79 protein-coding genes and 1 pseudogene (1 of these 80 running past the window's edge) are annotated in these 89,839 nt (G+C 67.2%); 43 read left to right on the top strand and 37 right to left on the bottom strand.

The window, feature by feature from the left end; genetic code table 11:
• From N8I71_RS10680 to N8I71_RS10635, 10 genes and pseudogenes are all read right to left on the bottom strand, one after another.
• Positions 1–1,431: BatD family protein (locus N8I71_RS10680; protein WP_262877966.1), on the bottom strand; the 1,431-nt coding region annotated here is incomplete at its 3' end.
• Between the two features lie 8 nt (positions 1,432–1,439).
• Positions 1,440–3,632: a VWA domain-containing protein gene (locus tag N8I71_RS10675; protein WP_262877965.1), complete on the bottom strand. Its 2,193-nt coding sequence runs from the start codon at positions 3,630–3,632 to the stop codon at positions 1,440–1,442.
• Complete coding sequence (locus N8I71_RS10670; protein ID WP_262877964.1) at positions 3,629–4,645, bottom strand: vWA domain-containing protein; 1,017 nt, start codon at positions 4,643–4,645, stop codon at positions 3,629–3,631. The genes N8I71_RS10675 and N8I71_RS10670 overlap by 4 nt, the downstream gene beginning before the upstream one ends.
• Entirely contained in the window at positions 4,642–5,121 is a 480-nt protein-coding gene (locus N8I71_RS10665; protein WP_262877963.1) for a DUF4381 domain-containing protein, read from the bottom strand. The genes N8I71_RS10670 and N8I71_RS10665 overlap by 4 nt, the downstream gene beginning before the upstream one ends.
• Complete coding sequence (locus N8I71_RS10660) at positions 5,118–6,035, bottom strand: DUF58 domain-containing protein (RefSeq protein ID WP_262877962.1); 918 nt, start codon at positions 6,033–6,035, stop codon at positions 5,118–5,120. Before N8I71_RS10660 ends, N8I71_RS10665 begins: the two co-directional genes overlap by 4 nt.
• 10 nt (positions 6,036–6,045) lie before the next feature.
• Positions 6,046–7,041 (bottom strand): AAA family ATPase, encoded by a 996-nt coding sequence (locus N8I71_RS10655; protein ID WP_262877961.1) that lies wholly within the window; start codon positions 7,039–7,041, stop codon positions 6,046–6,048.
• 79 nt (positions 7,042–7,120) lie between these two features.
• Positions 7,121–7,771, bottom strand: a complete 651-nt coding sequence (locus N8I71_RS10650) for a YfdX family protein (RefSeq protein ID WP_262877960.1) — start codon at positions 7,769–7,771, stop codon at positions 7,121–7,123.
• Positions 7,772–7,937: 166 nt separating this feature from the next.
• On the bottom strand, positions 7,938–9,038 hold the full coding sequence (locus tag N8I71_RS10645; protein ID WP_262877959.1) for an NAD-dependent epimerase/dehydratase family protein: 1,101 nt from the start codon (positions 9,036–9,038) through the stop codon (positions 7,938–7,940).
• Positions 9,039–9,573: 535 nt separating this feature from the next.
• Positions 9,574–9,924, bottom strand: a pseudogene (locus N8I71_RS10640) (integrase); the annotation flags it as partial.
• 517 nt (positions 9,925–10,441) lie between these two features.
• Positions 10,442–11,206 carry a TetR/AcrR family transcriptional regulator gene (locus N8I71_RS10635; protein ID WP_262877958.1) on the bottom strand — a complete coding sequence of 255 codons (765 nt, stop codon included), beginning with the start codon at positions 11,204–11,206 and terminating at the stop codon, positions 10,442–10,444.
• Between N8I71_RS10635 and N8I71_RS10630 the strand changes: the two genes are divergently transcribed.
• The 4 genes from N8I71_RS10630 to N8I71_RS10615 are packed head-to-tail and all read left to right on the top strand — an operon-like array spanning position 11,196 to position 16,616.
• Positions 11,196–12,341: an efflux RND transporter periplasmic adaptor subunit gene (locus N8I71_RS10630; protein ID WP_262877957.1), complete on the top strand. Its 1,146-nt coding sequence runs from the start codon at positions 11,196–11,198 to the stop codon at positions 12,339–12,341. The two genes, N8I71_RS10635 and N8I71_RS10630, sit on opposite strands and share 11 nt — an antisense overlap.
• On the top strand, positions 12,338–15,403 hold the full coding sequence (locus N8I71_RS10625) for an efflux RND transporter permease subunit (RefSeq protein ID WP_262877956.1): 3,066 nt from the start codon (positions 12,338–12,340) through the stop codon (positions 15,401–15,403). Before N8I71_RS10630 ends, N8I71_RS10625 begins: the two co-directional genes overlap by 4 nt.
• A gap of 20 nt (positions 15,404–15,423) precedes the next feature.
• The gene (locus N8I71_RS10620) at positions 15,424–15,900 is read left to right on the top strand and encodes a hypothetical protein (RefSeq protein ID WP_262877955.1); all 477 of its coding nucleotides are present in this window, start codon (positions 15,424–15,426) and stop codon (positions 15,898–15,900) included.
• A 38-nt stretch (positions 15,901–15,938) separates the two neighbouring features.
• Positions 15,939–16,616 carry a deiodinase-like protein gene (locus N8I71_RS10615; RefSeq protein WP_262877954.1) on the top strand — a complete coding sequence of 226 codons (678 nt, stop codon included), beginning with the start codon at positions 15,939–15,941 and terminating at the stop codon, positions 16,614–16,616.
• Positions 16,617–16,636: 20 nt separating this feature from the next.
• On the opposite strand, the gene N8I71_RS10610 is transcribed toward N8I71_RS10615, so the two are convergent.
• Positions 16,637–17,236, bottom strand: a complete 600-nt coding sequence (locus tag N8I71_RS10610; RefSeq protein WP_262877953.1) for a TetR/AcrR family transcriptional regulator — start codon at positions 17,234–17,236, stop codon at positions 16,637–16,639.
• 53 nt (positions 17,237–17,289) lie between these two features.
• Here N8I71_RS10610 and N8I71_RS10605 point away from each other — a divergent pair, with 53 nt between their 5' ends.
• Positions 17,290–18,300, top strand: coding sequence for an MBL fold metallo-hydrolase (locus tag N8I71_RS10605; protein WP_262877952.1), 1,011 nt, complete (start codon positions 17,290–17,292; stop codon positions 18,298–18,300).
• Between the two features lie 367 nt (positions 18,301–18,667).
• Here N8I71_RS10605 and N8I71_RS10600 read toward each other — a convergent pair whose 3' ends face one another.
• Positions 18,668–21,319, bottom strand: a complete 2,652-nt coding sequence (locus N8I71_RS10600) for an erythromycin esterase family protein (protein WP_262877951.1) — start codon at positions 21,317–21,319, stop codon at positions 18,668–18,670.
• A 369-nt stretch (positions 21,320–21,688) separates the two neighbouring features.
• On the opposite strand from N8I71_RS10600, the gene N8I71_RS10595 reads away from it, so the two are divergent.
• The 3 genes from N8I71_RS10595 (at position 21,689) to N8I71_RS10585 (ending at position 24,265) form a co-directional block, all read left to right on the top strand.
• Entirely contained in the window at positions 21,689–22,576 is an 888-nt protein-coding gene (locus N8I71_RS10595; RefSeq protein WP_262877950.1) for a citryl-CoA lyase, read from the top strand.
• 5 nt (positions 22,577–22,581) lie between these two features.
• Positions 22,582–23,886: a phenylacetate--CoA ligase family protein gene (locus tag N8I71_RS10590; RefSeq protein WP_262877949.1), complete on the top strand. Its 1,305-nt coding sequence runs from the start codon at positions 22,582–22,584 to the stop codon at positions 23,884–23,886.
• Positions 23,887–24,079: 193 nt separating this feature from the next.
• Positions 24,080–24,265, top strand: a complete 186-nt coding sequence (locus N8I71_RS10585; protein ID WP_262877948.1) for a hypothetical protein — start codon at positions 24,080–24,082, stop codon at positions 24,263–24,265.
• Here the strand turns inward: N8I71_RS10585 and N8I71_RS10580 are convergent.
• Both N8I71_RS10580 and N8I71_RS10575 read right to left on the bottom strand, forming a co-directional pair.
• Positions 24,251–25,078 (bottom strand): alpha/beta fold hydrolase, encoded by an 828-nt coding sequence (locus N8I71_RS10580; RefSeq protein ID WP_262877947.1) that lies wholly within the window; start codon positions 25,076–25,078, stop codon positions 24,251–24,253. The two genes, N8I71_RS10585 and N8I71_RS10580, sit on opposite strands and share 15 nt — an antisense overlap.
• A 127-nt stretch (positions 25,079–25,205) precedes the next feature.
• Positions 25,206–26,360, bottom strand: coding sequence for an NADH:flavin oxidoreductase/NADH oxidase (locus tag N8I71_RS10575; RefSeq protein ID WP_262877946.1), 1,155 nt, complete (start codon positions 26,358–26,360; stop codon positions 25,206–25,208).
• Between the two features lie 480 nt (positions 26,361–26,840).
• Between N8I71_RS10575 and N8I71_RS10570 the strand changes: the two genes are divergently transcribed.
• Positions 26,841–27,131, top strand: a complete 291-nt coding sequence (locus N8I71_RS10570) for a DUF1330 domain-containing protein (RefSeq protein ID WP_262877945.1) — start codon at positions 26,841–26,843, stop codon at positions 27,129–27,131.
• Positions 27,132–27,631: 500 nt separating this feature from the next.
• Here the strand turns inward: N8I71_RS10570 and N8I71_RS10565 are convergent, their stop codons facing one another.
• The gene (locus tag N8I71_RS10565) at positions 27,632–28,096 is read right to left on the bottom strand and encodes an Lrp/AsnC family transcriptional regulator (RefSeq protein ID WP_262877944.1); all 465 of its coding nucleotides are present in this window, start codon (positions 28,094–28,096) and stop codon (positions 27,632–27,634) included.
• 155 nt (positions 28,097–28,251) lie between these two features.
• Between N8I71_RS10565 and N8I71_RS10560 the strand changes: the two genes are divergently transcribed.
• The 5 genes from N8I71_RS10560 (at position 28,252) to N8I71_RS10540 (ending at position 33,546) form a co-directional block, all read left to right on the top strand.
• The gene (locus N8I71_RS10560) at positions 28,252–29,115 is read left to right on the top strand and encodes an NAD(P)-dependent oxidoreductase (protein ID WP_262877943.1); all 864 of its coding nucleotides are present in this window, start codon (positions 28,252–28,254) and stop codon (positions 29,113–29,115) included.
• 658 nt (positions 29,116–29,773) lie between these two features.
• On the top strand, positions 29,774–30,784 hold the full coding sequence (locus N8I71_RS10555) for a helix-turn-helix domain-containing protein (protein ID WP_262877942.1): 1,011 nt from the start codon (positions 29,774–29,776) through the stop codon (positions 30,782–30,784).
• A 275-nt stretch (positions 30,785–31,059) separates the two neighbouring features.
• Positions 31,060–32,067 carry an SDR family oxidoreductase gene (locus N8I71_RS10550; RefSeq protein ID WP_262877941.1) on the top strand — a complete coding sequence of 336 codons (1,008 nt, stop codon included), beginning with the start codon at positions 31,060–31,062 and terminating at the stop codon, positions 32,065–32,067.
• Positions 32,064–32,672, top strand: a complete 609-nt coding sequence (locus N8I71_RS10545) for a glutathione S-transferase family protein (protein WP_262877940.1) — start codon at positions 32,064–32,066, stop codon at positions 32,670–32,672. Before N8I71_RS10550 ends, N8I71_RS10545 begins: the two co-directional genes overlap by 4 nt.
• A 544-nt stretch (positions 32,673–33,216) precedes the next feature.
• Positions 33,217–33,546, top strand: a complete 330-nt coding sequence (locus N8I71_RS10540; RefSeq protein WP_262877939.1) for a hypothetical protein — start codon at positions 33,217–33,219, stop codon at positions 33,544–33,546.
• Positions 33,547–33,892: 346 nt separating this feature from the next.
• On the opposite strand, the gene N8I71_RS10535 is transcribed toward N8I71_RS10540, so the two are convergent.
• Positions 33,893–34,399 carry a helix-turn-helix domain-containing protein gene (locus N8I71_RS10535; RefSeq protein WP_262877938.1) on the bottom strand — a complete coding sequence of 169 codons (507 nt, stop codon included), beginning with the start codon at positions 34,397–34,399 and terminating at the stop codon, positions 33,893–33,895.
• A 225-nt stretch (positions 34,400–34,624) separates the two neighbouring features.
• On the opposite strand from N8I71_RS10535, the gene N8I71_RS10530 reads away from it, so the two are divergent.
• From N8I71_RS10530 to N8I71_RS10500, 7 genes are all read left to right on the top strand, one after another.
• Positions 34,625–35,329, top strand: a complete 705-nt coding sequence (locus N8I71_RS10530) for a hypothetical protein (RefSeq protein ID WP_262877937.1) — start codon at positions 34,625–34,627, stop codon at positions 35,327–35,329.
• Positions 35,323–35,706 carry an alginate export family protein gene (locus N8I71_RS10525; RefSeq protein ID WP_262877936.1) on the top strand — a complete coding sequence of 128 codons (384 nt, stop codon included), beginning with the start codon at positions 35,323–35,325 and terminating at the stop codon, positions 35,704–35,706. The genes N8I71_RS10530 and N8I71_RS10525 overlap by 7 nt, the downstream gene beginning before the upstream one ends.
• A 39-nt stretch (positions 35,707–35,745) precedes the next feature.
• On the top strand, positions 35,746–36,060 hold the full coding sequence (locus N8I71_RS10520) for a hypothetical protein (RefSeq protein WP_262877935.1): 315 nt from the start codon (positions 35,746–35,748) through the stop codon (positions 36,058–36,060).
• The gene (locus N8I71_RS10515; protein ID WP_262877934.1) at positions 36,041–37,381 is read left to right on the top strand and encodes a serine hydrolase domain-containing protein; all 1,341 of its coding nucleotides are present in this window, start codon (positions 36,041–36,043) and stop codon (positions 37,379–37,381) included. The genes N8I71_RS10520 and N8I71_RS10515 overlap by 20 nt, the downstream gene beginning before the upstream one ends.
• Before the next feature lie 66 nt (positions 37,382–37,447).
• On the top strand, positions 37,448–37,987 hold the full coding sequence (locus N8I71_RS10510; RefSeq protein WP_262877933.1) for a hypothetical protein: 540 nt from the start codon (positions 37,448–37,450) through the stop codon (positions 37,985–37,987).
• A complete protein-coding gene (locus N8I71_RS10505; protein WP_262877932.1) occupies positions 37,987–38,208 on the top strand; it encodes a hypothetical protein in 222 nt (73 codons plus the stop codon). The genes N8I71_RS10510 and N8I71_RS10505 overlap by 1 nt, the downstream gene beginning before the upstream one ends.
• A 3-nt stretch (positions 38,209–38,211) precedes the next feature.
• Positions 38,212–38,718, top strand: coding sequence for a hypothetical protein (locus N8I71_RS10500; protein ID WP_262877931.1), 507 nt, complete (start codon positions 38,212–38,214; stop codon positions 38,716–38,718).
• Between the two features lie 462 nt (positions 38,719–39,180).
• Here N8I71_RS10500 and N8I71_RS10495 read toward each other — a convergent pair whose 3' ends face one another.
• Together N8I71_RS10495 and N8I71_RS10490 are read right to left on the bottom strand one after the other, a co-directional pair.
• Positions 39,181–41,232 (bottom strand): DEAD/DEAH box helicase, encoded by a 2,052-nt coding sequence (locus N8I71_RS10495; RefSeq protein ID WP_262877930.1) that lies wholly within the window; start codon positions 41,230–41,232, stop codon positions 39,181–39,183.
• Between the two features lie 157 nt (positions 41,233–41,389).
• On the bottom strand, positions 41,390–42,310 hold the full coding sequence (locus tag N8I71_RS10490; protein WP_262877929.1) for a LysR family transcriptional regulator: 921 nt from the start codon (positions 42,308–42,310) through the stop codon (positions 41,390–41,392).
• Positions 42,311–42,414: 104 nt separating this feature from the next.
• Here N8I71_RS10490 and N8I71_RS10485 point away from each other — a divergent pair, with 104 nt between their 5' ends.
• Positions 42,415–43,089 (top strand): glutathione S-transferase family protein, encoded by a 675-nt coding sequence (locus N8I71_RS10485; RefSeq protein ID WP_262877928.1) that lies wholly within the window; start codon positions 42,415–42,417, stop codon positions 43,087–43,089.
• 45 nt (positions 43,090–43,134) lie between these two features.
• Positions 43,135–43,686 carry a DUF2269 family protein gene (locus tag N8I71_RS10480; protein ID WP_262877927.1) on the top strand — a complete coding sequence of 184 codons (552 nt, stop codon included), beginning with the start codon at positions 43,135–43,137 and terminating at the stop codon, positions 43,684–43,686.
• Between the two features lie 265 nt (positions 43,687–43,951).
• Here the strand turns inward: N8I71_RS10480 and N8I71_RS10475 are convergent, their stop codons facing one another.
• Both N8I71_RS10475 and N8I71_RS10470 read right to left on the bottom strand, forming a co-directional pair.
• Complete coding sequence (locus N8I71_RS10475) at positions 43,952–45,262, bottom strand: MFS transporter (protein ID WP_262877926.1); 1,311 nt, start codon at positions 45,260–45,262, stop codon at positions 43,952–43,954.
• A 520-nt stretch (positions 45,263–45,782) separates the two neighbouring features.
• On the bottom strand, positions 45,783–45,974 hold the full coding sequence (locus N8I71_RS10470; RefSeq protein WP_262877925.1) for a hypothetical protein: 192 nt from the start codon (positions 45,972–45,974) through the stop codon (positions 45,783–45,785).
• Between the two features lie 84 nt (positions 45,975–46,058).
• On the opposite strand from N8I71_RS10470, the gene N8I71_RS10465 reads away from it, so the two are divergent.
• Positions 46,059–47,312 (top strand): alpha/beta hydrolase, encoded by a 1,254-nt coding sequence (locus N8I71_RS10465; RefSeq protein WP_262877924.1) that lies wholly within the window; start codon positions 46,059–46,061, stop codon positions 47,310–47,312.
• Between the two features lie 162 nt (positions 47,313–47,474).
• On the opposite strand, the gene N8I71_RS10460 is transcribed toward N8I71_RS10465, so the two are convergent.
• The 6 genes from N8I71_RS10460 to N8I71_RS10435 form a co-directional block, all read right to left on the bottom strand.
• Entirely contained in the window at positions 47,475–48,977 is a 1,503-nt protein-coding gene (locus tag N8I71_RS10460) for a tripartite tricarboxylate transporter permease (RefSeq protein ID WP_262877923.1), read from the bottom strand.
• 4 nt (positions 48,978–48,981) lie between these two features.
• Positions 48,982–49,488 (bottom strand): tripartite tricarboxylate transporter TctB family protein, encoded by a 507-nt coding sequence (locus N8I71_RS10455; RefSeq protein WP_262877922.1) that lies wholly within the window; start codon positions 49,486–49,488, stop codon positions 48,982–48,984.
• A gap of 73 nt (positions 49,489–49,561) precedes the next feature.
• Positions 49,562–50,545 (bottom strand): Bug family tripartite tricarboxylate transporter substrate binding protein, encoded by a 984-nt coding sequence (locus N8I71_RS10450; protein ID WP_262877921.1) that lies wholly within the window; start codon positions 50,543–50,545, stop codon positions 49,562–49,564.
• 51 nt (positions 50,546–50,596) lie between these two features.
• Positions 50,597–52,285 carry a thiamine pyrophosphate-binding protein gene (locus tag N8I71_RS10445; protein ID WP_262877920.1) on the bottom strand — a complete coding sequence of 563 codons (1,689 nt, stop codon included), beginning with the start codon at positions 52,283–52,285 and terminating at the stop codon, positions 50,597–50,599.
• Positions 52,286–52,676: 391 nt separating this feature from the next.
• Positions 52,677–53,210 (bottom strand): hypothetical protein, encoded by a 534-nt coding sequence (locus N8I71_RS10440; protein ID WP_262877919.1) that lies wholly within the window; start codon positions 53,208–53,210, stop codon positions 52,677–52,679.
• 76 nt (positions 53,211–53,286) lie between these two features.
• Positions 53,287–53,760, bottom strand: a complete 474-nt coding sequence (locus N8I71_RS10435) for an ester cyclase (RefSeq protein WP_262877918.1) — start codon at positions 53,758–53,760, stop codon at positions 53,287–53,289.
• Between the two features lie 470 nt (positions 53,761–54,230).
• Between N8I71_RS10435 and N8I71_RS10430 the strand changes: the two genes are divergently transcribed.
• Complete coding sequence (locus tag N8I71_RS10430) at positions 54,231–54,836, top strand: TetR/AcrR family transcriptional regulator (RefSeq protein ID WP_262877917.1); 606 nt, start codon at positions 54,231–54,233, stop codon at positions 54,834–54,836.
• 241 nt (positions 54,837–55,077) lie between these two features.
• Here N8I71_RS10430 and N8I71_RS10425 read toward each other — a convergent pair whose 3' ends face one another.
• On the bottom strand, positions 55,078–55,761 hold the full coding sequence (locus N8I71_RS10425) for an endonuclease/exonuclease/phosphatase family protein (protein WP_262877916.1): 684 nt from the start codon (positions 55,759–55,761) through the stop codon (positions 55,078–55,080).
• 125 nt (positions 55,762–55,886) lie between these two features.
• Between N8I71_RS10425 and cls the strand changes: the two genes are divergently transcribed.
• A complete protein-coding gene (gene cls / locus N8I71_RS10420; protein WP_262877915.1) occupies positions 55,887–57,335 on the top strand; it encodes a cardiolipin synthase in 1,449 nt (482 codons plus the stop codon).
• A 38-nt stretch (positions 57,336–57,373) separates the two neighbouring features.
• Here the strand turns inward: cls and N8I71_RS10415 are convergent, their stop codons facing one another.
• Positions 57,374–58,252 (bottom strand): LysR family transcriptional regulator, encoded by an 879-nt coding sequence (locus N8I71_RS10415; protein WP_262877914.1) that lies wholly within the window; start codon positions 58,250–58,252, stop codon positions 57,374–57,376.
• 131 nt (positions 58,253–58,383) lie between these two features.
• Here N8I71_RS10415 and urtA point away from each other — a divergent pair, with 131 nt between their 5' ends.
• The 5 genes from urtA to urtE are packed head-to-tail and all read left to right on the top strand — an operon-like array spanning position 58,384 to position 64,296.
• Positions 58,384–59,649: an urea ABC transporter substrate-binding protein gene (gene urtA, locus N8I71_RS10410; RefSeq protein ID WP_262877913.1), complete on the top strand. Its 1,266-nt coding sequence runs from the start codon at positions 58,384–58,386 to the stop codon at positions 59,647–59,649.
• 60 nt (positions 59,650–59,709) lie between these two features.
• Positions 59,710–61,683 (top strand): urea ABC transporter permease subunit UrtB, encoded by a 1,974-nt coding sequence (gene urtB / locus N8I71_RS10405; RefSeq protein ID WP_262877912.1) that lies wholly within the window; start codon positions 59,710–59,712, stop codon positions 61,681–61,683.
• Positions 61,684–61,686: 3 nt separating this feature from the next.
• Positions 61,687–62,856: an urea ABC transporter permease subunit UrtC gene (urtC, locus tag N8I71_RS10400; protein ID WP_262877911.1), complete on the top strand. Its 1,170-nt coding sequence runs from the start codon at positions 61,687–61,689 to the stop codon at positions 62,854–62,856.
• A complete protein-coding gene (urtD, locus tag N8I71_RS10395; protein WP_262877910.1) occupies positions 62,853–63,593 on the top strand; it encodes an urea ABC transporter ATP-binding protein UrtD in 741 nt (246 codons plus the stop codon). The genes urtC and urtD overlap by 4 nt, the downstream gene beginning before the upstream one ends.
• Position 63,594: 1 nt before the next feature.
• Positions 63,595–64,296, top strand: a complete 702-nt coding sequence (urtE, locus tag N8I71_RS10390) for an urea ABC transporter ATP-binding subunit UrtE (RefSeq protein ID WP_262877909.1) — start codon at positions 63,595–63,597, stop codon at positions 64,294–64,296.
• A 60-nt stretch (positions 64,297–64,356) separates the two neighbouring features.
• On the opposite strand, the gene N8I71_RS10385 is transcribed toward urtE, so the two are convergent.
• Together N8I71_RS10385 and N8I71_RS10380 are read right to left on the bottom strand one after the other, a co-directional pair.
• Positions 64,357–67,488 (bottom strand): efflux RND transporter permease subunit, encoded by a 3,132-nt coding sequence (locus N8I71_RS10385; protein ID WP_316249246.1) that lies wholly within the window; start codon positions 67,486–67,488, stop codon positions 64,357–64,359.
• On the bottom strand, positions 67,485–68,642 hold the full coding sequence (locus N8I71_RS10380) for an efflux RND transporter periplasmic adaptor subunit (RefSeq protein WP_262877908.1): 1,158 nt from the start codon (positions 68,640–68,642) through the stop codon (positions 67,485–67,487). The genes N8I71_RS10385 and N8I71_RS10380 overlap by 4 nt, the downstream gene beginning before the upstream one ends.
• A gap of 107 nt (positions 68,643–68,749) precedes the next feature.
• Here N8I71_RS10380 and N8I71_RS10375 point away from each other — a divergent pair, with 107 nt between their 5' ends.
• The 6 genes from N8I71_RS10375 (at position 68,750) to modC (ending at position 74,389) form a co-directional block, all read left to right on the top strand.
• Positions 68,750–69,343, top strand: a complete 594-nt coding sequence (locus tag N8I71_RS10375; protein WP_262877907.1) for a TetR/AcrR family transcriptional regulator — start codon at positions 68,750–68,752, stop codon at positions 69,341–69,343.
• A gap of 229 nt (positions 69,344–69,572) precedes the next feature.
• Complete coding sequence (locus N8I71_RS10370) at positions 69,573–71,324, top strand: FkbM family methyltransferase (RefSeq protein ID WP_262877906.1); 1,752 nt, start codon at positions 69,573–69,575, stop codon at positions 71,322–71,324.
• 39 nt (positions 71,325–71,363) lie between these two features.
• Positions 71,364–71,735: a winged helix-turn-helix domain-containing protein gene (locus N8I71_RS10365; protein WP_262877905.1), complete on the top strand. Its 372-nt coding sequence runs from the start codon at positions 71,364–71,366 to the stop codon at positions 71,733–71,735.
• A 69-nt stretch (positions 71,736–71,804) separates the two neighbouring features.
• Positions 71,805–72,578: a molybdate ABC transporter substrate-binding protein gene (gene modA / locus N8I71_RS10360; RefSeq protein ID WP_406676093.1), complete on the top strand. Its 774-nt coding sequence runs from the start codon at positions 71,805–71,807 to the stop codon at positions 72,576–72,578.
• Positions 72,579–72,587: 9 nt separating this feature from the next.
• Positions 72,588–73,283 (top strand): molybdate ABC transporter permease subunit, encoded by a 696-nt coding sequence (gene modB / locus N8I71_RS10355; protein ID WP_262877904.1) that lies wholly within the window; start codon positions 72,588–72,590, stop codon positions 73,281–73,283.
• Positions 73,283–74,389 (top strand): molybdenum ABC transporter ATP-binding protein, encoded by a 1,107-nt coding sequence (gene modC / locus N8I71_RS10350; RefSeq protein WP_262877903.1) that lies wholly within the window; start codon positions 73,283–73,285, stop codon positions 74,387–74,389. Before modB ends, modC begins: the two co-directional genes overlap by 1 nt.
• Here modC and N8I71_RS10345 read toward each other — a convergent pair.
• The 5 genes from N8I71_RS10345 to N8I71_RS10325 form a co-directional block, all read right to left on the bottom strand.
• Positions 74,360–75,286 (bottom strand): hypothetical protein, encoded by a 927-nt coding sequence (locus tag N8I71_RS10345; protein ID WP_262877902.1) that lies wholly within the window; start codon positions 75,284–75,286, stop codon positions 74,360–74,362. The genes modC and N8I71_RS10345 overlap by 30 nt on opposite strands.
• Positions 75,286–75,831 carry a winged helix DNA-binding protein gene (locus N8I71_RS10340; protein ID WP_262877901.1) on the bottom strand — a complete coding sequence of 182 codons (546 nt, stop codon included), beginning with the start codon at positions 75,829–75,831 and terminating at the stop codon, positions 75,286–75,288. Before N8I71_RS10340 ends, N8I71_RS10345 begins: the two co-directional genes overlap by 1 nt.
• Positions 75,828–77,132 (bottom strand): TRAP transporter large permease, encoded by a 1,305-nt coding sequence (locus N8I71_RS10335; RefSeq protein WP_262877900.1) that lies wholly within the window; start codon positions 77,130–77,132, stop codon positions 75,828–75,830. The genes N8I71_RS10340 and N8I71_RS10335 overlap by 4 nt, the downstream gene beginning before the upstream one ends.
• Position 77,133: 1 nt before the next feature.
• Entirely contained in the window at positions 77,134–77,694 is a 561-nt protein-coding gene (locus N8I71_RS10330; RefSeq protein ID WP_262877899.1) for a TRAP transporter small permease, read from the bottom strand.
• A 72-nt stretch (positions 77,695–77,766) separates the two neighbouring features.
• Positions 77,767–78,747, bottom strand: a complete 981-nt coding sequence (locus N8I71_RS10325) for a TRAP transporter substrate-binding protein (protein ID WP_262877898.1) — start codon at positions 78,745–78,747, stop codon at positions 77,767–77,769.
• Between the two features lie 206 nt (positions 78,748–78,953).
• Between N8I71_RS10325 and N8I71_RS10320 the strand changes: the two genes are divergently transcribed.
• Positions 78,954–82,577: a hydantoinase B/oxoprolinase family protein gene (locus N8I71_RS10320; protein WP_262877897.1), complete on the top strand. Its 3,624-nt coding sequence runs from the start codon at positions 78,954–78,956 to the stop codon at positions 82,575–82,577.
• On the opposite strand, the gene N8I71_RS10315 is transcribed toward N8I71_RS10320, so the two are convergent.
• On the bottom strand, positions 82,562–83,509 hold the full coding sequence (locus N8I71_RS10315; RefSeq protein ID WP_262877896.1) for a GlxA family transcriptional regulator: 948 nt from the start codon (positions 83,507–83,509) through the stop codon (positions 82,562–82,564). The two genes, N8I71_RS10320 and N8I71_RS10315, sit on opposite strands and share 16 nt — an antisense overlap.
• A gap of 95 nt (positions 83,510–83,604) precedes the next feature.
• Between N8I71_RS10315 and N8I71_RS10310 the strand changes: the two genes are divergently transcribed.
• Together N8I71_RS10310 and N8I71_RS10305 are read left to right on the top strand one after the other, a co-directional pair.
• Positions 83,605–84,393, top strand: coding sequence for a class II aldolase/adducin family protein (locus tag N8I71_RS10310; protein ID WP_262877895.1), 789 nt, complete (start codon positions 83,605–83,607; stop codon positions 84,391–84,393).
• 259 nt (positions 84,394–84,652) lie between these two features.
• The gene (locus N8I71_RS10305) at positions 84,653–85,234 is read left to right on the top strand and encodes a VOC family protein (RefSeq protein WP_262877969.1); all 582 of its coding nucleotides are present in this window, start codon (positions 84,653–84,655) and stop codon (positions 85,232–85,234) included.
• On the opposite strand, the gene N8I71_RS10300 is transcribed toward N8I71_RS10305, so the two are convergent.
• The gene (locus N8I71_RS10300; RefSeq protein ID WP_262877894.1) at positions 85,231–86,874 is read right to left on the bottom strand and encodes a tetratricopeptide repeat protein; all 1,644 of its coding nucleotides are present in this window, start codon (positions 86,872–86,874) and stop codon (positions 85,231–85,233) included. The genes N8I71_RS10305 and N8I71_RS10300 overlap by 4 nt on opposite strands.
• A gap of 144 nt (positions 86,875–87,018) precedes the next feature.
• On the opposite strand from N8I71_RS10300, the gene N8I71_RS10295 reads away from it, so the two are divergent.
• The 3 genes from N8I71_RS10295 to N8I71_RS10285 all read left to right on the top strand — a co-directional run.
• Positions 87,019–87,903 (top strand): NAD(P)-dependent oxidoreductase, encoded by an 885-nt coding sequence (locus tag N8I71_RS10295; RefSeq protein WP_262877893.1) that lies wholly within the window; start codon positions 87,019–87,021, stop codon positions 87,901–87,903.
• 19 nt (positions 87,904–87,922) lie between these two features.
• On the top strand, positions 87,923–88,969 hold the full coding sequence (mnmH, locus tag N8I71_RS10290; RefSeq protein ID WP_262877892.1) for a tRNA 2-selenouridine(34) synthase MnmH: 1,047 nt from the start codon (positions 87,923–87,925) through the stop codon (positions 88,967–88,969).
• Between the two features lie 152 nt (positions 88,970–89,121).
• Positions 89,122–89,839 carry the beginning of a valine--tRNA ligase gene (locus N8I71_RS10285; protein ID WP_262877891.1) on the top strand. The gene runs 2,417 nt beyond the window's last position, so the window shows 718 of its 3,135 coding nt (coding positions 1–718); it begins with the start codon at positions 89,122–89,124; the stop codon falls past the right edge of the window.

Here is an 89,839-nt window from a genome sequence, read left to right as displayed (position 1 = left end):
CCGCGCCCGCAGGAGCGCGTCGCGCGTGGGCGGCGGTGCCGCCACGGGACGGGCCCTGCGGCCCCTGGCCGTCCGCGCGAGGACGAAACCCAGTGCGCCCGCAGCCCCGAGACCGACCAGCGCAAGGAGCGTCGGCAAGGCCGCCGAAGCACCCCCGTTCGGCGGCTCGGCGGCGGCCGCGACGCCCGGCACTTCCGGCGCCATGGCGGGCGGGGTCGGCGCCGCCGCGACCGGGCCCTCGACCTCGAAGCTTCGAGCCGCGAGCGTCGCTGTCGCGGGCACCTCCTGCACGGTGTCGAACCACTCGAGCGACACCTCGGGCAGTGTCAGCGTGCCACCCGAGGTCGGCACGATCGACCAGGTGAATTCGCGCAAGGCCGCCGTGCCCTGCGCCGTCGGGACCGAGCGCGTCTCGGACCCTTCGAAATAGATCCGTGCGCCGGGCAGGTCGGGCATCGCGAGGTCGGGGATCTGCTCGCCATGGGCGCCGAGGGCCAGCACCTGCACCTTCCGCGTCACCGCCTCGCCCACGCGGAAGACCGGCGGATCGGGTTGCCAGACCTCGGCCAGTTCCACCCGGCTCGCCGGCAGGACCCAGCCCGTCGACCCGCCAGGTGTTTCGGCCACGGAGAGAACCAGCGACTCGCCCGTGACCGTCACGCTTCGGGTTGGCGCGAACATGCCGCCGAAGCGGCTGCCGCCGAACAGGTTGCCGAAGGGCGCACGCCCGAAACCTGCCATGGGTTCGGGCGCATCGGGGTCCGCGATGCGCGCCTGCAGGGCGAAACCCGGGATGGTGAGTGTCCCCGCCGCCTGCGGACGCAGGAGATAGGTGCGCTCGACCAGAACCGAGCCGTCAGCCTGCCGCGTGATGCGGTCGTCGCCGGATTGCTCGAGCAGGAATCCGCTCCCCGAAGGCGGCACGATCTCGGCGCCCTGCGTCCCGGGGGGCAGACGCAACTGCACCGTCAGCGGCACTTCTTGTTGGGCGTAGATCGTCCCCTCGGGCGGCGCGACCAACAGCGACGGGCGTCCGGCCTGCACTTCGGGGGGCAGCTCGGCGGCATCGAGAACGGTCAGCGTGAGCGGCGCGCTCGACACGGAGCCTGCGGTGATCGGCGGAACGGTCAGCGCGCCGCTGCGCCGGGGTGCGAGCGTGATCTGCCATGTCCGCGTGTCGCTCCGTGCACCATTGACGATGGTCGTCTGGCTGCCCGAGGCCGTGCTGAGGACAGTGAAATCGGCATCGAGCACCGAAAGGTCCGGCTGGCCGGCCCCGGCCGCCGCGTCGGCCGAAAGCGTCAGGGTAACCTGGTCGCCCTCCGCGACGCGGGTGGCGGTCAGCCGCGCGTCGAGGCCCTCGGCCAGGAGCGGCAGGGCGGTGGCGAGGAGCAGCGCGGTGGAGAGACAAGTGGCGGAGCGAAGGCGCATGAGGAACCTCACTGACCGTTGGCGCGCAGTTGCGCGTAGTGTTGCCGGATGCGGGCGCGCAGGAGGCCCGCTGGATCGTCGGGGACGGCGCGGAGCTGTTGCTCGGCGGCCTGGCTGAGGGGCGTGCCGCTGGCGGTCGGGGCTTCGGCAGCATCGGCGCCGGGGTTCTGCCCGCCGCCATTTCCCTGCAGCACCCGGTCGATGAGCTCGGACAGGAGGCCGTCCTCCGAAGGGGCCGTGGCAATGCCGGGGTTCGTGCCGCCGGTGTCACCGGCCAAGCCTCCGGGCTCCGCCGTCGCGTCCGCCTCCGCGGCGCCGTCCGGCTCGGCCCCGGCCGGAGAGGGGGAAGCGACCGCGTCGTCCGGCCCGGGCGCAGTGCCAGACATGGCATCGGAGGCCGCGCCTTCCGGGTTTCCGCCAGAGGGTTGCGCGCCGCCGGCGGACCCGGACTGCGAAGGCTCCGGCTGCGCGCCGTCCTCCGGGTCGGGCCGTTCGCCCGACTGTCCGGCCGCTCCGTCGGCGGCGGTCTGCGTCCCGCCGGATGCGCCGGGCTCCGAGCCCGTCCCGGCACCGGGCCGTTCGCCGCCGGGCTGACCCGCGCCGGACTGGTCCTGCGTCCCGGCACCGTCAGCGGCCTGCTGCGGCTGTCCTTCGCCCTGCGCCGCGGCGTCGCCGGATTGCCCGGCCTCCACGTCGGTTCCCTGCTGGGGCTGCCCGGACTGGTCGCTGCCGGCGTTTCCGGAATCCGCGTCCTGATCGTTTGCGCCGCCCTGTTGCTGGTCCTGGCCTCCGCTCTGCTGCGGCTGCGCCTCTTCGCCGGATTGCTCCTGCTGCTCCTGCTCCTCCAGCAATCGCGCCACGAGGTCGCGGTTGAACTGCGCGTCGGCGTCGTCCGGGGCCGCCGCCAGGTGCCTGTCATAGGCCGCCAGCGCCTCCTCGAACCGGCCGGCCCGGGCCAGCGCGTTTCCCGTGTTGTAGCCGTCCGCGCCGAACCCCTCCGCCGCGGCGTCGTAATCTCCGGCGCGGTAGAGCGCCCCCGCCCGCCATTCGGGCGATGCGAAGGCCTCGGCGGCGGCGGCGTAGTCGCCCGCGGCGAAGGCCCGCGCGCCCTGCTGGTCGGGGGTTGCCCACAGGTCATCGAGCCCCGCCGCGCGTGAGGGTTCGGTCACGCCGCCAAGACCCGCGAGTCCGAGCGCAAGGACGAAGAAGACGCCGCGCCGGAACGCGAGCGGCATCAGCAGGACCGGCAGTATGAGCAGCAGATACCCGCGGTCGCGCCAGCGGTCGGCACGGATGTCGGTCTCCCGGCCGGGCATCGCCGTTGATGCCGCCGCAGGCAGAAGCCGGTCGAGGTCCGCCATCGTCGCCGTCACCTCGGCGTAGCGCCCGCCACCGGCCTCGGCGAGGCCTGCCATCGCGGCGCTGTCGAGGCGCTGCACCGGGGCCTCTCCTCCGTTCACCGCGATGGCGCGGCCATCCGCCGTCTGCAACGTTGCGCCCTCGGTGGTGCCCACGCCCATCACGCTGACGGCATATCCATCGTCGCGCGCGTCCCGCGCGGCGCGCAGGCTCGCCTCGGGATCGGCGCCGAGATCGTCGGCCATCACCAGGATGAGTCCCCGCGTGGCTCCGGCCGAGGACAGCAAGTCGTGGCCCGCGCCGATGGCGAGGTCGAGCCGGTTGCCGAGAACCGGCATGAGGCTGGTGGACAGCTCGGGCAGCATCTCGCGGATCACGTCCGCGTCTGGCGTGAGCGGCGCGGCGACGAAGGGGCGGTCGGCGTAGATCACGAGGCCCACATCCTCGCCCGCCGCCCGGTCGAGGATGTCGCGCAGCTTGTGCCCCGCCCGCGCCAGCCGAGAGGGCACGAGGTCGGTGCCGTTCATCGATTGCGCGAGGCTGAGGACGACGACCACCGGCTCGGCCCCGCGTGTGGTCGGCGTCGGCAGTTCCTCCCAGGCCGGGCCCGCGACGGCGAGGATTGCCGCAAGCAGACCTGCCGCAAGGGCTGCCACCAGCCCACGGGAAGGCCGCGCCTCGGCGCCGCCCACCGTCAGATGCCGCAACAGGTGCGCGTCGACCGTCCCGGCCCAGTCAGGGCCCGCGCCCCGAGCCACGCCGCGCCAGGCGAGCGCCACCACGATCGCCGCCGGGATCAGCGCCCAGAGCCACTCGGGCCGCAGGAAGTGAAACGCGCTCATGGGCGTGCCTCCGTTTTGCGCAGGCGTTCTCCGGGCAGGGCGAGGGGCAGCCGCGCCAGCCCCGCGGCCAGCGCGAGGATCAGCGCGAGGCCAAGCGGCCAGTGCAGCATCGAGACCTCGGGGCGCACGACCTGGGGATCGCTTGCGACGGGCTCGATCCGGTCGATTGCGCGGTAGACGTCGGCCAGGCCCTCGGCGTCGGTCGCCCGGAAGAACCGACCGCCGGTCATGTCTGCGATCCGCGTCAGCGTCGCCTCGTCGAGATCGGCCGAAGGGTTGACGACCTGCCGCCCGAGCGCCGTCTGCGCCACCATCCGCGTCGCGCCGACCCCGATGGTGTAGACGCGCACGTTCAGCTCGGCTGCAAGCTCGGCCGCGCGGACAGGATCAAGGACGCCCGCGTTGCTGGCCCCATCGGTCAGAAGGACCAGCACCCGGTCGCCCTGGGGCCGGTCGCGCAGGCGCTGCAGCGACACGGCGATGGCGTCGCCGATGGCGGTTTCGGTGCCGGTCAGGCCGACCTGCGCCTCGTCGAGGAAACCCGAGACCGCGGCGCGGTCGAAGGTCAGCGGCGCCTGGACATAGGCGCGGTCAGAGAACAGGACGAGGCCGATCCGGTCCCCTGCACGGCGGCCGATGAAGTCGCGCGCGGCGGCCTTCACCACGTCAAGCCGCGTGGCGGGGCGGCCGCCCGCAAGGAAATCCTCGCGCGCCATGCTGCCCGAAAGGTCCACGGCCATCATGATGTCGCGCCCCTCGACGGGAAGCGGCGCGGGCTCGCCCACGAGGACAGGCCGCATGAGCGCCGCGATCAGGAGAAGCCAGATCACCCAGGCGAGGATCGCGGGCAGGCGGCGCCCCCGCGCCGCCGCCGTGCCGCCGCCCGCAAGCGCGCCGAAGAACGGCACCCGGATCGCACCTGCGGCACCTTCCGGGCGCGGCGGGAGGAACCGTCGCGCGAGGATCGGCAGGGGCAGCAGGAGTGCGGCGAAGGGCCAGAGAAACGAGATCATGCGACCCTCCGGATCCAGCGTTCGGTCGGGGTGAGAAGGCTTCGCGGACGCTCCGCCTCCAGCGTTTCGGGGCGGCGATAGGGGGCCTCGGCGATCAGGGCCGCGACCTCGGGCGGCAGGCGCCCCGGACCCTCGGCCAGCGCCTCGATCCAGGCCCGGTCGCTCAGCCGCGCCAGGTGCCGCCCCTGCGCCGAAAGCGCCACCCGGCGGACGAGCGCGGCCAGTTCGGCCGCCAGGCCCGGATCGCCCTCGGTCTCCAGCCGGTCGCGCAGCACCGAAAGCTCACGCAGCGCCGCGTAGCGGCGGGTCCGGCGGCGCAGCACTCTCCAGGTCAAACCGCCCGCGACAAGCAGCAGCAAAAGCGCGATCAGCCCCCACCAGCCGGGGGCGAGCGGCCACCAGCCCACGGGCTCGGGCAGGCGGATGTCGCGCAACTGCTCCAGGGCTGCCTGCTGTTCGGGGGACAGCGGCGTCATGCCGTGGCCCTCCGCGCCCGCGGCATCAGGACCGAGGCGGCCGCGTCCTCTGTCGACAGCCAGTGACAGGCCATCCCGAGCCGTGCGCAAAGTGCCGCAAGCCGCTCGCGCCGCTTCGCGAAATCCTGCGCGTGCCGGTCTCGGGCGGCGGCGGACAATCCGCCCACCGAGACCGCCGCGCGCCCGTCGCTGAGCTTGCCGCCCCGGCGCGGCAGCCCTGCCTCCATCCGGTCGAAAACGGCGATGCAGGTGACATGCGCCCGGCGCGACAGGCGGCGCAATTCGCGCTCCTCGGATGCGTCGAGATCGGCGAAATCGCTGATGACGAAGGCGAGCGTCCCCGGGCGGCAGACCCGCGTCAGGCGCTTCAGCGCCGCGTCCATAGCCGCCTCGCCGCCGGTCTCGGCAGCCAGAAGCGTGCCGTCGCTGATCCGCTTGAGAAGGCCGAGGAGGGCCGCGCGCGACCGCGAGGGCGCGACCTCGACCAGCCCCGAGCGGGTCAGGATCGTCGCCCCCACCCGGTCGCCGCCGTCATGCCCGGTCCAGGCCAGCGTCGCCGCGATCTCGGCGGCCAGATGTGCCTTGAACCGGGTCCGCGTGCCGAACTGCATCGATCGGCGCAGGTCGATCAGCAGGTAGACCGGGCGCTCGCGTTCCTCGTGGTAGAGTTTGGTCCAGGTCTCTCCGCTCCGCGCGGTCAGGCGCCAGTCTATGGCGCGCGGCTCGTCGCCCGGCTGGTAGGCGCGGCTTTCGGCGTATTCCATGCCCCGGCCGCGGAACACGCTGCGGTTGGCACCCCAGAGATGGGTCGAGACCCGTCCTCCGGGGGCGAACCCGGTGATACTGCGGTCAGGTCGGGCGCGGATCAGGTCCGCAGGTGCGGCCTCGATCCCCTGGGCATAATCGCGCGACATCGCCGCCCCCTCAGGTCACCGGCACGAGGTCGAGAAGCCGGTCGATGAGCCTGTCGGGCGTCATCCCGTCGGCCTCGGCCTCGAAGGTCGGGATCACCCGGTGGCGCAGCACGTCATGGGCGACGGCCTGCACGTCCGAGGGCGTGGCGTAGTCCGAGCCGCGCATCATCGCGTGCACGCGCGCACAGCGGTCGAGCGCGATCGTCCCGCGCGGGCTGGCGCCCCAGGCCACGGCCCCGGCCAGCGCCGTGTCCCAGTCGCCGGGACTGCGGGTCGCCTGGATCAGGGCGAGGATGTAGCTCTCGAGCGCAGGCGAGACATGCACCTCGAGCGCGGCGCGCCGGGCGGCAAAGACCGCCTCCTGCGGGATGCGCCCATCCGTGTCGTCCATTTCGCCCATGGCCTCGCCGCGGGCGATGCGCAGGATGTCGCGTTCGCTGGCCGCGTCGGGATAGCCGATGCGGACATGCATCAGGAACCGGTCGAGCTGTGCCTCGGGCAGGGGGTAGGTTCCCTCCTGTTCGATCGGGTTCTGCGTCGCCATGACCATGAAGAGGCGCGGCAGGGGATAGGTCTGCCCGCCCACAGTGATCTGCCGCTCGGCCATCGCCTCGAGGAGCGCCGACTGCACCTTGGCGGGCGCGCGGTTGATCTCGTCGGCGAGGATCAGGTTGTGGAAGAGCGGACCCTTCTGGAACTTGAACGCACCCTCTTCGGGACGCCAGACCTCGGTGCCGGTCAGGTCGCCGGGCAGGAGGTCGGGGGTGAACTGCACACGCTTCTCGTCGCAGTCGATGGCCCGCGACAGCGCGACGATGGCCCGTGTCTTCGCCAGGCCCGGCGCGCCCTCGACCAGCACGTGGCCATCGGCCAGGAGCGCGATCAACAGTTTATCGATGAAGGCGGACTGCCCGACGACGCGGGCCGAAAGGTGCTCGCGCAGGCGGCCGACAAGCTCGGGCGCCTTGGAGATGGAGGAGGTCTGGTGCGAGGTCTGGACGTTCATGGCGGCCTCAGGATGGTATGGGGGTCAAGGTGCGGCCCCGGCACGGGGGAAGATGCCGGGGCCGCAGGCAGGGCGGCGCCTAATGGGCGGACCCCTGCAGGGGGATCGCGTCGATCGAGAAAGAGCGGACGAGGATGGAGTCCTCGACGTCCTTGAGCGCGAGGTTGGCCTCGAAGAACTGGCCGTTGTCGATCATCGCCTGGGCACGCGCGAGGCTTTCGGATGTCTCGAGGACAGGCAGCATCGCGGCCGAGACGTTCACGTCGATCTGAGCCAGCCGAAGCACCTGCACCGCCTCGTCCTGCGCGCCGCTCTGCATCAGGCCCGCGGCCTCCTGCAGCGCCTGCCGGTTCTCCTCGGTGTCGGTGAATGTCTCGGTCAGCGCCATCGACATGTCGAAAGGCAGGTAGCGGGCTGCGTTCGCCGGGTCCTCGGTGTCCCGGAGGACGAGGTCGTTGAACGTGCTCTCGGCCTCGGTGAACTCGGCCATCGCCTCCGCGATGCGGGCCTTGGCGCCCTCGATGTCGTTCTCGAACAGCGCGAGCCGGGCGGCGCGCGCACGTATCACGGCATGCAGCGCCACGTCGGCAGTCCTGAGCATCTCGGCCTGGGTCTCGTATGCCGGGGTCGCCGTGGCCGGGGTCGCGGCGGGCGTGGCCAGCGCGGGAAAGGCTGTCGTCGTCATGAGCGCGGCGAGAACCGCCGCGGCGAGTCTGGTTCCGGTGGTCATGTCGGTCTCCACGACTGGTGTGAGACTGCATGCTGCGCGACACGGCTCGCGGCCGGGTTTCGCGAATTTTACAAGTTTGTCAGGTGCAGTGCGCCCGGAATACCCGCGTCCGGCAGGCTCCGGCCCAAGGTCGCAGGCTGAGCGACGAGCCGCTCAACGGCCAGATCTAGAACAGCCACTTTGCAGCAACCAACGCGCCCCGTTTCCAGGGCACGCGATGACTGACCCCGGGCTTGATCGAGATGTTCTCAAGGTTGTCCAGGTACCACTCGAAGTTGCGGATCAACGCGTCTTCGTTGGAATACCGCGGGGCGTATCCCAGAACGGACTTCGCCCGCTCCACGCTGACAAAGCTTTCGGTCCCGGCGGTTTCGTAGATCCACTTGTAAAGTGGGGAGAGCCGCATCGCTTCAAGGGTGCGCAACGTCCAAATTGCCGGTGCCTCCGGAAGGGCGACGATGCGTTTTCCGAACCCGGCCCGGTCCAGCACGGCCTGAAAGCTCTGGCGCAGGGTCCCGAACCGCTCGGCACCGATGTTGAAAACCGCGTTGGCCCGGTCCGGTGCCACGGAGGCGGCGGCGTACACCGCCTGGCTCAAATCCTCGACGTCGAGCAGCTGATACAGGTTGTTCCCGCTGCCAAGCACCGGGAAATTGTGTCCCGTCGCGGCAAAGTCGTAAAGGAGTTCGAAGGCGCCGAGACGCTCCGGGCCGACGAAGCTCTTCGGCCGGAGAACGGGCACGATCATGCCCTTGTCGCGAAAGGCGGCACAGATGGACTCTGCCTCGACCTTGGACGCGCCGTAGGGGCCGACGCCTGTCAGACGATCGTCCTCTGCGAGGGGGTGGTGGTCCGGAATACCGTAGACTGCGGTGGACGAGACATGGATGAACCTCCGGGTCCCGTAGCGCTGTGCCGCGTCGAGCATCATCCGCGTTCCGTCGACATTCGTCGACCAGATTTCCGCTGGTTCGGCCAGAGGAAGTGCAGCGGCACAATGAACGACCACGTCGATCCCGTCGAGTGCACGGTCGTGCAGCTGGGGGTTCCGGATGTCCCCTTGAAGAACATCGATCCGGGACACTTCGGCATAGGGAAACGGCGCAATGTCGTAGCTTCGGACGAAATGACCCTTCGCAAGCAGATGACGGATCAAGTTGATTCCCATGAAGCCCGCGCCACCGGTCACAAGGAACCGCATCCTGGTTTCTTGAAGCGTCACGAGAAGATCCGTATCCCCATTTGTGCGGAAGGCGAACCGCAGCAATCCTCATTTGAACCTTCGCAAGCCAGGGCTCTGCGGTCCTTGATCGGTATCAAGCGGCTATGGCGGTTTCGTCCGCGATCCGGACCTTCACCGTCTTTTCGAGGACGTCCGTTTACGCCAAAAAGCGGATCTTCACTGAAACGGGGCGAAAGACCGGATCGCGGACAAAGCTGCCCGATGCTGGTGCAGCGACGTTCACGTCGGCGGCACGATCGAGTCACGACGTGCCTTGCGGCAGTGCAGCACGCCTTCCCCGAAGCGGTTGTTCGTGCACGGCTGAATGGAACAGATCCGAACCGGTCATTCGCCGCGTGGCGGCTTGACGTCTCACATGCGGACGGAGCGGACCGATGCACCCGCGGCATGGATGATCGTTGAGATCATCAATCGACAGTTAGCGCATCGCTGCAGCGCAGCCCGATTTCCTGTAAGCGGTCGTTCTAGCCGCGCCAGATGAGCCTAGTCGTAGCCGGCCGTTCGCCGCACGGGTCTCAGATGGCTCACATGCGGACTAAGCGTGAATTGGCTGCGTCTGACCGAGCATGGGTACCGACGTGACCCACGCGAGTACCGATCGCCGCGTGTTTTCCGACACTTCGAATTGGACTGGCCGCCCTGTCTTGCTCTGTATGACCGACACTCGGTCGCGGACACTTCCGCCGGCAACGAGGTCCACGACCTTAAGCCGAACCAAGTCACATCCGCGGAGCTTGCTGTCGATCGCGAGGTTGAACAATGCCAGGTCGCGCAGGTTGTCCGCGAGCTCTAGCCGAGCACGTATGGCCCAAACCCGCCTTGGCAGCAGCGGGCGTTTCTGACCGATCAGCCGTCCCTTGTTCCAAGGCGGACGAGACGGACGGGTCGCAGGAAGCTGGATACTGGACATGATGAGGTCTCCATCCAGCCCTCCCACACCAGGCATCGGCACCGTGCCAACGCGCGGATTCTACCCTACTTGGAGGAATGTCCGCTTCGCGACCCTCTGATCCTTCAGGCGTTTCTGCGGTGCAAGAGTCCGCACTGAGCCCAAAGTGGACCTTGGTGCCTGCCGCAGCATCCGCAGCGATGGGCGGGCTCAGGGCCTTCGCTGCGTGTGGCACCAGTGTCCGGTTATTAATCTCTTGCTCTGTACTGCGGGAGCTTTTCGCCGCTCGCCGCTCGCCGGGCGACGGCGACAGCTCTGATCCGCGCCCACCGCGTCGCCGGCCGGCCCTGCGGCAGCGATCCAGCGCACGACTTCGGGGCAGTAGGAAGGTGCAGCGGCCCGCTACCAAGGAGCATTGCTAAGCGGGTCCGAGCGCCTGCGCGAAGTCGTCGGAGTCGATGAGCGTGTCGAAGGGGTCGGAATCGTGCCCCCTTCTGCCCCACCTCCGCTCGGCCTCGTGCAGCTTCCGGGATGAAGTTCAGGTCCTGCTTTCCGCTGTGCGGAGCGCGACCCCGTTCAGAAAGAGGGCCACGACCTTCTCGACGTGGTCGGCCAGATCGGAAGCTTCGAATGCGGTCTCGTTCATCATGAGCGCGCGCAACTGGTAATCGCCCTTGAGCATTTCCACGAAGACCCGGGCAGTCTTTTCGGCATCATCGATCTTCAGGCGACCGCCGCTGTCGCATGCGGCAAAGTAGTCCGCCAGCCTGCGATAGAGCACGCACGGACCGGAGAGGTAGGCCTGTCTGCCGATCTCGGGCCGCGCGGCACCGATGGATACGAACTGCCGGAAGATGGCCACGGCCGACGGGTTCAGCATGCTGCCGAGGAGGCGCAAGCCGAAGGACTTCAGCTCCTGTGCGATGCTCTCACCCGGCCCGGAAGGAAGGGTCATCTCGGCGGGCGACACGATGTCGGCGATCAGGGACTGAAGGACCGCGTCGAACAGACCCTCCTTGTCCGTGAACATCCCGTAGATGTCGCGCCGGGACCCGCCCGCGATGTCGGTGATGTCCTTGATCGACGTCTGCTCAAACCCCTTCGAGAGAAACAGCTGGCGGGCGGTGGAGATAACCAGGGCGCGTCGCGCATCGCTGCTCCGGCGCTCGATGACCCGGGTCGATGCGGCCATTTTTTCCCCCTCTCCGAACATGGCTGTTGACTCGGTACTTAATGGTACCATATGCCTCACGCAAGATGGTACTTGTTGGTACCAATTCGAGGATCCCTTCATGAACTTCATGGCACCCCGGTATCTGGCGATCGGCCTTGTCCTTGCCGTGGCTGGCTGCGTCGAAGACGAGGCCGAAGTCGGGAATGCGCCGGAGCCCCTGGTCCGGTCCGTCCGGACGATCGTCGCGGAACCCCTGCCCGTGTCCGTGACCCGCGCGTTTCCGACGGTGCTGGAGCCGCCGCAACTGACGAGCCTCGCGCTCGAGCTCGGGGGTCGCCTGGGCGAGGTAGACCTGCAGGTCGGCCAGCGCGTGTCGCAGGGCGAGGAGCTTCTCGCCCTCGATGCCGCGACCATTGACCTGCAACTTCGGCAGGCCGAGGCGGCGCTTGGAGAGGCGGAAAGCGCGCTTGCCGGCGCGCAGGACGGGGCAGAACGGCAGGCGTCGCTGTTCGCGCGCGGGGTCGTCGCACAGGCCGCACTCGACGGGGCGAACCGGACGCTCGAACAGGCTGCGGCCCGCGTAGACCAGGCCCAGCGCCAGGTGGATCTCATCGCCGTCAGCCGCGACGAGACACGGCTGACGGCCCCCTTCGATGCGGTGGTGAACTCGGTCGAGGTGCGGAGTTTCGACACGCTGCAACCGGGCCGCGTCGCCGTCACGGTGTACCGGGAGACCAACCTGCAGGCGCGCATGCTCGTCAGCTACGACGTCGTGTCTCAGCTTCGTCTGGGGCAGGAGGTGACGGTCCGTCCGGCCGACCAGCGCGAGCGGCAACTCGTCGCCGCGGTGACGGAGATCGCGGATCGCGCGCCCGCAGTTTCGGCCTTCCCGGTCATCATCACCCTGCGGGACATCCTGCCGGACCTGCGCTCGGGCATGGCCGCCGAAGTCTTGATCGAGCTGCCCTTGAGGGACAGCGCTGGCGGCCTGCCCATCCCCGTCTCGGCCCTCGCCACGCACATGACCGAGGAGCTTCGGCCCGCGGGTCCCGACGGGCTCCACCGCGCGGGGCGCGTGTTCGTCTTCCAACCGGCCGACGGGACGCTCGACCTGCGCGACGTCGTCCTGGCGGGCCTCGACGAAAGCCGCATGATCGTGGTGGAGGGGCTCGACCCGGGCGAACGTGTCGTGACGGCGGGCGTCCCCTTCCTGCAGGCGGGCCAGACGGTCAGGCTAATGGATGACGCTGCGGTGACGCCGTGACCTCGCTGACCGGCTTCGGGCTCGCGCGCCAGCGGCTGACCATCCTCGTGATGCTGGTCATCCTCGCCCTCGGCGCGGGAACCTACCTCGGCTTCCCCAAGCGCGAGGACCCGGCGATCACGGTACGCACCGCCGTCGTCACGGCCATCAACCAGGGCCTGCCGCTGGTGCAGATCGAGGAGCTGATCGCGCGGCCTGTCGAGGAACGCGCACGCGCCATCGCGGGCGTCGACGAGGTGCGGACGCAGGTGCTGCAAGGCGGCGCGATCCTGCAGATCGATCTCGACACCGCGGTTCCCGAGGGCGGCATCGCCGCGGTCTTCCGCGAGATCGAGAACGAGATCGAGGCCTTGGCCCCCCAGATGCCGCAAGGCACCGTCGGGCCGCTTGTGAACACCAACTTCGGCGATGTGGCGATCGCTACCGTCGCCGTGGCCGCGCAGGGCTTTCCCCCGACCGACCTCGAAGGTTTCGCCGAGGACCTGCGCGACAGGCTCTATGCGCTCGACACAGTCTCGGCCGTCACGCTGCACGGGGTGCAGGAGGAACGCATCTGGATCGAGATCGACCGCGACCGGCTGTCGTCCCTCGGCACCACGCTTGACCCCGTGATCGCGGCGCTCAGGGCGCAGAACGTGCGACTGCCCTCGGGCTCCATCGTGTCGGAGGGCCTGCGCTTTGCGCTCGAGACGACGGGCGATTTCGGCGGCGTGGACGACATCGCCGAGATGATCGTCGACATCCCTGGCGTCGGCCTGCTGCGCTTGGGCGACCTGGCTCACGTCCGGCGCGGTACGGTGGAGCCTCGGCAGACGCCGGTCTTCCATGACGGGGAGCCGGCCATCGTCCTCGGCGTCGAAATGTTCGCGGGCGAAGATATCGTGGCCGTGGGCAGCGACCTGCGGCTCGTGGTCGATGCCTTCGTGCGCGATCAGCCCTGGGGGGTCGAGGCCGCGTTCTCGACCTTCCAGCCCGAGGTCGTCGCCGTGTCCGTCAACAACGCGCTGGTCAACATGCTCCAGACCTTCCTCGTCGTGCTGGGGGTGATGACCCTGTTCCTGGGGTTGCGGCAGGCGCTGGTGATCGCTTCCATCGTGCCCTTCGCGGTGGGCTTTGCCTTCGTCTTCATGCCGTTCCTCGGGATCGAACTGCAGCAGGTTTCGATCGCGGCCATCATCATCTCGCTGGGTCTCCTGGTCGACAACGGTCTCGTCATCGTCGAGGACATGGACAGCCGCATCCGTGCCGGCACCACGCGGGCCGAGGCGGCCCTGGCCGCGGGGCGGCAGTACACGCTGCCTCTCCTGATCGCTTCGATCACCACGGTCGCGGCATTCCTTCCGCTGTTCCTCCTCGACGGGACCGAAGGACAATACGGCTTCTCGCTGGGGGCGGTCGTGGCGCTGATGCTGACGGGGTCGTTCCTTTCGGCGGTGTACCTTCTCCCCGCGCTCGCGGTCTGGTTCCTGCCGGACCCGAAGCCTCTCACGCGTCCCGGGCTGATGGACCGGGCCGCGCGCGGCTATGGCTGGGTGGTGGCGCGGGTGGTGCGCGCGCCTTATCTGACCCTTGCGGCCTCGGCGCTGATCGTGGTCGGCGCGGTCGGCCAGATGCCGAACGTCCGCCAGCAACTGTTCCCCTTGAGCGAGCGGCCGCAGTTCCTGATCTACCTCGACCTGCCACGCGGGTCCGACATCGCCGCGACCGAGGCTACGGCGCTGCGGCTGTCCGACTGGCTGACCGCCGACGACCGCGTCACCGGCGTGACGAGCTTCGTAGGCTTCGGCGGGCCGCGCTTCGTCCTCACGCTGGACCCCGCAGATTTCGACCCGGCCTCGGCCTTCATGGTGGTGAACACCACCGATTTCCCCGCCTCTGCGCAGGTCATCGCCGCGGCAGAGGCGCATGTCGCCGCGACGTTCCCCGAAGCGAGGGTGCGGCTCAAGCGGCTCGCCATGGGCGGGCGCGAGCCGGGAATCGAGGTGGTGCTGGAAGGCCCCGACGCCAATGCTCTGCTGGCAGCCGGGCAGGAGGTCGAGGCAGCCTTCGCCACCGCGCCGGGCATGGTCGAGAATCAGGGCGACTGGGGCAATCGGGTCCTGCAGGCGCGGGTCGTCGTGGCGCAGGACCGGGCCCGGCACTACGGCCTGACCTCGCAGAGCGTTTCCGAGGCGCTCGAGGGGTTCCTCGATGGAACGCAGGTGTCGGTCCTACGCGACGCTGACGGTCAGATCCCCATCGTTCTGCGCGGGGCGCCCGGCAACGGCGACAGCTTCGGCGACCTCGCCAACATCGCGATCGCGACGCCGGGGGGTCTCGTGTCGCTCGACCAGATCGCCCGGTTCGAGCCGCATCTGGACTTCTCGACCATCCGCCGTGTCGACCAGGTCCGCCGGCTGACGGTGACCGCGATCTCTTCCGAGTTGCCCGCGCTCGAGCTTGTCGGCCACATCCAGCCAACGCTCGACCGCCTGTCGTCCGAGCTCGGCCCCGCCTACGACATCCGCATCGGCGGAGAGGTCGAACAGGCGGGTGAGGTACGCGAGAAGCTGGGCGCGGGGCTCCCGGTGGCGCTGGTCGTGATGCTCACGGCACTGATGGCGCAGTTCAATTCCTTCCGCCGGGTCGGGCTGACGCTTCTGTGCGTGCCGCTCGTGGTCGTGGGTGTGCCGTTCGCGCTGATCGGGCTCGACCAGCCGCTAAGCTTCTTCGGAACGCTCGGGCTGATCGCCCTGTCGGGCATCATCATCAACAACGCCATCGTGCTCATCGACCAGATCGACATCGAGCGCGAGACGCTGCCGCTGTCCGAGGCCATCGCCGAGGCCGCGCGGAAGCGGTTCCGCCCGATCCTCCTCACCTCGCTCACCACCGTCTTGGGCCTCCTGCCCATGGCGCTGAGCGGCGGCGCGCTGTGGGAGCCGATGGCCACGTTGATGATCGGCGGCCTCGGCGTCTCGTCGGTCATGACGCTGTTCTACGTCCCCGCGCTCTACCGCGTCCTGTTCGGCGACAGGCCAAAGCCGGTCACCACTCACCCGTCCGCGCACCAAGCGGCTTGACGAACTTTTGGAGCTCACCCATGCCCGACCTTGTCACCCTGCTCGCCACCGCCTGCTTCACCTTTGCCGCAGGCATCTTCACCGTCCTATCGCTGGTCGAGAAGCCGGTCTGGAGCCTGATGCGCGACCCGATGAGCCGGCGCGCGGATGACAGGATGGTACGCGACATCCACGCGCAGCTGCGCCGCGTCATTCACCTTCTGCCGCCCACGATGATGGTGACGATGGGCAGCGGTGCGGTGCTGCTGGTGCTGCAGGCCTGGCTCGCCGGGTTCGGCTGGTTCTCGCTGGTCATCCTGCTGCACTTCGGCCTTTGCATGTCCTATCTGCTGTCGATCCTCGGAACCCGCATCCGCGCGGTCGACCTGACCCCATCTGACAGCGCGATCGGCTCGGTACGGACCGGCCTTGGTCAATTGGCCGCGTTGCACCACGTCGGGCTGTTCACGGCGGCGAGCGTCGCCGTCCTTCAGGTCGTCTTCGCTCTGACCCGCTGAACCCCATCCTCCAAGCCCAAATCCAAAAGGATTTCATGATGACCGCCCCCACCTACAACTACCGCCGCTTCACCCCGGAAGAATATGAGTTCTCCGCGTTCACGGGACTTGCCGCCGGCGACCGCTTCGTCGACGCAGAACTCCGGACGCTCGACGGCGGCACCGCCCGGATATCGGACTTCCTCGACAAGCCGTTGGTGCTGGAAACCGGAAGCCTCACCTGCCCGATGTACGCCCAGTCCGCCCCGCCGATGCAGGGGATGGTCACGAGGTTCCCGGACCTCAACTTCGTCGTCCTCTATGTCCGCGAGGCGCACCCCGGCGAGCGCACGCCGCAGCACGCGACCCAGGACGCCAAGGTCGATGCCGCGATCCGGTCGACGTCGCGCCACCACGAGGGGCGCATCACGCTTGTCGACGACCTCGACGGTGTCGCGCACAAGGCCTACGGGGCGATGCCGAATTCGATCTACGTGATCGATACCGACGGTACGATCCTCTACCGCAGCATCTGGAACAACACCGACAGCATCGGCGACATCCTCACGCGCATCTCCGCCCGCGTCCCGGTCGCGCCGCAGGAGCTGAAGGCGAAGCCGCCGCTCAACTTCGCTGCCATCGGCGTCCTGTTGAGCGGCGGACTGATCGCCGCCTTCGACTTTGTCTGGGGCCTGCGCAAGCTCATCGCCAAGCACGTCAACGTCGGCAACATGTAGGATAGCGCGGCGAAGGGCGGTCAGGCGAAGTCCGCGTCCCGGGCAAGCGCCTCGAAGTCCCCGATCGTCTCAAGGCCGTACTCTTCGCTGCCCAGCGCAGACACGATCCGGCCATGCCGCAGCAGCATGGCAAGGCCGTGGGCGAGCGACCAGATCCGGATCGCCTGCACGCGGGCCGAGCGACCTTCGGACGGAGCCGAGGACAAGAGGCGTAGACAGTCAAGCGCCCGCCGCCGGGCCCGAGCCAGATCGTCGTCTACGGGGTCCAGCATGTCGTCCCGCCACATCAGGTCGAACAGGTTCGGCGCGGAAAGGGAAAAGGACACATATGCCCCCACGAGCAAGGACGCCGGGGTCCGCGCCCGCCCCGCCAGCGCATCCTCATCGAGACGCACGACGAGCCGGTCGAAGCCGCGGGCGGCCAGCGCGCTCAGAAGGCCCCTGAGGCTGCCGAAGTGATGGATCGGCGCCGCAGGCGAGACGCCGGCTTCGCGCGCGCAGGCGCGGATCGTGACCGCCTGAACGCCGCCTGTCTCAAGCCGCCGCTCCGCCGCATCCAGGATCGCGCGCCGCAGGTCTCCGTGATGGTATGGCCGGGCGTCTTCTTTCTCCTGATCCAATGCCATCTCCGTCACGTATTCTAAACACTGTTAAGATAGCACATGGACCCATGATGACAAAGACGCTTCCGCTGTTCCGGCGCCTGTCCCACCTAGGTCGCATGATGGCAGCCTTCGCGGGATCGCCGGTCGCCCGCTGGTCGCCTCGGCCGCCCTTGCCCGCGCCGCGCATGCCTGCCGCCTGGCCGCTCGGCCGGGGCATCACCCTGTGGCAGCTTCCCGTGGGCGTCGTCCGGATCCGGGAACGTCACCGCGCCCTGCCCGCCGATCTGCAGGACGTCGACGACAAGCTGCGGTTTCCAGTGATGATGTCGGACAGGCGGATGACCGGCTGGCTCGACTGCACCGCCTGGCTGATCGACCACCCCGAAGGCGCGATCCTGGTCGATACCGGCGAAAGCGCCGATTTCGGCACGCCCGCCTACTTCGGCGAAGCGGCAAAGAGCATGGGGCGCATCTATCCCAAGATCATCGACGCGACCGCGGCAGCGGGCAGCGACCTTGCGAGCCAGCTCACCCGGACGGGCATCGCGCCCGAGCGCATCGGGCTTTGTGTCCTGACGCACACCCATTCGGACCATATAGGCAACCTTGGCGCGCTGTCCGGCCGGACGCGCCTCCTCGTCTCGCCCGGTGAGTTCGCGCCCACAAGAGGTTCCGGCCGCTTGCTGGCGAAGTTGCCGCGCGACGGGCGCGTGCAGGAGACGGTATCCGCAGAGTCACATGCGGTCGCGGGACAGGTGATGCCGCTGACGGCGCGGGGCGATATCTTCGCGATGGCCACACCGGGCCACACCGTCGGCCACCAGAGCGTCGTGATCGACCTGGGCGACCGGCAGGTCGTACTGGCCGGCGATGCCGCCTTCGACGATGGACAGGTTGATGAAGGGATCATTCCGGGCATCATCGAGAACCGGTCACTGGCGTTGGCGACCTACGACACACTACGTCGCATGAAGCAGCTGAAGCCGACGCTCATGGTGTTCACCCATGATGGGCAGAACGGCGAGAAGCTGTCTGGCTTCGTAACCTCTCAGGCGTTCAACCCGGGTCCTTGCAGCTGAAGCCCAGGCATCCGAAGTATTCGGAAGACTCCATGGACAGGAACGAAGGGTTCAAGAGTTCTCTAGATGTCTGCTCTGCCGTGTTGATCGTCCGTGTCAGCGTGAAGGCCTTGCCCGGCTCTGGGTCGACTCCGGACCGTCGCCGCGAGTCGCATGAACGTCCGCTCCAGGCCGGTCGCGACGGCCGAGGCAAACAGGGCGAAGGTCCGCTTCGTCCGCCAGGCGGTCATCGGGCTGATTTCTCCGGGCGTTCACCTTCGGCCTCGGCCGGCAGGCGCGAAACGATGGCGCGCATCCGCTTCGCGGACCGTCCGGACATTCACGCCGAGCGCGCGAACGAGCCTCCGGGCGACATCGGGGCGGCGGGTCAAAGTCCGAAGGGATAGGTGTCCCTGGCTCCCGGCACGGGCTCGGCGGGCAGGGGAACCACGGCCTGCGTACGATCGAACCAGACATAGCCATCGTACTGATGCGACAAGACCGCATTGCTGTAGTGGCTCCAACGTTCCGTTTCCGGTCGGTAGATGACCCCGATGTATCGCTCGAGCCGCGGCCCGGACAGCGTGGCGCGGAGCGCATCATCGACCCCGGGCCGAAGGTCGAGCAGGAAACGTTCAACCCCCGCCGCGTGGAAGATGGCCTCGTGGCTGTCTGCGCGCGACGGGCGCACGGCCTTGATCTCCATCGGCCCATCCCAGTCCGAGGCGCAGGCGACGGTGCCGGAATGGGTGCCGAAGCCGATCAGGGCGGCGTCGTCCCCCCATTCCTCACGGCAGAGCTGACCAATGTTGAGTTCGCCACGGTTCACGCCCATGTCGGTGACGCGGGCGTCGCCGATGTGAGAATTGTGCGCCCACACCACGGCCCTTGCGGAGGGACCGACATGGTCCATGGCCTGCTTGAGCGTCTCGAACATGTGCGTGTCGCGCAGGTTCCAGCTTTCGGCGGACCCGAAGTACATCACCCGGTAGTAGCGTTCTGCGCCGGCGACCACTCGGGCGTTCTGGATGGCATCGAAAAAGCGATCGCCGTCGCGCCGGGCCTGAGACAGGTCCCGCGTCAGGAGATCGACCAGCACGCGCGTGACGGCCTCCTCGCAAAGCGCGTGCCCGCGGGTCAGCGCCGCACGGCCATAGGCGGCGGGCTCGTTCGCCCAGGGTGCCAGGCATCCGTAGTGGCGGCGGGCCGCCATCGCCGCGGTTGGATCGTGGGCATCGAGATAGGCCAGGACCTCGGCGATCGAGTTGAACATGCTGTAGATGTCCAGGCCCTGGAACCGGACACGCTGCTCCATCGGAAGGACTGAATTGTGGTCGCGCAACCAGGCGATGAAGTCATCGACATCCCGGTTGCGCCACATCCAGGTCGGGAACCTCGAGAACGCTGAAACGTTGCGACGACCTTCCGCCAACCCACGCGCCCGACGATCCAGGACAGCCGCATCGGGCCAGTCCGCCTCGACGGCGACGATGTTGAACCCATGCCTCTCGATCAGCCTGCGGGTGATGGCTGCGCGGGCTCTGTAGAACTCGGACGTGCCGTGCGACGCCTCGCCGAGAAGAACCACGCGGGCCGTTGCGTACCGGTCGAAGGCCGCGCCGAAGTCCGGGTCGTCGGGATCCGGCAGGGGTTCGGCCGCCGCGCGGACGATCTCCTCGGGTGTGGCGGGCGCCTTCTCCCCGGTTGGGGGTGCACCCAGCGCGGTCTCATCTTTCGTCGCGTAATGCTGGAACCAGGCGCAGGCCATTTTGGTGACGGTCTCGAGCTCCCCCGGTCCTTCGAACAGGTGACCGGCGCCCGGGACGATCCGCAGCAGCTTTTCGCAACGCAACTCGGCGAGGGCGCGGCGGTTGAGGGCGAGGACCTGCGGATCCTCCCCGCCCACGATCAGGAGCGTGGGCGCTGTCACCTCGGACAGCCGCGGTCCCGCCAGGTCGGGCCGGCCTCCGCGCGAGACCACGGCCGAGATCCGCGAGCCAAGCTCCGCGGCCGCCAGGAGGGCGGCACCCGCTCCCGTGCTCGCGCCGAAAAGCCCCAGCGGCAGATCCGCCAGTTCCGGTTCGGAGGCGATCCACAGATCGGCTTCGAGCAGCCGCTCCGCCAGCAGCGGAATGTCGAAGACGTTGCGGCGATCCGCAGCTTCCTGTTCCGACAGGAGATCCATCAGCAACGTGGCGAAGCCCAAGTCGTTCAACTGCCCGGCAACCTTGCGGTTGCGGGGACTCAGGCGGCTCGACCCGCTGCCATGGGCGAACAGGATCACGCCCCGCGGATCGGGCGGCGCGACGAGATCGCCCTGCAACCCAAGGGGCGGGATCGACACGGTGCGGCGCAGCGTCGGGGCCGCCCCGACCGTCTCCGCCACCGTCCATGCCCGGCGCAGATATCCGATGGTTTCCTCGTCGGTGAGCTGGTGAAAGTCGGCATAGGCACCGCCGACGCCGCGGAACTGCGGGTCGGCGACCAGGCAAATGACCTCATCCGCGAGCTCTTGAAGTGCCGGTATCTCGGAGGCCGGCGCCACTGGAACCGCGACGATGACCCTCGCCGCGCCCCAGCGCCGGAGCGCGATGAGCGCCGCCTTCATCGTGGCGCCGGTCGCAAGGCCGTCATCGACCACGATGGCCGTCTTGTCCTTGGCGTCGAGCCTGCGCCGGTTGCCGAGATAACGTTCGCGTCGGCGCTGCATTTCAGCGGCTTGCCGCTCGGTTTCCTGGTCCAGATAGGCCTGGTCGGCGCCCGATCGGCGCATCACCTCCTCGTTGACGACCCTCTCGGGCGGGTCGCCCTCGACAATGGCTGCAAGCGCCACCTCCGGATGGCGGGGTGCTCCGATTTTGCGCACCAGGATCAGGTCCAGTGGCGCCCCAAGGGCTTCGGCGATTTCCGCGCCCAGGGGGACGCCGCCCCGCGGCAGCGCGAATACCACCGGCGCATCGAAGCTGCGCTTGATCAGTTCCGAAGCAAGCCTGCGTCCGGCATCGTCACGGTTCTCGAATGGAAAGCGTCCCTCGGCCATGTTTGCACCTCCTCCATGCACAGGTTCTCGGCTGGACGGGGATATGGGTAGGGCAGGGCCGTCAGGACGTCGTTGATCAGGAACAAGCGCGCGTCAGCAACCTTGGAGCGTTCGAGGCCGATCGTCGCTGCGCCGTGTTCGAGCCACCGCTCCGCGGTCCGAGCCGTCGATCGCCGTGTCCTTCATGACCGCCTGTGGGCCTCGCTTGGCATCCGCATGAGCCCGTTCACTCAGTACGAGTGCGCGCAACAAAATGGTCGGCGGAGAAATCGACACCTTCAGGCGCATCTCCGGCCTCGGAAGAAGGCCCCCTTCAGCGTCGCACGGCCCATCGCATCCACACGGAGACGGGAAGCTCAGGATGGCCGCATGAGACGCCGCGGCCAAAGGAATGTCACCCATGCCGGGGCAGCCGGAAGTCGAAGTGATGTCCATGTCCGGATTTCGGACTACACTGCGTTCAGAGGGAGAAACAGAATGCAGATTGGCAAAGCCGGCAAGGCAACCACATCCATTTCGACAGCGACGCCAGACGCGATCACTGTCCGCAACCACGACCTCGTGGCCGATCTGATGGGGCATTTGAGCTTCACGGAGTACTTTTTCCTGCTGACGACAGGGCGCAGGCCGACGGAAGAGCAGACGTTCTTCCTCGATCTTCTGCTTGTTTCTATCGCCGAGCACGGTCTGGTTCCGACCAACCAGGTGGCCCGCATGACCTACGCGGCGGACCCGGATTTTCTGCAAGGCGCCGTGGCCGCGGGGCTGCTCGGCTGCGGCAAGGTCATTCTCGGGACGACCGAGATCGCCGGCGCGTTCCTGCAGGATACGCAGCGTCGGATCGACGAGGGCGACGCGCTCGACGACATCATCTGCCGGATCAGGGATGAGGGGCGACGCCTGCCTGGCTTCGGGCATCCTCTGCACAAGCCCGTCGATCCGCGCGCGCAGAGGATTCTCTCTCTCGCCGAGGAACGCGACGTCGGGCGGAAATACGTCCCGCTCGCCCGCGACATCGAGGACGCGGTCCAACGACTGTGGCCAAGACCGCTGCCGATGAACGTATCCTTCGCGATCCCGGCCGTTCTTCTCGATCTCGATTTCCCGAGTTCCGTTCTGAAGGGAATTCCTATCCTTGCCCGGACGGCAAGCCTGCTGGCGCATCTTGCGGAGGAAAGCCGGACGCCGATCGGCTTCACCCTGGCACACCACGCGGAGATGGGCATCGCGTTCGAGCCCCAGGCATCGGAGGATTGAGCGTCATGGCCGCGACCGAGCTACCTTGGGAGCAGCAGCGCGCCCGGGATGAACCCGTATACCGGGCGCAAATCGAATACCTGCTTGGACACTCGGCGTTCTATCGCGAAAAGCTGGCTTCGGTCGGAATCCGGACGGCCGATGACGCCGGTGGGCTCGATCAGCTGCACGGTCTTCCCTTCACGGAAAAGGACGAGCTTCGCGCGTCCAGGGACGAACGGCATCCGATCGGTACGCACCTGGCGGCCTCGATGGATGACGTGGTGCGGATCTATTCGACGAGCGGCACGACCGGAACGCCCAGCTACATTCCGTTGACGGCCGGAGACCTCGAAAACTGGGTGGAGATTTCCTGCCGGTCCTATGGGGCGAGCGGGTTGTCGGCCGGCGAGCGTATGGTGACGACCTACAACGCCGGTCCGTTCGTGGCCGGTGTCACGCTGGATGCCTTCGCACGACTGGGGGTGTGCCACATCCCGGTCGGTGCCGGGAACACCGAGCGATTGATGTCGGCGGTGCAACTCCTCAAGCCCACCGTGCTGGGCTGCACGCCATCCTACGCGTTGCATCTGGCCGAATGGGCTGCGGATCGCGGTATCGATACCGCTGGCAGCTCGGTCGACAAGATCCTCGTGGCGGGCGAACCCGGCGGCGGGGAACCCGCGATGCGGGCCCGGCTGGAACAGGCATGGGGCGCGCAGGTGACCGAGGCGATGGGCATCGGAGACATCTCCGTCTCGCTTTGGGGCGAATGCAGTGAGCGGCATGGGATGCACTTCTCCGGTGCGGGCTTCGTGCACTTCGAGCTTGTCGACCCCGATACCGGCGCTCCGGTTCCCATCGAGGACGGCGCCGAGGGAGAACTGGTCTACACCCATCTCAGGCACAGGGCCGCGCCGCTCCTGAGGTTCCGGTCCCGTGACCAGGTGCGCATGTCCGTCGGAGAATGCTCCTGCGGCCGGACCACGCCACGCGTTCGCTGCATCGGGAGAACCGATGACCTGTTGATTGTCCGGGGCGTGAACGTTTTCCCGTCCGCCGTGCGGGATGTCGTCGGCAAGATGGGCGAGCGTTTGAGCGGGGTCATCGCCATCCGCCCAAAGGCCAAGGGTGTGAAGCAGGCGCCACCTCTGCCGGTCGCTGTCGAATTGTCACCCGGTGCGGAGCCCGACCCGGAGCTTGCAGCCCGCATTCGCCAACGCCTGCGCGACGAGTTGATCGTGACCACGGAGATCGAGCTTGTGCCGTTTGGAACGCTGCCGCGGACCGACTACAAATCGAAGCTGGTCGATTGGTCCGGTGCCGTTTGAGCAGGGAACTCGGTGGGACCTCCATGCCGCGATCCGGCGAAACTGGAAAATCCCGACGCAGGCTGTGCACCGGATCACGATCAACGGGGCGGACCGCCGGACTTGGATCTGGTTCCGCGATCCGCCTGGTCTTCGGATCGAAGGCGCAAGCTGCCGTTTCGATGCGCCGGAAGGATGACGCGAGGCCGACGTCATGATCGAGGCCCACAAGATCCGCGTGGCGCATGGCGGTGACCACATCGACCGGGAGCCTGCGGCGGATGCGAACGAGGTGCTGGTGGACGGCAGACGTCGCCCCTTTCTGACGGAAGGTCGCCTCGAAAGTCCCACTGAGGGGGTCATGGCGGTCAGGCCGATGCCGGTCTCACGATTGCAATGAGGTGACGAAGCTCCCGAGGTCCTCGGCAAATCGATCGGGGGCCTCGAGGAACGGTATGTGCCCGACGCCGTCGTAGGGGAGGTGGCGCCCAGATGGCATGATCCGGGCGGCCGCTTCGCCGGTTGCAGGTGTCACGACCCGGTCCTGCGCCCCGTGAATGACGAGCGCGGGAGCTGACAGCTCGGCAAAGACGGGCCGGAAGTCTACGGACGCCGCGAACAGCGCGCGGCGAACATGGGCAGGGCAGAGCATGTTCACGCCAACCATCTCGGCATAGGTGAGACGGTCGAGCGGTTGAGCGGTGCAGGCCTCGACGAAACGGGCCGTGGCGCCAAGACGGCGGACGATGTCATCCGTGTAGAGATCACGATCGAGGCCGGGGCTTGCGTCACCCACCATCCAGGGCTCCCGCGCCTCGCCGATGGCCAGGATGCCACCGGCGAGCGCAATGCCCGAAATATCCGCCTGCCCATGGGTGGCCAGATACGCGGCAATGACGCGAGAGCCGTAGGACCAGCCGGCGAGGACCGGACGCTCCATCGCCGCAGCCGCCATCACCGCCCGCACATCGTCGCCCCAGAGTTTCGTGTCCGTGTAGGCTTCGCTGCTGGCAGGCTTTCCCGACGCTCCGTGGCCACGCAGGTCCATCGCCGCGAGGAAAAACCGGTCACTCAGCCGGTCCATCAGGGGCCTCCAGCAGATGAACTGCTGCGCCCAGCCGTGGATCAAGAGGATCGATGGCCTGGACGGATCGCCCGCGGTGGTAAACGCGATTGCGGTGCCGTCGGATGAAGTTGCGTATTCAGTGGTCACGTCATGCTTTCGAAGGTCGTTTCCAGGTTGCGTTCGCGGCTCGCGGAAAATGTCGACCCGGCTGTCATCGTGCGAGCATGGACCCAACCGGTCCGATGCGGTGGGCCTCGACAGAGCCCGGGCGTCGTCAGCTCTGGCTCCCGGGATCGAAGAACTCCGAGGTTTTTTCCCGCATCGCAAGCCACCAGCCTGACTGCCTGGGCCAGTCGGCGAAAGACGTGTCGTGGCCAAGATCACGCGCCGCGTGAAGCGCCCACATCGGATCCACCAGCGCCTCGCGCGCTATCGCGATGAGGTCGGCTTGCTCGCGTTCGAGAATAGCCTCGGCCTGAAGGGGATGAGTGATGAGACCGACTGCCATCGTCCTGATGCCAGTCTCCTTGCGGACCTTCTCGGCGTAGGGAACCTGGAATCCCGGCTGACGCCTGGCGTTCCCGCTCGCGGTCGCAGCGCCTGCAATGCCGCTCGACGAGCAATCCATGACGTCGACCCCGATCTCCTTGAGCCTTTTTGCAAGGACGACCGTGTCATCGAGCGTCCAACCCTCCGGAGGCCCATCGACCGCCGAGGTCCTGAAGAATAGCGGGATGTTGGTGGGCAAGGCGGCGCGTACGGCCTCGGCGATCTCGGTGGCAAGCCGCATCCGCCCTTCCAGATCACCGCCATAGGCATCGGTTCGCTTGTTCGACAGCGGAGAGAGGAAACTGTGGACGATATAGCCATGCGCGCCGTGGATCTCGACGATCTTGTAGCCCGCCTCGAGCGCGCGCCTTGCGGCCGCGACGAAGTCATCAACCAGTTGCCGGATCTCGGAAAGGGTCAACGCGTGCGGCACCGGCCATCCATCGGCGACCGGGATTGCGGACGGCCCGACCGGCGTCCACGGCATGTCGCCCCGGTCGAAATCGGACTGGTCGAGAGGTCCGTTGCCGAACCACGGACGCTGCATGCTCGATTTCCGGCCCGCATGGCCCAGCTGGATTGCCGGAATGGCGCCGTTGCGCAAAGCGAACCGAGCGACCCGGGCATGCCCGAGGATCTGGCTGTCGGTCCACAACCCGGGACAGCCATGCGTGATCCGGCCGCCTTTCTGGACCGCCGTGGCCTCGGTGAAGACGATCCCCGCCCCCCCGATCGCGAAACGGCCAAGATGCACCAGATGCCAGTCGTCGAGATGCCCGTCATGGGCGGAGTATTGGCACATCGGCGAAATCACGACCCGGTTTCGAGTTTCGATACCGCGGATCTGAAGGGGGCGGAAAAGGATGGGGGTCTCTGTCATCGCGGGCCTCAACTGCGTTGGCCGCATGCTGTACTTCCGGGCACCGCCAACTGCAAACGATCCCCGCGGGAGGGGTCATCAAGACGTCACGCGCGCATCCGGCGATGTGGCCCGTGCCCTCCAGGCTGCCGGTCGAAGTCTTCGGGGCCTGCGGCCGTTCGTTGTGCAGCGGACCTTGAACTTGGACGTGGCGGTCGACGGCTTCGAGCCCGTTCCGGAAGTGACCCCGCCGAAGCCCTCGCAAATGCAGCATGGACGCCTCTGCACCTGACGCCTCAGCGCAGCAAGAATACCGGTCGTTCGTGAGCGGTGCAGCGAGATCTCAGACCCCGATGTCCGGGTCGCGGACTAAGCGGTCTTCGCCGTCCGCTACGGGAATTCACTCCAGGAACGAACGCGCTGCCTCGCGTTGCGTTGAAAGGACGCTGGCCGCTTCGTCCTTTGGCCCCTAGCATTGCGCATCCGCAACAGGAGGACGTCATGGCTAGAGGATATTGGATTGTTCATATCAAGGTCACCGACCCCGAAACCTATCGCCGCTACGCCGATGTGGCGCCGGCCATCGTCAAACAACTGGGCGGACTTTATACCGTGGATGCAGGACGCGCTGAAACTGCCGAAGGCGATGCGTCCCTTGACCGGCACGTTGTGGTAGAATTCCCAAGCTATGAAGCCGCGCTGACGGCCTTCAGATCGGACGCATACCAATCCGTCGTCCACCTCCGCCATTCAAGCTCAGAATGCCTCTTCACACTTGCTGAGGGTGCCTGACACCGCACGAGGGCAAGTCCCGCTCCAGGTTCTCATCAGCCGATCGCTGCATCCTGGTCGAAAGTCGGCTCCGGTCGGCGGCGGTCGATGGCCACAGCGTTTGTCAGTGGCAGCAAGGCGACGGGCGTGACGATGGTTCTATCGGGCCGACTGCTTGGTCGAACAGGCAATCCTGTTTGTAGCCTCTTGGGAAAAATCCTGTGATCACCGCGTCTACTTGCGTGTGTGATTTGCCAGCCACCAACCTTTGCGTGACTGATCAGGGCTCGAAGCGGCCTGGCGGCGGTGCAGCAGCGCCAACTTGAGGCGGGCTCCGGAAGCTGCCGTTCGCAGGACGCAGGTTCTTCCCTGTGATCAACCGGCTGGTCGGCTCTGCGGACCTTCGGCAATCGGAAACGGTCTTTGGGTGAACCGGGGCCCGACGACGGCCTCGAGCCCAATTCAGTCGTCTGCCATGCCATATCCGACGCGTGGCCGAGAAGACGCTCGGACGGATGCAGCTAGATGGGCAACTCGTTGGAATATTTGATCCGTTGCATCGGAATTTCGGTCTTGACGCTTTGAACACCCGGAAGGGAGTTCAGATACTCGATCTGAAAGCGGCGATACGCCGTGATGTCGGCGGCCAGAATGCGCAGAAGGAAGTCGCAATCCCCCGCCATGAGGTGGCATTCAACGACATTTCGCAGGCGCTGCACTTCCTTGGTGAACCGCTCAACGGTCGTCTCGTCCTGTCCGGTCAGCCACACGCGGGTGAAGAATGTCATGCCAAGGCCGAGGGTGTCGGGGTTCAGCATCGCCGTGTATCGTTCGATGATGCCGGCAGCCTCCATGTTCCGGATACGCCGGAGGCAAGGGGTTTGCGAAAGCCCGACCTGCTCGGCGATCTCGTTGCTGGTCTGCTTGCAGTCTTTCTGGAGGAGGCGAAGAATCTTCCGGTCGATGTCGTCGAGGGCGTGCTGCATGGTCGTGCTCACTTCCGTTGGCGCATAACACCATCAATGTACTGCATCATGGCGCTTGGCACTAAAAATACACGATTTCATATCTCAATTTGGCAAAAAACACCTCGGATCAGGTGCCATTCTGTTTTTGCACAAACAAAAGGATTGGATGGATCATGGAAAAGGTCGGTTTCATCGGGTTGGGCACCATGGGATTGCCCATGGCGCGGAACCTCGCGCAGCATGGCATAACGCTGATCGTCTGGAACAGGACGCAAAAGGCTCCAGACGCCTTCCCCGGCGGATGTGATGTCGCGTTTGCCCGATCACCACGGGCCGTTTTGCGCGGGTCGCGGACATCCATTCTCATGCTTCTGAACCAGGACGCTGTTGATGCAGTGCTGGAACGCGACACGGCCGCCTTCGCCGAGAATGTTCAGGGCAAAACCATCATCGGCATGGGCTCGGTCGATCCGCTCTATTCGGTTGGTCTTGCAAGCGATATTGCACAGGCGGGTGGGACCTATCTCGAAGCGCCGGTCTCAGGCTCGCGGGTGCCCGCGGAGAACGGCCAGCTTGTCTGTTTGTTGGGCGGTGATCGCGCTGTGGCGGACGCGGTGGCCCCCCTCTTGCGCCCCATGTGCAAGGATCAGATCTACTGCGGGGCCGCTGGCGACGCCTTGCGCATGAAACTGGCGATCAACCTTTACCTTTGCTCCAGCCTCGTCGCCTTGGCCGAGGCGACCAATTTTGCACGCAAGGGCGGCCTTCCGTTGGACAAATTCAAGCAAGCCGTGGCGGCAGGCCCTCTCAGCAGCGATTTCGTGACCATCAAACTTCCCAAGATGATCGAAGGCGATTTTGGACTGCAGGCCGGGGTGGCAGACGCGCATACGAGCACCTGCCTGATCCGAACAGAAGCGGCGCGCCTGTGCTCGGCAACGCCGCAACTCGACGTCAGCTCCGACCTTTACGCACGGGCGGCAGAAGCGCTTGGCCCCAAGGTCGACATGTCGAGCGTGATATCGGTACTCGGCTAAAAAGAGCGGGCCTTGAGAGATTTGCCAAATCCTCCTTCGCAACGTGGTGACCGCCCGACGGCGGCTTTGTCCGCAACCCAGACCTTGGGGCCCGAGATCCCGCTGCACTGGTCACTAATGACCGCTATTCCTTCCGCGCCGCAGCGGTCAGGACCAGAGGCCTTCATGCTGCATCTGCGAGGGCTCTAGCTGGGTCACTTCCGGAAAGGGCTCTTTGCCGTCACTCACCCCTGATTATCCCAACGACCGCTTCCAACGACGGAAGGTCCGATTGCCGGGCCAGCTTGCTGAAGTCAGGGAAGAAACTGCAATCCTGCGATTGGCTGCTTCCGGAGCACGCGTCGGGCTCCTCTGTTGCACTACCGCAAGGCCGCCTTTAGCCCGGAGCGGACGTCGCAGCATGATGAGGCAGCCTCAGACCGGGCAGGTGTCGGCTTGCCCGCCATGGCGGTGTCAAGCGATACCGCCCCAGAAAGCCGGCATTCCTCGGGTATCGGGGTCGGCTGCAATCTGGACGGCCGGACGCTGAGAACGAGCGCGGCACGACGACCGTACGGCGCAGGGAGCGAGCGTTTGGCGCATTGGGCAAGTGGCTTGGCGTGAAAGGCGATTGGCATGGCGCGGGCCTCACCTTATCCCTGCGGCATTGGAGGGACCCATGCGGCAATTGCCCGACCAACCGACGGTACATGTAGGAAAAGTCTGGCGACTGTTGCTGGCCGATCTTGGCCTCGACACGATCACGGTCCTCCGTCGTGCAGGTTTGCCAACCGGCCTTTTGGACGGCGCCGGGTCGCGCATCACGCTCGATGAGTTCTATTCCCTGTGGGAAAGTCTGGCCGCAGAAGCGCAGTCTCCGACGCTCCCACTGAAACTGGGGCGGATCGAGGCGAGCGAGTACTTCGACCCGGCGTTCTTCGCAGCCATGTGTGCGCCCAACATGACGGTGGCGGGGCAGCGATTGGGGGAATTCAAGCGCATGGTCGGCGCCTTCAGCCTCGATGTCGACGTGCACCCCGATGCCACCCGCTTTACCTACCGCTGCAAGTATCGCCCGGACCTTCCGGTCGCGATGGCAGCCACGGAGGTCGTCTTTCTGGTGAACCTCCTGCGGCGTGCGACGCGCCATCGCGTCGTCCCGCGGGCGGTTTGCCTGCCGGGACCGTTGCAGGACAAGGCGGCTTTCGAAGACTGGTTCGGATGTCCGGTGGATCACGGTCACAGCGCATCCTTTTCCCTTGATCCCATAGACGCCATGCGGCCGTTCCTGACCCATGACAACCAGATGTGGACTGCGTTCGAGCCCGGTTTGCGACGCCGGATGGACGACGCCCGCGAAGATCTGAGCACACGCGCCCGGGTCGAGAACGCCCTTCTGGAGTTGCTGCCCAGCGGGCGGACCCAGATCGACGACGTGGCCGGTGAACTTGCGGTCAGCCGTCGGTCCCTGCAACGGAGGTTGTCCGAGGAAGGCACATCCTGGTTGGACGTGCTCAATTCGGCGCGAATGCGACTGGCGAAGCACTACCTGAAGAATACGAACCTCGGCGCGGCTGAGGTGAGTTTCCTGCTCGGCTTCGAGGATCCGAACTCATTCTTCCGGGCCTTTCGCCGTTGGACCGATGCCACGCCGGAGGCATGGCGCGCAGCGCAACGTGTGCGCGCCTGAGGCTGGCACGTCTCGCAAGTCTTCTGGCGCAACGCGCGAGTGACGGAGGAGGCGGAAGCACCCAGGTTGGGATCATTGCCCCTGTTCTCAGCGAGGAAGCATGACCAATGCCGCCCCCCTTGCGCCGTTCGCCATCCGCGACGGTCAGATCATCACCGGCCAGCAACCGCACAGCACGCGGGTGTTCTCCGATCTGCTGATCGAAGCTCTCTCCGAATAGCGCGCCAGGGGCTGGCTGGTCCCGCGTATCACAGCGAATTCAAAGGAATGCTCAAATGACCAAGGTCTTTGTGACAGGAGCCTCCGGCTTCATCGCCAAACATATCCTGCGCGAACTGATGGAAAAAGGATACGCGGTGCGCGCCTCGGTCCGCTCCGACAGGCGCAAGGAGGAACTCGAGAGCCTGTTCCGTGATGCTTCGCTCGAGTTCGCCACGCTCGACCTCACCAGGGATGACGGATGGCAGGACGCGCTCAAGGGCTGCGATGTGCTGATCCACACCGCCTCGCCCTTTCCGTTGACCGAACCCAAGGACCCGCAGGACCTGATCCGCCCCGCGGTGGATGGCACGCTGCGGGCGATGCGCGCCGCCAAGGAGGCCGGAATCAAGCGGGTGATCCTGACCTCGTCCTGCGCGGCGATCTACAAACAGGCGGACAAGCCGAAGATGCAACCCTCGGACGAAACATACTGGACAAGTCCGGACGACCCGGCCGTCGGGGCCTATGAAGCGTCCAAGACGCTCGCGGAAAAGGCGGCGTGGGATTTCGTAGCCGATCATTCGGAGATCGCCCTGACCACCATCAATCCGGGAGCCGTTTTCGGCCCGCCGATGGATGCACGCTACGGATCCTCGCTGGAACTTGTCGAACAGCTCATGACCGGCAAGGTCCCGATGGCTCCGCCCATGGACATGGTCGCCGTGGATGTGCGGGACGTGGCGCGGATGCATGTCGCGGCCATCGACCTGGAGGCCACGAAGGGAGAGCGTTTCGCCGCCGCGAGCGGAACGCATCGCTTCCTCGAACTGGGCGAATTCCTCAAGGCGTGGGATGCCAGCCTCAAGACGCCGGGGCGTGAGGCCCCTGTCTGGCTGCTGCGGATCATGGGCCTATTCTCAGGCGAAGTGAAAGGTGTTCTGGCGAATGTCGGGCGCACCCTCGCCGTCTCCGGCGCCAAGGCCGAAAGGACATTCGGCTTCGAATTCATCCCGGTCAAGGATGCGCTGATTGCATCCGCCGAGGCCGTCCGGATGCACAAACTGAACGAGAGGACCCAATGATCACTGCATATCTGTGGGGCACGCCCAATGGCTACAAGGTAGCCATCGCCCTGGAGGAAATGGGCCTCGACTACGAGATAACATGGGTAAATATCGGCGCCGGCGAACAGCATGAGCCCGCGTTTCTCGAGATCTCGCCGAATGGGAAAATTCCTGCGATCGTCGATGACGAGACCGGGATCAGGCTGATGGAGTCTGGCGCGATCCTGCAGTACCTCGCCGACAAGACGGGGAAGTTCGGCGGCGCGACGCTCAAGGACCGGTGGGCGGTGATCGAATGGCTGCACTGGCAGATGGGCGGTCTTGGCCCGACGATGGGTCAGGTCAACCACTTTCGGGGCCTCAAGGATAAGGTTCCCTATGGCGAGACCCGGTACATGAACGAGACCGTGCGATTGTTCGGGGTGCTCGACAGGCAGCTGGAAGGCCGCGACTACATCACCGGTGACTATTCCATTGCAGATATCGCCGCGGTTGCCTGGGCAGGGATGGCCCCAATGCTTGGTGATCCGCGGCTCGCCGATTGCGCCAAAGTCATGGCCTGGATCGAGCGCAACGTTTCGCGGCCCGCAACTGCCCGGGCGATCGCACTGTCGCCCGACTGAGATGCGAATGACTGGACGAGTGATGCTCCGCCACTCAGCGCCAACCCGAGGCAGACGCATTTCTCTGTCCTGGGCGAGATTCTTCGACCCGGGCACCATGGAAAAGACCGCCTTGTCCGCATCGCGGACATAGAACCAACCGGGCCGCGTCTCCGGCTCCGTCAGAAGCGGACCTGGAGACGCGAGAACGGACGATGCCGCATCCTTGGCCTGTCCTCGCGGGCTGCTCGACGACACCAAGCCGACACCCGGCCCAAACCGTCGGATGCCTCAATAGAGCCCGAAACGGGCTTCGGTTTGGCGGGCCGCGACCGTCCCCACCGGGCACTGCACGAAAGGAACCGGGTGCAGCCGAGGCCTTACCTACCGTCCATGCCGGCACCACTGAAGGACGCTCTCGCGTCCTCGCAAGCTGATATCGCTTTGCGATCCCATCGATTACACCTGCTGGAAGCCGGCAAAGACCGAGCCAGGAAACACGACGCCAAGAACGGGGGAGAGTACGATTTCGGTTGGAACCATTTTCTTCGGAGGGATTTTTTCCTTGCTGCCCGCGGTGCTCCTGGCGGCCCGCTTTTTTTGGCGAAAGCCGCCATGGTGGTTGATCATCCTATTGATCATCATCGTGGGCTGGACGACTTACTTCTTCACCGTCGTCGGCCATTTCGAAGAGTTGAATGAACTCGTCGAGACCACTGAAAATCCGAGTCAGGAACTCTTGGATGAGGCATATTCGGACGGTGGCCCCCTCGTCTTTGCGCTATTGTTCGGATGGCTGATCGCTTTGGCCTACGCCGCACCGTGGTGGGTCCTTTTCCTGATGGCAACGTGGCTCAGAAGCATGATCCGACGGCTCCGTCGGCGCCAACAATGAGACAAAGGCGCAATCACGAAACTGCCATTCAACCTGCCTCGATCCACGACCGCTTCGTCCGCGTTGCGGACATAGAACCAACCGGGCCGAGTGTCCGGTTCCGTCAGAAGCGGACCTGGAGACGCGAAAACTGACGTTGCCGCATCCTTGGCCTGTCCTTGCGGGCTGCTAGACGATACCAAGCCGACATCCGGCCCAAACCGTCAGATGTCTCCATCGAGCCCGGAGCAGTCGCTCAAGCAAGGCACAGCGAATATCGGCTTCTCACGCGCCGAGGTTGCTGACGGACGCTCGTCGCCAGAGGGAGATCATCGGCCCGGCTAGTCCCTGCTCAGGTATGCGGCATCTAACGATCCTTGCCGTCGCGGGCGAGGTTCGGTGCCGGAACGGCGTTTTCCCGTGCGACGTCGAACGCGGTCGCGATGGTGGAAAGGTACTCGATGGCTTCCCCTGTCGCGTCCTTCAGGTCGGACGAGGCCGTATGCAACGCGGTGATGTGCCCTTTTTCGTCCTTTCTGATCCATCCGCGCGTTTCGAGCGCGGCGATCTTGCGACGCACGGTTTCCCGGGGGATGCCCGTGAAGTCCGAAATGGATTGCACGTTGAGCGGTTCCTGTCGGCGCTCGCCGGCGCCGTCACGGGTCAGCGAACGGTAGTCAACCAGTTCGCGCGCCCAGTTCTCGGGTCGAGTCCGGTCGCCGATGACAGCGAGAACCACCATCATGTCGAGGTCCCCGTCGAAGGCCTTGCGAAGCTGCACGATGAACCGCGTGAAGCCGGCGATCTGCGCGGGCCAGATCGTTGAGAAGTGCTCCTCGATGAGTTCGCGATTGCGTGCCTTCCTGATCTTCATGGGATCGCTCCTGCACATTTGGATGTCCGGTTAGGGCGCCGTATCGGCCATGGCGCCCATTCTGGGCGGCAAGATCATTGTCGGTCAAAACAATTCCATCGTTTCATTGCGATGATTCTCACCTGAGGGGGTACGATGGAGCATAACCGGCGAACGTCGGTTGGCAGTGGGACTGTCGGCGCAACGGATCTCGGGCGCCGCTTGCAATCCCGTGCCGCCGGAAAAATGCTGTCCCCGGGCCGGATCAAGGGAGCGATGGCTGCCACGCTCTGTCTGGCGGGTGCGGCGCAGGCGCAGGCCGAAGACCCGATGCTCCTTTATGATGCGAACGGGACAAGTGTCCGTGCGACGCTCCAGTTCGGCGCGAACCTCGTCAGCGAAGACAACCTGTTCTGGAACCTGTCGGACTTCGCGGCGCCCGGTTCGGGTTACGATCCCGACGCGACATGGCTCGAGATCTACGTCAAGCCCGGTCTGAATTTCGAGACGGCACTCGGAAACGGGTCGGAATTCTACGGCCGTATCTCCGCCGTGGGTTCCTACACGCTGGGAACCGACGCGTTCGACACGGGCGACACGGGGCGTTGGACGCTGGAGGAAAGCTACGCCGGTCTGCGGTTTCCCCTTTCCGGGGACGCGACGCTGGATCTGTCGTTCGGCGCGCGCGAGCTGAGGCTCGGCACCGGCATGCTGATCTCCGACGGCGGGTCGGACGGGTTCGAGCGTGGCGCGCTCAAGTTCGGCCCCCGCCGTGCCTGGGAAATCGCGGCGATCGCGGAGCTGGAGACCGGCAACTTCACCGGCACCCTGTTCTACCTTGATCCGCGGGAGCGTCCGGCCACGGACGGCGACAACGCACTCGGCGGCATTGATCTGCGTTACGACGACCCGGCCGGGGCTATCTGGGGCTTACGTACGTCAACGTGCTGAATTCCACCTCCGCCTACCCGCAGGCCGCGCCCGGCGGGATCGGCGCACCGACCGTCATTCCGGGTGCCCGCGAAGGGACCGAAACCATCAGTTTCTACGGGCGGACGAACCCATTCGAGGGATCGTTGGAGAACTTCTTCTTCGCGGGCGACCTGGCTTTCCAGTGGAACGACGCCGTCGACCTGAACGCCTGGGCCGGCCGCGCGCAGGTGGGCTACTCCTTCGCCAGCGCGCGGTGGACACCCGTTCTGACCTACAGCTACCAGACATTCTCCGGCGACGACCCCGCCACGCCCGGCCTCGAACGGTTCGATCCGCTCTACTATGACGGATCGCCTGCCGCCTGGGCGACAGGGTCCAAGTCGGCGATGATCTGAAGCAACTCCAATGTCCAGTCGCACAACCTGTCTCTCTCGATGCGGCCGACGCAGCAGGACATGATCACGCTGCGCTACGCGCATGTCCGCGCCAACGAGTTGAACAGCCCGCTCCAGTTCGGACAGGCCACGCGTCTCGACATCGGCGGGGCCACTGGCAACGTCGTGACCGGCGTCACCGACCCGCATCTCTCGGACGATTTCTTCGTCGAGTATCAGCGCATCATCAGCCGCAACGTGTTCCTGACGGCCGGCGTCAGCATAGCCGTGCCGGGGGATGGAATTCGGAACGTCTTTCCGGGGAACGACCCGAACTGGGTAGGAGGATTCGTGAATGTCGTCTTCAATTTCTAGGCTCGCCGCCATCGCGGCCTGCGGGGTGATGGGGCTGACCGCCATGACGTCGAATGCAAACGCGCAGGCAACCGGGTTCCCTACCGCCGAGGAAAGCGATCCGAACACGATGGGCTGGATGACAGGCTTTCCGCCCCCGCCCGAACTGCGCATCACGAACCCCGACAGCGTCTTCTTCAGCTTTCCGCGCATGCGCTGGTCGGTCTGTCACCTGCGGGAGTTCTTGCCGACGGAGCAGGTGAGCCGTGGCCTGGGCGCACCGATGCCCATGGAATACGCGCTCGACGACGGGATCGACGCCGTCACCTTCCGTCCGCTGCGCGGCGACGTGGAGGAGATGACGTGGGAGGAGTCGCTCAACGCCAACTACACCGACGGCATCCTGATCCTGCACCGGGGCCGCATCGTCTACGAACGCTACCTCGGCTGTCTGACCGAAGCCGGGCAGCATGCCGCGATGTCGATGACGAAGTCCTTCACCGGCACGCTGGCCGAGATGCTGGTGGCCGAGGGTGCGCTCGACGACACGCTTCTGGTCAGCGAGATCATCCCCGAGCTCGAACCGAGCGCCTTCGGGTCGGCGACGGTGCGGCAGGTCATGGACATGACGACCGCCTTCGAGTTCAGCGAGGACTATGGCGATCCGAACGCGGCGATCTGGGTCTACAACGCCGCCGCCAGTCCCTTTCCCAAGCCCGACGACTATGACGGGCCGGAAGGGTATTTCGAGTACCTGACCACCGTGGGCCCCGATCCCGAGGGCATCCAGCACGGGCAGGAGTTCCACTACCGCACGCCAAACTCGGACGTTCTGGGCTGGATCATCAGCCGCGTGAGCGGGATGGAGGTGACCGAGCTTCTGTCGGAACGCATCTGGAGCCGGATGGGCGCCGAGCAGGACGCCTACATGACCGTGGACGGCGTGGGGACGCCCTTCGCCGGCGGCGGCCTCTCCGCCGGCCTGCGCGACCTCGGTCGTTTCGGTCAGATCATCCTCAACGGCGGAGAGTGGAACGGCGAACAGCTCATCCCGGCTGCGGCCATCGAGAACATCCGCGGCGGCGGCGACCTCGATGCCTTTGCGGCGGCGGGCTACGCGGACCTTGCAGGCGGCAGCTATCGCGGCCAGTGGTGGATCTTCAACAACGAACACGGCGCCTTCGCCGCGCGCGGCGTGCATGGCCAGACGATCTACATCGATCCGACGGCCGAGATGGTGATCGTGCGCTTCGCGTCCTTCCCCATCGCCTTCAACAGCCGGATCGACCCGACCTCGTTGCCGGCCTACCAGGCTGTGGCGGAGTACCTGATGGCACAGTAACGCCACCGGGAGCGCTCTCGCGCTCCCGGTTGTGCGCTTGTCCCAGCCAGCAAGGAGGAGCACGTCATGACGGGCTTTCTCAGACTCGCCCTTTTGCCTGTCGTCATGCTTTTGACCCTTACGTTTCCGGGGGCGGCTCAGGATCAGTCGGCGCGTGTCGTCGTTCCGGATTCACCCACTGGCGGGGCGTTCGTGGATGGCTGTTGCCGCGTGGACCGGCCACTCTACGGGCCCTACCGTATCCGCCTGTGCTTCGGCGACTGGGGCAACGGGACATATGCGGTGCAGGGGCCGCAACTGGTCTGCGAGGGGCGCCTGAACTGGCGCGTTTCGGGGGGCACTGTCGACATTTCGCTGCGGCGGCAGTCCTGCAACATGGGACGCGCGTGGTCGGCGGCCGAAATCACCTGCCGGCCGCGCGGGCTGGTCAGCGCGATCCTCGACGATCTCATCCGCGAGATCACCGGGCAGGGCAGCGCGCGGCCGCGTGTCGTCGTGCCGGACCGTCCCACGGTCGGGCGGCTCACATGCACCTATCATCCCAGCGTGGCCTCGGCCGGCTCGCGCCAGTTCTTTGCCAACCGTGTGCTGGCGGAGCCGCGCTAGTGTCCCGAAAAGCCGAGATCCCGACACGGCTCACCGCGGCAGCACCGTCACCGGGCGCGGTGTCGGTCATCGCCGGGGCATTGCGCGGGTTCCGCGTGGCGATCGTGCTGCTTGTCCTGGCGATAGCGGCCTATCTGGCAGGTCCCGCCAATGCCCAGACGGGGAATGCGGCCGCGGAGGACAGCGCCGCGCGTGTTCGGGCGGCAATCGTGAAGGCCTGAGTCATGCGGAACGAAAGTGCACAAATGCCCGGTGGCTGGAAGCGCCTCGACAAGGCCGCCTTCGGAATTGTCTACGGGGCGATCACGGTCCTCAGCATTCTGATGGCAATCGGCGATCATTCCGACGCACCGTTCGAAACGGCGGCAATCCTGTTCGGCTCCGTCCTTGCCGTGACGATGGCCAAGGCGTTTTCGGAGCTGCTTGCGCATGCCATCGATACCGGTGAACGGCTGACGCGGTCGGCGTGGCACGCTGCCTGGCGCCACAGCTCACCTTCGCTTTCCATGGCGATCCTTCCGGCGTTGCTGTTCCTGTCCGCTGGTCTCGGCATGATGACGGTCGAGCTGGCCGTGGGTCTTTCGCAACTGGTCAGCGTCGCCATCCTGCTCCTGATCGGGGCGAGGGTCGGCTGGGTCATAGACCGCAGGCATTGGCCCGCAATCGGAGGCGCCCTCTTCGCCGGCGGCATCGGGCTGGCGCTGGCCGGCTTGAAGTATGTCATTCATTGACCGTTCCGCACGGCTGCCGGCCGTCGGGTGAAAGGCCGCCGGACCCCGGAGCATCCACGCCGACACGGATTTGGAAAGGAAAGGAATGATCCGGCCCGCGCGGCTTGTCGCCTTGGCTGCTGTCTTTGGCTTGATCTCCGCCGCCATGATCGCCTGGACCGGAAGGCAGTGCGAAACCGATCTGTAGCCGGCAGGAGGGAGAAGCGCCGGATGGACGTCCGTTGCCGCACTTCCCGAGTGGCGGGCTCTCTTTATGGCCCAAGGGACAGCGTCACTGGCCGGGCCCGGACTGGTTCGAATGCGCCTGACGTCACCATTCCGCAAGCCGGCGGGAAACACCGGCCCTTGTCTGCGGTCATGAAGTGGAGTGTTCGCCCGGGGGTTCTTGAGGCGTCACGAGGAGCGCTATGGTGGCACCCCCTCCGTTCAATGGGGTGAAGGTCCACTCCCGGGCGGACGTTTTCACGACGCCGGCGATGGTTTCCTTTTCGGGCGTGAATCCGGGCCCTTCGTGGCGCGTGCCTTGAACCGTTTCGGCTTGTCGCCATCCTTTTGGCCCTTGCCGCGGTCGCGACCTGGTCCAATGCGTTTGGACGGATCGGCGGCATCCTTGCGCCTCTCGGTGTCCTGCGCGGCGCCCTTGCCGGCCTTCCCGTTGTCCTTGGTCCCCCGGCTTTTCGTCTGTCCCGGGTTCGGCTTTCCGTGCTTGGGCCTTTTCGCCTTGTGTGTGTCCGGCCTGTCCTGGCGCGCATCGGGTTTTGCCTTGCGCCGCTCGGCCTGGGTTGTCGCAGCGGGTTTCACGTCATCCGCCTGCGGCGTCCCGGCGGAGGGCCTGCGCGCTTCCCCGTCCTGGCGAGACACGTCTTGCGGAGCCTTCGGTGCGGCCGGGGGACCCTTGGGAGAGGCGTCGAACTCCGGCGGGCCCGGCAGCTCCGTCAGGCGCGCGCCCTGTTCGAGCTCGAGCTCCGGGCCCAGTTCGGTCTTCATGCCGGAAACCGCATCGGTCAGGATCTCGATGAAGGTCTCCTGATACTGGACGCGAATGGCCCCGATCGCGTCCTTCGACAGCCCCGCATTGCGGCACAGCATGGGAAGCAGCCACCGCGGCTCGGCGCGCTGCTTGCGACCGAGCGACAGCGAAAACCAGGTGCTCGGCCCGAAGGCGGACGGCTCGCGCGGCTTGCGCGCGCCGGGCTCGGGCATGTCGCCGAGGATCTCGGGCGCCGAGTTGCGGTCGCGGTAGAGCCGCAGGTAAGCCGCCGCGACCTTTTCGGCGGAGTGAGCCTGCAGGAGACGGTCGGCGAAGGCCTGTTCCTCGGGGCTGAGTGGATGGTCCCACGCGAGATCGGACATCAGCCTGTCCTCGTCGCGGGCCAGGACCGCTTCGGCCGAGGGCGGCGTGCCCCATTCGGCCTCCAGGTTGGCGAATTTCAGAAGGCGCTGCGCCTTTGACCGTTCACGGACCGGCACGATGAGAACCGAGGTGCCCTTGCGCCCGGCGCGTCCCGTGCGGCCGGAGCGGTGCAGGAGCGATTCCGAATTGGAGGGAAGGTCCGCGTGGACGACCAGTTCAAGACCGGGCAGGTCGATGCCGCGCGCTGCCACGTCGGTCGCGATACACACACGCGCGCGGCCATCCCGCAGGGCCTGCAAGGCATGAGTGCGCTCGGACTGGCTCAATTCGCCCGACAGGGCCACGACCGAGAAACCCCTGTTCGAGAACTTGGCCACCAGCCGGGCCACCATCGAGCGGGTGTTGGCAAAGATGATCGCCGTTTGCGGGTCATGATACCTGAGCAGGTTGATGATCGCCTTTTCGATATCCGACGGAGCCACGGTCAGCGCGACATAGGCGATGTCGCTGTGCTGGGCGTCCTTGTCACCCACCTCGATCCGCCGCGCGTCGGCTTTCTGGTAGGTTTGCGCAAGCTTCGCGATGCCGCGTGGCACCGTCGCCGAGAACAGCAGCGTGCGGCGGCTCTTCGGCGTGTGGTCGAGGATGAATTCGAGATCCTCGGCGAAGCCCATGTCGAGCATCTCGTCCGCCTCGTCGAGAACGACCGCCTTCAGGTCGCTCAGATCGATCACCCCGCGGGACACGTGGTCCCTGAGGCGGCCGGGCGTGGCGACGATGACATGGGCGCCGCGCTCGATCGCCCGGCGTTCGGCGCGGGCATCCATACCGCCGACAGAAGACGCGGTCACGATCCCGGCCTCCGCGAACAGCCAGTCGAACTCCCGCTGCACCTGCATGGCCAGTTCACGCGTGGGCGCGATGATCAGGGCCAGCGGTGTCGCCGGTCGCTCAAATCGCCCATCCCTGTCCAGCAGATCCTGTCCAAGCGCCAGCCCGAAGCCGACCGTCTTCCCGGAACCGGTCTGTGCCGAAACCAAAAGGTCGAGCCCCGCCAATTTCGGCTGTGTCACCGCCACTTGAACCGGCGTCGGTTCGCGGTAGCCCTTGGCGGCCAAAGTCTTCGACAGCGTTTCGGGCAGTCCGGAGAAATCCTGCATGCATCACCTGGAAGGAGGGAAGACCCCGCCATTAAGCGTGTTGACCGCAATTGTATAGAGCGCAGGCAAGACCGGACGTGATCGCATCCGGCAGGGCAAGGGAAGGTTCGCGACCGAAGCTCTCGCATCGCAAGGGCCCCAAGGTATGCCCCATTTTCTAACGCGTCTCGCGGCGCGCGTTGTCCGGATCGAGCGCAATTCTGCGATAACAGCCCTGCGCGAGGTAGCCCGCAAGGTAGTCGACGAAGGCGCGGACGCGGGGTTCCTTCTGCAGGCTCTCCGTGGTGACGAGCCAGACCGGGGCCTCGCTTCTGACCGGTGGATCGAAACAGCGCAGCAAGCCCGCGGCTTCGGCCGTCATGTTCGACATCACGCCCACGCCCACGCCACTGACGAGTCCCGCCAGCAGACCCGGGATGTCGTGAGCCCTCATCACGATGCCCTGCTCCGGAACGATGCCTTCAAGCCATTCGGCGAACGGGGCGCTGCCGAAATCCTTCGACAAGGTCACCACCGGATGCCGGCCAAGGTCTTCGGCCCGCTCGGGCCTGCCCCGCGCCGCGGCATAGTCACGCGAGCACCAGACCGACCAGCCATCCGTCAGAACGCGCCGCGCCACGAGGCCGGGCACGTCCGGTGCCGGGCCAGCGCGCAGGGCGACGTCGGCCTGGCCGGCCAACAGGTCCAGCTTGGCTTCGGTCGCCACCAGCTCGACCGCGATGTCCGGATAGGCCGTCCGGAAGTCCCGGACGGCAGGGTAGAAGAAGGTCTGCGCGAACGCGCCCATGGTGGTGACCCGCACCTGTCCCACCAGACCGCGCCTGTGCTGCCGGATGGTCGTCAGGGCATCGGACACGGCGGCCTCGATCGCTTCGGCCCGCGGCAGCAATTGCCCTCCGGCAAAGGTCAGCGCGTAGCCCGACGGGCGGCGGTCGAACAGCTTGACGCCAAGCGCCGCCTCGAGCGCGTCGATCCGGCGTGAAACGGTGCTCTGGCTCACGCGCAGGACGCGCGACGCGGCGAGCGTAGAGCCGTGCCGGGCGACGCCGAGGAATATGTGCCAGTCGCTGTTCTCCATGTCGCGTTATGCGGTTCCGGATAACCACTCCGCAAGAGTGGTGTTCGTCAGACGGCGCGGCTTGCGGCTAGCGTCGGGGCAGCAAAAAAACGGAGCACAGGATCATGAAACTCTACTGCGACCCGATTTCGACCAGTTCGCGCCCGGTCATCATGCTGGTGGCGGATTTCGACCTCCCCGTCGAGATCGTCACGATCAACCTGTTCGCGGACCAGAACCAGACCCCGGATTTCCTGGCGATCAACCCCCTCGGCACGGTTCCGGTCCTGGAGGACGACGGCTTCGGGCTGACGGAAAGCGCCGCGATCCTCAAATACCTGTCGGTCCGGTTCGACCTGCCGGTCTACCCTTCGGAGTTGCAGGCGCAGATCCGGGTCGACGAGATGCTGGCGCGGTTCATCTCCAACTTCAACGCCTTTCACGGGATCTGCGGAACCTATCCGCGCATGCTGCCCCAGCTTGCCTGGCTGAACGAGGGAACCAAGGCCGATATGGCGGCACTCGGGGCCTATGGATCCGCGCGCTACCTGTCCGTGCTGGACCGGCGACTGGCGCAGCACGGCCCCTTCGTCTGCGGCGCCGAGCTTTCCATCGCGGATTACGCGGGCGTCTCGCTGGTGACGCTGGCCGAGTTCGTCGAGTTCGATTTCTCGCCCTATCCGGCGGTTCAAGCCTGGCTTGCGCGGATGCGCGACCGCGCGGGGTGGGACGCGGCCTTCGCCGGCTTCACCGGGATGGTCACCGCAGCCCGCGCCGCCCGGGCAGAGCCAGCGGCCTGATCGACGGGCACGACCCACCAACACCATCATCACGGGGAGAACGTCATGAGCCTACCGGATCTCGCGGTCCTGCTGCACGTCATCTTTGTCATCATGTGGCTGGGCGGCGGTCTCGCCCTTCTGGTCGGGGCCGAGGTCATGCGGCGCAAGCGCGGCCCCGCGTCCGTTCTTGTGGTCGTCGACATCGTGGCCCTGCTTGGTCCGGGGTACTTCGTGCCGATCTCGATCCTGACCCTGCTGACCGGGCTGGTCGCGGCATGGATGGGGCCGGGGTTCGGCGAACTCTGGGTCGCACTCGGGATCGCGGGTTTTGCCGCGACATTCCTGACCGGGATACTCTTGATCAAGCCGCGGGCCGAGAAACTGGCCGCGTCGACCACAGGCGGGCAGGTGCCGCAAGGCGTCCTTCTCGGACAGGCCGACAACCTGGTGACCATCGCGCGGTTCGACTACGTGGTCCTGTTTCTCGTCGTCGCGGTGATGGTGTTGAAACCCGCGGCAACCGATATCGCTGTGCTGGGCGCGATGGCCGCCGCCGCCGCAATTGGCGCGCGTCTCACCATCGTGAAGGGGCTGCGCGGCGAGGCCGTCGCCTGAGACGCGCGCCGGCGACCCAACCCGTCGCCTGCGGGCGATCGGGTCTGGGTCGTTTCAGCCGGCCGGCCCTGCGGACCTGGACTTCACGGAAGCGAAGGCCTCGGCCCGGGGCGTCGCGGTCGAAGCGGCCTTTCAGACAAGAAACGCTCTGGCCGGGAACCATTGGGCCCCAGCCGGGATCGATGCCCGGAGGCTTGCGCCCGGGGTGATGCGGGACAGGCCGGGTCCGTTCGGAGTTGATGTCAGCCCTGCGATTCCACAGGCATCAACGGCCGGTTTCGGCCAAGGGGTGTCCGGGCGTACCGGCGTCTTCGTCCTCGGCCTGTTCGGCCGCCCAGGTTCCGGCGGCCTCGATCGCGACCGCGGAGGCGGTAGGCAGCACGCCGAGATAAGCTTCGGTTTCGTTGGCGGAGAGCGTCATGCGTTGCGTCATCCGGTACGCCGCGTATGCGGCCATGACGACGAAGGTCGCCCCGATCACGATCCAGAAGGCATCGGGCCCCGCGCTCTGCATGGCCCAGCCGGTCAGCAATGGCCCCAGAATGGCCCCGAGGCCGAAGGTAAAGACCAGCCCGCCGGATGCGGCGGGCATGTCCTCGGCCGACAGGAAGTCGTTGGTATAGGCGATCAACAATGCATAGAGCGGCGTTGTCATGCCGCCGGCCAGGAAGGCGGAGCCCATCAGCGGCCATAGGTTGCGCCCATCCTGTGAGCCGTGATCGACACCCGAGAGCCACCCGAGCAAGCACGCCATGGCGCCCATGACCGCGGTGACAAGGATGACCTTGCGGCGGTCGAACCGGTCAGACAGCCAGCCGATCGGAACCTGAAACACCAGCGCTCCGGCGAAGAGCATCGCGACGAACAGGGCGATCTCGTTGGCCGTCATGTTGATCTCGCTTCCGAAGACCGCCCCCATGCCCGACTGGGTGGCGTAGATGCTGCCCAGCAGAAAAATCCCGATCGTTCCGAGCGGCGACCCCGCGAAAAGATCTCTGAACGACATCGGTCGTGCGACCTCGACGGTCGGCGCCGGTGTGACCGACAGAAGGATCGGGGCGAAGGAGATCGATACGAGGATCGATGCGCCGATGAACAGGGCGGAGGTCGCCGCGTCGCCCAGCGTCAGGAGGTATTGAGCGCCGATGATCCCGACCGTCTGGGCGATCATGTAGGCCGAGAGGACCTTGCCGCGCGACTCGTTCGTCGTCGCATTGTTCAGCCAGCTTTCTGCGGCGACGTAGATGCCCGACATGCAAAAGCCGATCAGGATCCGGAGTATGGTCCAGGCCCAGGGCTCCGCCAGCAGGGTGAACGCGATCAGGCCGGCCGACATGAAGCTTCCGAGCGCGGCGAATACCCGGACATGACCGACGCGCTGGATCAGCGTCGGGGTCAGCCGGGCGCCGGACAGGAAACCGATGAAGTAGCCGGACGTCACTACGGCCAGTTCCGCCGCCGAGAACCCCTCGAGTCCGCCGCGAAGGCCGATCAGGGTGAAGTGCATGCCGTTGCCGAGCATGATCAGAACGATGCCCAACAGAAGGGCCCAGACACCGGACAAGACTTGCACCATGGGTTTGGACCTTACTGGCTCGGGCACGCGTTGAGTGCCCGTCACACGGAACGACCTGGCGCGCCGTCGCTGCAGCGCCGAAAGAGGCCCGATTTGCGACATGCGCAAAATGACTTTCAGGACCCGATCAATTCTGCCTGGCGCGAAAGCGATCCCTCCGGGCCGGGCTTCCGATGTCCGCGTCGCGCCTCGCGGAGGGGGGGCTCCGCGCATCGGCGCGGTGCGGATGCATGGTGTGGGAGGGCTGGATGGAGAACCCGCAATGCCGGAACCCAGCCTCCGGCAACCAGGCCGCCTCGTCCATCGTGGAACATGGGTCGGCTAATCGGCCGCATACGTCCACGTCTGCCTAGGCGGGTCTGGGTTATCCGAGCGTGGCTCGCCGGCCTGTGTGATCTTTGGAATGCCGGTCACCAGGTGTCCGGAACGGTGAATGCGGCAGGGGCAGGTGCGGCCCACGGCGGTGCCGCATTTGTTTGCGGCTGCGAACATGAAAACCGAATTGGCTGGCGTGCCGGGATCAGGACTGCGAATTGACGCGCGGCCGCTTCGCCACCACCGGGAAGCGCGGGGCGTGCAAAAGGACCTTCTTGATGAAAGCGGAGAACACGGCACGGCGGACTTGACGTCGGACATGCAGCGCCTGGCGCTCATGCGCGGTCGGGGCGGCGGGGGTGCTGTACTTCATCAGGTCGGTGTGAAACGGGGTCATCATGGGGTCCTCGCTGGTTGATGACCCAAAGGTGCCCGGTCCCGCGCGTCCTTGCTTGAGGGAGGCCCTTGGAAACCCTTGGGATTGCCTTGGGAAACCTCTTGGACTGCTGAATCTTGTAGGTCAGCACCGAAAAAGTGGCGTAAGTTTAGGGACATGGAGCACCATTTCGCCGATTGCACGCTGGATGATGCCCGCCTGACGCTCACGCGGGGCGGCAGCGCGGTGGCTGTGGAACCCAAGGTATTCGACCTGATCCATCTGCTGGTGCGCAATGCCGGGGACCTGGTGACGCGCGACCGGATGGTGGAAGAGGTCTGGGGCGGGCGGATCGTGTCGGAGAGCGCGATTTCCGCGTGCATCGCGGCCGCGCGCAAGGCCGTCGGTGACACCGGCAAGGCGCAGGCGGTCATCCGAACCGTGGCGCGGCGGGGCTTGATGTTGGTGGCGGAGGTGTCGGGCGAGGCGGTCGCCCGGGCGCCTGACTCGGCTCCGGCTTCCACCGAGGCGGCGCAGCGGATCCGCTATTGCCGGAGCGAGGATGGCAGTGCAATCGCTTATGCCGTCAGCGGCGAGGGCCCGCCCGTGCTGCGGTTCGGCCCTTTGTCCCTGCACGACCTGGAAATCGAATGGGCCTACGGGCTGCACCGTTCCTGGATCTCGTCGATGGCGCTCCATACCCGATACCTGCGCTTTGACAGTGTGGGCAGCGGGCAGTCGGAACGGGTCCTGCGCGACCATGACTTTCAGATCGAGGCGCGCGATGCGGCCGCGGTCGCCGATGCGGCGGGCTTTGATCGCTTCGCCGCGGTGTCCTATTCGGGCGGATGCATGACGGCGCTGACCTTCGCGGCGCTGTACCCCGAGCGGCTGACGCGGCTGGCAATCGTGGGCGGATATGTCGAGGGGCGGTCGCGGCGCAGCGCGGATGCCGCGCCCGACGCATTGAGAGCAATGATCGCCGAGGGCTGGGCGCGTCCCGAAAGTGCCTTCGCGAGTGGTTTTGCGACGGCCTACTTTCCCGAAGGACCTGTGGAGGAAAGGCGCGAAGTCCAGCGCATGACGCAGGCCGCTTGCCCACCCGAGATCATGCTGCGCGCCCGCGACGCGGTCAACGCGGCGTCCGTAGCGCATCTGCTGGGCCAGGTGCGCTGCCCGGTGTTGATCCTACATGCGCGCGATGACGCCGTGCATCCCCTGTCGCAGGCGCAGAAGCTGGCGGCGGGCATTCCGGGGGCCGAGCTGGTGGTGCTGGAGACGGCCAACCATGTGCCCTTGCACGGCAGTCCATGCTGGGAGAGCTACAACCGAACGCTCGCGGAGTTCCTGACCGGGTAACGTGGGCGCTCGCCCCTTGACGGATTTGCGCGTGCAGCCAACGGCCGCAAGGTCCGCGTTGCGGCCGGGGCGCCGTCGGCACGGCAGAGCGCGCCGTGGACTGCGCCCGGAAATGCGGGATTGATCCGTTTCATGGCGGTCACCCCTGGGGGGCTGGCCACGCTAGCGCCCGCTCTTGGCCATCGCGGGCCTGATCCGCAGCAGCCAGATGAAGACAAGCGTCATCGCGAGGAAAACGGCACTTCCCGGGCTGGTGATGAACACCAGCGGGTCACCCTGGGACACGATGAGCGAGCGGCGGAGGAATTCCTCCAGGTACGGCCCGAGGATGACCCCCATGAGCATCGGCACGATCGGATAGCCGAACCTGCGCAGGCCAAAGGCGAACGCGCCGATCGCCAGCGCCATCCACATCTGGAAGGAGGAGAACGACGAGGCATAGACCCCGACCATCGAGACCAGCGCGATGAAGGCGTAGAGGATACCTCGGTTGATCCGCGCGACGCGCATGTACAAGGGCCCGAACAGCAGGACCGAGACCATCACGAGCAGCGAGGCGACGAACAGCGCCGCGAACATCGGGGCGATCGTCGCGGCGTGGGCGTCCAGCAATCCCGGACCGGGCACAAGCCCGTGCAGGAGCAGGACCCCGAAGATGATCGCCGTCACGGCATCGCCGGGGATGCCGAGGGTCAAGAGCGGAATGATCGCGCCGCCACACATCGCGTTGTTGGCGGATTCCGAGGCCGCCAGCCCCTCGTGGGATCCGTTTCCGAATTCCTCGGGTCGTTTCGAGGCCCGTTTTGCCTCGGCATAGGAGATGAAGGACGCCATCGACGCGCCGCCGCCCGGAAGCATGCCGATCAGCACGCCGATGATCGAGCTCTTGATATAGGTGAACGCGCCGATTTCGCGGATCGTCTTGAAATCGGGAATGAAGTCGCGATTTCGCAGCCTCGGCATCTTGCCCACGATCTGCCCGAGCGCGGCGCGTGCCGGCAGGCTTCCCTGGGCCAGCAACTCGCAGACCGCGAACAGGCCGATCACGGCGGGCAGCAGGCCGATCCCCTCGATGAGGTAGTAGCTGCCGAAATCGAAGCGCCCCTGGGGAACCATCGGGTCGATCCCGATGGTCGAGATCATCAGTCCCAGTGTCGTCGCGATGATCGCGCGCCAAAGGGAGCCGCGCGCCACGATGGTCACCGTGACCACCGCCATCAGGACAAGCCCGAACTTGTCCGGCGTCTGCAGCAACAGTGCCAGGTCGCTGATCGGCTCGGCCAGAAGCATCAGGACGATCGCGCCGATCATTCCGCCGACCGATGAGGCGAAGGCGTCGAGGCTCAGGGCCTGCGCGCCGTGCCCCTGTTTCATCAGGGCGTGGCCGTCGATGCTGGTGATGGCGCCCGATGGCGCGCCGGGGATGTTGACCGTGATGCCGGTGATGGATCCCGCGTAGATCCCGGCCATGTAGATCCCCATGACCATGATCAGGGCATGGGTGACCTCCATGCCGAAGGTGAACGGCAGCAGAAGCGCGATGGCGAGCGTCGCGGTGAGCCCGGGAATGGCCCCGAAGACCAGCCCCATGAGAAAGCCGCCGAGCAGGTAGAGGAAAGGCCACGGCGTGAACAGCGTGGCAAAGCCGCCGAAGAGTTCCCCCATGGCCCTAAAGGTCCCAGCCGGGAAGCGACAGGCCGAAGAAGACGTCGAAGAACAGCCAGCCGAAGACCGTGATTGCAGCTGCCGTCAGCACCGACTGGCCAATCGCGCGCCAGGGTCGTCCCGTCTCCTCGTAGTTGAAGAACGCGGCAACACCGAAGGTATAGACCGCCGCGGCGACGAAATAGCCAAGCGTCGGCAGTGCGACGATGAACAGGACGGTCAGGACGATGAGAACGAGCGGGCCCACCAGGCCAATCCGCGGCACCGTCTCCGAGGGCAGGGGGGCATCGGTTTGCGCATCGACCGTCCGGCGAAGCTCGGCGCTGAGCACGCGGAACGCCGCCACATAGAGAATGACGACGAGCACGATCGGAAAGAACGAAGCGCCGGGTTCTCCCGACCGGGCGAACGGAATGCCAAGCTTCGGGATCTGGCTCGCATATACGGTCGCGAACAGGATTAGACCCACGGCAAACACCGCCTGGGAATTGAAACGTTCAAACGGGCGCATTCGGCAATCCTCGATCCCTGTTCCGGTGAAGTCGCAGCGCGCCGCAAGTCTGGATGCGGCGCGCTGCCGGCGATTACCGTTCGAGAATGCCTTGCTCGACCAGGCTGTCGATCAGGGCGAAGGCCTTGGCCTGCGATGCCGCGACGTAGGCCGCGGTTTCCTCGGCGTTCATGTAGACCGCGCCCATGGCGGTCTCCTCGGCGCGCTGCTGGAACTCCTCCATCTCGAAGACGGCGGCGAAGGCGCTTTCCAGCCTTGCGCGCTCTTCCTCTCCGATTCCGGCCGGTGCCGCGACCAGCCGGAAGCTTCCCCAGACGACGTCATAGCCCTGCTCGAGAAGGGTGGGCACGTCGGGCAGGAAATCGCTGCGTTCGGCGTCCATGACGCCGAGGACGCGAACCTGTCCGGTCTGGACCGCCGGGAACACGGTGGCCAGGTTGACCGAGGCCGCGTCGGTCTCGCCCGACAGCAGGGCCTCGCGCTGCGGTCCGGACCCGTCGGGATAGGGGACGTGGTTGACCTCGATCCCCGCCGCGGCGGCGAAGTCCAGCGCCGGCAGGTGCCAGACCCCGCCGAGGCCGACGTTCGAGATCGAGAGCTCACCGGGCGCGGCTTCTGCGGCGGCGATGAAATCCTCCAGCGTTTCGAAGGGCGAGTCGGCCGCGACGGCAAGCACGGTCGGGTGGATCGTGACCGAGGCGAGGTAGGTCAGGTCATTGGTGTCGTAGCCCGGCACGAGGTTGTAGTAGGGCACCGTGATGACGCTGTCCCATGTCAGCGAGCCGATCGTGTAGCCGTCAGGCCGGGAGCGCATGAGCCGCATCGTCCCGATGCCGCTTTGCGCGCCGGTGATGTTCTGGGTGTTGATGCCGACGCCGAGCTGCTGTTCGGCGAAGTTCATGAAGGTGCGCATGACGGTGTCGGTGCCCCCGCCCGCGCTCCACGGCATGATGTGGGTGATGTCGTTTTCCGGGTAGCTTTGCGCGGATACGGCACCTGCCATCGGAAGTGCGAGCAGAAAGCCCGCTACCGCCAGTCCAGTCCTGCGTGTGATCATGTTGACATCCTTTCCCTGTGTTGTCGTGCACCCATCGTTAAGGTGCGTCGGTTATCCCATCCAGCGACGGACGGGGGCTTGAGCTTCTTCGAGCGGCTGGCAGATGACGTCGACCAGCGTCGGACCGTCGTGCGCGAGGGCCTCGCGCAGGACGCCTTCCAGTTTCTGCGGATCGGCCACGCTCCACGATTTCACGCCGAACCCGGACGCCACGGTCGCGTGGTCGCTCCGCTGGAAATCGACGTTGTAGTAGCGGGCGTCGCAGTCATCGCGCTGGCTCGCCTTGATCCAGCCGAAGCTTGAATTCGAAAGCACGATGTACGTGATCGGCGCGCCGGTGCGCGTCACCGTTTCAAGCTCGCCGCAGGTGAACCCGAACGATCCGTCGCCCATCAGCGCGACCGTCTTGCGGTCCGGCGCGCCGAACCACGCGCCGAGCGCCGCCGACAGGGAGTAGCCCAGAGCGCCGTGCGCCCTGTTGGTGATGAAATGGCGTCCGGCCCGGGGAAGCGTGTAATAGGCCGAGAGATAGGGACAGGAGGTGCCCGGGTCCGACACGATCGTCGCGTCCTCCGGCAGGCAACGCTGAAGGGTTGCGATCACACGTTCCGGGCGAATGGGAAATTCGTCCGACCGCGCGAGCGCGTCAAAGCGCTCGAACTTGCGCCGCCGGATGTCGGCGGCGGTCCCGGCCCCGCCGAAGCCCGTCGCGGTTTCCATGCGGTCGAGTTCCGCGTTCAGCGCATCAAGGGCCAGTCGCAGATCGCCAACCACGCCGACTTCCGTGGGCAGCACGGCGCCGATGACCATCGGATCGACGTCGAAATGCACGATCCGGGTTCCCACGCGGGGGGCCTCCCAGCGCGACGTCGTCGTCGAACCCGCGCGGCAGCCCATGAAGATCACGAGGTCCGCGCCGGCCATCGCCTCCCAGGTTTCGTCCGTGCCGCCGTTCGAGCCGACAACCCCGACGCAGTTCGGGTGTGTCTCGGGCAGGCTGCCCTGTCCGGAAATCGAGGTGGCGACGGGAATGTCGAGCCTTCTCGCCAGGAGGTCGAGCGCAGCCATCGCGCCCGAGATCACGACGCCGCCTCCGCACACGATCAGGGGCGCCCGCGCCGAGAGGATGGCCTCCGCCGCCGCCCGGACCGCGTCGGGGTCGGGCCCCGTTCGGTAGGCGGGATACCGCGCCAGCTCGGGGTCGGCCCAGATCTCCTCCTCGGGGACGGGGTCGTACTGGATGTCGTAGGGAAGACCGAGATGCGCGGCCCCGGATCGCCCGGTCGTCATGGCGCGAAACGCTTTCCGCACCATCCGGGGGATGTGATCGGCGCGCGTGATCACGGTGTTCCACTTCGTCAGGGGCGCCATCAGGGCATTCTGGTCCACTTCGGTCAGCGGATAGCGGCCATAGGACGCCACCGAGACATCGGTCGTGATCCCCAGCACCGCGTAGGAGCTTTCGTTCGCCTCGATCAGCCCGGGAAGGATATAGGTCGCGCCGCCCCCCGAGGGCCCTTCGCAGACCCCGACCCGACCCGTTACGCGCGAGAAGGCGTCCGCCATGTAGGCCGCGCTGCGTTCGTCCCGGGTCAGCACATGCCTGATCGAATGGTCGAGTTGGCGCATCGCATCGTAGAACGGCAAGGTCGTGTCGCCGCACAGCCCGAAAATGTGGCTGACGCCGTGGGCTTCGAGACTGCGCACCATTGCCTGCGCGCCGTTCATTCGGTTTTCCAACTGGCTCCCCCCCGTCGCGAACCCCGGATGCCGCCGGGTCTGCCAGGCGCATGGCGTCCCTGCGTGTTTCTCGGCAAACGCTCGGCGCGGGACGTCAGGGGCGCAAGCCGCGCTCCCGGCCGCACGTGCTATCCGGGTCGAACTGGAGCCAAAGCGCCGAAAATCCAGCACTTTGCCTGAAAAATAATCAGAATTGGGCGCGGCAACATGCTGTCGATCCCGTCCGCTTGCCCCGTGCGCCGCCCTTCAATGGCGGTTTCGGTGGCGGAAAGGACCCTCCGGGGAACCTTGTCTTTCCAATGCGATGGAGCGCGAGACCACCGATTCCGGCACCGTCAGGTGGGTAAAGGGAGGGGCAGAGCAGGCGTGACGGAGGAAACCAGGCGTTCCATCACCCCGCCGAGGCCGCGAAGGCCAGTCCGTTCAACACCGCGACGACCGCCCAGAACGGTGCAAAGACCAATCCGACATGACGTCCGTTCCGTGAGATCCTTGGATGCTGCCCGAACGCGGGGAGACCTGCCTGGTTCGCATTCACCAATGTGAACAGCGCCGCCATGACCGCGAAGACGAAGTGCAGGGCATGGCGATCGGCCAGCGGCAAAGTCAGGGCGTAGATCGCCCCTGCCGCCACCGCCAGAAACGCAAGTGCCCCCTGTCGCTGCTCGAACAGCATCAGGAAGATGTAGTCTGCCCCTGCGGGCGACTTTTGCGGAGGCGACGCGCCCAGTGCGGCATCCAGCATCGCGAGCTGATCTTCGTGCGTCAGGGCCTTCGACGCCCTCGGGAGGCCGGGCGCGAAGAGGGGAAGAACCCAATTCACCACCCAGCGTGCCCAGAGCGGGCGCAAGACCTCGACGCCATGAACCAGGGCGGGAGCCAGGCAAAGCAGGAGCCCTATGGCGGATATCTGTGAAATCGACATTAAACACGTCCTGCGAAAAGGGGGCGGGGGATGAAACGGGTTCGGCCCCTCAGCGAGACGCCGAACCCAGCCGCGCTTACTCGGCGGTCAGTTGTGCGATGGCGCCTGTCCAGTCCTCGAGGTGGTAGACATGCGCGATGCGGCCATCCTCGACGGTGACGATGTCGATCGACATGATCTCGAAGCTTCTGCCCGTCGCCGGGTCGACGCCGAAGAACGGCCCGACCGGCGTTCCCCGGGCAAGCCCTCGCACGACGAAGCGGTTGTCTCCCGTCTCGATGATCTCCTGCGGCTCCCACGTGAGGTCGGGCACGACCTGTCCGAGGTAGGCGATGGTGTTGAGCATGCCCTGCGCGCCCTCGCCGCCTGGCGGTGTCGGGATCGAAACGACATCGGGCGAGAAAAGCTCGAAGTAGCGTTCCTCCGTCGTCCCCGAAGGATCGCTGAGGATGTCTGCGTAGAACGCGCGCACCGTGTCGATGTCGCCCGCGAGAGCAGGGCCGGCGAGCGTTGCGCAGGCGATGGCGAGAGTTGCGACGGTCTTTCTCATGGGGAGTTCTCCTTTTGAGGGGGGTGGAAAAGGGGGAGGGCGCATCCAGCGCCCAAACGGTCAGGCGTCGGCACCGCCCAGTGCGGTATCGCGCTGCATGGCCTTCAGAAGCGCGTCCCGGCGCGGTGGGGCGAAGGCGTTCATTGGGTTCGCGCCCCAGGTGTTGCCGACAAGCGTGCGGGCCGGCCGTTTGCCCGGGCGGGGTCGGCGATGCGCGGCGAACAGGCCCCAAGCGCCGTATTCCTACCGGCGCCGCGCCCCGCAGGGTCGCGCCTTGTGCCCCATATGCAGTCCCCGGAAACGGCGAAGGCACGCACCGCCGCGGCTCCGAAGCCGCTGCTGGCTCCCGTCACGACCACGGTTCCTTTTTCGTCGGGCATCGCTCGATCTCCGGCTTGAGCTCTTTGTTACCGACTGGTACGAATAATAAGAACGGCTCGTCAAGACATAAAATACCATGCGGTAACAAAATGAATGATACGGATCCGAAACCCGCGCGCGGCCGTCCGAAGACGATGGACGCCGACAAGGTGCTCGACATCGCGGTAGCCGCCTATTGGAGGGACGACCCGGCTGACGTGTCGGTCAATGCGATCTGCCAGTTGGCAGGTGTCTCGAAACCGTCGCTCTACCGGGAGTTCGGGAGCGAGGACGGGCTGATGCGCGCGGCCCTCGACAGCTACGCCGAAAGGGTGCTGTCGGACGTGTTCGCAATTCTCCATGGCGGGAGGGGATTGAAGGACACGCTCGAAGCCCTGATCGATTTCGCCAGCGCGGATCCTCGGATGGAAACCGGGTGCCTGTTCTACAAGATGCGTGCGGGCAAGCACCGGCTTGGTCCCGAAACCCGTGCGCGGGTGGAGGAACTGGACCGGGCCGCGCATGCGGCCTACGAGAGCTTCCTTGAATCCTGCCGCGAAGCCGGAGAGTTGCCCGTCGGGCTGTCGTTGGGGCCCGGGGCGAAGTACCTTGGCGAGCAGGTCGCCCTTGCCATCACCCAGCGGGCCTCGGGCGAGGATCCGGCAAGCATCCGCGAGATGTTGACCCTTGCCTTGTCGGTGTTCGCCCGTCCGTGACGGGTCGGGCCGCACTTGCCGCCGTTGGCGTCTTGGCAGCTCGCCAAAGCGGCGGGGGATCAGGCCGCGTCCGTCGGAGAACGCGGTGAGGCATCCGTCCTGCCGCGCGCTTCGATGAAGGCGTTTGCGCTCTCGGCAAAGAGACGACGCCAATCAGCGCCGGCTTGCCGGTGTGCAATGCGCGCGTGCGACAGCGTGGTGGACGCCAGTGCCTCGCCCCGACGTATGTCGCGCCCGCAGCCTAGGAGCCTGCGGTCTCGACCGTCGCCCAGATCGGGAAATGATCCGACGCGGTCCGCGCCTTGGGGCTGCGCAGGACGCCATGCCGCTGCACGGCGATCGCCGCGCCGTGGGCAATGCCGTCAAGCGAGGCGATGGCCCTCGGGGTCGGAAAGCTCCGGCCGGGATATAGGATGCTGAAGTCCTGTTCCCACGGGTCGAAACCTCGAATGTCGGACCATTCGTTGAAGTCGCCGGCAATCAGCGTGCGTGCCGGCCGGTCCGCGACGTACCGGAGAATGGCGTTCATCTGCAGGTGCCGCCACCGGCGCAGGAACCCCAGATGGGTGCCGATGACGGTCATCCCGGCGATCTCGGCCAGCACCGCGCCCCTCGGTTCGAGACCGGGCAGTTCGATATGCCCGGTCTGCCCGATTTCGATGCCGCGGCGAACCAGTATCGCGTTTCCATGCCAGCCGAGGCTGACGTCGTTGCGCGCCACGTCCGCGACCACGTAGTCCGTTTCGAGCGCGATCAGGTTGCGGGGGATCGCCGTCGGGCGCGCGCCAAGCCGCCGGTCCGCTTCCTGCAGGACCACCACGTCGGCGTCGAGTTCGCAAAGCACCCCCAGGATGCGGGCCGGGTCGCGCCGCCGGTCGCGGCCGACGGCCTTGCGGATGTTGTAGCTGGCAATCTTCAACTGCATGGCGCAGGCTTGTCCGTGCGTTATCCTGGTGTCGCGTTCGATCCTAATCCGGGGCGGAGATTTATGCATCCACCAGTCCGAATGTCAGCCCGTGCCGACCGCACGGCGACAGGAAGCTACGCCTGATGAGCGGCGGCGGCATCGCGCTCCTGGCGCTTGGTGCGCACTTGGCGCTTCAGATCACCTTTGTCCTGCGGGCTCTGCTGAGGCCCCACCGCGAGGCCGCGTCGCGCGCCGCGTGGATCCTCGTCATCCTGACAATGCCCGCCATCGGCATGGCCGCCTACGTCCTGTTCGGCGACACCAATATCGGCCGCAAGCGCCTTGCGCGCTACCGGGACGTTATCGCCACCGTGAAGCTCAGGGCCTCCGCCGCCCTGACGGACGGGGGGGCCGATGTCGTCGACGCGCGCTACAGGCACCTCTTCCGGGTCGGCAGTTCCATCAACGGGCTGGCCCCCATGGTCGGCAACACCGCAGAGCCTTTCTTCGATACCGACGCCATCTTCGACGCGCTCGTCGCGGACATCGACGCGGCGGAACGCACGGTGCACCTGCTGTTCTACATCTGGCTCGACGACCGCAACGGATCGAGGGTCGCCGAAGCGGCGATGCGGGCCGCCCGCAGGGGCGTGGCCGTGCGCGTGATGGTCGACGATCTTGGGTCGCGCGGCTTCATCGCGTCGCGCCATTGGTCGGACATGAAGGACGCCGGCGTGCATGTCGTGTCGGCACTGCCGGTGCGCCCGATCTTCCTGCACCCAATCAAGGGCCGGGTGGATCTGCGCAACCACCGCAAGATCGTCGTGATCGACGACCGGATCGGGTATTGCGGAAGCGCCAACTGCGCCGACGCCGAATTCCGGGTCAAGGCCAGGTTCGCGCCCTGGGTCGACGTGGTCGTCCGGTTCGAGGGGCCGATCGCGGCGCAGATGCAATACATCTTCGTCCAGGACTGGATGGCACACTCGGACGATGACCTCACCCCGCTGATCTCGGACGTCACCGTGCCGGCGGGCGGCGACGGGGTCGTGGCGCAGGTGATCGGCACGGGCCCCACCGTGAGGGCCACCGCGATGCCGGAGATGTTCGAGGCACTGATCCACGCCGCGCGGCGTGAACTCATCATCACGACCCCCTATTTCGTTCCCTCCGACGGCATTCAGTCGGCTCTGTGCGCCGCCGGGAGGAGGGGCGTGCGAACGGTGATGATCCTGCCGAGACAGAACGACTCCTGGATCGTGGCCGCTGCAAGCCGGAGCTACTATCCCGAGCTGGTCGATGCGGGGGTAAGGGTGTTCGAGTATCCCGACGGTCTCCTTCACGCCAAGACCCTGACGGTGGACGGTGAGATCGCTCTCGTCGGATCGGCGAACCTCGACCGCCGCAGCTTCGAGCTGAACTACGAGAACAACGTCCTTTTGCAGGACGCCGCCCTCACCGCGAGGATCGTCGCGCAGCAGGAGGTCTACCTCGCCGCCTCACACCGGGTCGATGCGGGCGAGATCGCATCCTGGAAGACGTTGCGCAGGATGTGGAACAATGCCGTCGCGATGATGGGGCCGGTTCTGTAACCGGGGCCGGTTTCCCGCCGTTCCGGGATGCTGCCCCGTCAGGAGGCTTCGAGGTTGAGACGCCGCTCCATGTGCCGCAGGAAGCTTTGCGCCGGGCGCGAGAGCGGTACGCCCGATAGACGAAGCACGCTGATCTGCACATTGCCGATCTTGAGCGGGAGGGGGCGCAGGCGGTCGGGCAGCGTCTCTTCGTCCAGAACGCATCCGGGAAAGATGCAGGTCCGCATCCCCCCGCCCATGGCCTGCGCGAGTTGCGCGGCCGGGACGCTGCTCGTCACGCCTTCCTTGAGGTTGTGGCGTCTGAGAACGTGACTGATCGCGGACCGCGATCCGGTTCCTTCGGGCGGCAGCACGAGGCGACCCTCCAAGAGGTCCCAGATGCCTGGTCGCCCGCCGTGCAACGGGTGATCGCGGTGGCACCAGGCGACGAGCGGAACGTCATGGGCGGCCAGGACCTCGACCGAGGGATCGGTTTCGGGGTTGGTGACGACCGCCAGGTCGACATCGCGATTTCTCAGGAGGCGGAGCATGTCGCCCGAAGCCACGGTGACTGACACGCCCGGCATGTCGGCCTCCAGATCCGCGACCGCCGCCAGCGACAAGCCGGCGGCGATGTCCTCGCCGATCGCGATCTGCAACTCGCCTGCCTTGCCGTCACGCAGGTTGCCGAACTGCCGCTGCAACTCGCCGAATTCGATCAGGTGCCGTTCGATGACGACCAGAAGCAACTCGCCGGCGGAGGTCAGGCGAACGCCGGAGGGGATGCGCTCGAAAATCTCGACCCCGATCGATTCCTCGAAGTTCTGCACCGACCGGTTCAACGCCGAAGGCGACACGGCCAGCAACTCGGCCGCCTTTCGGATCGATCCCTGTCGCTGGATCAGCCTGACGGCGCTGTAGATCTTCAGGTGCTTCATCGGAACCGTTTCCGGGTGGTGCAATTCCTGCACCACGGCGCACCGAAAATAACGGCAGACAACATCACGTCAATGCGACTTCATCATGCTGCAGATGCAAAATGAGCTGCCACAGCCAAAGGGACAAATTGATGAAAAAGTTGCTAATTGCGGGGGCCTTGGCCGCCATCTCAGCTCAGGCTGCCGATGCGGAGATTCGGGTCGGGATCCTGCATTCGACCACCGGAACCATGGCCATTTCCGAGTCGACCCTGCGCGACGTGATGCTGATGATGATCGAGCAACAGAACGCGGCCGGCGGTCTTCTGGGCGAGCAACTGGTGCCGGTGGTAGTCGACGGTGCGTCCGACTGGCCCACCTTCGCCGAGCGTATGCGCGAGCTTCTGACCGTCGAGGAAGTCGACGTCGTCTTCTGCTGCTGGACCTCCGCCAGCCGCAAGGCAATCCTTCCCGTCGTCGAGGAACTGAATGGTCTCGTCTTCTACCCCGTGCAGTACGAGGGTGAGGAAAGCTCCTACAACGTCTTCTACACCGGCGCCGCGCCGAACCAGCAGGCGATCCCGGCCGTCGACTACTTCCTCGAAGAACTGGGCGTCGAGGTTTTCGCGCTTCTGGGAACCGACTACGTCTATCCCCGGACCACGAACCGCATTCTCGAGGCCTACCTGCTCGATGCCGGCATCCCGCAGGAAAACATCTTCGTCAACTACACGCCCTTTGGCCATTCCGACTGGTCCTCGATCGTCGCGGACGTGGTCGCGCTGGGTGAGGGCGGTCAGCAGGTCGGCGTGATCTCGACGATCAACGGCGACGCGAACGTGGGCTTCTACACCGAGCTTGCCGCCCAGGGCGTGACCGCCGACGACATCCCCGTCGTCGCCTTCTCGGTCGGCGAAGAGGAACTGGCCGGCCTCGATACCGAGCCGCTCGTCGGGCACCTGGCGGCCTGGAACTACTTCATGTCGGCCGACACGCCCGCCAACGAGGAATTCATCGCCGCCTGGCATGAATTCACCGGCGACGACACCCGCGTGACCAACGACCCGATGGAGGCACACTACATCGGTTTCAACATGTGGGTTCAGGCGGTGGAACAGGCCGGCACGACCGATCCTGACGCGGTGATCGCGGCCATGGTCGGCCAGACCTTCCCGAACCTCACTGGCGGGATGGCCGAGATGCTGCCGAACCACCACCTGACCAAGCCGGTCCTGATCGGCGAGATCACGGCTGACGGCCAGTTCGACATCATCAGCCAGACCGATCCCGTGCCGGGTGATGCATGGACCGACTACCTGCCGGAATCCTCGGTGCTCGTCTCCGATTGGCCGGGCCTTGGCTGCGGCATGTACAACACCCAGACGGAAACCTGCGTACAGCTCGAGTCCAACTACTGATCGGACCCATCGCGACGGGCGGACCTCTCCGCCCGTCGCCCCCCAACGGGCAGTCAAAAAATGATCCGTCTCGCTATCGCCGCCCTCGTCGGCGTCGTCCTGTCTCTGCTTCCCCCCGGCAAGGCAGCGGCCCAGGAAGCTGGTGGCCCAGACCTCCAGTCGATCCTGCAGCAAAACGCCGAACTCGTGGCCGACGCGTCGCGCCGCACGGTGCAGGACGTCCTCGATATCCTGATCGAAAGCGGCCTGCCGGAGGTGCCCGCATTCCTGGCGACCTGGCAGGCGCGCGAACTCTACCAGCGCGAGAGTGACGGGCTTTTCTTCTATGTCGAGGACCCCGACGCCGATCCGCTGACGCTTCTAGACATCACAAGCGGCGAGGCGGTCGGAACCGCCGGCAGCCGCGAGGTTGCGCAGCTCAGGCCTAACCGAGGCGTGCAGGGCGTGATCGCGGCCGCGCTGGTGCAGTTCCAGCTCGGCTCGGACGATCCGGCCGAGCGCCTCTCGGCGCTGGCGTCCATCGAAAGCGACCCCGACGAGAGCCATCTCGCGATCCTGCGCGACATGATGGAAACGGAGACCGACGCCGACGTGCGGCGCCGGGTCGAGGCGCTCCTGCCCGCCCTCGTGATCGCCTTCGCGGACGAGGACGCCCCGCGGATCGAGGCCATCCAGAGCCTCGCCGGCAACGTGAGCCTCAGCGCGCGGGCCACGCTCAACCCGCTGCTCGCGACAACGCTCGAAGTGGCCGAGGCGTTGCCCGAGGACCGGAACGTCGCAGCGCAAATCAGGCCGGGCAGGGACGCGCTCAGCGTGGATGACGCCTATGCCATGCTCGTCGATGCGGGCCTTGCCCCGCCGCTCATACCGCGCAGTGAGCGTGTCGACGTGCTGGCGGCGAACATCCTGGATGGTCGTGTCGGTGGCGTGCCGGTCGCGGAGTTGAATACCGAGGACGCGCGCGACCGCGCTTATGCTGCACTGGTCGAGGCCGGCCTCGCCGACCCCGCGCCGACCGAGGCCGAAGTCGCCGAGGCCGTCCGCAGCTACGTCTTCTACGAAGTCTACCGCGAAAGCAGTGCGGCCGTGACCACGGCTGCGCGCGAAACGCTGGAGGGGATCGAGACGCGGGTCGGCTTCTATCGCGTGCTCGACCTGTCGCTCGACGGTCTGTCGCTCGCCTCGATCTACTTTCTCGCGGCCATCGGGCTTGCGATCACCTTCGGGGTCATGGGCGTCATCAACATGGCCCATGGCGAGTTCATCATGATCGGCGCCTATACCGGCTATGTCGTGCAGTCCGTCGTGGCCAACGAGACCCTGTCGATCGCCATCGCCATACCTCTTGCCTTCGCCGTCACCTTCGCGGGCGGTGTCGCGATGGAGCGGCTGGTGATCCGATGGCTCTACCACCGGCCGCTCGAGACGCTGCTTGCGACCTTCGGAATTTCCATCGCGTTGCAGCAGATCGTCCGGCTGGTCTTCGGCGCGCTGACCCAGCCGCTGACGCCGCCCGACTGGCTGGCGGGGTCGGTGTCGCTGAACGATGTCGTGTCGATCAGTTCGATCCGGATCGCGATCTTCATCCTCGGCGCGATATTCTTCGTGCTCCTGTGGCTGATCTTGAACCGCACGCGCCTGGGGCTGGAGGTGCGCGCCGTCACCCAGAACCCGGCGATGGCGGCCTCCATGGGCATCAATCCCGACCGCATCAACATGCTGACATTCGGCCTCGGCTCGGGGATCGCCGGGATCGCGGGCGTGGCGATCGGCCTCTTCGCGCAAGTCGTGCCCGATCTCGGTGCCAACTACATCGTGCAGAGCTTCATGACCGTGGTCGTGGGCGGTGTCGGCAACATCTTCGGCACGCTGGTGGGCGCGACCATGATCGGCTCGCTGCAGAAGGCGATCGAGTTCCTCAACCCGTCCAACACGCTGGCGGCTCAGACCTACATGATCCTTTTCGTGATCCTGTTCATCCAGTTCCGGCCCCGCGGGATCGTCGCCCTGCGCGGCCGTGCGGCGGGGGATTGACGGATGCGTGACACGATCTTCACGCGCAACCGCTCGGTTCCGGTCTTCATCGCGATCCTGACGCTTCTCGCCATCGCGGTGACGATCCTCTCGGAGGCCTACGGGACAGGGGCACTGTCGGTGTCCTTCACCAAGGTCCTCGGCATGACGCTCTGCCTTTGCCTCGCGGCACTCGCGATGGACCTTGTTTGGGGGTATTGCGGGATCCTGTCGCTTGGCCATTTCGCCTTCTTCGGGCTCGGCGGCTACATGATCGGCATGTGGCTGATGACGGCCCGGACCGAGGTCGTGATCCGCGCCAACCTCGCCAGTTCGCCGATCCCGCCGACCGAGGCCGAGATCAGTCAGGCCACGGCGTTGCAGATCTTCTCGGTCGTGGGCGCCGAGGACTGGCCATGGATGTGGGCGGTCTCCGACAGCCTCGTGCTCAGCCTGCTGCTGGTCGTTCTCGTGCCCGGCCTGCTCGCGCTCGTCTTCGGCTGGCTGGCCTTCCGCAGCCGGGTGACGGGCGTCTATCTCTCGATCCTGACCCAGGCGATGACGCTCGCGCTGTCGCTCTATCTCTTCCAGAACGACACCGGCCTGCGCGGCAACAACGGCCTGTCGGGCCTGCAGAACATCCCAGGCGCCGAAGGGGTCGGGCAGGACCGCATCTCGATCTGGTTCTTCTGGGCCTCCGCGCTCGCGCTCGGGCTCTGCTATGTCGGGGCGGCTTGGCTCGTCTCCGGCAAGTTCGGCAACATCGTGCGCGGCATCCGGGACGACGAGTTGCGCGTGCGTTTCCTCGGCTACCCGGTCGAGGTCTACAAGCTCGTGGTCTTCACGCTGACGGCGATGATCTGCGGCGTCGCGGGCGCGCTCTACTACCCGCAGGCGGGCATCATCAATCCCGACGAGATCGCGCCGATCGCCTCGATCTACCTCGCGGTCTGGGTCGCCATCGGCGGGCGCGGGCGGCTTTACGGCGCGGTGATCGGGGCGGCCGTCGTGTCGCTTCTGTCGACCTATTTCACCGGTGGCCGCGCGCCCGACCTGAACCTCGGCTTCTACCGGGTCGAGTGGATCGACTGGTGGCCGGTCCTGCTCGGGCTTGGTTTCGTGCTCGTCACGCTCTTCGCGCCGAAGGGCCTGGCGGGCCTCGTCGACTACCTCGTTCGGAAGGAACGGACATGAGCACGCTTCTGGAAGTCAGCGGCGTCTCCGTCTCCTTCGACGGGTTCAAGGCGATCAACAACCTGAGTTTCGCCATCGGCTTGCCCGAGCTGCGCGCCGTGATCGGGCCGAACGGGGCCGGCAAGACGACCTTCATGGACATCGTCACCGGCAAGACGCGACCCGATGAGGGCACGGTGCGATGGGGCGAGATGGGCCATTCGCTCCTGTCGATGTCCGAGGCGCAGATCGCGCGCGAGGGCATCGGCCGCAAATTCCAGCGCCCCACCGTCTTCGAGGATCAGAGCGTCTGGGACAACCTGCGCGTGGCCCTGAGCAAGCCGCGCGGCCCCTTCGCCAGCATGTTCGACCGGGTCACGCCGGAGGACGAAGCCCGGATTTCGGCGATCGCGCAGGAAATCGGCCTTTCCGATCACCTCCGTCGGAAGGCTGGCGTTCTCAGCCACGGGCAGAAGCAATGGCTCGAGATCGGGATGCTTCTGGCGCAGGATCCGCGGCTCCTCCTCGTGGACGAGCCGGCCGCCGGGATGACCACGGAGGAGCGGAACCACACTGCGGACCTGCTCAAGCGCCTTGCGTTGAGCCATGCGGTCGTCGTGGTCGAGCACGACATGGAATTCGTGCGCCGTCTCGATTGCCGGGTGACCGTCCTGCACGAGGGCTCCGTCCTGTCGGAGGGCTCGCTGGAACATGTCATGGCCGACGAGCGCGTCATCGAAGTCTACCTGGGGCGCTGAGATGTTGGACGTCCGAGACCTCACCCTTCACTACGGCGGCAGCCAGATCCTCAACGGCATCAGCCTGGAGGCCCGCACGGGCGAGGTGACCTGCGTGATGGGCACCAACGGGGTCGGGAAGACGTCGTTGATGAAAGCCATATCCGGCACGCACCCCCGGTCGGGCGGCAGCATCTCCCTCGACGGCGTCAGCCTGCCGCAACTGCCGGCCCATCGCCTGGCGCAGATGGGCGTGGGCTACGTCCCCCAGGGCCGCATGATCTTTCCGCTGCTGACCGTGCGCGAGAACCTCGAAACGGGGTTCGCCTGCCTGCCGAAGGCAGACCGCGTCGTCCCGGATCGCATCTACGAGATGTTTCCCGTCCTCAAGGAGATGGAGAACCGCCGCGGCGGCGACCTGTCCGGCGGCCAGCAACAGCAACTGGCCATCGCGCGCGCGCTCATCAGCCGGCCGCGCATCCTGCTGATGGATGAGCCGACGGAAGGCATCCAGCCCAACATCATCCAGCTGATCGGGCGGGTCATCCGCCAGCTGCGCGAGGAGGGAGAGATGGCGATCGTCCTGGTCGAGCAGTATTTCGACTTCGCCTTCGATCTCGCCGACCGGTTCTATGTTCTCAGCCGTGGGTCCGTCGTGTTCTCCGAACGCAAGGCGGACACCGACCGCGCGTCGGTCCAGAACGCTTTCGACCTCAACAGTTGAGGCGGAAGGCGCCCGCCACCTCTGCCGGACCAGTCTTTGGCGGGCATGGGCCTGCGCGCCTCACTCGGCGGCCTGAAGGCGCGCGATCGGCGCGGTTTCCATGGCGCTTTCCTGGCCTCTCCGCCTTGCATAGACCAGCCGGAAAGCGGCGGGCGTGAAGTAGAAGCTCACCACCGTCGACAGAAGCACGCCACCGGCCACAGCCATCGCGAAGGGCGGCCAGAAGCCGCCACCGGCGAGGATCAGGGGAAGGAAGCCGCCGAAGGTCGTGATCGTCGTCGACAGGATGTGGCGGGAACTGTCCATGACGACGCCGACCATCGCCTCGGGCTCGCCCGAGGAGGCTTCGGCGTTCTCCTGCAGCGCGGTCATGATGATGAGGGCCGCATTGATCGAAACGCCGATGGACCCGATCAGGCCGATGATCGCGTTGATCCCGAACGGATACTGGAAGATCGCCAGCGCGAGGATCGACAGGCCCGCCGACAAACCGCTGACGACCAGGGCGACGCCCGCCAGCCGGAAGGAGCGGAAGGTCATCACCACCACCGCGATGGACAGGGTGACGATCAGGCCGAGCGGCGCGAGAAGGTTGTTCACCGTCGAGGACCGCGCATCGCTGTCGCCGCCGATCTCCAGCCGGTAGCCCGTCGGCAGGGCGAAGCCTTCGGCCTCCATCGTGGCCCTAATCTCCGACAGCGCCTCCTCGGGGAGGATGCCGCGCAGGAGGAACGCTTGCACCGTGTTCGCCCGCTCGCCGTTGTGGCGCGTGATCGTGCCTTCGCCCGGTTCGAGACGCACGTCGGCGACCGCCGACAAGGGCACCGCCGGATGGCCGCCCGCCGCGCCGCGCGCCGCGGCGTCGCCCGGCAGAAGGCCCATGTCCCGGATCGCGGCGGGGTCGGCGCGCAGGTCCTCGCCGAGGCGCACACGGATCGGCAGTTCCTCGGTGCCCTCGATCAGCGAACCGCCCGTGACGCCCACCAGCGCCGCCTCCATCTGCGCCGCGACATCGGCGAGGCTCAACCCCAGACGCCGTGCTTCGGCCTCGTCGATGTCGAGAACGAGCTTCGGCGCCCCTTCCGCGATCGAGGCGCGCGAGAGGGTCACCGCGTCCTGCCCGGCGACAAGCTGCCGGAGGCGGGCGCCCTCGTCGCGGAGCGTGGCGATATCGGGGCCCACGATCCGGAGTTCCACCGGGGCATCGACCGGGGGGCCCTGCACGAGGCCGCGCACGAGCACCTGCGCGTCGGGGGCGACCTGCGGCAGGGTGCGCTGCAGCAATGGAAGGATCGCCTCCGTGGCCTCCGGCGACGCGGTGCGGACAAGCCCGTGGGCAAACCCGGGCGCGCCATCGCGGCTCGACACGATGTTGTAGTAGAAGGCCGGTGCCGAGCGGCCGATGACCCAGGTGACGCTTTCGATCTCGGGCATCGCGGCCAGCGCCGCGTCGAGCCTTGCGACCACGGTTTCGGTACGGGCAAGCGCGGTGCCGGGGGCCATGTCCACCTCGATGGTGAACTGGTCGCGCTCCACCCCGGGAAAGAACTGCGCGGTCAGGAGCGGCAGGCTGGCGAAGCCGAGGACGGGCAGCACCAGCGCCAGGGCCATGGACCGCACCGGGTTGCGCACCGACCAGCCGAGAGACGCCGCGAAGGCGCGCCCGAGAATGCCCGATGGCAGGCCGCCCGAGGCGCCGCCGGTCCCGGCGGGAAGCAGCCATCCCGCAATGGCCGGCGTGATGGTGACCGCAACCACGAAGGACCACGACAGCATGATGACGACCGCCAGCGCGATGGAGCCCACGAAATCGCCCGCGGGGCCCGGCAGCAGGATCATCGGCAGGAAGCTGAGCGCCGTGGTCGCGGTGGAGGCGAATAGCGGCATCGTCAGCCGCGAGACGCTGTCGGCGACGGCGCGGCCGCGCGGCACGCCGGACCGCAGGCGGCGCGCGATCTCGTCGGTCATCACGATGCCCGCATCGACCAGCAGGCCAAGCGCGACGATCATTCCGGTGACGCTCATCTGGTGGATCGGAAGCCCGATGGCATTCATCGTGGCAAGGCTGGCGAGGCTGACCACCGGAAGGATGACGGCCACGATCAGCGCGGCGCGCAGTCCGAGGGTGACGAGGAGCACCGCGACCACGAGGGCCACGCCGATTGCCATGTTGGCGCCGACTTCCGCGAAGCGCTCGGCGGTGTAGGTCGACTGGTCGAAGACCAGCGCGAGGTCCAGGCCGGCCGGAAGCGCCGCCTCGAATTCCGCGAGTGCGGCGCGGACATAGGCGGCCCAGGTGTCGACCTGCAGCCCGTCCTCGAGCCTGGCCGCGACCAGCACGGCCGTGCGTCCGTCCTGCAACGCGACCTCCGCCGCCGGGCTTCTCGCACCCCGCTCGATCCAGGCAATGTCGCCCAGCCGGAGTGTGGCGCCGTCCTCGCCCTCGCGCAGGACGATGGACGAAAGCCGGGCGATGCTGTCGATTTCGCCGGCGACCTCGACCACCAGGCTGTCCCGGTCCCCCGACACTTCGCCCGCGCGCAGCTTGGCATCGGCGGCCTGTATCGCGCGGGATACCTGACCCGCCGTCAGCCCGAGCGCCGCCGCGCGTGCGGCGTCGAGGGTGACGGTGACCTCCTCCTCCGGCAACCCGTAGAGCTCCACGAGTTTCGTTCCCGGCACGTTGCGCAGCACATCGCCCAAAGCCTCGCCGTAGCGGCCCACCAGCGTCAGCGGAACGCCGTCCCGCGCAGGGGTCAGGGCCACGATCGCCCCGAAGGCCCCGCCACCGTCGGTGCCCAGCTCCGGTTCCTGCGCGCCCTCGGGGAAGTTCTGCGCCGCATCGGAGAGCGCATCGCGGATCTCGGACCAGACCTGCTCGATCCGCGCTTCGGCGATGGTTTCGACGAGATCTACCGAAACGATCGAGATGCCCGTGGCCGAAGTCGACGCGATGACATCCACCTCGGCGATCTCGCGCAGCGCCTCCTCGATCTCGACGGTCACAAGCGCCTCGACCCGCGCGGGATCTGCGCCGGGATAGGCCGTCGTGACGGTCGCGAAGATGTTGGTGATGGTCGGATCTTCCTGCCGCCCGATGGAGATGAGCGCGGAAAGACCGGCTGCGACGATCACGAGGAGTGCGAGCGCGACGATGCGCGGCTCGCGCCAGGTCAGGTTGCCGAGCATCATTCGGCCTCCGCCAGCGTGACGACCTCGCCGGGAACGACGCGGTGCGTTCCTTCCGGCAGGTAGTGCGTTCCGTCGGCGAAGGTGCCCCTGACATACGCCCTGTCGCCGGCCAGATGCAGGATCTCGGCGGCTTCCACGGCGATCCGGCGCTCCTCGTCCACGACGAGCAGCGTCCAGGCGCCGCGGGGACCCGGACGAAGCGCCTGCAGCGGGACCCAGACGCCGCGCTCTGCCCGTGTCTCCCGCAGGATCACATCGCCGCTGGCGCGCGCGGGCGGCGCCTGCATTCCGGGCAGAAGGTCGAAATAGGCGACCCGGCTTCGTGTCGCGGCGTCCAGTTCGGGGGCGAGTTCGGCGAGACGCGCGGCAAGGCGCCCGCCGGCCGTCTCGATGTCCACCTCGGTTCCTGTCTCGAGACCCGCTGCAAGGTCCGGGTCGAGCGCGACACGGAACCGTGCCGGTCCGTTTTCCAGAAGCGTCACGACCCCCGCGCCGGGTCCGGCGACGGCGCCCGCATCCAGGAGACGCGCGCCGACCCGTCCCGCGAACGGGGCGCGGATCTCGGCCTTGGACAGGCGGATCTCGAGGGCGGCGAGCCCGGCGTCGGTCTCGGCCAGGGATGCCTCGAGCTGGGCGAGTTGAAGCGAGGTCTCGTCCACGCGCTGCTGCGTCACGTGGCCTTCGGAAAGAAGCGTCATCTGCCGCGCATTCGTCCGCCGGGCCAGCTCCGCCTGCGCGTCGAGCGCGGCCCGGGAGGCGACGAGCCTTTGCCGCTCGGCCTCGAGCAGGCGGGTATCCAGCTGGGCGACAACGGCGCCATGGGCCACCGCCTCGCCCTCCCGAACGAGAACCTCCGCGATCGTGCCGCCCTCCTCGAAGCCGAGGGCAACGTCCTGTTGCGCCTCGAACTGGCCGGTGAAGCGACGCGTGAGGGTCACGCGGTCCTCCAGCCTGAGGATCTCCGGCGCGACGGTCGTTCTCGGCGCGGCGGGCGGGCCGTCGGCCTCCGACGCCCGGGCCGCGAGCACCCCATAGCCCGATATGCCTGCGCCGACGGCCGCACCAATCACCGCAAGCGTCAGCGCAATCCGCCCTGCACGCCGCATCATCCGTGGCAATGCGCGACCGGCTCCGGTATCGTCCGACATGTCCATGTGCCGCCTCCGCGAGGGTTGCAATGTTAGTGGCGCTTACATATGTTAGCAGCGCTAACTTAGGCAAGGAAAAAAGTGAGAGGCGCTAACTTCGAGCGAATAACCGTTTGACGAAAAATCGGAAAAATTATCATCACGGCGCGCTGAAGGAACAGCTCGTCGAGGCCGTGCGGCAACTGATCGAGACGCAGGGGCCCGACGGTTTCACCATCGCCGAGGCCTGCAGGCTCGCGGGCGTGAGCACGGCGGCGCCCTACAAGCATTTCCGCGACCGCGAGGAGATCCTGCACGCCGTGATTCTGGCCGCGATGCATCGCATGGGCGCGGCCATGCAGGCGGCGGCGGACGCCTATCCGGCCGGCGACCCCGAGCGGGTCGTGGCGCTCGGCCGCGCCTATATCGGGTTCGCCCGCGCGGAGCCGGGCGTCTTCGCACTGATGTTCGGCCATGCCGGTCACCACGACGAGGACGAGGCCCTGGCCGAGGAAGGGCGCGGCAAGTTCGCCATCGTGCTGCGCGTCGTGGCCGAGCACATCGGCCGTCCCCCCGAGGACCCGGAGGTCAACGCACGGGCCTACGCGCTGTGGTGCGCGGTGCACGGGCATTGCTTCCTGGCGCTCGATGGAAAGGCGGACAAGACGGAGATCATGGTGAGCGAGGAGGAGTATCTCCGCCTCGTCGGCAGGTCCTACCTTCCCTGAGGCCGAGAGGGCCGTTGCCCTGCGGTTCCAATGGCGCGCGGTCCTTGACCCGGCGATCCCGGCTTGCCCCATGGCGGGGCGATTTCCACACACCCTGGCGGGCTTCGCCGAGACGGCCATTGCGCTGACGCGAGGAGCGGGCGACTTTCGCCACGGGGAGAGAGGTCCCCGGGGCGGGCAGACCGGCGGGCGACCACCCGGCGGACGCGGACAAGAAGTGCAACAGGGCATGGCCGGACTGGCAATCGTCGAAAACGCGGTGATCGTCCCCTCGACGGAGGTGTCGGGCGGCCTGGGCGTGCTCGATGCCGATGGCCGCTTCGTCGCCGAAAGCACGATCTGGCGGGATGACGCGCCGCTCTTCGCCCCGCCCGAGCCGCTGGAGCCGGAAGATCATATCGAAGGCACGCATCTCTTCGCCGGGATCATGTCCTGGCACTTCGGTCATTTCCTCGTGGAAAGCCTGTCCCGCCTCTGGCCGATCGAGGCCCCGCCCGAGGCGTTCGCCTCGGCCTTGTTCGTGCCCAAGGGGCCCGCCGACCGGGAGCGGAGCGAATACGCCTTCCAGACCGAGCTTCTCGACATGCTGGCGCCCGGGCTGCCGCGCAGGATCCTGACACGTCCCACCCGGGTCGCGCGGCTGATCGTTCCGGAACAGGGGTTCGGCACCGGGACGCTCGAGGCCGGGACGCCCGAATTCCGTGCCTTCCTGCAGGGCCGGAACTGGCCCGAACCGGAAGGCGATACGCCCGAGCGGATCTACGTCACCCGTTCGGGTCTCGACCGGCGCAAGAAGGGGCGGGTGCTGGGCGACGTGGCGCTGCAGAAGTTCCTGCGGCGCCGGGGGTTCCGTATCCTGCGGCCCGAAAAGACGCCGCTCCACGAACAGATTCGGCTTTATCGCGGCGCAAAGCGCCTGCTCTTCGATGATGGTTCGGCAGTGCATCTCTTCGGTCTCGTGGCCCGGCCCCGGCAGGTCGCGGCCTCGATCCAGCGGCGCTTCGCCGGCGATGCGCCTGCCATCGGGGCGCTTCAGCTGCGCGCCATGGCCGATGTGGATCTCAAGGCCTTCGACGCGGTCCTGCGCGAATGGCGGCCGGCCGCGCTCGACCGCGCCACGGCAAAGAGCCATGGCGAACTCGATCCCCGGCACCTCTTCGAGGCGCTGAGCGGCTACGGCGCGACGGCAACGGGCGACAGCCCCGAAACCATGGGCCTTCCGACGCAGGATGAGGTCGCGGCCGACATGGCCGGACTTGGATACGTGGCCGCCGAACGGGACGCCCCTTTGGCCGAGCCGCCCGCTCTCGCCAGGTTCTGGGGCGTGGAAATCCCCGAAGGCTCCCATCTCGACCAGCGCAAGGTCCGCTCGCTCCGGGACGGGTTCTACGAACGCCAGGAGGTGCTGAGCGCCTTCGCGCATTTCCGCCCCGAAGACAGGGTTCTGGAACTGGGCGCGGGCGCGGGCATCGTCGGGAGTGCCGTGGCCCTGAATTGCGGGGTCGAGGCGCTGCTGAGCTTCGAGGCGAACCCGGACATGGTCCCGGTGGCCCGCGCCCTTTATGCCCGGAACCGCCTGCAGGGGCGCGTCGAGATCCGCCATGGCATCGTCGTCACGGGCGAGGACGCACCTTCCGCCATGAGTTTCGCGGTGGCCGAGGATTATCTGGGTTCGATGATCGTGCCGGACGGGACGCAGCCGGGCGAGGGCATGCGGATCGAACGGGTGCCGACGGTGAACCTCGCGGCCATCGCGGCGGAGTTTCGTCCCACGGCCCTTCTCATGGATATCGAGGGCGGTGAGCTTCCGCTTCTGGAGGGCGCGGACCTTTCGATCTTCCGGGTCGTGGTGGTCGAATTTCACCGCGACATCTACGGCCGCGACGGGATGAAACGCTGCCGCGCCGCGCTGACGGAGGCAGGGCTCAGGCCCGATCCGGACTTCTGCCGACGCGGTGTCGAGGCCTGGGTGCGAAGCTGAGCCTTGCCGCGGGAGCCTAAGCAACGCCAGACTGCGCGCATGAGCGATGACCCAGACATGCCGGACTTCCGGATCCGCGTCGTCTTTGGTCCCGGGGGCATGATGGGCCCGGGCAAGGCCGATCTGCTGGAGCACATCCGCGCGACGGGGTCCATCGCCGCCGCGGGGCGCGAGATGGGCATGAGCTACCGCCGGGCCTGGCAGCTGGTCGAGACCTTGAACGCGATGTTCGCAGGCCCTCTCGTCGAAAGCACGCGCGGCGGGGCGCGGGGCGGGGGGGCGCAGGTCACCGCGACGGGCGAGGCCGTGCTGGCGGAGTATCGCGCGCTCGAAGCCGCGGCGCGCGCGGCGGGCGGAGCGCATGCCGCGCGCCTCCGAGCCATGCTGGCCGATATTCCCGATGGAAAATAACGCTTGCCGTCCGGCGCCCGGACTTGCGATATGTTCCGGTGAATATATCGAAACCCCGGAGCTGCCGACTTGAACGGATGCGGATCGATCCTGAGCGTCGCGGCGGTGCTGTTCGCGGCCTTCGCAGCGCCCGTTGCGGCGGAACGTGTCACCGTATTCGCGGCAGCGAGCCTTACGACGGCGCTGGCCGAGGTCGAGGCCGGGTTCGAGGCCGAGACCGGCCATGACCTCGTCGTGTCTCTTGCCGGGTCTTCCGCGCTGGCCCGGCAGATCCAGCAGGGTGCGCCCGCGGATGTCTTCATCTCGGCAAGCCCTGACTGGATGGACGTGCTGGAGGCGGAGGGTCTTCTTTCTCCCGGAACACGCGCCGACCTCCTGGGCAACCGACTCGTCCTCGTCGCCTACGGGCCGGAGGCGCCCGAAGTGGTCGTCGCGCCCGGGTTCGACCTTGTCGGACTGCTCGATGGCGGCCGCCTCGCCATGGCGCTGGTCGAGGCGGTGCCGGCGGGGATCTACGGGCGCGCCGCGCTTGAACACCTGGGTCTCTGGGACGACGTGGCCCCCCATGTCGCCGAGACCGACAATGTCCGCACCGCGCTCGCCCTTGTGGCGCAGGGTGAGGCGCCGCTTGGCATCGTCTACGCAAGCGACGCCATCGCGGCTGAAGCGGAAGTGAGCGTGGTCTTCACCTTCCCGGAAGACAGCCATCCGCCGATCGTCTACCCGGCCGCGGCGCTTGCGGGCCGAGACGGCGAGGGCGTCGCGGCCTTCCTGACCTACCTGCGGAGCGACGCGGCGCGCGCGGCGTTCGAGCGGCAGGGCTTCACCATGCTGGCGCGCTAGGGGGGCGGTTTGGGCGGCTGGCTTGGTCCTGAGGAATGGCAGGCGGTGGCCCTGTCGTTGCGCGTGGCCTTCTGGGCGACGCTGCTCAGCCTGCCGTTCGGTATCCTCGCGGCACATGCGCTGGCGCGCTGGACCTTCCCCGGCAAGCAAGTGCTGAACGGGCTGATCCACCTGCCGCTGGTCCTGCCGCCGGTGGTGACGGGCTATCTCCTGCTGCTGGCTTTCGGGACGCGCGGGGCGCTGGGCGGTTTCCTCGCCGATCTCGGGATCGTCTTCGCCTTCCGCTGGACCGGCGCGGCACTGGCGGCGGCGGTCATGGCCTTCCCGCTCATGGTCCGTGCGATCCGGCTGTCGATCGAGGCCGTCGACCCCAGGCTCGAACAGGCCTCCGCGACGCTTGGCGCCTCGCCAGTCTGGGTCTTCCTCACCGTGACCCTGCCGATGGCCCTGCCGGGGATCGTGGCGGGCGCGATCCTCGCCTTCGCCAAGGCGATGGGCGAGTTCGGCGCGACGATCACCTTCGTCTCCAACATTCCCGGCGAGACGCGGACCATCCCCTCGGCGATCTACGCCTTCCTGCAGGTGCCGGGCGGCGAGGCATCGGCCACGAAACTCGTGATCGTCTCGGTCGTCGTGGCGATGGGGGCGCTGCTGCTGTCCGAAATCATCGGCCGCCGCGTCGCCGAACGGGTCGGGGGGCGCTGATGCTGCAGGTCTCGGTCCGCCATGCGTTCGAGGGTTTCACGCTCGATGCGAGCTTCGAGGCCCCGCCCGGGGTCACGGTGCTTTTCGGGCGCTCGGGCTCGGGCAAGACGACCATCGTCAACGCCGTCGCTGGCCTTCTGATGCCCGACGAGGGGCGCATCGCGGCGGGTGACTGGGTTCTCCTCGACACCGCGAAGGGTGTCAGGCTTCCCCCGCACCGCCGGCGGCTCGGCTACATCTTCCAGGAGGGGCGGCTGTTCCCGCACCTCACCGTCGCCCAGAACCTCGCCTACGGCGCCCGTTTCGCGCCGAAGGACGCCCCGCGCGAAGACAGGGGCCGGATCGTCGACCTGCTTGGCATCGGCGCGCTCCTCGACCGGCGTCCCGGCGCGCTGTCGGGAGGCGAGAAGGCGCGCGTCGCCATTGGCCGCGCGCTTCTTTCCGCTCCTAAGCTGATCCTCGCCGACGAGCCGCTCGCCTCGCTCGACGAGGCGCGCAAGGCCGAGATCCTCCCCTATTTCGAGCGTCTTCGGGACGAGGTGGCGGTTCCGATCCTCTACGTGAGCCACTCGGCCTCCGAGGTCGCGCGGCTGGCCACGACCGTCGTCGCGCTGGAGGCGGGGCGCGTCACGGGGCAGGGGCCGGCGGCCGAGGTGCTGGGCGATCCCGGCGTTTTGCCCGCGGGCGCGCGCGAGGCCGGCGCGCTTCTGACCGCAAGGGTCGTGCGTCACCACGAGGACGGGCTGACGGAACTCGACGCGGGTGGCGCGCCCCTGTTCCTGCCGCGCGTCGGACAGGCGCCGGGCGCGTCCCTGCGGCTCCGGATCGCCGCGCATGACGTGATCGTGTCGCGCGGCCGGCCCGAGGGGCTTTCCGCGCTCAACATTCTCGCGGGCCATGTGCAGGAGATCCGGCCCGGCGGCGGCCCCGGCGTGATCGTCGCGATCGACACGCCCGCGGGGCGCGTGCTGGCACGGATCACCCGTCGCTCGGCCGAGGCGCTGGGCCTCGCTCCGGGTGCGGCGGTCCATGCGGTGGTCAAGACCGTCTCGGTCGCCCCATCCGATATCGGCGCCTCAGCCGCGGCGTCCGTCCCGGCCGAGTAGCCAGGGCAGGATGAGCGGCGTCAGGTACATCGGCACCTGGTAGCATCCGATCATCAGCATGAGCTGGTCGATCAAAGGTGGCGGCAGGACGCCGAGAAAGAGCGCCGCGTTGCGGTTCCCTGCGGCCACGGCGAAGGCGATCGCGTCGGCCCGCGACCGCAGCAGGCGCAGGACCGTCGCCTGGACCGAGAAGACGAGGGCGGAGACCAGCGCGAGCGTCAGGGCGAGTTTGCCGGGGTCCGTCCGGACCGCGTCGGCCGCCGCCGACATCAGCCCGACGACGACAAGCGCCAGCAGGATGGCCGAGAGCGCGTCGATGACGGTGCCGGCTTGCGGCGTGGGACCGACGATACCGGTGCGCCGCAAGGCGTAGGCGGCCCCGCCCGCCAGCGCGATGACCCCGAGAAGCCTGAGCGCGGTGCCCAGGACCGCGCCGGCATCGCCGACGGCCGGAGCGATGAGGAAGACCGGCAGGACTGTCAGCGGCAGAAGCGCCGTGCCGACCACGGTTTGCCTGAGCGCGGGCGCCGGGTCTCCACCGGCCATTGCCGCGATGGGTGCAGCCCCCGTGATCGGCGCCGCGGCCAGGATCATCACGAGGCCCAGGGCGAGAGGGCCGGACAGAAGCCCGAAGGCGAGAAGGACGAGGGCCACGACCGAGGGCAACGCGCATTGCAGCAGGAGCGCCGCCGTCACGGCCCGCCTGAGCCCGTTGGTCCCGGCGCGCAGCCCTTCGGGTCCGATCCGCAGCATGGCGAGGAACAGGACGACGACGACGAGCATGCCCACCCAGGGCCGCACCGCCTCGGCCGCCGCCGGAGAGCCGAGGCCCACGGCCAGCCCGCCGATCAGCCACCAGCGCCCGCGCGCCGCGACGGCGGCGCCAACGCCCTGCATCAAAGCGCGGCCGCGGCCCGCGCGGCCTGGTCGTAGCTGCCCGACAGCGCGCGCAGGAGGGCGGCGACGTGGCTGATATCCTCGGGGTCGCGGCCCAGTTGCCGGGCCGCCCGCACCAGCAGCGCCTCGCGCACTTCCTTGTACCGGGCACAGAGCGCCGCGCCGGCCTCGGTGATCTGCACGGTCTTCTCCTTGCCCTTGCGACCCGCCTTCACGAGCTTCGCCTGCGTCAGTTTCCGGATCGCATAGTTGGCCAGGTGCGTGTCCTCGATGTTGAGGATCAGGCAGACCTCGGCCAGCGTCTTGGCGCGTCCGCGATGGTGAACGAGGTGCAGGATCAGGACCTCGAGCGGTGACATGGCCGGCCCGCCCGCCGCCGTCATGCAGCGCACCATCCAGCGGTGGTAGGCGTTGTTCATCATGGTCACGGCGAATTCCACCTCCGAGAGCGCGGGCAGCGCGCTGTCGGCGAGATGCGCCGAGGAGACGACGGGGCCGACATCCGGGATCGGCCGGGGGGGCAGGGGGTCTTGCTGGTCGGTCATCGGTTCGACATGGTCGAAGGCAGCCAGAGCGCGATCTCGGGAAACAGCGTCAGGATGACAGTGGCGGCCACGAGGAGGAAGAAGAAGGGCGCCGCGTAACGCGCGACGGTGAAGATGTCCCGTCCCGTGATCGACTGCAGCACGAAGAGGTTGAAGCCCACGGGCGGTGTGATCTGGCTCATCTCCACGACAAGGACGAGGAAGACGCCGAACCAGATCGGGTCGATCCCGGCGGCGAGCACCATCGGCAGGATCACCGAGACCGTCAGCACGACGATGGAGATGCCGTCGAGGAAGAACCCGAGCACGATGAAGAACAGCAGGAGCGCCGCGAGAAGCGCGTAGGGCGAAAGCCCCTGCTCCCCGATCCACGCGGCAAGCGTGCGCGGGATGCCGGTATAGCCCATGGCGCCCGTCAGGAACGCGGCGCCGACGAGGATGAAGCCGATCATGCACGACGTGATGACGGCGCCCCTCAGGCTCTCCCATGCGCCCTTGCGGTCGATGCCGCCCGAGGCGCCCGAGATGATCAGCGCACCGATCACGCCCACGACTGCGGCCTCGGTCGGCGAGGCGAACCCGCCGTAGATGGAACCGATGACGGCGACGATCAGAAGCACGGTGGGCAACAGAAGCGCCGCGCCGCGCAGCTTCTCGGACCAGCTGGCCTTCGGCTCCGGCGGCGGCATCTTGTCCTTGTTCAGCGCGGCCCAGATCATCGTGTAGCCCGCGAACATCGCGGCCAGCATCAGGCCCGGCAGGACGCCGGCCAGGAACAGCCGCGCGATCGACTGCTCGGTCGCGGCGCCGTAGACGATCAGGATGATGGAGGGCGGGATGAGGAAGCCGAACGTCCCCGATCCCGCGAGCGTGCCGATCGCCATCCGGTCGTCGTAGCCCCGCGCCCTCAATTCCGGCAGCGACATGCGCCCGACGGTCGCCGTGGTGGCCGCCGACGAGCCCGAGACGGCGGCGAACAATGCGCAGCCCAGGATGTTCACATGCAACAGCCCGCCGGGCAGGCGCCGCGTGAAGGGCGAGAGGCCCCGGAACATGTCAGAGGACAATCGCGATCGGAACAGGATCTCGCCCATCCAGATGAACATTGGCAGGGCCGTGAGATCCCAGATGTTCAGCGCCGCCCACGCCTTGGTGGCGAAGACCGCGCCGACGGGGGCGGGCGTTGCGAGCGTCATGGCGACCAGCCCCACGACGATGAGCGAGAAGCCAACCCAGAGCCCGAGCGCGAGGCAGAGGAATAGGACGGCGACGAGGATCAGCGAGAGCGTCAGGAGGTCCATTTCAGTGCCCCGCCTCGTCGATGCCGCGTGCGCGTTCGGCGGTGATGAAGGCCGGCGTCCCGCCACGGAGCGCGGTCAGTAGCTCGTCCAGCAGCGCGACCGCGAAGATGGCGAGGCCCACCGTCATCACCCCCTGCGGCAGCCAGAGCGGGATCGGGATCATCCCGAAGGAGACGGAATTGAACTGCCAGCTGTCGAGCGCCTGAAGCCAGGAATGCCAGGCCGCGAAGGACGCGAGGCCGAGGGCGGCGGCGAGGACCAGGACCGTCAGTCCGCGGTCGAGCAAGGGCGGCAGCGCGCGGGCCAGCATCGTGACGCGGACATGCCCGGCCGCGCGAAAGGTCCCGGGCAGGGCGAGGAAAGCCGCTCCGACGAAAAGGAAACCTCCGATCTCGGCCAGCGAGGGCACCTGGATGCCGAGCGCGGTGCCACCGGTCGCAAGGATCACGCGGTCGAGGATACGTCCGCCGATCTGCACGAAGACCAGGACCGCGATGGTCACGAGGGCCAGCGCCGAGGCGACGAGGGCCGCGGCATAGAGGGTGTCGAGCGCGCGTCGCATGAAGCCGCCTCCGGTCTCGAGGAGATTGGGAAAGGGCCGGGCGATGGTCTCGCCCGGCCCTTCGGTTCGCCGTTACTGCGCGGCGGCGTAGGCTTCGAGGATCGCCGTCCCCGCATCGCCGGCGCGCTCCAGCCACTCGGCGGTCATCGTCTCGCCGGCGGCTGCCAGCGCTGCGGCCATCGCGTCGGACGGGGTCGAGACCGTCATGCCGTTGTCGGCCAGTGCTGCGATCTGGGTGGCGGTCTCGGCCTCGGACATCTCCCAGCCGCGGGCCTCGGCGACGGCGGCGGCCTCCATCAGGGCGGCCTGTTCCTCGGCCGAGAGGGCGTTGAAGGCGTCGGTGTTCACGAAGACGACGTTCTTCGGAAGCCATGCCTGGACGTCGATATAGACATTGGTGAAGTCCCAGGCCTGCGACGAGACGCCGGTCGAGGGCGAGGTCATCATCGCCGCGACCCGGCCGGTGGCGAATGCGGTCGGGATGTCGCCCGCCTCCACCTGGGTCGGCGTCATGCCGAGGATCTGCGCCAGCCGCTCGGTTGCGGTGTTGTAGGCGCGGAAGCTCACGCCCTGCAGCGCGGCGGGATCGGTCACTTCCTCGGTCAGGTAGAGCGACTGGCCCGGCCACGGAACGGCGAAGAGAAGGGTCAGGCCCTGCTCTGCCAGCAGTTCCTCGACCGCGGGACGCGAGGCGGTCCAGAGGGCGCGGGCATCGGCGTAGCTGTCGGCGAGGAACGGGATCGAATCGGCCTCGAAGACCGGGTTCTCGTTCGAGAGCCGCGACAGAAGGATCTCGCCGATGGGCGCGAGGCCGCGGCGCACGCTGTCCTTGATCTCTGCATGGCCGAAGAGCGAGCCGGCGGAATGCACCGTGATGTCGAGCGCGCCGCCGGTGGCTTCGCGCACGTCGTCGGCGAACTGGGCGATGTTCATGGTGTGGAAAACCGTGTCGCCGTAGGGTGTGGGCATGTCCCACGCGGTCTGTGCGGCGGCGGGCATCGTCAGCGCGCCCATCGCGGCGGCGAGTGCGAGGCTGCGGAGGGTCAGGGTCATCTTCGGTACTCCCGTGTTGGCGGGCCGGTTCGATCGCCGGCCCATGGCACTATCTGTCCCGGGCCTTGTCGTTGACCCGGCGTAAATCGGAGGTTGACCGTCCACCTACAATTTGTCAACAAATTGTCATTGTATTGTGAGCGGCTGGCACGGCCATCGCTCTGGACTGCCCGGAAAACGGGCAGCGGACCTGCAGGGAGACCGACATGGCAGACGCGACCGTTTCCCGGATCTGGGACTTCTGGATCGACCGGGGTGGCACCTTCACGGACGTCGTGGGCCGCGCGCCGGACGGGGAGATGCATCCCCTGAAGCTTCTGTCCGAGAACCCCGAGGCCTACGAGGACGCCGCGATCGAGGGCATCCGGCGTCTGCTCGGCGGCGCCATCGACCCTGCGCGCATCGGTACGGTCAAGATGGGCACCACGGTCGCGACCAATGCGCTTCTGGAGCGGAAGGGCGACCGGACGCTCCTTCTCATCACGAAGGGCTTCCGCGACGCGCTCCGCATCGCCTACCAGGCGCGGCCGGACATCTTCGCCAAGGAGATCGTGCTGCCCGAACAGCTTTACGAGCGGGTGATCGAGGTTGATGAACGGCTGATGGCCGATGGTTCTGTGGAACTTGCGCTCGACGCTGAGCCGCTGCGCCCCGCGCTGGAGGCGGCCAAGGCCGACGGGATCGAGGCCGTCGCAATCGTCTTGATGCACGCCTGGAAGAACCCCGCGCACGAAGCGGCGCTGGCGGTGATGGTCCGCGAGATGGGATTCGCGCAGGTCTCCGTCAGTCACGAGGTCAGTCCGCTGGTCAAGCTCGTGGGCCGGGGCGACACGACCGTGGTCGACGCCTACCTCTCGCCGATCCTGCGCCGCTACGTGGCGCGCGTGGCCGATGCGCTGGGCGCGACGCCTGCGGGGCAGCCGGGGCCGACGCTCCAGTTCATGATGTCCTCGGGCGGCATGACGGCGGCCGAGAAGTTCCAGGGCAAGGACGCGATCCTGTCGGGACCCGCGGGCGGCGTCGTCGGCATGGTCGAGACGGCCGCGGATGCGGGTTTCGGGCGCGTGATCGGCTTCGACATGGGCGGCACCTCCACCGACGTGGCGCATTTCGCGGGCGACTACGAACGCGCCTTCGACACCGAGGTGGCGGGCGTCCGCATCCGCGCGCCGATGATGCGCATCCACACGGTTGCGGCAGGGGGCGGCTCGATCCTGCATGCCGAGCCGGGCCGCTTCCGGGTGGGTCCCGATTCGGCGGGCGCCAATCCCGGGCCCGCCTGCTACCGCCGGGGTGGGCCGCTCACCGTCACGGACGCCAACGTGATGCTGGGCAAGTTGCGCCCCGACTTCTTCCCGCGCGTCTTCGGCCCCGGGCAGGACGCCGCGCTCGACGCGGACGTGGTGCGCGCCAAATTCGCGGAGATCGCCGAGGCCGAGGGCAAGACCGCGGAGGAGGTGGCCGAAGGTTTCCTGACCATCGCCATCGAGAACATGGCGAACGCGATCAAGAAGATCAGCGTGCAGCGCGGCTATGACGTGACGAAGTATCTTCTGAACGCCTTCGGGGGCGCTGCCGGGCAACATGCGTGCCTCGTCGCCGACGCGCTGGGGATGGAGGCGGTCCTGATCCATCCGCTTTCGGGGCTTCTGTCGGCCTACGGGATCGGGCGGGCGACGGTTTCGGCAAGCCGACAGCAGGCGCTGGTGGAAGATCTCGGCGCGGATAGTCTGCCGGCCATCGCCGCGTTGCGGGCGGAGCTGGAAAAGGCAGTGGCGGCGGAACTGTCCGAACAGGGCGTCGATGCCGGAGCGGCCGATTGCGCGACGCGGCTTCACCTGCGCTACGCAGGAACCGACACGGCGCTGCCCGTCGCCTGGGACGGCGACCCCAAGGCGGCCCGCGCCGCGTTCGAGGCCGCGCACAAGGCGCAGTTCGGCTTCGTCAGCCCCGACAAACCCGTGACCGTCGAGGCCGTGGAGGTCGAGATGACCGAGGCGGCGGCGCCCCATGACGCGTCCGAAAACGCCAAGGCGGAACCGCGCGATGTCGCGACCGATACGGCAGTGCCGGTCTTCAGCGGCGGCGCCGAGGTGCAGGCCGCCGTCTATCGCCGCGAGGGGCTTGCGCCCGGCGATCGCGTGAAGGGCCCCGCCCTCATCATCGAGGCGAACCAGACCGTGGTCGTTGAACCGGGCTGGTCGGCCGAAGTGACGGCCCGCGACGACATCCTGATGCGGCGGCACGAGAAGATGGCGCGCACCTCCGCCGCCGGGACGACCGAGGCCGACCCGATCCTGCTCGAGGTCTTCAACAACCTCTTCATGAACATCGCCGAGCAGATGGGCGTCGCGCTCCAGAACACGGCGCATTCGGTCAACATCAAGGAACGGCTCGACTTCTCCTGCGCCGTCTTCGACCGGACCGGCGCGCTGGTTGCCAATGCCCCGCACATGCCGGTGCATCTCGGCTCGATGGACCGGAGCGTGGAGACGGTGATCCGCCTGAACGAGGGGCGCATCCGTCCCGGCGACGTCTTCGCCCTCAACGCGCCCTACAACGGCGGCACGCACCTGCCAGACATCACCGTGGTCTCGCCGGTCTTCGACGACGGGGGGCGCGAGATCCTGTTCTGGGTCGCATCGCGCGGGCATCACGCCGATGTGGGCGGCACGGCGCCCGGCTCCATGACGCCGCTGGCGACGACCGTCGACGAGGAAGGAGTGCTGTTCGACAACTTCATTCTTGTAGAAGAAGGACAGTTCCGTGAGACGGCGCTGCGGCACCTCCTGACGGACCACCCTTACCCGGCGCGCAACCCCGACCAGAACATCGCCGACCTCAAGGCCCAGATCGCCGCCAACGAACGCGGCGCGGCCGAGTTGCGGCGCATGGTGGCTGAGTTCGGGCTGGACACGGTCGAGGCCTACATGGGTCACGTGCAGGACAACGCGGCCGAGGAGGTCGCGCGCCTGATCGGGCGGCTGGAGGATTGTTCCTATGAATACCCCACGGACACCGGACAGGTCATCCGGGTGAAGATCACCGTGGACCGCGAGGCGCGCGAGGCGACCGTCGATTTCACCGGCACGAGCCCCGCGATGGAGAACAACTTCAACGCGCCCGAACCGGTGGCCCGCGCCGCCGTCCTCTATTGCTTCCGCGTGATGGTCGAGGCGCCGATCCCGATGAACGCGGGCTGCCTGCGCCCCATCCGCATCGTGATCCCGGAAGGTTCGATGCTCAAACCCGCTTATCCCCGCGCGGTGGTGGCGGGGAATGTCGAGACATCGCAGCACGTGACGAACGCCATCTTCGGCGCGCTCGGGGCCATCGCGAACAGCCAGGGGACGATGAACAACCTCACCTTCGGCAACGACACCTACCAGTATTACGAGACGATCTGCTCCGGTTCGCCGGCGGGCGTCATGAACTCGGGCCGGGGCTTTGCCGGGACATCCGGGGTTCATGTTCACATGACCAATTCGCGGCTGACGGACCCCGAGGTGCTGGAGATGCGGTTCCCCGTCATGCTGGAGCATTTCGGGCTGCGCGAGGGCTCGGGCGGGGATGGTGCCTTCCCCGCAGGTGACGGAACCGAGCGGCGCATCCGGTTTCTCGAACGGATGGATTGCGCGATCCTGTCCTCGCACCGCGCAGCACCGCCGCGAGGCATCTCGGGTGGCGGCGACGGGCAGGTGGGGCGGACCGAGGTCCGGCGCGGTGACGGAACCCTTCAGGTGCTGAACGCCTGCGATCAGACGATCCTCGACCCCGGCGAAACGATCACGGTGGTGACGCCCACGGCGGGTGGTTACGGCAAGGCCTGAGCGCGGGCCGACCTGCGCTCGCCGCTCGGGGAGGTTCCGAATTCCTTTCGGAAGGTTCGGCTGAACCCCGCATGAGAACCGAAGCCGGTGGCCAGGGCGATCTCCGTCACCGGCATCGCCGTCGTGCGCAGCAGATCGCGCGCCTGGGCCAGCCTGAGGTCCAGGTAGAGCCGCGAGGGTGTCCGTCCCGTCGCCCGCAGGCACCTGCCCCTCAGCGCCTTGCCGCTGAGCCCGAGGTCTCCTGCGATCGCGGCGATCGCAAGAGGTTGGTCCAGGTGGTTCAGCATCCGCTGGCGCATCGCATGAAGCAGCGGGTCGCTCGTGCCGCCTGCGCTCTGCGGGTGGAACGAAGGGCGGATCGAACCATGCGCCATGTCTTCGGCGACGGCTGCGGCGAAGCCGGCCGAGGCGACCGTGGCGATCCATGACAGCATCGCGTCCCCCGTGGCCATGCCGCCCGCCGCCGACAGGATGCGACCGTCCAGGGCGTAGATGCCGTCGTCGATGACGAGGCCCGGGAAGGCCTCCCGCAGCTCGGCCTGCGCCTCACGGTGCAGGATCACGCGGCGGCCCTCCGGGACGAGGCCGAACGACGCCAGCAGCAGAACGCCCGTGTCGACGCCGCCCAGGATCGCGCCCTGCCGCGCCGCTCGGGCCAGGAGGGCGCGCAGGCCGGCGGGCCGCGCGGCCAGCGGCGCGTAGCCGGCCATAACCAACACGAGATCGGGACGGACCGTGTCCGACCAGCCCGTGACATCCGGCGCGACCTCCCGCCCGTTTGATGCGGTCGCGGGTGCGGATGTCGTCGTGCGCGTTTCCCAGGTGAAGATGGCCTCCCCCGCGCGCCGGTTGGCAATGCGCAGCGTCTCGCTGGCAAGGACGTAGGCGAGCATCTGGAATTGCGGTTGCAGGACGAAGCAGACGTGGGGCAACGGCAGGCTCCGGACAGGATCGGGCGTTTCATGGATATTATTGCCTGGGCGCGGCGCGCACCATGGTCTCGATCACACCACTCCGGAGACCTTCCATGACCATCCAGACCCCGACCCCTCTCGGCGGCCGCCCGGCCGGTTGCAGCGATGCCGAATGGGAGGCACGGCAGGAGCTTGCCGCCATATACAACGCGCTGGTGAAATACCGTCTCACCGACGTGACCAACCAGTGGCACGCCCTGCGGGTGCCAGGCGAGGACGCGCTCCTGACCCACCATTACGGCTGGATGCACGAGGAGGTGACGGCCTCGAACCTGATCAAGGTCGGCTTCGACCGCACCAACCATACCCCGCGGAACGGGGAGCCGAACCCGTCCGCCACCGAGATCGGCAAGCTGTTCTTCGAGGCCGATCCGGAGATGAACTGCATCATGCATGTCCACACCAAGGCGATCATGGGCGTCTCGGCCCAGGCCGAGGGTGTCGGACCCTACAGCCAGGCCTATCTCATGATCGGCGGCGGCGACGTGATCGGCTATACCGACTACGAGTTCGAATGCACCGAAGACTTCCTCTGCGGACTTCTGCGGGCGGGGCAGGGCAGGAAGATGATCGTCGAGGCCTGGCATGGCGCCTTCGTCTTCGGGCGCAACGCGGGCGAGGCCTTCTTCAGGTCCTTCTACCTCGACCAGGCCTGCGCGGTGCAGCTCGAGGTGCAGAAATCCGCGGCCGGCGGCGCCACGATCCGCACCATTCCCGAGGCCGAGCAGAGGCGGCACCTCGCCGACATGGCGGCGAGCGACTGGTACGGTTACGAGGGTGAGCTCGAATGGCACGCGATCCGGCGAAGGCTCGATGCCGAGATGCCGCATTATCGCGGTTGAGCCGTCCGTCCCGGTCTTGCCGGGCCTGCCGACGGCACTGCCCGCCCGCGTCTTGCGACGGCCGTCGGCCGGGGCCCACGGGCCCTCACGGCGGTGCGTTCACTCAAGCCACCGGTGCGGAAGGCATCCGGAAAACCGCTGGCGGGATTGCCTCTCGCGGGCTCACAGGGGGTGTGCGAGGTTCAACAGGACGCCGCCGGCGCACCGCGCTAAGATGAGGCAAGGGGACACAGGAGGGAATGCCATGGGCCAGAACGATATCCGCAAGATCCAGATCCAGGGTGTGCATCACATCACGCTGAACGGGGCCGACCGGCAGACCTCGATCGATTTCTGGGAAGGGGTGCTCGGCATGCCCTTCATCTTTGACCAGCCGAACCTCGACGACCCGAACCAGGGGCATCTCTATTTCGACCCGGGAGACGGGCGGCTCATCACCATCTTCACCAACGAGGAGCGCAAGCCGGATGCGGCCCATGTGCCCGAAGCGATCGGCTCGCTCCACCACCTCGCCTTCAACGTCAGCCAGGCAACGTTCTGGCAGGTCGCCGGACGCCTTGATGCGCGGGGCGTGAAGCACTCGGGGCCGGTCGACCGGGGTTTCATGGACTCCATCTATTTCCGCGACCCCCTCGGCCTCCGGATCGAGATCGCCTCCTACCGGTTCGAGCCGCCCGAGGGATGCCGCCACGCCGACGTGATGATCGAGGCCCATCGCATCCGGGTGGCGCGCGGCGATCACCATATCGACCGCGAGCACCTGGCCGACGCCATCGAGCTTCTCGTCGAGCGGCGGCAGCAATCGCTGTCCACCGACCGGGGCGCGCGGGTCGGCTACTAGGCGGCCGCCCGGCTCCGGCAGTAGCACGACGCGCGGATCGGCACCGTCGCCCGCGCGACGGCCTGGTCGAGTTGCAGCCTGATGTGCCGCGCCTCGGTCATCTCGCCCCGGCGGACAAGGCATTCGTGCAGGCCGTGCAGGCTCCAGACATTCCGCGGATGCTGGCAGGGGCGCGAGAGCGTGCCGTCGAGACCGAGATCGGCGCGGTAGACCGCCTCCGCCTCGTCGTAGCGACCCGCCTCCATCAAGAGCGCGCCGAGCGCGTGGCGCGCGGGCTGCATCCAGCCCCAGGGCTCGTCGTAGAGAAGGTTGTCGTCGAGCTCGACCGAGCGGCGGAGATGATCGAGACCCTCCTCGATCCGGCCCGCCTTGAAGGCGATCTCGCCGTCCATCATCGCCTCGCCCACGGCCAGGACGTCGAAGGCGGTGTTGTTGAACACCATCCAGTCGTCGGGCAGGCGCGCGCGCGCGGCGACGGCCTTCTCGCGTTCCGAAAGGGCCTCCTCGTGCCGCCCGAGGTTGGCGAGCGCCACGGCGCGGGCCTGGTGCATGGCGCAGGTCGTGTAGCGGTAGAGGTCGGGATCGGCGGGCGGGGGCGTGTCGAGGATCTCCTGCCACATGCCGAAGCGGATCATGACGTGGACCTTCTTGCCGTGAAAACTCTCGAACAGTTCCGGCAGGTATGCCGTCACGTCCTCGGGCAGCATCTCGATCAGCCGGTCGGAGGCGGCGAGCGCCACCTCGGGCTGGCCGAGGAACATCGCGCCGTAGGCCTCGAAATGGACGTTGTGGATCCGGTAGACGGTGTAGAAGTTCTTGGCCCCCTTCAGGTCCTCGTATTTCCGGTCGATTTCGGCGGCCCTGCGGTTGCGGTCGACCACGTTCTGGTAGTCGCCGCAGAGCACGTCGATATGCGTCGCCATGTGGATGAGGTGCCCGCTGTCGGGGACGAGATCCGTCAGCCTGTCGCCATGACGCAGCGCCTTCTCGGGCGTCGGCGACATTTCCATCAGGTGGATGTACATGTGCAGAAGCCCGGGGTGGTCCCACGCGCCCGGCACGCTCTCGAAGGCGCGTTCCAGCGCCGCCTGCGCCTCCAGCGTCGAGGAACCTTCGCGCGGCTGTCCCGTGGGCAGGTCCCACAAAAGCCATGGCGTCCGGTTCATCAGCGCCTCGGCGAAGATCGTGATGACGTCGAGATCGTCCGGATGGGAGGCGTAGACCTTGCGCATCGCATCCGAGAAGGCGTCGTTCCAGGGTGCGAAGTCCTCGATCTCCGGGTCGGTCGGGTAGCGGTCGGCCAGCGCTTCGATCAGGTCGTTCTCGACCGGGCCGAGCGTCTCCCGCAACGCCTTTGCGGCCACAAGCGCCTCGTGGGCCCGTTGCAGGGTGGCGGAGCGTTCTTCCCGGGTGAAGAACTCCCACGGCTTGTTGTAGTTGGGCCCCACCGCATAGGCGAGGCCCCAGAGCGCGAGGCCGCAGCCCGGATCGGCGGCGATGGCGGTCTCGAATTCCTCGGCGGCGGCCTCGTGATTATAGCCGTAGACCCAGTTGATGCCGCGGTCGAAGGCGGCCTGCGCCGCCGGCGACCGACACGTCACGGGCCGTGTGTAGCGCCCCAGGTCGAAGTTGCCGTCCATCTCTCGCTCCCCGTCCTTGGCCGGCCGCCGCCGGTCCTGGCGGAAGGATAGCACAAGGATGCAGCGTGTTGCGCGCCGTTTCCCCGGTGGACACCGCCGGGCGCCCTGTTACCTTCTGCCTTCGGTCAGAGAGCGGAGGGCATTATGGCGAAACTGGCATTCCTTGGACTGGGCGTGATGGGCTACCCGATGGCGGGCCACCTGAAGGCCGCCGGCCACGAGGTGACCGTCTACAACCGCACCGCCGCGAAGGCCGAGGCCTGGGCGGCGGAGCATGGCGGATCTCATGCCGCGACCCCGCGCGAAGCGGCCGCGGGCGCGGATTTCGTCATGGCCTGCGTTGGCAACGACGACGACCTGCGTTCGGTGGTCCTTGGCGAGGACGGGGCGCTTGCGGGCATGTCCGAAGGGGCGGTTTTCGTCGATCACACCACGGTTTCGGCGATCGTGACGAGGGAGCTTGCCGCCATCGCCGCCGAGGGTGGCGTCGGCTGGGTGGATGCGCCTGTCTCCGGCGGGCAGGCGGGGGCTGAGAACGGCCAGCTCGCCATCATGTGCGGCGGGGCCGAGGCGCATTTCGCCGCTGCCGAGCCGGTGATCGCGGCCTATTCCAAGGTCACCGAACGGTTCGGCGATGTCGGCGCGGGCCAGATCACGAAGATGGTCAACCAGATCTGCATCGTCGGCGCGATCCAGTCGATCTCGGAGGGGCTATGGTTCGCGAGGACCGCCGGGCTCGACGCGAAGAAGGTGGCGAAGCTCGTCTCGCAAGGCGCGGGCGGGTCCTGGCAGCTCGCCAACCGGGCGGACACGATGATCGACAACCATTTCAACCACGGCTTCGCGGTGGACTGGATGCGCAAGGATCTGGGCATCGCGCTGGAACAGGGAAAGGAGATGGGTCTCAGCCTGCCCGTCACCGCGCTCGTCGACCAGTTCTACGCCGAGGTGCAGCAGCTGGGCGGCGGCCGCTGGGACACGTCGAGCCTGATCCAGCGGTTCCGCAGGATGAACGGCGAGGAGGTCTGAGGCCCCGGAGCGTACCGCCTTGGCCTTCACCCTCACCGATACGGCAGCGCTGGATGCGGCGGGTTTCGACACGATCATCGACGTGCGGAGCCCGTCGGAATACGCCGAGGATCACCTGCCCGGCGCGGTCTCGATGCCCGTTCTCAGCGATGTCGAGCGGGCCGAGGTGGGAACGATCTACACGCAGGACAGCCCCTTCCGGGCCCGCAAGATCGGCGCCGCGCTGGTCGCCCGCAACGCCGCGCGGCACATCGAGGAAGGTCTGATGGACAAGGGCGGCGGCTGGCGGCCGCTGGTCTATTGCTGGCGCGGCGGGCAGCGGTCGGGCTCCTTCGCCTCGATCCTCGCACAGATCGGTTGGCGCGTGCAGGTGCTGGAGGGCGGCTACCGGACGTGGCGGCGGCTCGTGGTGGAACGGCTCTACGATGCCGACCTCGGTTTCCGCGTGGTCCGGCTCGACGGCTACACCGGGACGGCGAAGACCGCGCTCCTGCACGAGGTCGCGGCGCTGGGCGGGCAGGTGATCGACCTCGAGGGCCTGGCGCGGCACCGAGGGTCCATCCTCGGCGACGTGGAGGGAGAGCAGCCGGCGCAGAAGGGCTTCGAGACGGAGCTGCTGCGGGTTCTGGACGGTCTCGATCCCGCGCGCCCCGTGCTGGTCGAGGCGGAGAGCGCGCGGATCGGTACGGTCCGTGTTCCGCCCGCGCTCTGGGGCGCGATGAAGGCAAGCCCGCGCATCGTGGTGGAGGCGCCGGTCGACGCGCGGGCGGCCTTCCTCGCCGGGGAATACGCGGACCTCGCCGCCGACGTGCCGGCGCTGACCGAACGGCTGAACGGGCTTCGCACGCTCGCGGGGCACGAGACGGTGCAGGCCTGGCTTTCGATGCTGGGCGAGGGACGGCTCATGGACCTGTCCGAGGCGCTGATCCGGCAGCATTACGATCCGGCCTATGGACGGCTCAGGCGGGGGGACGAGGGCGGCGTGATCGCGCGGGTGACCCTCCCGTCGCTCGATCCCGGCGCGCGCGCGGCGGCAGCCGGGGAGATCGCGGCGCGGCTGGGGTGAAGGGGCATTTTCTTGCAAGAAAATGCGCCAGACCCTTGCAAGGGTCTTGCCGGAGTTTTGCAAAACTCCGGCCAGGGCGGGGTCATCCCCCTTGGCCTTTCCGCCCGCCTTCGCTAGGTCAGCCCTGACCCGAGACGAGAGGCGCGAGAGCCATGGACAAGACCTTCAACGCAGCCGAAGCCGAGGCCCGGATCTACACCGCCTGGGAGGACGGGGGCTGTTTCGACGCAGGCGCGAACGCGAAGCCGGGCGCGGAGCCATACTCCATCATGATCCCGCCGCCCAACGTGACGGGCGTGCTGCACGTGGGTCACGCCTTCAACAACACGCTGCAGGACGTGCTGATCCGCTGGCACCGGATGCGGGGCTTCGACACGCTGTGGCAGCCGGGCACGGACCACGCCGGGATCGCCACTCAGATGGTCGTCGAGCGCGAGCTCGCGAAAGAGGGCAAATCCCGCCGCGACATGGACCGCGCCGAATTCCTCTCCCATGTCTGGGCGTGGAAGCAGAAGTCGGGCGGCACGATCCGCCAACAGCTCAAGCGCCTCGGCGCGTCGTGCGACTGGAGCCGGGAGGCCTTCACCATGTCGGGCGCCCCGGGTGCCCCCGCGGGCGAGGAAGGGAATTTCCACGACGCCGTGATCCGCGTCTTCGTCGACATGTACCGCAAGGGCTACATCTACCGCGGAAAGCGGCTGGTGAACTGGGACCCGCATTTCGAGACCGCGATCTCGGACCTCGAGGTCGAGAACACCGACGTCCAGGGCCACATGTGGCACTTCAAGTATCCCTTGGCGGGCGGCGCGACATATACGTATTTGGAGAAAGATGAAGACGGGAACGTCGTGCTCGAGGAGGAGCGCGACT

The sequence above is a fragment of the Roseicyclus sediminis genome (assembly GCF_025515305.1).
GTDB classification, from domain to species: domain Bacteria; phylum Pseudomonadota; class Alphaproteobacteria; order Rhodobacterales; family Rhodobacteraceae; genus Roseibacterium; species Roseibacterium sediminis.
The sequence above is the reverse complement of the archived record's forward strand: the minus strand, read 5'-3'. Positions and strand labels throughout refer to the sequence as shown.

What these genes read in the sequence shown, in the direction of transcription:
- N8I71_RS10675 (WP_262877965.1), bottom strand. Translation starts at nt 3,632, where the DNA reads ATGAGCGCGTTTCACTTCCTGCGGCCCGAGTGGCTCTGGGCGCTGATC.
- N8I71_RS10670 (WP_262877964.1), bottom strand. Translation starts at nt 4,645, where the DNA reads ATGATCTCGTTTCTCTGGCCCTTCGCCGCACTCCTGCTGCCCCTGCCG.
- N8I71_RS10665 (WP_262877963.1), bottom strand. Translation starts at nt 5,121, where the DNA reads ATGACGCCGCTGTCCCCCGAACAGCAGGCAGCCCTGGAGCAGTTGCGC.
- N8I71_RS10660 (WP_262877962.1), bottom strand. Translation starts at nt 6,035, where the DNA reads ATGTCGCGCGATTATGCCCAGGGGATCGAGGCCGCACCTGCGGACCTG.
- N8I71_RS10655 (WP_262877961.1), bottom strand. Translation starts at nt 7,041, where the DNA reads ATGAACGTCCAGACCTCGCACCAGACCTCCTCCATCTCCAAGGCGCCC.
- N8I71_RS10650 (WP_262877960.1), bottom strand. Translation starts at nt 7,771, where the DNA reads ATGACCACCGGAACCAGACTCGCCGCGGCGGTTCTCGCCGCGCTCATG.
- N8I71_RS10630 (WP_262877957.1), top strand. Translation starts at nt 11,196, where the DNA reads ATGAACTTCATGGCACCCCGGTATCTGGCGATCGGCCTTGTCCTTGCC.
- N8I71_RS10635 (WP_262877958.1), bottom strand. Translation starts at nt 11,206, where the DNA reads ATGAAGTTCATGAAGGGATCCTCGAATTGGTACCAACAAGTACCATCT.
- N8I71_RS10620 (WP_262877955.1), top strand. Translation starts at nt 15,424, where the DNA reads ATGCCCGACCTTGTCACCCTGCTCGCCACCGCCTGCTTCACCTTTGCC.
- N8I71_RS10615 (WP_262877954.1), top strand. Translation starts at nt 15,939, where the DNA reads ATGACCGCCCCCACCTACAACTACCGCCGCTTCACCCCGGAAGAATAT.
- N8I71_RS10605 (WP_262877952.1), top strand. Translation starts at nt 17,290, where the DNA reads ATGACAAAGACGCTTCCGCTGTTCCGGCGCCTGTCCCACCTAGGTCGC.
- N8I71_RS10600 (WP_262877951.1), bottom strand. Translation starts at nt 21,319, where the DNA reads ATGGCCGAGGGACGCTTTCCATTCGAGAACCGTGACGATGCCGGACGC.
- N8I71_RS10595 (WP_262877950.1), top strand. Translation starts at nt 21,689, where the DNA reads ATGAGACGCCGCGGCCAAAGGAATGTCACCCATGCCGGGGCAGCCGGA.
- N8I71_RS10590 (WP_262877949.1), top strand. Translation starts at nt 22,582, where the DNA reads ATGGCCGCGACCGAGCTACCTTGGGAGCAGCAGCGCGCCCGGGATGAA.
- N8I71_RS10585 (WP_262877948.1), top strand. Translation starts at nt 24,080, where the DNA reads ATGATCGAGGCCCACAAGATCCGCGTGGCGCATGGCGGTGACCACATC.
- N8I71_RS10575 (WP_262877946.1), bottom strand. Translation starts at nt 26,360, where the DNA reads ATGACAGAGACCCCCATCCTTTTCCGCCCCCTTCAGATCCGCGGTATC.
- N8I71_RS10570 (WP_262877945.1), top strand. Translation starts at nt 26,841, where the DNA reads ATGGCTAGAGGATATTGGATTGTTCATATCAAGGTCACCGACCCCGAA.
- N8I71_RS10565 (WP_262877944.1), bottom strand. Translation starts at nt 28,096, where the DNA reads ATGCAGCACGCCCTCGACGACATCGACCGGAAGATTCTTCGCCTCCTC.
- N8I71_RS10560 (WP_262877943.1), top strand. Translation starts at nt 28,252, where the DNA reads ATGGAAAAGGTCGGTTTCATCGGGTTGGGCACCATGGGATTGCCCATG.
- N8I71_RS10555 (WP_262877942.1), top strand. Translation starts at nt 29,774, where the DNA reads ATGCGGCAATTGCCCGACCAACCGACGGTACATGTAGGAAAAGTCTGG.
- N8I71_RS10550 (WP_262877941.1), top strand. Translation starts at nt 31,060, where the DNA reads ATGACCAAGGTCTTTGTGACAGGAGCCTCCGGCTTCATCGCCAAACAT.
- N8I71_RS10545 (WP_262877940.1), top strand. Translation starts at nt 32,064, where the DNA reads ATGATCACTGCATATCTGTGGGGCACGCCCAATGGCTACAAGGTAGCC.
- N8I71_RS10535 (WP_262877938.1), bottom strand. Translation starts at nt 34,399, where the DNA reads ATGAAGATCAGGAAGGCACGCAATCGCGAACTCATCGAGGAGCACTTC.
- N8I71_RS10530 (WP_262877937.1), top strand. Translation starts at nt 34,625, where the DNA reads ATGCTGTCCCCGGGCCGGATCAAGGGAGCGATGGCTGCCACGCTCTGT.
- N8I71_RS10520 (WP_262877935.1), top strand. Translation starts at nt 35,746, where the DNA reads ATGCGGCCGACGCAGCAGGACATGATCACGCTGCGCTACGCGCATGTC.
- N8I71_RS10515 (WP_262877934.1), top strand. Translation starts at nt 36,041, where the DNA reads ATGTCGTCTTCAATTTCTAGGCTCGCCGCCATCGCGGCCTGCGGGGTG.
- N8I71_RS10510 (WP_262877933.1), top strand. Translation starts at nt 37,448, where the DNA reads ATGACGGGCTTTCTCAGACTCGCCCTTTTGCCTGTCGTCATGCTTTTG.
- N8I71_RS10500 (WP_262877931.1), top strand. Translation starts at nt 38,212, where the DNA reads ATGCGGAACGAAAGTGCACAAATGCCCGGTGGCTGGAAGCGCCTCGAC.
- N8I71_RS10495 (WP_262877930.1), bottom strand. Translation starts at nt 41,232, where the DNA reads ATGCAGGATTTCTCCGGACTGCCCGAAACGCTGTCGAAGACTTTGGCC.
- N8I71_RS10490 (WP_262877929.1), bottom strand. Translation starts at nt 42,310, where the DNA reads ATGGAGAACAGCGACTGGCACATATTCCTCGGCGTCGCCCGGCACGGC.
- N8I71_RS10485 (WP_262877928.1), top strand. Translation starts at nt 42,415, where the DNA reads ATGAAACTCTACTGCGACCCGATTTCGACCAGTTCGCGCCCGGTCATC.
- N8I71_RS10480 (WP_262877927.1), top strand. Translation starts at nt 43,135, where the DNA reads ATGAGCCTACCGGATCTCGCGGTCCTGCTGCACGTCATCTTTGTCATC.
- N8I71_RS10475 (WP_262877926.1), bottom strand. Translation starts at nt 45,262, where the DNA reads ATGGTGCAAGTCTTGTCCGGTGTCTGGGCCCTTCTGTTGGGCATCGTT.
- N8I71_RS10470 (WP_262877925.1), bottom strand. Translation starts at nt 45,974, where the DNA reads ATGACCCCGTTTCACACCGACCTGATGAAGTACAGCACCCCCGCCGCC.
- N8I71_RS10460 (WP_262877923.1), bottom strand. Translation starts at nt 48,977, where the DNA reads ATGGGGGAACTCTTCGGCGGCTTTGCCACGCTGTTCACGCCGTGGCCT.
- N8I71_RS10455 (WP_262877922.1), bottom strand. Translation starts at nt 49,488, where the DNA reads ATGCGCCCGTTTGAACGTTTCAATTCCCAGGCGGTGTTTGCCGTGGGT.
- N8I71_RS10450 (WP_262877921.1), bottom strand. Translation starts at nt 50,545, where the DNA reads ATGATCACACGCAGGACTGGACTGGCGGTAGCGGGCTTTCTGCTCGCA.
- N8I71_RS10440 (WP_262877919.1), bottom strand. Translation starts at nt 53,210, where the DNA reads ATGTCGATTTCACAGATATCCGCCATAGGGCTCCTGCTTTGCCTGGCT.
- N8I71_RS10435 (WP_262877918.1), bottom strand. Translation starts at nt 53,760, where the DNA reads ATGAGAAAGACCGTCGCAACTCTCGCCATCGCCTGCGCAACGCTCGCC.
- N8I71_RS10430 (WP_262877917.1), top strand. Translation starts at nt 54,231, where the DNA reads ATGAATGATACGGATCCGAAACCCGCGCGCGGCCGTCCGAAGACGATG.
- N8I71_RS10425 (WP_262877916.1), bottom strand. Translation starts at nt 55,761, where the DNA reads ATGCAGTTGAAGATTGCCAGCTACAACATCCGCAAGGCCGTCGGCCGC.
- cls (WP_262877915.1), top strand. Translation starts at nt 55,887, where the DNA reads ATGAGCGGCGGCGGCATCGCGCTCCTGGCGCTTGGTGCGCACTTGGCG.
- N8I71_RS10415 (WP_262877914.1), bottom strand. Translation starts at nt 58,252, where the DNA reads ATGAAGCACCTGAAGATCTACAGCGCCGTCAGGCTGATCCAGCGACAG.
- urtA (WP_262877913.1), top strand. Translation starts at nt 58,384, where the DNA reads ATGAAAAAGTTGCTAATTGCGGGGGCCTTGGCCGCCATCTCAGCTCAG.
- urtB (WP_262877912.1), top strand. Translation starts at nt 59,710, where the DNA reads ATGATCCGTCTCGCTATCGCCGCCCTCGTCGGCGTCGTCCTGTCTCTG.
- urtC (WP_262877911.1), top strand. Translation starts at nt 61,687, where the DNA reads ATGCGTGACACGATCTTCACGCGCAACCGCTCGGTTCCGGTCTTCATC.
- urtD (WP_262877910.1), top strand. Translation starts at nt 62,853, where the DNA reads ATGAGCACGCTTCTGGAAGTCAGCGGCGTCTCCGTCTCCTTCGACGGG.
- urtE (WP_262877909.1), top strand. Translation starts at nt 63,595, where the DNA reads ATGTTGGACGTCCGAGACCTCACCCTTCACTACGGCGGCAGCCAGATC.
- N8I71_RS10385 (WP_316249246.1), bottom strand. Translation starts at nt 67,488, where the DNA reads ATGATGCTCGGCAACCTGACCTGGCGCGAGCCGCGCATCGTCGCGCTC.
- N8I71_RS10380 (WP_262877908.1), bottom strand. Translation starts at nt 68,642, where the DNA reads ATGGACATGTCGGACGATACCGGAGCCGGTCGCGCATTGCCACGGATG.
- N8I71_RS10370 (WP_262877906.1), top strand. Translation starts at nt 69,573, where the DNA reads ATGGCCGGACTGGCAATCGTCGAAAACGCGGTGATCGTCCCCTCGACG.
- N8I71_RS10365 (WP_262877905.1), top strand. Translation starts at nt 71,364, where the DNA reads ATGAGCGATGACCCAGACATGCCGGACTTCCGGATCCGCGTCGTCTTT.
- modC (WP_262877903.1), top strand. Translation starts at nt 73,283, where the DNA reads ATGCTGCAGGTCTCGGTCCGCCATGCGTTCGAGGGTTTCACGCTCGAT.
- N8I71_RS10345 (WP_262877902.1), bottom strand. Translation starts at nt 75,286, where the DNA reads ATGCAGGGCGTTGGCGCCGCCGTCGCGGCGCGCGGGCGCTGGTGGCTG.
- N8I71_RS10340 (WP_262877901.1), bottom strand. Translation starts at nt 75,831, where the DNA reads ATGACCGACCAGCAAGACCCCCTGCCCCCCCGGCCGATCCCGGATGTC.
- N8I71_RS10335 (WP_262877900.1), bottom strand. Translation starts at nt 77,132, where the DNA reads ATGGACCTCCTGACGCTCTCGCTGATCCTCGTCGCCGTCCTATTCCTC.
- N8I71_RS10330 (WP_262877899.1), bottom strand. Translation starts at nt 77,694, where the DNA reads ATGCGACGCGCGCTCGACACCCTCTATGCCGCGGCCCTCGTCGCCTCG.
- N8I71_RS10325 (WP_262877898.1), bottom strand. Translation starts at nt 78,747, where the DNA reads ATGACCCTGACCCTCCGCAGCCTCGCACTCGCCGCCGCGATGGGCGCG.
- N8I71_RS10320 (WP_262877897.1), top strand. Translation starts at nt 78,954, where the DNA reads ATGGCAGACGCGACCGTTTCCCGGATCTGGGACTTCTGGATCGACCGG.
- N8I71_RS10310 (WP_262877895.1), top strand. Translation starts at nt 83,605, where the DNA reads ATGACCATCCAGACCCCGACCCCTCTCGGCGGCCGCCCGGCCGGTTGC.
- N8I71_RS10300 (WP_262877894.1), bottom strand. Translation starts at nt 86,874, where the DNA reads ATGGACGGCAACTTCGACCTGGGGCGCTACACACGGCCCGTGACGTGT.
- N8I71_RS10295 (WP_262877893.1), top strand. Translation starts at nt 87,019, where the DNA reads ATGGCGAAACTGGCATTCCTTGGACTGGGCGTGATGGGCTACCCGATG.